The organism is Agreia pratensis, from assembly GCF_900177685.1.
GTDB classification, from domain to species: domain Bacteria; phylum Actinomycetota; class Actinomycetes; order Actinomycetales; family Microbacteriaceae; genus Agreia; species Agreia pratensis.
The window spans coordinates 167859-283201 of sequence record NZ_FXAY01000003.1; the positions used below are offsets into that span (position 1 = coordinate 167859).

The 115343-nt window shown below is 65.3% G+C and carries 111 protein-coding genes (2 of these 111 cut by a window edge); 82 read left to right on the plus strand and 29 right to left on the minus strand.

The window, feature by feature from the left end:
- Both B9Y86_RS10380 and B9Y86_RS10385 read right to left on the minus strand, forming a co-directional pair.
- A protein-coding gene (locus B9Y86_RS10380) for an aspartate aminotransferase family protein (protein WP_085485721.1) crosses the window boundary here: on the minus strand, positions 1-263 show its beginning. It extends 1129 nt beyond the left edge of the window; 263 of the gene's 1392 nt are visible here — the first part of the coding sequence; it begins with the start codon at positions 261-263; its stop codon lies beyond the left edge, outside the window.
- The gene (locus tag B9Y86_RS10385; RefSeq protein WP_085485723.1) at positions 260-727 is read right to left on the minus strand and encodes an Lrp/AsnC family transcriptional regulator; all 468 of its coding nucleotides are present in this window, start codon (positions 725-727) and stop codon (positions 260-262) included. Before B9Y86_RS10385 ends, B9Y86_RS10380 begins: the two co-directional genes overlap by 4 nt.
- A gap of 194 nt (positions 728-921) precedes the next feature.
- Here B9Y86_RS10385 and B9Y86_RS10390 point away from each other — a divergent pair, with 194 nt between their 5' ends.
- The 8 genes from B9Y86_RS10390 to B9Y86_RS10425 all read left to right on the plus strand — a co-directional run bounded on the left by B9Y86_RS10390 (position 922) and on the right by B9Y86_RS10425 (position 10725).
- Positions 922-1944, plus strand: coding sequence for an FHA domain-containing protein (locus B9Y86_RS10390; protein WP_085485725.1), 1023 nt, complete (start codon positions 922-924; stop codon positions 1942-1944).
- A 75-nt stretch (positions 1945-2019) separates the two neighbouring features.
- Positions 2020-2841 (plus strand): PP2C family protein-serine/threonine phosphatase, encoded by an 822-nt coding sequence (locus tag B9Y86_RS10395; RefSeq protein WP_244894715.1) that lies wholly within the window; start codon positions 2020-2022, stop codon positions 2839-2841.
- Between the two features lie 92 nt (positions 2842-2933).
- Positions 2934-3356, plus strand: coding sequence for an FHA domain-containing protein (locus B9Y86_RS10400; protein ID WP_244894716.1), 423 nt, complete (start codon positions 2934-2936; stop codon positions 3354-3356).
- A gap of 107 nt (positions 3357-3463) precedes the next feature.
- Positions 3464-6385: an FtsK/SpoIIIE domain-containing protein gene (locus B9Y86_RS10405; protein WP_085485729.1), complete on the plus strand. Its 2922-nt coding sequence runs from the start codon at positions 3464-3466 to the stop codon at positions 6383-6385.
- 106 nt (positions 6386-6491) lie between these two features.
- Positions 6492-7748 carry an ABC transporter substrate-binding protein gene (locus tag B9Y86_RS10410; RefSeq protein WP_244894717.1) on the plus strand — a complete coding sequence of 419 codons (1257 nt, stop codon included), beginning with the start codon at positions 6492-6494 and terminating at the stop codon, positions 7746-7748.
- Between the two features lie 8 nt (positions 7749-7756).
- Positions 7757-8950, plus strand: a complete 1194-nt coding sequence (locus B9Y86_RS10415; protein ID WP_410371736.1) for an ABC transporter ATP-binding protein — start codon at positions 7757-7759, stop codon at positions 8948-8950.
- A gap of 3 nt (positions 8951-8953) precedes the next feature.
- The gene (locus B9Y86_RS10420) at positions 8954-9868 is read left to right on the plus strand and encodes an ABC transporter permease (RefSeq protein ID WP_085485733.1); all 915 of its coding nucleotides are present in this window, start codon (positions 8954-8956) and stop codon (positions 9866-9868) included.
- Positions 9869-9957: 89 nt separating this feature from the next.
- On the plus strand, positions 9958-10725 hold the full coding sequence (locus B9Y86_RS10425) for an ABC transporter permease (RefSeq protein WP_244894742.1): 768 nt from the start codon (positions 9958-9960) through the stop codon (positions 10723-10725).
- 18 nt (positions 10726-10743) lie between these two features.
- Here the strand turns inward: B9Y86_RS10425 and B9Y86_RS10430 are convergent, their stop codons facing one another.
- Together B9Y86_RS10430 and gabT are read right to left on the minus strand one after the other, a co-directional pair.
- Positions 10744-11748 (minus strand): asparaginase, encoded by a 1005-nt coding sequence (locus B9Y86_RS10430; protein ID WP_085485736.1) that lies wholly within the window; start codon positions 11746-11748, stop codon positions 10744-10746.
- Complete coding sequence (gabT, locus tag B9Y86_RS10435) at positions 11745-13100, minus strand: 4-aminobutyrate--2-oxoglutarate transaminase (protein WP_085485737.1); 1356 nt, start codon at positions 13098-13100, stop codon at positions 11745-11747. The genes B9Y86_RS10430 and gabT overlap by 4 nt, the downstream gene beginning before the upstream one ends.
- A 52-nt stretch (positions 13101-13152) precedes the next feature.
- On the opposite strand from gabT, the gene B9Y86_RS10440 reads away from it, so the two are divergent.
- Positions 13153-13617: an OsmC family protein gene (locus tag B9Y86_RS10440; protein WP_085485739.1), complete on the plus strand. Its 465-nt coding sequence runs from the start codon at positions 13153-13155 to the stop codon at positions 13615-13617.
- The gene (locus tag B9Y86_RS10445; RefSeq protein ID WP_085485741.1) at positions 13614-14198 is read left to right on the plus strand and encodes a 4'-phosphopantetheinyl transferase family protein; all 585 of its coding nucleotides are present in this window, start codon (positions 13614-13616) and stop codon (positions 14196-14198) included. The genes B9Y86_RS10440 and B9Y86_RS10445 overlap by 4 nt, the downstream gene beginning before the upstream one ends.
- 9 nt (positions 14199-14207) lie before the next feature.
- Here B9Y86_RS10445 and B9Y86_RS10450 read toward each other — a convergent pair whose 3' ends face one another.
- Both B9Y86_RS10450 and B9Y86_RS10455 read right to left on the minus strand, forming a co-directional pair.
- Positions 14208-15542, minus strand: a complete 1335-nt coding sequence (locus tag B9Y86_RS10450; protein WP_085485743.1) for a M1 family metallopeptidase — start codon at positions 15540-15542, stop codon at positions 14208-14210.
- A 7-nt stretch (positions 15543-15549) separates the two neighbouring features.
- Positions 15550-19491 (minus strand): Pls/PosA family non-ribosomal peptide synthetase, encoded by a 3942-nt coding sequence (locus B9Y86_RS10455; RefSeq protein WP_085486326.1) that lies wholly within the window; start codon positions 19489-19491, stop codon positions 15550-15552.
- A 126-nt stretch (positions 19492-19617) separates the two neighbouring features.
- Here B9Y86_RS10455 and B9Y86_RS10460 point away from each other — a divergent pair, with 126 nt between their 5' ends.
- From B9Y86_RS10460 to rbfA, 20 genes are all read left to right on the plus strand, one after another.
- On the plus strand, positions 19618-21009 hold the full coding sequence (locus B9Y86_RS10460; RefSeq protein ID WP_085485745.1) for a DHA2 family efflux MFS transporter permease subunit: 1392 nt from the start codon (positions 19618-19620) through the stop codon (positions 21007-21009).
- Positions 21006-21542 carry a GNAT family N-acetyltransferase gene (locus tag B9Y86_RS10465; RefSeq protein ID WP_085485747.1) on the plus strand — a complete coding sequence of 179 codons (537 nt, stop codon included), beginning with the start codon at positions 21006-21008 and terminating at the stop codon, positions 21540-21542. Before B9Y86_RS10460 ends, B9Y86_RS10465 begins: the two co-directional genes overlap by 4 nt.
- Before the next feature lie 110 nt (positions 21543-21652).
- Positions 21653-22660, plus strand: a complete 1008-nt coding sequence (locus B9Y86_RS10470) for an FKBP-type peptidyl-prolyl cis-trans isomerase (RefSeq protein ID WP_085485749.1) — start codon at positions 21653-21655, stop codon at positions 22658-22660.
- Positions 22661-22712: 52 nt separating this feature from the next.
- Positions 22713-23792, plus strand: a complete 1080-nt coding sequence (gene dxr, locus B9Y86_RS10475; protein ID WP_085485751.1) for a 1-deoxy-D-xylulose-5-phosphate reductoisomerase — start codon at positions 22713-22715, stop codon at positions 23790-23792.
- A gap of 86 nt (positions 23793-23878) precedes the next feature.
- On the plus strand, positions 23879-25201 hold the full coding sequence (locus B9Y86_RS10480) for a M50 family metallopeptidase (RefSeq protein WP_085486328.1): 1323 nt from the start codon (positions 23879-23881) through the stop codon (positions 25199-25201).
- Positions 25202-25295: 94 nt separating this feature from the next.
- Entirely contained in the window at positions 25296-26573 is a 1278-nt protein-coding gene (locus B9Y86_RS10485; RefSeq protein ID WP_085485753.1) for a sensor histidine kinase, read from the plus strand.
- 1 nt (position 26574) lies between these two features.
- On the plus strand, positions 26575-27243 hold the full coding sequence (locus tag B9Y86_RS10490) for a response regulator (protein WP_085486330.1): 669 nt from the start codon (positions 26575-26577) through the stop codon (positions 27241-27243).
- A gap of 46 nt (positions 27244-27289) precedes the next feature.
- Complete coding sequence (ispG, locus tag B9Y86_RS10495) at positions 27290-28450, plus strand: flavodoxin-dependent (E)-4-hydroxy-3-methylbut-2-enyl-diphosphate synthase (RefSeq protein WP_176223335.1); 1161 nt, start codon at positions 27290-27292, stop codon at positions 28448-28450.
- The gene (locus B9Y86_RS10500) at positions 28447-29442 is read left to right on the plus strand and encodes an AAA family ATPase (RefSeq protein WP_085485754.1); all 996 of its coding nucleotides are present in this window, start codon (positions 28447-28449) and stop codon (positions 29440-29442) included. The genes ispG and B9Y86_RS10500 overlap by 4 nt, the downstream gene beginning before the upstream one ends.
- Before the next feature lie 5 nt (positions 29443-29447).
- The gene (locus tag B9Y86_RS10505; RefSeq protein WP_085485756.1) at positions 29448-30317 is read left to right on the plus strand and encodes a DUF58 domain-containing protein; all 870 of its coding nucleotides are present in this window, start codon (positions 29448-29450) and stop codon (positions 30315-30317) included.
- Positions 30310-30768: a hypothetical protein gene (locus tag B9Y86_RS10510; protein ID WP_085485758.1), complete on the plus strand. Its 459-nt coding sequence runs from the start codon at positions 30310-30312 to the stop codon at positions 30766-30768. The genes B9Y86_RS10505 and B9Y86_RS10510 overlap by 8 nt, the downstream gene beginning before the upstream one ends.
- Positions 30759-31739 (plus strand): vWA domain-containing protein, encoded by a 981-nt coding sequence (locus B9Y86_RS10515; protein ID WP_085485760.1) that lies wholly within the window; start codon positions 30759-30761, stop codon positions 31737-31739. Before B9Y86_RS10510 ends, B9Y86_RS10515 begins: the two co-directional genes overlap by 10 nt.
- Positions 31736-32743: a vWA domain-containing protein gene (locus B9Y86_RS10520; RefSeq protein WP_176223336.1), complete on the plus strand. Its 1008-nt coding sequence runs from the start codon at positions 31736-31738 to the stop codon at positions 32741-32743. The genes B9Y86_RS10515 and B9Y86_RS10520 overlap by 4 nt, the downstream gene beginning before the upstream one ends.
- A complete protein-coding gene (locus B9Y86_RS10525; RefSeq protein WP_139824860.1) occupies positions 32740-33450 on the plus strand; it encodes a hypothetical protein in 711 nt (236 codons plus the stop codon). Before B9Y86_RS10520 ends, B9Y86_RS10525 begins: the two co-directional genes overlap by 4 nt.
- Positions 33451-33682: 232 nt before the next feature.
- Positions 33683-34822, plus strand: coding sequence for an LCP family protein (locus B9Y86_RS10535; RefSeq protein WP_085485769.1), 1140 nt, complete (start codon positions 33683-33685; stop codon positions 34820-34822).
- A 45-nt stretch (positions 34823-34867) separates the two neighbouring features.
- Complete coding sequence (locus B9Y86_RS10540; RefSeq protein WP_085486334.1) at positions 34868-36631, plus strand: proline--tRNA ligase; 1764 nt, start codon at positions 34868-34870, stop codon at positions 36629-36631.
- Between the two features lie 111 nt (positions 36632-36742).
- The gene (nusA, locus tag B9Y86_RS10545) at positions 36743-37762 is read left to right on the plus strand and encodes a transcription termination factor NusA (RefSeq protein ID WP_055780868.1); all 1020 of its coding nucleotides are present in this window, start codon (positions 36743-36745) and stop codon (positions 37760-37762) included.
- 40 nt (positions 37763-37802) lie between these two features.
- On the plus strand, positions 37803-38120 hold the full coding sequence (locus B9Y86_RS10550) for a YlxR family protein (protein WP_078713491.1): 318 nt from the start codon (positions 37803-37805) through the stop codon (positions 38118-38120).
- Between the two features lie 90 nt (positions 38121-38210).
- Positions 38211-41018 (plus strand): translation initiation factor IF-2, encoded by a 2808-nt coding sequence (gene infB / locus B9Y86_RS10555; protein WP_085485771.1) that lies wholly within the window; start codon positions 38211-38213, stop codon positions 41016-41018.
- Between the two features lie 45 nt (positions 41019-41063).
- Positions 41064-41555: a 30S ribosome-binding factor RbfA gene (gene rbfA / locus B9Y86_RS10560; protein WP_085485773.1), complete on the plus strand. Its 492-nt coding sequence runs from the start codon at positions 41064-41066 to the stop codon at positions 41553-41555.
- Between the two features lie 9 nt (positions 41556-41564).
- Here the strand turns inward: rbfA and B9Y86_RS10565 are convergent, their stop codons facing one another.
- The 3 genes from B9Y86_RS10565 to B9Y86_RS10575 are packed head-to-tail and all read right to left on the minus strand — an operon-like array spanning position 41565 to position 44219.
- A complete protein-coding gene (locus B9Y86_RS10565; protein ID WP_085485775.1) occupies positions 41565-42566 on the minus strand; it encodes a ketopantoate reductase family protein in 1002 nt (333 codons plus the stop codon).
- A gap of 31 nt (positions 42567-42597) precedes the next feature.
- On the minus strand, positions 42598-43248 hold the full coding sequence (locus B9Y86_RS10570) for a hypothetical protein (protein ID WP_085485777.1): 651 nt from the start codon (positions 43246-43248) through the stop codon (positions 42598-42600).
- A gap of 50 nt (positions 43249-43298) precedes the next feature.
- Positions 43299-44219 carry an HhH-GPD family protein gene (locus B9Y86_RS10575; RefSeq protein ID WP_085485779.1) on the minus strand — a complete coding sequence of 307 codons (921 nt, stop codon included), beginning with the start codon at positions 44217-44219 and terminating at the stop codon, positions 43299-43301.
- A 69-nt stretch (positions 44220-44288) separates the two neighbouring features.
- On the opposite strand from B9Y86_RS10575, the gene B9Y86_RS10580 reads away from it, so the two are divergent.
- Genes B9Y86_RS10580 through B9Y86_RS10625 form a run of 10 tightly spaced genes read left to right on the plus strand, consistent with a single transcriptional unit; the run spans position 44289 to position 51123 of the window.
- Positions 44289-44936 (plus strand): GNAT family N-acetyltransferase, encoded by a 648-nt coding sequence (locus tag B9Y86_RS10580; RefSeq protein WP_217809194.1) that lies wholly within the window; start codon positions 44289-44291, stop codon positions 44934-44936.
- 40 nt (positions 44937-44976) lie between these two features.
- Positions 44977-45531, plus strand: coding sequence for a DEAD/DEAH box helicase family protein (locus B9Y86_RS10585; protein WP_085485781.1), 555 nt, complete (start codon positions 44977-44979; stop codon positions 45529-45531).
- Positions 45532-45570: 39 nt separating this feature from the next.
- Positions 45571-46590 (plus strand): WXG100 family type VII secretion target, encoded by a 1020-nt coding sequence (locus B9Y86_RS10590; RefSeq protein ID WP_139824861.1) that lies wholly within the window; start codon positions 45571-45573, stop codon positions 46588-46590.
- Between the two features lie 49 nt (positions 46591-46639).
- Positions 46640-47311 carry a hypothetical protein gene (locus tag B9Y86_RS10595; protein ID WP_085485785.1) on the plus strand — a complete coding sequence of 224 codons (672 nt, stop codon included), beginning with the start codon at positions 46640-46642 and terminating at the stop codon, positions 47309-47311.
- Positions 47308-47628, plus strand: coding sequence for a hypothetical protein (locus B9Y86_RS10600; RefSeq protein WP_085485787.1), 321 nt, complete (start codon positions 47308-47310; stop codon positions 47626-47628). The genes B9Y86_RS10595 and B9Y86_RS10600 overlap by 4 nt, the downstream gene beginning before the upstream one ends.
- 34 nt (positions 47629-47662) lie before the next feature.
- Positions 47663-48286 carry a nucleoside/nucleotide kinase family protein gene (locus tag B9Y86_RS10605; RefSeq protein WP_085485788.1) on the plus strand — a complete coding sequence of 208 codons (624 nt, stop codon included), beginning with the start codon at positions 47663-47665 and terminating at the stop codon, positions 48284-48286.
- Between the two features lie 57 nt (positions 48287-48343).
- The gene (gene truB, locus B9Y86_RS10610; RefSeq protein WP_085485789.1) at positions 48344-49318 is read left to right on the plus strand and encodes a tRNA pseudouridine(55) synthase TruB; all 975 of its coding nucleotides are present in this window, start codon (positions 48344-48346) and stop codon (positions 49316-49318) included.
- Positions 49315-49683, plus strand: a complete 369-nt coding sequence (locus B9Y86_RS10615; RefSeq protein WP_085485790.1) for a hypothetical protein — start codon at positions 49315-49317, stop codon at positions 49681-49683. The genes truB and B9Y86_RS10615 overlap by 4 nt, the downstream gene beginning before the upstream one ends.
- 40 nt (positions 49684-49723) lie before the next feature.
- Positions 49724-50185, plus strand: coding sequence for a hypothetical protein (locus B9Y86_RS10620; protein ID WP_085485792.1), 462 nt, complete (start codon positions 49724-49726; stop codon positions 50183-50185).
- Positions 50182-51123, plus strand: coding sequence for a bifunctional riboflavin kinase/FAD synthetase (locus B9Y86_RS10625; protein ID WP_085485794.1), 942 nt, complete (start codon positions 50182-50184; stop codon positions 51121-51123). Before B9Y86_RS10620 ends, B9Y86_RS10625 begins: the two co-directional genes overlap by 4 nt.
- A gap of 2 nt (positions 51124-51125) precedes the next feature.
- Here the strand turns inward: B9Y86_RS10625 and B9Y86_RS10630 are convergent, their stop codons facing one another.
- Entirely contained in the window at positions 51126-52091 is a 966-nt protein-coding gene (locus B9Y86_RS10630; RefSeq protein WP_085485796.1) for an ROK family protein, read from the minus strand.
- Positions 52092-52171: 80 nt separating this feature from the next.
- Here B9Y86_RS10630 and B9Y86_RS10635 point away from each other — a divergent pair, with 80 nt between their 5' ends.
- The 4 genes from B9Y86_RS10635 to B9Y86_RS10650 all read left to right on the plus strand — a co-directional run bounded on the left by B9Y86_RS10635 (position 52172) and on the right by B9Y86_RS10650 (position 56354).
- Positions 52172-52630 carry an SRPBCC family protein gene (locus B9Y86_RS10635; RefSeq protein WP_085485798.1) on the plus strand — a complete coding sequence of 153 codons (459 nt, stop codon included), beginning with the start codon at positions 52172-52174 and terminating at the stop codon, positions 52628-52630.
- Positions 52631-52708: 78 nt separating this feature from the next.
- Positions 52709-54220: an SDR family oxidoreductase gene (locus B9Y86_RS10640; RefSeq protein WP_085485800.1), complete on the plus strand. Its 1512-nt coding sequence runs from the start codon at positions 52709-52711 to the stop codon at positions 54218-54220.
- A 42-nt stretch (positions 54221-54262) separates the two neighbouring features.
- Entirely contained in the window at positions 54263-54841 is a 579-nt protein-coding gene (locus tag B9Y86_RS10645) for a GDSL-type esterase/lipase family protein (protein ID WP_139824862.1), read from the plus strand.
- Positions 54842-54875: 34 nt separating this feature from the next.
- Positions 54876-56354, plus strand: a complete 1479-nt coding sequence (locus tag B9Y86_RS10650; protein ID WP_176223337.1) for a flavin monoamine oxidase family protein — start codon at positions 54876-54878, stop codon at positions 56352-56354.
- Here B9Y86_RS10650 and B9Y86_RS10655 read toward each other — a convergent pair.
- Genes B9Y86_RS10655 through B9Y86_RS10675 form a run of 5 tightly spaced genes read right to left on the minus strand, consistent with a single transcriptional unit; the run spans position 56330 to position 60651 of the window.
- Complete coding sequence (locus B9Y86_RS10655) at positions 56330-57004, minus strand: Pr6Pr family membrane protein (protein ID WP_085485804.1); 675 nt, start codon at positions 57002-57004, stop codon at positions 56330-56332. The genes B9Y86_RS10650 and B9Y86_RS10655 overlap by 25 nt on opposite strands.
- Positions 57005-57009: 5 nt before the next feature.
- A complete protein-coding gene (locus B9Y86_RS10660) occupies positions 57010-58368 on the minus strand; it encodes a M20/M25/M40 family metallo-hydrolase (protein ID WP_085485806.1) in 1359 nt (452 codons plus the stop codon).
- A gap of 9 nt (positions 58369-58377) precedes the next feature.
- Entirely contained in the window at positions 58378-59319 is a 942-nt protein-coding gene (locus B9Y86_RS10665; RefSeq protein WP_176223338.1) for a carbohydrate kinase family protein, read from the minus strand.
- Positions 59312-60235, minus strand: a complete 924-nt coding sequence (locus B9Y86_RS10670) for a pseudouridine-5'-phosphate glycosidase (RefSeq protein ID WP_085485810.1) — start codon at positions 60233-60235, stop codon at positions 59312-59314. Before B9Y86_RS10670 ends, B9Y86_RS10665 begins: the two co-directional genes overlap by 8 nt.
- 8 nt (positions 60236-60243) lie before the next feature.
- The gene (locus tag B9Y86_RS10675; RefSeq protein WP_085485812.1) at positions 60244-60651 is read right to left on the minus strand and encodes a hypothetical protein; all 408 of its coding nucleotides are present in this window, start codon (positions 60649-60651) and stop codon (positions 60244-60246) included.
- Between the two features lie 79 nt (positions 60652-60730).
- Between B9Y86_RS10675 and B9Y86_RS10680 the strand changes: the two genes are divergently transcribed.
- The 3 genes from B9Y86_RS10680 (at position 60731) to B9Y86_RS10690 (ending at position 64442) form a co-directional block, all read left to right on the plus strand.
- Positions 60731-61741, plus strand: coding sequence for an epimerase (locus tag B9Y86_RS10680; RefSeq protein ID WP_139824863.1), 1011 nt, complete (start codon positions 60731-60733; stop codon positions 61739-61741).
- Between the two features lie 12 nt (positions 61742-61753).
- Positions 61754-62110, plus strand: coding sequence for a DUF6804 family protein (locus B9Y86_RS10685; RefSeq protein WP_085485816.1), 357 nt, complete (start codon positions 61754-61756; stop codon positions 62108-62110).
- 211 nt (positions 62111-62321) lie between these two features.
- On the plus strand, positions 62322-64442 hold the full coding sequence (locus B9Y86_RS10690) for a DEAD/DEAH box helicase (protein WP_085485818.1): 2121 nt from the start codon (positions 62322-62324) through the stop codon (positions 64440-64442).
- Here B9Y86_RS10690 and B9Y86_RS10695 read toward each other — a convergent pair.
- Complete coding sequence (locus tag B9Y86_RS10695; RefSeq protein WP_085485820.1) at positions 64439-64987, minus strand: CGNR zinc finger domain-containing protein; 549 nt, start codon at positions 64985-64987, stop codon at positions 64439-64441. The two genes, B9Y86_RS10690 and B9Y86_RS10695, sit on opposite strands and share 4 nt — an antisense overlap.
- Before the next feature lie 55 nt (positions 64988-65042).
- Between B9Y86_RS10695 and B9Y86_RS10700 the strand changes: the two genes are divergently transcribed.
- Positions 65043-65447: a carboxymuconolactone decarboxylase family protein gene (locus tag B9Y86_RS10700; protein WP_085485822.1), complete on the plus strand. Its 405-nt coding sequence runs from the start codon at positions 65043-65045 to the stop codon at positions 65445-65447.
- The gene (locus B9Y86_RS10705) at positions 65444-66337 is read left to right on the plus strand and encodes a phosphotriesterase family protein (protein ID WP_085485824.1); all 894 of its coding nucleotides are present in this window, start codon (positions 65444-65446) and stop codon (positions 66335-66337) included. The genes B9Y86_RS10700 and B9Y86_RS10705 overlap by 4 nt, the downstream gene beginning before the upstream one ends.
- An 8-nt stretch (positions 66338-66345) precedes the next feature.
- On the opposite strand, the gene B9Y86_RS10710 is transcribed toward B9Y86_RS10705, so the two are convergent.
- On the minus strand, positions 66346-67392 hold the full coding sequence (locus tag B9Y86_RS10710; RefSeq protein WP_085485826.1) for a glutathione S-transferase family protein: 1047 nt from the start codon (positions 67390-67392) through the stop codon (positions 66346-66348).
- Between the two features lie 80 nt (positions 67393-67472).
- Here B9Y86_RS10710 and B9Y86_RS10715 point away from each other — a divergent pair, with 80 nt between their 5' ends.
- Positions 67473-68591: a magnesium and cobalt transport protein CorA gene (locus B9Y86_RS10715; RefSeq protein WP_244894718.1), complete on the plus strand. Its 1119-nt coding sequence runs from the start codon at positions 67473-67475 to the stop codon at positions 68589-68591.
- A gap of 94 nt (positions 68592-68685) precedes the next feature.
- Positions 68686-70308, plus strand: coding sequence for a stealth family protein (locus tag B9Y86_RS10720; protein WP_228515467.1), 1623 nt, complete (start codon positions 68686-68688; stop codon positions 70306-70308).
- 33 nt (positions 70309-70341) lie between these two features.
- Here the strand turns inward: B9Y86_RS10720 and B9Y86_RS10725 are convergent, their stop codons facing one another.
- The 3 genes from B9Y86_RS10725 to B9Y86_RS10735 form a co-directional block, all read right to left on the minus strand.
- On the minus strand, positions 70342-71298 hold the full coding sequence (locus B9Y86_RS10725; RefSeq protein WP_085485830.1) for a phosphodiesterase: 957 nt from the start codon (positions 71296-71298) through the stop codon (positions 70342-70344).
- A 100-nt stretch (positions 71299-71398) separates the two neighbouring features.
- On the minus strand, positions 71399-73534 hold the full coding sequence (locus B9Y86_RS10730; RefSeq protein WP_085485832.1) for a S9 family peptidase: 2136 nt from the start codon (positions 73532-73534) through the stop codon (positions 71399-71401).
- Entirely contained in the window at positions 73531-74955 is a 1425-nt protein-coding gene (locus B9Y86_RS10735; protein WP_085485834.1) for a maltokinase N-terminal cap-like domain-containing protein, read from the minus strand. The genes B9Y86_RS10730 and B9Y86_RS10735 overlap by 4 nt, the downstream gene beginning before the upstream one ends.
- Before the next feature lie 68 nt (positions 74956-75023).
- On the opposite strand from B9Y86_RS10735, the gene B9Y86_RS10740 reads away from it, so the two are divergent.
- Positions 75024-75863 (plus strand): aldo/keto reductase, encoded by an 840-nt coding sequence (locus B9Y86_RS10740; protein ID WP_085485836.1) that lies wholly within the window; start codon positions 75024-75026, stop codon positions 75861-75863.
- A 20-nt stretch (positions 75864-75883) separates the two neighbouring features.
- Here B9Y86_RS10740 and B9Y86_RS10745 read toward each other — a convergent pair whose 3' ends face one another.
- Positions 75884-76750: an alpha/beta hydrolase fold domain-containing protein gene (locus B9Y86_RS10745; RefSeq protein WP_085485838.1), complete on the minus strand. Its 867-nt coding sequence runs from the start codon at positions 76748-76750 to the stop codon at positions 75884-75886.
- 187 nt (positions 76751-76937) lie between these two features.
- Between B9Y86_RS10745 and B9Y86_RS10750 the strand changes: the two genes are divergently transcribed.
- From B9Y86_RS10750 to B9Y86_RS10765, 4 genes are read left to right on the plus strand one after another with little or no spacing between them, the layout of a single operon-like run.
- Positions 76938-78131, plus strand: coding sequence for an inorganic phosphate transporter (locus tag B9Y86_RS10750; protein ID WP_085485840.1), 1194 nt, complete (start codon positions 76938-76940; stop codon positions 78129-78131).
- Positions 78128-78424 (plus strand): hypothetical protein, encoded by a 297-nt coding sequence (locus B9Y86_RS10755; RefSeq protein WP_085485842.1) that lies wholly within the window; start codon positions 78128-78130, stop codon positions 78422-78424. The genes B9Y86_RS10750 and B9Y86_RS10755 overlap by 4 nt, the downstream gene beginning before the upstream one ends.
- Before the next feature lie 25 nt (positions 78425-78449).
- Positions 78450-79844: an aldehyde dehydrogenase family protein gene (locus B9Y86_RS10760; protein ID WP_085485844.1), complete on the plus strand. Its 1395-nt coding sequence runs from the start codon at positions 78450-78452 to the stop codon at positions 79842-79844.
- A 53-nt stretch (positions 79845-79897) separates the two neighbouring features.
- Positions 79898-81454 carry an aspartate ammonia-lyase gene (locus B9Y86_RS10765; protein WP_085485846.1) on the plus strand — a complete coding sequence of 519 codons (1557 nt, stop codon included), beginning with the start codon at positions 79898-79900 and terminating at the stop codon, positions 81452-81454.
- On the opposite strand, the gene B9Y86_RS10770 is transcribed toward B9Y86_RS10765, so the two are convergent.
- The gene (locus B9Y86_RS10770; RefSeq protein ID WP_085485848.1) at positions 81435-82481 is read right to left on the minus strand and encodes a YihY/virulence factor BrkB family protein; all 1047 of its coding nucleotides are present in this window, start codon (positions 82479-82481) and stop codon (positions 81435-81437) included. The two genes, B9Y86_RS10765 and B9Y86_RS10770, sit on opposite strands and share 20 nt — an antisense overlap.
- A gap of 56 nt (positions 82482-82537) precedes the next feature.
- Here B9Y86_RS10770 and B9Y86_RS10775 point away from each other — a divergent pair, with 56 nt between their 5' ends.
- The 4 genes from B9Y86_RS10775 to B9Y86_RS10790 all read left to right on the plus strand — a co-directional run bounded on the left by B9Y86_RS10775 (position 82538) and on the right by B9Y86_RS10790 (position 88125).
- The gene (locus tag B9Y86_RS10775; protein WP_085485850.1) at positions 82538-83959 is read left to right on the plus strand and encodes an FAD-binding oxidoreductase; all 1422 of its coding nucleotides are present in this window, start codon (positions 82538-82540) and stop codon (positions 83957-83959) included.
- 68 nt (positions 83960-84027) lie between these two features.
- Positions 84028-85359, plus strand: a complete 1332-nt coding sequence (locus tag B9Y86_RS10780) for a PrsW family intramembrane metalloprotease (protein ID WP_244894719.1) — start codon at positions 84028-84030, stop codon at positions 85357-85359.
- Positions 85360-85422: 63 nt separating this feature from the next.
- On the plus strand, positions 85423-87687 hold the full coding sequence (locus B9Y86_RS10785; RefSeq protein WP_244894720.1) for a HelD family protein: 2265 nt from the start codon (positions 85423-85425) through the stop codon (positions 87685-87687).
- A gap of 66 nt (positions 87688-87753) precedes the next feature.
- On the plus strand, positions 87754-88125 hold the full coding sequence (locus tag B9Y86_RS10790) for an FKBP-type peptidyl-prolyl cis-trans isomerase (RefSeq protein WP_217809195.1): 372 nt from the start codon (positions 87754-87756) through the stop codon (positions 88123-88125).
- A gap of 94 nt (positions 88126-88219) precedes the next feature.
- Here the strand turns inward: B9Y86_RS10790 and B9Y86_RS10795 are convergent, their stop codons facing one another.
- Both B9Y86_RS10795 and B9Y86_RS10800 read right to left on the minus strand, forming a co-directional pair.
- A complete protein-coding gene (locus B9Y86_RS10795; RefSeq protein ID WP_085485856.1) occupies positions 88220-89545 on the minus strand; it encodes an MFS transporter in 1326 nt (441 codons plus the stop codon).
- A gap of 55 nt (positions 89546-89600) precedes the next feature.
- Positions 89601-90455, minus strand: a complete 855-nt coding sequence (locus B9Y86_RS10800) for a LysR substrate-binding domain-containing protein (RefSeq protein WP_085485859.1) — start codon at positions 90453-90455, stop codon at positions 89601-89603.
- Positions 90456-90601: 146 nt separating this feature from the next.
- On the opposite strand from B9Y86_RS10800, the gene B9Y86_RS10805 reads away from it, so the two are divergent.
- Together B9Y86_RS10805 and rpsO are read left to right on the plus strand one after the other, a co-directional pair.
- Positions 90602-91945: an MFS transporter gene (locus B9Y86_RS10805; protein WP_244894721.1), complete on the plus strand. Its 1344-nt coding sequence runs from the start codon at positions 90602-90604 to the stop codon at positions 91943-91945.
- 94 nt (positions 91946-92039) lie between these two features.
- Positions 92040-92309: a 30S ribosomal protein S15 gene (rpsO, locus tag B9Y86_RS10810; protein WP_044438586.1), complete on the plus strand. Its 270-nt coding sequence runs from the start codon at positions 92040-92042 to the stop codon at positions 92307-92309.
- 113 nt (positions 92310-92422) lie between these two features.
- On the opposite strand, the gene B9Y86_RS10815 is transcribed toward rpsO, so the two are convergent.
- Positions 92423-92710 carry a hypothetical protein gene (locus B9Y86_RS10815; RefSeq protein ID WP_085485863.1) on the minus strand — a complete coding sequence of 96 codons (288 nt, stop codon included), beginning with the start codon at positions 92708-92710 and terminating at the stop codon, positions 92423-92425.
- Between the two features lie 62 nt (positions 92711-92772).
- Here B9Y86_RS10815 and B9Y86_RS10820 point away from each other — a divergent pair, with 62 nt between their 5' ends.
- The 8 genes from B9Y86_RS10820 to B9Y86_RS10855 all read left to right on the plus strand — a co-directional run bounded on the left by B9Y86_RS10820 (position 92773) and on the right by B9Y86_RS10855 (position 100506).
- Entirely contained in the window at positions 92773-93240 is a 468-nt protein-coding gene (locus B9Y86_RS10820; protein ID WP_085485865.1) for a VanZ family protein, read from the plus strand.
- A 4-nt stretch (positions 93241-93244) separates the two neighbouring features.
- A complete protein-coding gene (locus tag B9Y86_RS10825) occupies positions 93245-93676 on the plus strand; it encodes a hypothetical protein (RefSeq protein ID WP_085485867.1) in 432 nt (143 codons plus the stop codon).
- Between the two features lie 57 nt (positions 93677-93733).
- The gene (locus B9Y86_RS10830; RefSeq protein WP_085485869.1) at positions 93734-94159 is read left to right on the plus strand and encodes a hypothetical protein; all 426 of its coding nucleotides are present in this window, start codon (positions 93734-93736) and stop codon (positions 94157-94159) included.
- A 40-nt stretch (positions 94160-94199) separates the two neighbouring features.
- The gene (locus B9Y86_RS10835; protein ID WP_085485871.1) at positions 94200-94838 is read left to right on the plus strand and encodes a hypothetical protein; all 639 of its coding nucleotides are present in this window, start codon (positions 94200-94202) and stop codon (positions 94836-94838) included.
- 370 nt (positions 94839-95208) lie between these two features.
- Positions 95209-97482, plus strand: a complete 2274-nt coding sequence (locus B9Y86_RS10840; RefSeq protein ID WP_085485873.1) for a polyribonucleotide nucleotidyltransferase — start codon at positions 95209-95211, stop codon at positions 97480-97482.
- A gap of 79 nt (positions 97483-97561) precedes the next feature.
- A complete protein-coding gene (locus B9Y86_RS10845; protein WP_085485875.1) occupies positions 97562-98494 on the plus strand; it encodes an aldo/keto reductase in 933 nt (310 codons plus the stop codon).
- A gap of 15 nt (positions 98495-98509) precedes the next feature.
- Positions 98510-99907, plus strand: a complete 1398-nt coding sequence (locus B9Y86_RS10850) for a M16 family metallopeptidase (protein WP_085485877.1) — start codon at positions 98510-98512, stop codon at positions 99905-99907.
- Positions 99904-100506 (plus strand): histidine phosphatase family protein, encoded by a 603-nt coding sequence (locus B9Y86_RS10855; RefSeq protein WP_085485879.1) that lies wholly within the window; start codon positions 99904-99906, stop codon positions 100504-100506. The genes B9Y86_RS10850 and B9Y86_RS10855 overlap by 4 nt, the downstream gene beginning before the upstream one ends.
- A 31-nt stretch (positions 100507-100537) precedes the next feature.
- Here B9Y86_RS10855 and B9Y86_RS10860 read toward each other — a convergent pair whose 3' ends face one another.
- A complete protein-coding gene (locus B9Y86_RS10860) occupies positions 100538-101017 on the minus strand; it encodes a GNAT family N-acetyltransferase (RefSeq protein WP_085485881.1) in 480 nt (159 codons plus the stop codon).
- Between the two features lie 44 nt (positions 101018-101061).
- On the opposite strand from B9Y86_RS10860, the gene dapB reads away from it, so the two are divergent.
- Positions 101062-101811, plus strand: coding sequence for a 4-hydroxy-tetrahydrodipicolinate reductase (gene dapB / locus B9Y86_RS10865; protein ID WP_085485883.1), 750 nt, complete (start codon positions 101062-101064; stop codon positions 101809-101811).
- 61 nt (positions 101812-101872) lie between these two features.
- Positions 101873-102289 carry a tetratricopeptide repeat protein gene (locus B9Y86_RS10870; RefSeq protein WP_176223348.1) on the plus strand — a complete coding sequence of 139 codons (417 nt, stop codon included), beginning with the start codon at positions 101873-101875 and terminating at the stop codon, positions 102287-102289.
- A gap of 7 nt (positions 102290-102296) precedes the next feature.
- Here B9Y86_RS10870 and B9Y86_RS10875 read toward each other — a convergent pair whose 3' ends face one another.
- The gene (locus B9Y86_RS10875) at positions 102297-103217 is read right to left on the minus strand and encodes a TIGR01777 family oxidoreductase (protein ID WP_085485885.1); all 921 of its coding nucleotides are present in this window, start codon (positions 103215-103217) and stop codon (positions 102297-102299) included.
- A 208-nt stretch (positions 103218-103425) separates the two neighbouring features.
- On the opposite strand from B9Y86_RS10875, the gene leuA reads away from it, so the two are divergent.
- On the plus strand, positions 103426-105192 hold the full coding sequence (gene leuA, locus B9Y86_RS10880) for a 2-isopropylmalate synthase (protein WP_085485887.1): 1767 nt from the start codon (positions 103426-103428) through the stop codon (positions 105190-105192).
- 19 nt (positions 105193-105211) lie between these two features.
- Here leuA and B9Y86_RS10885 read toward each other — a convergent pair whose 3' ends face one another.
- The gene (locus tag B9Y86_RS10885) at positions 105212-105928 is read right to left on the minus strand and encodes a trimeric intracellular cation channel family protein (protein WP_244894722.1); all 717 of its coding nucleotides are present in this window, start codon (positions 105926-105928) and stop codon (positions 105212-105214) included.
- Positions 105929-105993: 65 nt separating this feature from the next.
- Between B9Y86_RS10885 and recO the strand changes: the two genes are divergently transcribed.
- The 3 genes from recO (at position 105994) to B9Y86_RS10900 (ending at position 108013) form a co-directional block, all read left to right on the plus strand.
- Positions 105994-106749, plus strand: a complete 756-nt coding sequence (gene recO / locus B9Y86_RS10890) for a DNA repair protein RecO (protein WP_085485889.1) — start codon at positions 105994-105996, stop codon at positions 106747-106749.
- The gene (locus tag B9Y86_RS10895; protein ID WP_244894723.1) at positions 106746-107555 is read left to right on the plus strand and encodes an isoprenyl transferase; all 810 of its coding nucleotides are present in this window, start codon (positions 106746-106748) and stop codon (positions 107553-107555) included. Before recO ends, B9Y86_RS10895 begins: the two co-directional genes overlap by 4 nt.
- A gap of 65 nt (positions 107556-107620) precedes the next feature.
- Positions 107621-108013, plus strand: coding sequence for a hypothetical protein (locus B9Y86_RS10900; protein ID WP_139824864.1), 393 nt, complete (start codon positions 107621-107623; stop codon positions 108011-108013).
- Between the two features lie 27 nt (positions 108014-108040).
- Here the strand turns inward: B9Y86_RS10900 and B9Y86_RS10905 are convergent, their stop codons facing one another.
- On the minus strand, positions 108041-108523 hold the full coding sequence (locus B9Y86_RS10905; protein ID WP_085485893.1) for an aminoacyl-tRNA deacylase: 483 nt from the start codon (positions 108521-108523) through the stop codon (positions 108041-108043).
- A 91-nt stretch (positions 108524-108614) separates the two neighbouring features.
- Here B9Y86_RS10905 and B9Y86_RS10910 point away from each other — a divergent pair, with 91 nt between their 5' ends.
- The 6 genes from B9Y86_RS10910 to B9Y86_RS10935 all read left to right on the plus strand — a co-directional run.
- Positions 108615-109322 carry a DsbA family oxidoreductase gene (locus B9Y86_RS10910; RefSeq protein WP_244894724.1) on the plus strand — a complete coding sequence of 236 codons (708 nt, stop codon included), beginning with the start codon at positions 108615-108617 and terminating at the stop codon, positions 109320-109322.
- Entirely contained in the window at positions 109319-109498 is a 180-nt protein-coding gene (locus B9Y86_RS10915; protein ID WP_085485897.1) for a hypothetical protein, read from the plus strand. Before B9Y86_RS10910 ends, B9Y86_RS10915 begins: the two co-directional genes overlap by 4 nt.
- Positions 109499-109566: 68 nt before the next feature.
- Positions 109567-110772, plus strand: a complete 1206-nt coding sequence (gene dusB / locus B9Y86_RS10920; RefSeq protein ID WP_085485899.1) for a tRNA dihydrouridine synthase DusB — start codon at positions 109567-109569, stop codon at positions 110770-110772.
- A 4-nt stretch (positions 110773-110776) separates the two neighbouring features.
- Positions 110777-112054 (plus strand): deoxyguanosinetriphosphate triphosphohydrolase, encoded by a 1278-nt coding sequence (locus B9Y86_RS10925; protein ID WP_085485901.1) that lies wholly within the window; start codon positions 110777-110779, stop codon positions 112052-112054.
- Positions 112054-113949 carry a DNA primase gene (dnaG, locus tag B9Y86_RS10930; RefSeq protein WP_085485903.1) on the plus strand — a complete coding sequence of 632 codons (1896 nt, stop codon included), beginning with the start codon at positions 112054-112056 and terminating at the stop codon, positions 113947-113949. Before B9Y86_RS10925 ends, dnaG begins: the two co-directional genes overlap by 1 nt.
- A gap of 194 nt (positions 113950-114143) precedes the next feature.
- Positions 114144-115343, plus strand: the 5' portion of a protein-coding gene (locus B9Y86_RS10935; RefSeq protein WP_085485905.1) for an ABC transporter substrate-binding protein. 441 nt of this gene lie beyond the right edge of the window; the window shows 1200 of its 1641 coding nt (coding positions 1-1200); the start codon lies at positions 114144-114146; the stop codon falls past the right edge of the window.

Sequence of the window (115343 nt, forward strand, 5' to 3'; positions counted from 1 at the left end):
GCCAGCTCTTCAGCCTGACGTGCGGCGGTCTCGGCCAGGCGTCGGCGACCGTGTCCGGCATTCACCACGAACAATCCAGACAGTCCGTCGATGTACTTCTTGCCGCGACTATCCCAGATGTGATGGCCCTCGCCGCGTGTGATGATCGGCACTCCCGCGCCCGACTCCATCACGGACTGCCGACTGAAGTGCATCCACAGATGGTCTTTCGCCTTGCGCTGCATCTCGCTCTCTGCAGCGTCGGAATAGGTCAGGTTATTCATCGGGTACCCCAGTTGTAGAGCTGCTTGTGCAGTTTCAGATAGACGAACGTCTCGGTGGAGATGACACCGTCGAGGTGTCGAATCTGCGAGTTGAGCAGGGCGATGAGATCGTCGTCGCTCTCGCAGACGACCTCGGCCATGATGTCGAACGTGCCCGCGGTGAGCACGACGTAGTCGACGGCCGGTATCGCGGCGAGTGCGTCGGCGACGACGCGCGTATCACCGGACACCTTCAGGCCGATCATTGCCTGTCGGTAAAAGCCGAGCTGCAGTGGATCGGTGACGGCCACGATCTGCATCACCCCCGACTCCGTGAGCTTCTGCACTCGCTGTCGAACCGCCGCCTCACTCAGGCCGACGGCTTTGCCGATTTCGGCGTACGACCGTCGTCCGTCGACCTGCAGCTGCTCGATGATGGCCTTCGACGTGTCATCGAGATGGGATTGTCGTGGCTTTGGGCTCATGCCAGGATTCTGTCAGGATGAATCGCGTTGAGCAAGTGATTCAGTCGCAAAGTGCGAGTTGTACCGCGAAATCCGTTGAATTGCGGTTGTCTCGAACGCGTACTGAACGCTCCAGCCGGTGATACGCGCATGCTATGCCGTCGGTACCTCGCGGCAGTCTTTCGATGTCGCCGATCGGCGATTAAGCTCGACGGGTGAACTCGCCCCATCAGAACACAGGTCGTGTCGTGTACGACGCGGCTTCGTCTTCGGGCTCCCAGCTGGCTCTCGTCGTGCCCGGTATGGTCGCGGTTCTCGGCGGCGGCTGTTCGCAGACCGTGCTGTCGCGACTGTGGGACGAGATGTCGAGCGACTCCGTGTCGTTCGAACGCGTTGTTCAGGCCGTTCCATCGCTCGGCGCCGACGCGGTCACCTCGTTCGCCGTGGCCGCGCTGGAGACGGACGGAATGGCGTCGGCGGTGCTCACCGTCGTGGCGCGGGGCGCCTCTGTGGTCGACGTGTACACGGCGGATGCTGTGCCGCGGCGATTCTCGTCGCAGGGCCTCCGGCCCTGGCATCTCTCCTCGTTCTCGAACGTGACTGGACTCCGATTCGGCGCGAGCATCGATGCCGTCGGCCCCGCGGAGATGATGACGATCTCGGGTGCCGAGCTTCCGCTCGTGCTCGGTGTCGCATCCGTCGATTCGGTGATCTGGATGCTCGACGAGGCTCGTGCGATCGTCGACACGTCGGCGAGACGCGAGGGTCAGGAACCGCGAGCAGCAACGGTCGCGGGCGACGACCCCGAAATCACGCTGGAGCGTGTTCCAGGCCGACGCGTGGGCCGACACGGTGGCATGCACGCATCGGACACGGCATCGCCGCACCAGATTCGGCCCAGTCGAGTTCGGATCGGGACACAGGCGCCTTTCGAATTGCACGTTCCCGTGTATATCGGCCGCAGGCCTCGTGGCCCAAGGCAGCTCGCCGGTGACCAGGTGGTTCTTGTCGAGGTGCCCTCGCCCACCCGGGAGGTCTCGGCGTCGCACCTGCACATCGAGCAGCGAGGGCGCGAGGTCATCGTGACGGATCTGCAGTCGACGAATGGCACGGCCGTCACACTGCCCGGTTCACCTCGGATAAAGTTGAAGCCGGGGGACTCGATCGTTCTTCCCCCGTACAGCAGGGTCGAAATCGGTGACGGTAACGTCATCGAGATACTTCCCGGAGCGGATTGACCGTGAAGAGCGGTCTGCGCAGCGACAGAACCGTGCGCACCCGAATCCGAACAGCATGTCGAGGAGAAGAGTCCCGTGACCCAGATCGGTGACAGCAACGCCCACGTGAGTGTTGTCCTTCCCGGCGCCGCAGACACGCTGACCCTCACCTGGTCGTTCATGTCGGACCGGGGAAACAAGCGGGCCGTCAACGAAGACAGTGTCGTCGCGAATCCGCCACTGTTCGCTGTGGCAGACGGCATGGGCGGTCACTCCGCGGGGGATATCGCCAGTGCTGCCGTCGTCACGCGCCTCGGAGATATCACTGGCAGGGCTTACATCGATGGCGATACGATCGATCGAGCTCTCGAGTCGGCCCGGGCCGACATCGACAGAGTCGGCGATGAGAGTGTTCTCGGAACGGGCACCACCGTCACCGGAGTCGCACTCACGATTGTCGATGACGAGGCACAGTGGGCCGTGTTCAACATCGGCGACTCGCGGGTCTATCTATTCGCCGATGGTGTTCTCGAGCAGATCACGACCGACCACTCCGTCGTGCAGGAGATGGTCGCCGCCGGGTTGATCACCAGAGAACAGGCCGATGTTCATCCCGACAGCAATGTCATCACTCGGGCTGTCGGGTTCCACGACACGCCCGTTCCCGACTACTCGCTCATTCCCGTCGTTCCGGGCCAGCGCATCCTCGTCTGCTCGGACGGACTCACGAAAGAGCTCACCGATCACGGGATCCGGCATTACCTGGCGACGACCGACTCTGCCGAACGCGCCGTGAGCGAACTCGTGGCTGCCTCACTGGCCAACGGAGGCCGAGACAACGTGACAGTACTCGTCGTCGACGTCTCTTTGGCTGTCGACGAGATCGAATCGACCCGTCCGAGCGCGCGAACCCGATGAGTACTGTGAGGTGCAAGACGTGCGGGACCGCGCTCCCTGGCGGCGCGATGTTCTGCGGTGAGTGCGGTAGTTCAGTGCTGGCTGCGTCGGCCATGAGCGACACGCAGCACGTCGAGCCGCTGCCCATGTCGGGTCGACACGAAGCCCTGACGGCTCCCGCCAAGACTGCTCCCAGATCGCCCGCCGCGCCGTCGGTCTTCCGTCTGGTCTTCAGCACCGGCGAGAACGTGGTCGTGGCCGGCCCGGGACTCATCGGGAGGAATCCGGTTGTCACAGAGAATGACCGTCGACTCGAGATCGTGCGCGTCGTCGATCCGCAGCTGAGCGTGTCGAAAACGCACGTCGAGTTCGGGATCGAGAACGGGATGTTCTGGGTGAGCGACCGGCATTCCGGCAACGGCACATCGATCTCCGTCTCGGGCGAGGAATCGGTCGATGCCGTGCCCGGAGAGCGTTACGGAGTGGCGCGCGGAACGCGCGTCCGAATCGGAGAACAGTACTTCGACGTACTCTGAGGGCATCGCTCCGTCGAAGCCCGCTCACAAGACAGAATCAGTGCGATTTCTCCACCGATGGTGTCGTCGGCAGGTTCAGGGGCGTGTGCACGAGGTCTACTCGTTGAATGCACCGACGTCACTCGTTTCTCTCTGACGAGCCGCCGCCCCCGCGGTCACCGAGCGGCGTCGATACAGTCTCAGATCTCGACGAGGTCCTCGTCGTTCCTCGGCGGTCGGATCCGCCTCCGAAGACGCCCTTTCCGATCATCGGATCGCTCGCGCCGTTGGGGGCGGCCGTCGTGGTCTGGTTTGTTCTGCACTCGCCTCTCGCGCTCGTCTTCGCCCTGCTCTCGCCGGTGATGGCGGTGGCATCTCTCCTCGACGGTCGGCTCACTGCTCGACGTGCCAGGCGACGAGACGATGTCGATCTGGAGCGGCGCAAGCGTGCTTTCGTTGATCGCGTAGCGACCTTCCACGCGCACGAGATCGCACTGTTGAGGCGGCTCGCGCCCTCGGCCCGGTCGGTTCTCGGGCGCACCTCCAATCCGTTCACGGCGACCTCTGCGGGGGACGTGGCGATCTGCCTCGGTACCGGACAGGGACGGAGCGGACTGAGGCTGGAGGGCGGTTCCGACGATGATGACGATTCGCGACGTCTGCGTTCTGTGGCTCGTCGGTTGGTGGACGCCCCGGTGCTGGCACCGTCGCCTGTTCGCATCGCTGTCGTCGGGGCGCCGACGCTCGCGAATGCCATCGCCCGAGGCTACGTCGTGCAGTTCGCCGCGGCCGTATCGCCCCGCGCGGTGAGATTTCTGGCGGGCAGTGCGGGGCGAAACTCGAGTCCCGGGTCATGGACATGGGCGCACTCCTTGCCCCATTTCGGAGATGATGATGTGTCGGTCGGATCACTCGATGCCGCCCGCCGCCCCCTCTGCGCGACATTTATCGTGGTTGCGGACTCGATCGACATCGTTCCGGCGGAAGCCGATATCGTCGTCGCCGCTGATTCGGTTGCGAAGGTCACGGTGCTTCGGCATCCTCGGTTCTCGACCCCGTTCGAGATCGAGGGCGAGTTCGTATCGGTACTCGAGGCAGAGGAATTCGGCAGACGACTAGGCCAGCTGACAGGCGAGACCGACGAGACGCACTTCGAACTGCCATCGCGTGTGTCTGCGGCTGAGGTCGAGGCGCTCATCGGCACGGGTGTCGGGGGAGGCCCCTCACCGGAAGGACTCAGCGCGGCCATCGGGATAGGGGAGCATGGTGACGTCGTCAGCCTCGATCTCGTGGAGCAGGGTCCACACGCGGTCGTCGCCGGTACAACGGGAAGCGGGAAGAGCGAGCTCCTCGTAACGTGGGTCGCGGCCCTCGCTCGCGCGTACGAATCGACCGCCTTCACTGTTCTGCTCGTGGACTTCAAAGGCGGCGCCGCGTTCGATCCGCTGACGGGCCTCGAGCAGTGCGTCGGACTGATCACCGACCTCGACCCCGGAGGCGCCGAGCGTGCCCTGTCGAGCCTCAGAGCCGAGGTCCGATGGAGAGAGCGAGCGCTTCGCGAAGCGTCCGTCCGCGACATCTCGGATCCGCGCCTCGGCGCACGAATGCCCCGTCTGCTCATCGTCGTCGATGAGTTCGCCGCGATGCTGTCCGAGTTTCCTCAGCTGCACGACGTGTTCGCAGATATCGCCGCGCGAGGTCGCTCGCTCGGAATGCACCTCGTGCTCTGTACCCAGAGACCTGCAGGGGTCGTCAAGGATTCGCTGCTCGCAAACTGTGAGCTCAGGCTGTCTCTGCGTGTGAACAACGCGGCCGATTCGACCGCCATCATCGGCAGCCCAGCGGCCTCGATGCTGGCTCCAGAGCAACGTGGTCGCTGCCTCGTCTCTGTGGGTGGGCGGCCGCCCGTGGTCGTGCAGGTGGCTCATACGGATGCCGCTGATCTCGTCGGTCAAAGGCCGACGACACCTCCGTCTCTGCGTGCTCCCTGGTTGCCCGCTCTTGCCTCTGAGATCCTCCTCGACGATGTTCCGAGACCCCCCTCTGGAATCGTTCTCGGCCTGCTCGATCTGCCTGAGGAGCAACGCCAACCGCCCGCTTGCTACGACCCGGCCGAACAGGGGCCATTGCTGATCCTCGGTTCGTCGCGTTCCGGAAAATCGACGCTACTCTCGACCATCGCTCAGCAGTCATCCACGGTGGTCTTCGTCGGCCCGGGCATCGAGGAGGCGTGGGACACGGTGCAAGAGGTGGTCGAGCTGTGCAGGGAGAGACAGCGTGGGGGAGTGTCTCACCCGCCGATTCTCGTCTTCGTCGACGACCTCGACTCCGTGGTGCGCCGCTTCGAGGCTGAATATCAGAGCGCGCTGGTCTCCGCGCTTGCCACGATCCTCCGAGATGGCCCGCCCTGCGGTGTCACACTCATTGCGACGGCTCAACGTCTTGCCGCACCGCTGACGATGCTCGCACCGCTCTTTCCGGAGCGCATTCATCTCAGATTCGCGAGTCGCCAAGAGTACATCGTGGCCGAAGGCATACCTTCAGATCACGATGCGGGCCTTCCTTCCGGGGCAGGGCACTGGCGGGGAGCACGGCTTCAGGTCGCGCTGCCTTCCGAGGGCGCGGCGACACGGGCGTCGACGCCATCGCGCCACGTGCGCATCCGGGGCGGATCGCTGCCGCCCACGCTGCTCGTCGTCACCTCTCGACCCACACGGTTTCTCGATCCGCAGCACGACGCTCTCCCTGAGACCGTCGCGCTGATCGACGTCGGAGACCGCGCGGCGCTCTCGGCATTCGCGGCGACGTGCGGCGTGCCGACATGGCTGGTCGGCACGCCCGATGCCTGGATGGCCGCCTGGAGCACCTTCTCGAGTCTGAGGAGCCGCTTCCCCGTCTATCTCGACGGGTGTTCACTCGGTGATCTCCGATCACTCACCCGTCGCCGAGATCTTCCGCCGCCGTTCGATCACGGGCGACCGCCACGGTGGCTGCTCGCACCCGATGACACGATCGTGCGATTCGAGCCCGCGGAGGTTTCCCACCGGTGACGACGCAGATTGCAGCGGATTCCGTGAAGTTTATGTTTCGGTATCGATGCTTTCGTCTTATTTCGCCCCACAGACGCGTGTGCTGTGCCACTATCAGACCACCCTGATGACCGTAGAGTTCGGAGACCCACCCGACATGAACGCGCCACTGCCCCGTGACCCGCTGATCCAGCAGACGATCGCCTACGCGCGATCCATGCAGAGGGCGAAGCAGATCGCGTTGTCCCGACGATCCGTGCTCGCAGGGGCGGGAATGGGCCTCGGTGCTCTGGCATTGGCCGCCTGCTCGACCGGGCCCCGCCCCGCTCCGAAGGCAGCGGTCGATTCGTCGGCATCCGACAAATCGCTTGTCTGGGACAACTGGCCGGCCTACATAGATGAGGACGACGACGGCAATTACCCCACGCTGATCGGCTTCGAAGAGCAGACCGGCATCAGCGTGACCTACAACGTGGCCGTCGATGACAACAATTCGTACTACGGCAAGGTCAAGGATCAGCTTGCCCTGGGCCAGGACATCGGCGCAGACGCCGTTTGTCTCACCGAGTGGATGGTGTCTCGTCTGATTCGCAAAGGGTACGTGCAAGAACTCGACGCGGCCAACATCCCGAACAAGAAGAACGTGCTCCCGTCGCTCGCGAATCCCGACTTCGATCCCGGCCGCAATCGTTCCTTGCCCTGGCAGGGCGGATTCGCGGGCATCTGCTGGAACAAGGAGCGTCTACCGAAGGGTCTTCGATCTGTCGAAGATCTCTGGAAGCCGGAGCTCAAGGGTCGTGTCGGCGTTCTCAGCGAGATGCGGGACACCATTGGAGTGATCATGCAGTCGCAAGGCGTCGACGTCTCGAGCAACTGGACCGAGGGCCAATTCATGGATGCCGTGGACCTGTTCCGCAAGCAGGTCGACGACGGGCAGGTGCGCAACATCAAGGGCAACGCTTATCTGAACGACCTGCAGAACGAGGACACCCTGGCCGCCATCTGCTGGTCGGGCGATATCACGCTGATCAATGCTGAGGCGGGTGACAAGTGGGAGTTCATCCTCCCCGACTCGGGAGGAACTCTCTGGAACGATACCTTCGTGGTTCCCATGGGGTCGACGCGCAAGGCGAATGCGGAAGCCCTGATGAACTACTACTACGAGCCGGAGGTCGCCGCCGAGGTCGCAGCGTGGGTCAACTACATCACGCCCGTCGTCGGCGCTCGGGAAGCCATGGAGTCCATCGACCCCGAACTGGCGAACAATCAGCTGATCTTTCCCGACGAGAAGACCCTCGAACAAGCGCACGTGTTCCGAACATTGACAGCAGAGGAAGAGAAGACCTTGGGCACCGAATTTCAGAAAGTGTTGTTGGGCATCTGATGAAGACGATGAGCACATTCGCCGAGGCCGGCGCCGACCTCGAGTTCGTCGATATCAGCAAGAGATTTCCGGGCTTCACAGCAATCGAGAATCTCAATCTGACGATCCCGGCCGGATCGTTCTTCGCCCTACTCGGACCGTCTGGTTGCGGTAAGACGACGACGCTGCGGCTCGTCGCGGGGCTCGAGGAACCGTCTGCGGGGCGCATCCTCATCGGAGGAAACGACGTCACGAACACGAAGTCCTTCCAACGTCCGGTGAACACGGTCTTCCAGTCGTATGCCCTGTTCCCGCACATGACGATTCTCGAGAACGTCGCCTTCGGGCTTCGTCGGCGAAAGATCGACGATCCGCTGGGCAAGGCTCACGAAGCGCTGCGGCTTGTCGAGCTCGATCATCTCGCGGCTCGTCGGCCCGCGCAGCTATCGGGGGGCCAGCAGCAGCGTGTGGCGCTCGCGCGTGCAATCGTGAATCGCCCCGCCCTTCTGCTGCTCGACGAGCCCCTCGGTGCACTCGACCTGAAACTGCGTCGCCAGATGCAACTCGAGCTGAAGAGCATCCAGACCGAGATCGGGCTGACCTTTCTTCATGTCACCCACGATCAGGAGGAAGCCATGACGATGGCTGACATCGTGGCTGTCATGAATAAGGGTGAAATCGAGCAGATGGGCGCTCCTGAGCAGCTCTATGAGCTTCCCCGAACGGCGTTCGTCGCCAACTTCCTCGGCCAGTCGAACCTCTTCACCGGCCAGGTCACCGACTCGGGCGCCGATTCCATCACCGTCGATGTGGCGGGCAGGGGCATCGTGGTGCCTCGCACCCGAGCACAGCGCCATGCGGGCGAGGTGACCATCGGCGTGAGGCCCGAGAAGCTGCTGCTACACACGGAAGCGCCGACGACCGGCGCAGGGATCAACATTCTTGGACCAGGGCGTGTCACCGACGTGTCGTTCTCCGGAGTCAGCACCTCGTATATCGTTCAGATTCCCGGGTTGGGGGCCGTGACCGTCTTCGCGCAGAACATGGTCTTCGGGCCGGTCGTGAACGAGGGTGCCGAGGTCTGGGTCAGCTGGACGGTGGATCACGGTTTCGGTCTGGAAGACGAGCCGACGACCGGTTCCCGATTCCCTGCCGATGCGTCGACGAGCGCCATTGCAATCCAGCGCAGGGCCGCGCTCGAGACCGAACTAGAGGGGGCATAGCTCATGGCCTTCGCCGCATTCGCGTCGAGTGACGCGGCCGTGACGAAACCTCCCCGGCGAAAGTCCACGATCGCTCTGGTCCTGCTCCTTCCCGGCATCCTCTACATGGTGCTGTTCTTTCTCACGCCGCTCATCTCGCTCGTCATCACGTCGTTCCAAGCCGAACTCCCTGGAGGTGACATCGGCGACTACGTTCCAGGCCTGCAATGGCAGAACTATGTCGAGAGTGCTAGCGAGTACCTTCCGCATATCCTGCGCGCGTTCGGCTACGCCCTTGTGGCCACGGTTTTCGCCCTGATCATCAGTTATCCGATCGCCTACTTCATCGGAGTGAAAGCCCGACGGTGGCCCCTGCTGCAGAGCATGATGCTCACGCTTGTCATCGCACCGTTCTTCATCAGCTTCCTTCTGCGCACTCTCGCATGGAAGCAGATCCTCTCCGACGAGTCGCCCGTGGTGCAGGCGCTCAAAGCGGTGGCCATCCTGCCCGCCGACGGGCATCTCACGGGCACGCCGTTCGCGGTGATCTTCGGGCTCACGTACAACTTCATCCCGTTCATGACCCTGCCTCTCTATACGACTCTCGAGCGACTCGACACTCGTTTCCTCGAGGCGGGCAGCGATCTCTATGCGAATCCCGCCACCACGTTTCTGAAGATCACGGTTCCGCTCTCGATGCCGGGCATCATCTCGGGCACACTGCTCACGTTCATCCCGGCCGCGGGTGACTACATCAACGCGAGCCGCGACTTTCTGGGCTCGAGCAAGACCGCCATGCTCGGAAACGCGATCGAGGCCAACTTCCTCACGCTGCAGAACTATCCCGTGGCAGCGGCACTCTCCATCATCCTGATGGCCGTGATTCTGGTGCTTGTCGGCGTCTATGTGCGCCGCAGCGGAACGGAGGACCTGCTGTGACCGCCCTACGCTCTGACCGAAAGCGCCCGCCGGCGAAGCCCGAAACCGCGCGTCCCTCTCGGAGAAGGCTCACGGGCCTCGGACTTCCCATCTATGTTGCGCTGGCCCTCGTATTCCTGCTTATTCCGATCGCCTACACCTTCGTGTTCTCGTTCAATGACTCGGTGAAGTCCAACATCGCGTGGAGAGGGTTCACCTTCGAGAAGTGGCTCACCGTGTGCAACGAACCCGGACTCTGCGAGGCGTTCGGCAACAGCATTCTCGTGGGCGTCGTGGCGACCGTTCTCGCGACGGCACTCGGCACAGCGATCGCGATAGCACTCGTGCGATACCGCTTCAGGTTCCGCTCCAGCATCAGCCTGCTGCTGTTTCTGCCGATGGCGACTCCAGAGGTCGTTCTGGGTGCAGGGCTCGCGGCGCAGTTCCTTGCACTCGGCACGCAGAAAGGCATCGTCACGGTGATCCTCGCTCACACGATGTTCTGCATCAGCTTCGTCGTCGTGACAGTGAAGGCCCGGGTCGCCAGCCTCGACCCCGCCCTCGAAGAGGCCGGCCGAGACCTCTACGGTTCGGCTGCCCAGGTCTTCTGGCGCATCACCTTTCCTCTGCTGCTGCCCGGCATCCTGGCTGCGGCACTGCTCTCGTTCGCGCTCAGTTTCGATGATTTCATCATCACGAACTTCAACTCGGGTGCCGTCGACACCTTCCCGAAATTCATCTACATCGCAGCGGCGCGGGGTATTCCCGCCGAGGCGAACGTGATCGCCTCCGCCGTCTTCATCCTCGCGATCCTCATCGTGGTGGTAGCGCAGGTCAGTCGATCTGCCCGACAGAAGAAGCTGGCGAAGCTGAACTAGGCGTCGGGGGCGGTCACCTCAGATGGTGGGTCGGATACTGCCGACGGGCTGGCCGCCGCCGAGAACGGCGAGATCGAAGGTACTCACCAGTGCATCGACATCTTTGCGCTCCACGGCGCCGGCCCGAACGAGAAGCTCGAGTGCCACGATCGCTGCTGCGCGCAGGCTGCCGTCGAGGATCTTGAGGGCGACGGCCACTCCGGAGCGAGTGGACATGACCATGACTCCCTCCGCACCGAGTTTTGCGAAGAGATGGAGCTCGTCGATGACGAGGGTATTCTGCTCCTTCGGGGAATCGACGGCCCAGCCGTTGGCGAGTACCGAGTCGACGAGCCATTCGGCATCCGGTGTCTCGCCCTGGGCGATGCGTGAGACGCCTCTGGCAAGAGCCCGGAGCGAGATCGCGTGCACGGGCGCACCGCAGCCGTCTACTCCGGAGGCCGCGATCTTCTCTCCGGTCTGCTCTTCGATGAGGTCGCGAATGCGAAGCTGCAGAGGATGCGCCGGGTCGAGATAGTCGGCCGTGCTCCAGCCCTGCTGAACACAGGCGAGAAGCATCGCCGCATGCTTGCCAGAGCAGTTCATGTAGACACGCTGTGCGGAGCCGCCCTCTCGGACGACAGCGTCGCGGGCGGAGCGGTCGCCCGGCCAGTCGGCGGGGCACCCGAGTGCGCTCTCGTCGAGCGCGGCCAGCTGAAGAATCTGGCGCACGACGTCGACGTGCTCGGGCGTTCCGCCGTGGCTCGCCATCGAGAGCGCGGTCTGCAGGGGAGTGAGCTGCACCCCGGCCTCGCGGATCGCCAGTGCCTGGAAGGGCTTCAGGCTGGAGCGCGGGAACACGGGAGCTGCCGCATCGCCGAGTTCTTCGAGGACCGCACCTGTTGCATCGAGCACAACCGCGGCACCCACATGGCGGGACTCGATGAACCCGCTGCGCTCGAGGACGGCCAGCTCGACGGCCCCTTCGATGGAGAAGGTGCCGGGCGAAGCGGACGGTGAAGCGGACGTCGCCGCGGAGGTCATCGCAGCGTCGCCATGGCGTCGTCGATGACTCCCAGCGCGTCGGTCAGAAGCGCGTCGGAGATAGCGAGGCTCGGAAGGAATCGCACGATGTTGCCATATGTTCCGGCATTCAGAACGAGGACTCCCTGCGACGCGGCGTAGGCCACGATCGCGTCGACGGCCTTCGGGTTGGGCTCCTTGGTGGTGGCACCCGTGCCTGGCTGTACGAGCTCGATGGCGATCATTGCACCGATGCCCCGGATGTCACCGATGATGTCGTACTTGGACGCCAACTCCTCGAGGCCAGCGACCAGCGTCTGCTCGATTCGAGTCGCCTCAGCGAGCAGGTCGTCGTTCTCGATCTGCTCGAAGACGGCCACGGCGGCGGCGGCGGCCACCGGGTTTCCGCCGAAGGTGCCCCCCAATCCGCCGGGCAGGGCGGAGTCCATGATCTCTGCGCGTCCGGTGACTCCCGCGAGGGGAAGCCCGCCCGCGATGCCCTTGGCGCTCAGAACGAGGTCGGGGACCAGGCCGAAGTGCTCGCTGGCGAAGTATGCGCCGGTGCGGGCCATGCCGCTCTGGATCTCGTCGGCGATGAAGACGATGCCGTTCTCGGTGCACCACTGCTGCAGTGCAGGCAGGTAGCCGTCGGCCGGTACGACGAACCCGCCCTCGCCCTGGATCGGCTCGACGACGAGGCACGCCAGGTCGTAGGCACCCACGGTCTTCTCGAGGTATCCGATGGTTCGGGCCGCAGCCTCGGCGCCCGTGAGGCCGTCGTGGTACGGGTAGGAGTTGGGCGCGCGATAGACATCGCCGGCGAAGGGGCCGAAGCCGGTGGAGTACGGCGCCGCTTTGAAGTTCATCGCCATGGTCAGGTTGGTCCGACCGTGGTAAGCGTGCTCGAGTACCGCCACACCCGTGCGGCGCGTGTACTTGCGCGCGATCTTGACAGCGTTCTCGACGGCCTCGGCTCCGGAGTTGACGAGAACCGTCTTCTTGGGGAAGTCGCCCGGCGTGTGCTGGGCGAGAAGCTCGGCGACCCGCACGTACTCCTCATAGGGCGTGACGGTGAACAGTGTGTGAGTGACCTTGCCGAGCTGGGCGGCAGCGGCCTCGATGACGCGAGCCGAGGTGTGACCGACGGTCGTGACTCCGATACCCGCGCCGAGGTCGATGAACTGGTTGCCGTCGACGTCGACCAGGATCGCGCCGTTGGCCCTCTCGATGTAGATCGGGAGTGCCGTGCCGACACCCACCGGCACAACAGCCAGTCGTCGCTCGTGCAGTGCGATGCTCTGCGGACCGGGGATGGCCGTGACGACCTTCCGCTCCTGGGCGACGGTGTACGAGGAATTCAGGGTGTCTGTCATGATGCGATCGAGTTTACCGTCGCGCCGACGCCAGCCCCGTTAGGCTGATCGCGTGAAAGCGCAGCATTCCTACACCGTGACCGTAGAGTGGCTTGGAAATCGGGGCACGGGCACCAGCGGGTACCGAGACTATGGGCGCAGCCACCTCGTGACGGCATCGGGAAAACACCCCATCGAGGCAAGCGCGGACCGCACATTCCACGGTGACACCGACCGGTGGAACCCCGAGGAGATGCTGCTGGCCGCGCTGAGCCAGTGCCACATGCTCTCGTATCTTCATGTGGCTGTTCTGCACGGCGTCGTGGTCACGGGTTACCGGGACGAGGCGACAGGCACCCTCGCGCTCGACCGCACGGGGGGAGGGCGCTTCACCTCGGCAACGCTCCATCCGAAGGTCGAATTGGCCGACTCCTCGCAGGCCGAGCTGGCCCAATCGCTGCATGGCGAGGCGAGCGAAAAGTGCTTCATCGCGAACTCGGTCAACTTTCCCGTGCTGCACGAACCTCTGGTCGGATGACCGACAGGCACGTGGGCGTGACCCGTCGTGCGGCGCCCGCAACCGACGCGATCGAGCAGGCCGTCGCATCGGCTGCCGGCGTCATGCCGTCTCAGGTCATCATCGAGTCGCGCTGCGACGAGTGCGGAAGGCCTCACGGCAAGCCGCGCGTGGTCTTTCCACGGGCGCACGACGGCTCGGAGATCGTGGTGAGCAAGAGCTCTGCCGCCGGGTGGGTTGTGACCGCCGTGTCGATCGATGCCCGAGGCGACGATCTCGGAGTCGACATCGAGTCGAGCGTGCAGATGTCGAGAGCACGAGTCGATGAAGCTGCGTTCTCTGATGCGGAGCGCGATCTCATCGACGACGAGGATGCAGGGGGCCGCGCTCTGCTGCGCACCCGGCTCTGGTCACAAAAGGAGGCGTATCTCAAAGCGACCGGTCGTGGTCTTCGCATCGACCTGACGACCGTCGATCTCGCATCCGGCCTCGCGCCCGACGCGGTGATCGTGGAGGTGCCGCTCGCAGACCCGACGCTGGTTCTCACGGTTGCCATGCTCGGACAAGACCCCGTCGTCGTCGAGCTGCTCGACCGCCCGTAGCAGGCGTGTTCAGCGAGGAAGAACCGGCAGCCGCTCTGAGAAGAGCCAACTCTCGAAGAGCGCGTCGAGGTCGACGCTGCTGCGGTCGCGGGCGTGCAGGTAGAAGCCCTCTGTCGTCACATTGCCGTACCGGTTCTCGGTCGCCCACGAACTCAGAAGTTCGAAGAAGGCGTCGTCGCCGAGAGTGACGCGCAGAGCGTGGAGCGTGAGCGCGCCCCGCTTATAGACCCGGTCGTCGAACATCTTCTCGGGCCCGGGATCGCCGATCGTCAGGTCTTGGGGGAGGTGTGAGAGACGCGCCCAGTGCTGATGCGCAAGTCGGTGCACGGTCGGGCCGCCGGATTCCTCCGACCAGAGCCATTCGGCGTAGCAGGCGAAGCCCTCGTGCAGCCAGATGTCCTTCCAGGTCGTGGCGGTGACGCTGTTGCCGAACCAGGAGTGCGCGAGTTCGTGGGCGATGAGCCGCTCGGAGCCCCCCAGGCCGTCGATGTGGTTCCTGCCGAAGACGGCGAAGCCGTGGGCTTCGACCGGGATCTCGAGGTCGTCATCGGCCACGACGACCGAGTACTCGCCGAAGGGGTAGGGACCGAACGAGCGCTCGAAGAGAGCCAGCATCTTCTCCTGGTCGGCGAAGTCCTTCTGCGCTCGTGCCATGACGGAGGCGGGTGCGAGCACGGTCTGCGGAACGGGCACACGGGAGAGCACCAGCTCTCGGTATACGCCGATCTGGATGCTGGCCAGGTAGGTGGCCATCGGCTCGACGGTCTCGAACGTCCAGGTCGTGCGGCTCGCCCGTCGGACCTTCGATACGAGTCGCCCGTTCGCGAGGACCGAGTACGACGACTCGGCCGCGATGCGGATGCGGAACGAGGCCTTGTCGCTGGGGTGGTCGTTGCACGGGAACCAGCTGGGTGCGCCGCTGGGTTGAGAGGCGACGAGCACGCCCTCGCTGAGCTCTTCCCAGCCGAGTTCGCCCCAGGGGCTGCGAACGGGCCGCGGCGATCCTCCGTAGCGCACCGTGACGACGAACTCCTGGCCGGCCGGGATGGTCTTCGCCGGTGTGATGGTCAGTTTCCTCGCGGATTCGACCAGTTTCGAGGGGGCCACACCGTCGATGGTGACACGCGTCGCTACGAGCCCGCAGAAATCGACGCTGAAGCGGGTCAACTCGTGGGTGGCCGTGGCTGTGATGACAGCGGTTGCGGCCAGACGGTTGTTCGCGACCCTGTAGTCGAGATCGAGGTCGTACGACGAGACGGTGTAGCCGCCGTTGCCGCTGGTGGGGACGTAGCTGTCACCGATGGTCAGTGAACCGTGACTGGGGTGCGAAGGAGTGTGCGGCATCTGTCGCTCAAGTATTCCACGGAGCGATGGGGTTGCCGGTCCAGCGGCTGGCTGCTGGTACGATCTCGCCGCGCATCACCAGCGACGCCGGCCCGACAGTAGCGCCGTCGTCGATTCGTGCTGCGGGGAGGATCACGCTGTGCGGGCCAAGGGTTGCTCCGGATGCGATCACGACGGTGTCGAGCGACATCACGCGGTCGTGGAAGAGATGCGTTTGAACCACGCAGCCGCGGTTGACGCTCGATCCCGCGCCGAGTTCGACGAGGTCGGCTTCTGGTAGCCAGTAGGTCTCGATCCACGATCCGCGGCCGATGCGCGCGCCGAGCGACGCCAGCCACAGGGCGAGGGCGGGCGTTCCGGTTGCCGCCCGCGCAAACCAGGGAGCCGCCACCATCTCGACAAAGGTGTCCGACACCTCGTTGCGCCAGATGAAAGACGACCAGAGTGGATGCTCCGTGGCCCGGATTCTGCCCACGATCGTCCACTTTGCGACGGTCGTGACGGCTGCCGCGACGGCACCAGCAGCGAGCATCACGGGCCCGGAGAGAACGATCACCCAGCCGAGGCCGAACGAGGTGAGGAGGAACTCGAGCGCAAGCAGAACGCCGAGCCCGATGCCGACGGTGATCATCACCGGCACGAGACGGCAGAGCTCCCACAGCGCGCGCGCCACTCGCAATGAGGCGGGAGGCCGGTAGGTGCGGCTCTCATCGAACTCGGCGACCGCCCGGCGCAGACGTACCGGCGGGTTGCCGAGCCACGATGACCCCGATTTGGCCTTGCGCGGAGTCGCCGACAGCACGGCGACCAACCCGTTCTTCGGAACCGTTCGCCCAGGCCCGGTCATGCCGCTGTTTCCGAGGAACGCTCGACGGCCGATCTTGGCCTCGTCGATACGCATCCAGCCGCCGCCGAGTTCGTACGACGCGACCATTGTGTCGTCGGCGAGGAAGGCATGGTCGCCGATCGTGGTCATCGCGGGGAGCAGAAGCACCGTCGACGCTTCGACATTCGTTCCGACCTTTGCTCCGAGCAGTCTCAGCCAGACGGGTGTGAAGAGGCTCGCATAGAGAGGGAACAGCATCGTGCGCGACAGATCGAGCAGGCGTTCGGTCGCCCAGACCTGCCATCCGACGCGGGAGCGCACTGGGTGGTGCCCGGGAGCAAGACCGATGCCCAGTAGTCGAACGCTGACCACGACGAGCAGCGCGAAGACGACACCTGCAGCGACGGTCGCGAGGGGCACCGACGCCAGGGCCCTCAACGCGAGCTCGCCGAGAGATCCCGAGCCGTGCACCATGGCGCCGGTGACCAGTGCACCGACCGCCAGGGCGGCGAGAGGCAGAAGAGACAGCAGCACCGAACCGGCGCCGTACGCGGCGACCCAGGCGGATGCTCGCGGCGGCCGTTCGGAGGGCCAACCCGGGCGGGCCTTGCCCATCCGCTCGGCCGGAGACCCCGCCCATCGTTCGCCGCCCGGAACCCGGCCGGACACGCTGGAACCCGCGGCGATCTCGGCGCCACGGCCGACCCTGGCGCCGGGCAGAAGCGTGCTTCGCGCGCCGATCGTCGCATCCGCCCCGACCGAGACCGTGCCGATTCGCAACACGTCTCCGTCGAGCCAGTAGCCGGAGAGGTCGACCTCGGGTTCGATCGCGACGCGTGCTCCGAGTTTGAGCATGCCTGTGACCGGGGGAAGGGAGTGCAGGTCGACGCCCTCGCCGATGGTGGCTCCGAGAGCGCGCGCGTAGTAGGCGATCCAGGGTGCGCCGGCGAGGCTGGCCGCACCCACCAGTGCGGCGACCTGCTCGGCCATCCAGAGACGCACGTGAACGTGACCTCCGCGCGGATACGCACCGGGCTTGACGCCGCGAAGCAGCAGGCGCGCTGCCACCACCGAGACTCCCATGCGCCCGAAGGGGGTCACGAGAAGCACGAACCCCGCGAGCAGCCACCACCATGAAACGGCCGGGAGCCAGTCGATGCCGGCGAAGGCGAGAAGCAGTGCATTCGCGGCGAGGAGATAGACACTCCAGCGCGCGCCGACGATGATATGCAGCGGAATTCCGAGCAGGGTCTGGGCCCACTGGGTGGAGCGCGGGGTAGGTGTCACAATGCGTGGCTCCGCGGCCACGCTCGGTGCCCGAGAGTCGAGTTCGGTCGCCAGCGCTCCGATGCGCGGGTGGTCGTAGAGATCAGACACGCGCGCCTCGGGAAAGCGCGCACGGATCATGCTCGTGAGCTGTGCCGCGGCAAGACTGCCGCCTCCGACCGCGAAGAAATCGTCGGACGCGTCGGTGATGGATGTGCCGAGTACCTCTGTCCAGAGTCCGGCCAGCCATCCAGCCGTTCCGCCGAGTTCGGCTGCCGCGCCGGCGGGCGCTCCCGCTGCGGATGCGAGGGGCCAGGGGAGTGCGGACCGGTCGACTTTTCCAGAGATCCGGGTCGGTATGGACTCGACGATGGCGAGCACGGGAACCAGGGCGGCGGGCAGCTCTTGCCTGAGCCGGGCCACGGCGGCGGCGCGGTCGAAATCGGATTCGGCCATCGCGGTGTCGAGCGCAAGATAGCCGACGAGAACCTGGTTGCCCGCGGCTGTGGTCTGCACGACGGCGGCGGCACCGGCCACACCCGGCAGCGCCTGCAGCGCGGCTTCGATCTCGCCGAGTTCGATGCGCCGTCCGCCGAGCTTGATCTGATCGTCGGCCCTGCCCTGAAAGACGAGTCCTTCGCGCTCGAAGCGCACCAGGTCGCCGCTTCGGTAGGCGCGCTCCCACCCGAGACTGGGCATCGGTGCGTACTTCTCCGCGTCCTTGGCCGGATCGAGGTAGCGGGCAAGCCCGACTCCGCCGATGATCAGCTCACCGATCTCGCCCTCTGCCACGGGAATCCCCGACGCGTCGACGACGGCCAGATCCCAGCCGTCGAGGGGGAGCCCGATACGAATCGGTGTGGTGCCGTCGAGAAGCGCACCACAGGCAACGACGGTCGCCTCGGTCGGGCCATAGGTGTTCCAGAGCTCTCGGGCAGGTGTCGCCAGACGTGCGGCGAGCTCGGGTGGGCACGCCTCGCCGCCGAAGATCAGCAGGCGCACATTCTCGAGTGACTCTGCCGGCCAGAGACCCGCGAGGGTGGGAACTGTCGAGACGACAGTGATGCCGTGCGCGATGAGCCACGGACCCAGGTCTGCGCCCGAGCGCACCAGAGACCGCGGCGCAGGCACGAGACAGGCCCCGTGTCTCCAAGCGAGCCACATCTCTTCGCACGACGCATCGAACGCGACCGAGAGCCCGGCGAGCACGCGGTCGGTCTGGTCGAGCGGCTCGGACTGCAGGAACATGCGCGCCTCGGCATCGACGAACGCGGCCGCCGATCGGTGGGTGACGGCCACGCCCTTGGGCACGCCCGTCGAGCCCGAGGTGAAGATGATCCAGGCATCGTCGTCGACGGTCGGCGCACCGAGCGTGGTTATGGTTCCTGTGCCCGTGCGCACGGGTTCGAGCCCCACGCTCTCTCGGCTATCAAGGCGCCGGGTTCCGTCGGATGAGACGCGCGGCACGATGGTGCCGTCCGCGCCGATGTGACCCACGACATCCGCCTCGCCGAAGACCAGTTCGGCCCTCTCCTCCGGGTCGTCGGCGTCGACGGGCACATACGCGGCGCCGAGCACCAGCACGGCCAGGATCGAGACGTAGAGGGTTCGGCTGCCCGAGGGAATGCGAATTCCCACGCGGTCGCCGCGGCGCACGCCTGCCACCGACAACGAGACCGCTGCTTGTGACACCAATCGCATCAGTTCGCGATAACTGACCGATCCGTTTGCGTCGGCGAGGGCGGCAGACTCCGGATGCCTGTCGGCCGTGTCTCGCAGAATGTCGACGAGGGTGCGCGGGACCGGGGTGCGCTCGCTGCCCAGGAGGAGTCCGGGTTCAGCGGGGGAGTCGGTCACGAAAGTCTCCTGGGTGTTCGAGCGCCGCGTGTCCACACAGCGATCGAACCGTAGGGTGTCGAGGTGGACGAGAGGTTAACGCGCTGGAGGGGAACGGATTCGACCCCCGTGCAGTTAGCTAGGACTGTGCCTACACCGCCCACCTCTGTTCTGCAGCGACTGGTTCTCATCGTCGCCGTCCTCTCCGCCTTCGTCGCGTTCCTCGACGGTACCGTGATCACGGTCGCCCTGCCCGCCATCACACGCGAATTGGGCGGCGGCCTCGTGACCCAGCAGTGGGTCATGGACGCCTACCTCATCACCCTCGGCTCCATCATCCTGCTCGCCGGCTCTCTCTCCGATGTCTTCGGTCGTAAGAAGGTGCTGTTCTGGGGCCTCGTGGGGTTCGGCGTCTCCTCGTTGATCTGTGCGATCGCTCCCACGTCCGGCGTGCTCATCGGCGCGCGAGCGGTTCAGGGTGTCGCCGGAGCACTGCTCGTGCCGAGCTCGCTCGCCCTCATCCTGTCGACGTTCTCCGGCCCTGCTCAGGCCAAAGCCATCGGGTCGTGGACAGCCTGGACCAGCACGGCGTTCCTGGCGGGCCCGCTGATCGGCGGTCTCCTGGTCGACCTCGTCTCGTGGAGGCTCGTTTTCGCGATCAACGTCGTTCCGATCGCCGTGACACTGTTCTTCCTGGCCCGGCTTCCGCATGACAAGCCCGCCGCCGAGGGGTCGAGGGTCGATGTGCTCGGCGCCGTCCTCGGCATCGTGGGACTCGGCCTGCCCGTCTTCGCCCTCATCGAGCAGTCCAACTTCGGCTGGACGAGTCCGGTGATCCTCATTCCCGCGGTAGTCGGAGCCGTGTCGTTCGTGCTCTTCATCGTGCACGAGCGCCGCACGGCCCAACCGATGATGCCGTTGTCGCTTTTTCGCGTCCGCAACTTCTCTGTCGGCAACGTCTCGACCTTCTTCGTCTACGGCGCACTCTCACTCGGCACCTTCCTCCTCGCTGTCTTTCTCCAGCAGGTTGCGGGCTACTCGGCCACCCTTGCCGGGTTGAGCACGTTGCCGACGACGATCATCAGCATCGCGCTGTCGACGCAGGTCGGACGACTGGCGGGCAGATTCGGCTCGAGGTTCTTCATGCTCGTCGGCCCGATCCTGTCTGGCACCGGCTTCCTGCTGTTGCTGCGCATCACCGACTCCGCCGACTACTGGACCGAGGTCTTTCCCGGCATCGTCGTGTTCGGTCTGGGCATGACGATCACCGTCGCGCCGCTGACCTCGGCGATTCTGGGGTCGATCGACCAGGCCCGGGCCGGCATCGCATCCGCCGTCAACAATGCCGTGTCACGTGTCGCGGGGCTCATCGCCGTGGCCGCTGCGGGGCTCATCGTGGGAACGAACCTCGATGTCGCCGGATTCCACAGGGCAGCCATCGTCACCGGCGTCTTGCTGATCGTCGGCGGCGTCATCTCCGGCATCGGTATCGTCAACCCCCATCCCACCGACGCGCGGGCGAAGGCGGGCACACTATGACGACACCGAGGGTGCGGCTCGCGTTCTTAGGTGACGAGGTCTATGCACTCCTGCAGCATGGTGATCTCGCCGGGGCGTCCCGCCGCTCGCGGCTCGACCTGCCTCAGGCCTTTGTGACGAGCGAGTCGTGGCTGTGGCCCGTCTTCCGAGCGAAGATCGCCGCGGATCCGGCCGCCGAGGCCGTTGTCGTGCGGGCGATCGTCGACGCTGAGACGAACGTCGTCGTGGGGCACGCCGGCTTTCACGCGCCCCCGGATGCCCGGGGCATGCTCGAGGTCGGATACACGGTTCTCGAGGCGCATCGGAGGCAGGGATACGCCACCTCGACCGTCTCGTTGCTCCTGCAGGAGGCCGCGGAGCACGCTGCCTCTGTGGTGCGCGCGAGCGTCAGCCCAGATAACGTCGCCTCTCTCGCCGTCGTCCGTAAGCTCGGCTTCGTTCATGTGGGGGAGGAGATCGACGATGAAGACGGGCTGGAACTGGTCTACGAACGGATCCCCGCCGCACAGAACGCTCTCCCTCCCAGCCGCTGAACAGGAAGGTCCGGCACAGGTAGTCCAGACTGGATGGGAATCATCCCCGGTCTTCGCGCGCTCCGTGCCGCGCGTCCACGTCATCTCCCGTCATTCTGTGAGGCTCTCCCGTGCGCAAACTTCCCGTCATCTTCGCTGCCTCGGCGGCGCTCGCCCTCACCCTTGCGGGCTGCGCGGGGTCTCCGGCACCCAGCGCGTCGCCGACGGCCGGCGCGACGGCGGCACCCCAGGCCGCTGCCGGATCATGCACCGACACGCCCAGCGGCAAGTTCTCCGACTCGGTCAAGGTGACGGGAGACGCCGGTTCGGCGGCCGACGCGACATTCGATTCGCCCGTCGACATCGACGCGACCCAGCGCACCGTGCTCTCAGAGGGCGACGGTCCGAAGGCGAACGTCGGTGACTTCGGCATTCTCAACTTCACGATGTTCAACGGCACCTCCGGCAAGAAGGTCTTCTCGACCTACGATCAGGGTTCCGCTTCGCTCAGCATGGTCGTCGACGCCACTCAGTTCTTGCCTGGACTGGTCAAAGGCGTCGAGTGCTTGAACGGAGGCTCGCGGATCGCCGTCGCCGCTCCGGCTTCCGAAGGCTTCGGAGACAAGGGCAACTCGGCGCTCGGAATCACCGCGACCGACCCGCTCGTTTTCGTGGTCGATCTGGGCCAGGTGCTTCCGGCGAACGACCCGTCGCAGCTCAAGGCCAACGGCGAGGCACAGCCTGCGGTCGACGGTGTTCCGACCGTCGTCGACGCCGAAGACGGCACCCCGACCGTGACGATCCCCGACACGGCGCCGCCCGCCGATCTCACCGTGACCGTCTTGAAGAAGGGCGCCGGCAAGGTCGTCGAATCCGGACAGCCCTCTGTCGTGCAGTACCAGGGCAGCATCTGGGGAACGAAAGCCGTGTTCGACCAGAGCTGGGGCAAGCAGCCGTTCGCCGTGCAGCCCGGCAGCACAGTGCAGGGCTTCGAGGCTGCCATCGCCGGCCAGACCGTGGGTTCTCAGGTGATCGTCTCGATTCCGCCGGCGCAGGGCTACGGAGACAAGGGCCAGCCGCAGGCGGGCATCTCCGGAACGGACACCCTCGTCTTCGTTATCGACATCCTGGCTGGCTGACCTGCACCGCCTGCCGCCGGGTCGACCCAGCGGCAGGTGCAAGGATAGCGATGTGAAACGCGTAGTCATTCTTGGTTCAACCGGCTCGATCGGTGTGCAGGCGCTCGATGTCGTTCGCTCGAATCCCGAGAGATTCGAGGTCGTCGGCCTCGGAGCCGGGCGCAACCGAGATCTGCTCGACGAGCAGGCCGCGGAGTTCGGGGTCGCTGACACCGCGCTCGGCGCTGATGAGGCCTCGCAGCTCGTGCGAGACGTCGATGCTGACGTCGTGCTGAATGGAATCACCGGTTCCGTGGGACTCGGGCCCAGCGTCGCGGCGCTGAAGGCCGGGCGCGTTCTCGCCCTCGCCAACAAAGAGAGCCTCATCGTGGGCGGCGACCTGCTCAAGGACTTGGCTCGCCCGGGGCAGATCGTTCCCGTCGACTCCGAGCACTCCGCGATCGCCCAGGCGCTGCGCTCCGGCACGCCGGAGGAGGTCGAGCGTCTGGTGCTCACGGCGTCGGGGGGTCCTTTCCGGGGGCGCAGCCGCGACTCGCTCGCGAATGTCACGCCGCGTGAGGCTCTGGCGCATCCGACCTGGGATATGGGGCTGGTCATCACGACCAACTCGGCGACCCTGGTGAACAAGGGCCTCGAGGTGATCGAGGCACACCTGTTGTTCGACGTGGCCTATGGGCGCATCGATGTGACGGTGCACCCGCAGTCGATCATCCACTCGATGGTCGAGTTCATCGACGGCTCCACCATCGCTCAGGCATCGCCACCCGACATGAAGCTGCCCATCTCGCTCGGGCTCGACTGGCCGAACCGGGTGCGCGGCGTCGGCCGACCGCTCGACTGGACATCGTCGCAGACCTGGACGTTCGAACCCCTCGACTCCGAGGCATTCCCCGCCGTGGAACTCGCCAAAGAGGTCGGGCGCGCGGGACGCAGCTACCCGGCCGTCTTCAACGCGGCGAATGAACAGGCAGTCGCGGCATTCCACGCGGGAAAGATCGGATTCCTCGACATCGTGGACACCATCCGCAGCGTCGTGGAGCAGCACGAGGCTCCGGCCGACATCACACTCGACTCGCTGGCGGAGGCCGAGCAGTGGGCACGGCGAACCGCCGACGCCCTCATCGCGGGCTGATTCACGCGGGAGACTGACGGTCGCCGTTCGGTCCGCGTCCAGCGAACGGACAGCGGCGTGCTGGGGGAGCGCTGTAACGTGTGCACGTGGAAACGGTCCTTCAGTTCATTCTCGGCGTGCTCATCATCTTTGTCGGCCTCATCGTCTCGATCGGGCTGCACGAGGTGGGTCACCTCGTTCCGGCGAAGCTCTTCGGGGTGAAGGTCACGCAGTACATGATCGGCTTCGGCCCCACGCTGTTCTCGCGTAAGCGTGGAGAGACCGAGTACGGCTTCAAGGCCATTCCTGGCGGCGGCTACATCTCGATGATCGGAATGTTTCCGCCCGCGAAGACAGGCGGTGCCGTGCGCAATGCGAGCACCGGCTTCTTCAACACTCTCGTGCAGGATGCGCGCGACGTGAGCGCGGAGACCATCGGCGACGACGACGATCGGGCCTTCTACCGTCTGCCCGTGTGGAAGCGGATCATCATCATGGCCGGCGGACCGGCGATGAACTTCGTCATCGCCATCGTGGTGTTCGCGATCGTGCTCTGCGGGTTCGGCGTGGCCAAGACCTCTGTCGGTTCGATCAGCCAGTGCGTGCTCCCCGCGACGAGCGAACGACAGACCTGCGATCCGGGTGACACCCCAGGGCCGGGCGTCACCGCCGGATTCAAAGAGGGCGACATCATCACGGCCATAGACGGCAAGACGGTCGCGAACTGGAGCGAGTCGACGGCGATCATTCAGAAGTCTCCGAACAAGACGCTGAGCGTCGAGGTGCAGCGAGACGGCCAGACGAAGACCCTGACCGTGGTTCCGTTCCTCGCGGAGCGCTACGAGCTGGATTCCACGGGTAACAAAGTGCTCGACGATTCGGGGCAGCCGGTGACGCAGGAGGTCGGCTTCGTCGGAATCGGCCCGAAGCAGGAACTGGTGCCGCAGGGTCCCGGCTCCGTGCTGCCCTTCGTGGGCGAGAACATCGCGAGTGTGGCGCATATCATTCTGAACCTTCCCCAACGCATGGTCGACGTCGCCAACGCGGCGTTCGGTTCCGGACCCCGCGATCCGAACGGCCCCATCAGCGTTGTCGGGGTCGGTCGTGCCGCGGGCGAGATCGCGAGTATGGACGAGTTCACTGTTCAGTCGAAGGTCGCGACCCTCCTCGGCCTCATCGGCTCGCTGAACATCGCGCTCGGTGTCATCAACCTGGTGCCTCTGATGCCGCTCGACGGTGGTCATATCGCAGGTGCACTGTGGGAGGGCATCCGCCGGTTCTTCGCCAAGCTCTTCAAGCGCCGTGACCCGGGTCCCGTCGACACAGCCAAGCTGATGCCGCTGACGTTCGCCGTGGTCATCGTCATCGGAGCAATGAGTGTGCTGCTGACGTACGCCGACATCGTCAAGCCGATCAACCTCTTCGGTTGACCCCCGACCGACGTGGGGTACTCCCGCGGGAGTAGACCACGATGCGGCAGTGGGGCGACGCGCGACACGCGCAGCGCTCGCTAGCATCGAGACCATGAGCAGCCCGCGCGCACCGCACGACCCGCGCCGTGACGGCTGGGGTGGGCCGCTCGAACATCGGCATCATCGTCACGGGCCTCGATCCGGATGGCGAGGCGCGTACGGAATCGGCCCGAGGGGCCCGTTCGTTCCACCGCAGGCGCGGCTCTGGCTGCCGGTGATCATCTCGCTCGTCGTGCAACTGGTCGCTGTCACGGCCCAACTCGCGGGTGTCTCCGCGTCTCCGGGTGCCGCGGGGCTGGCGTTTCTGTTCGCCGTGCTCGGCCCCTGTGCTCTGATCGCGGCACGTCGATTCCCCGGGCCTGCCGTGGTGGCTGTGGCAGTGGTCTCCGTCGCCGATCTTCTCGTCGACCCGTCGATCTTCGCCTCGTATGCGTCGGTGCTCTTCGCGGCGTGCCTCGCGGTCGTGCGAGGCGCGGGCGTCTGGGCCGTGGCATCCGTCGTCGTCGGCTGGGTCGTCGCCTTCGTGTCGAGCGCTCTCGCGGGAGTCGGCTGGGATCCCGTGCCCGCCGTGCTGCTCACCGCCGGAATCATCATCTCGCTCGGATTCGGCTCGTCGATCAGAGCCCGACGCGAGCGATTCGCCGCGCTGCGCAGCATGCAGACCAGGCGAAGGATGGACGCCGCGCAGCAGGAGCGGGTGCGTATCGCCCGAGAGCTACACGATGTGCTGGCCCATTCCCTCTCATCGATCAATGTTCAGGCCGGTGTCGGGCTGCACCTTCTCGAATCGCAGCCCGAGAAAGCGGGAGAGGCTCTCGCCAGTATCAAGGCCAGTAGCAAACAGGCACTCGACGAGGTTCGCGACGTGCTCGGCATCCTCCGTGGTGACGCGGGCGATTCCGGCGACGCGCCCCTCGTGCCCGAGGCCGACCTCGAGAGTCTTCCCCGTCTTGTCGAGAACATCCGAGCGAGCGGTGTCGACGTCGAACTCGACTCGCACGTCGGTTCCGCTCCCTCGGCGGCCGCTCAGCTCGCGCTCTATCGCATCGCTCAGGAGAGCCTCACGAACATCGTGCGGCATTCGTCGGCCACGAAAGCCCGGGTCGAACTTCGATCAACCGACGACGATATCGTGCTCCGAGTGAGCGACAACGGCAAAGGAGTGGCGGACGACGTGGAATCCGTTGCAGGCAAGGGACTCCTCGGAATGCGCGAACGGGCGGAACTGCTCGGCGGACATCTCGAGGCCGTCACCCTTTCACCACAGGGCTTCGCGGTCACCGCCACGATTCCCCGCTCCACGAGAGCATCGACGAATGGAAGCCGCTGACATGATCCGAGTGGTGATCGCCGACGATCAACAGCTCATCCGGGCAGGGTTCACGGCGCTCCTCGCCAGCGAGCCCGACATCGACGTCGTCGGGCAGGCCGCGAGTGGTACCGAAGCCGTGGCTCTCGTGGGCCGGCTGCATCCCGATGTCGTGCTGATGGACATCCGGATGCCCGACGGCGACGGCATCTGGGCGACCCGACAGATCGTGGCCGACCCGCAGAACTCTGCAACGCACATCGTGATCGTCACCACCTTCGAGCTCGATGACTATGTCATCGACGCCATTCGCGCCGGTGCATCAGGTTTTCTCGTGAAGGACACCGAGCCTGTCGAGCTCATCAGGGCCGTACGCGTCGCCGCTGTCGGTGACGCGCTGCTTTCTCCGGGGGTGACGAGAAGGCTCCTCGGGCGGGTGGCCGGAGGACTGTCGGCACTTGTCGATACGGAGACGCTGGCGGTGCTGACCGACCGGGAACGCGAAGTGCTCGCTCTTGTCGGCCATGGCCTGACCAACGAAGAGATCGCGTCGAAGCTGTTTCTCAGTCCGCTGACGGCCAAGACGCACGTGTCGAGGATCATGCAGAAACTCGGTGCGAGAGACCGGGTGCAATTGGTCGTCACCGCCTACGAGACCCACCTGGTGCGAACGGGCTGGAACGAGGATTAGCGTGGCACCGGCCTCGCCTGTCCGGTCGACGCCTACACTGGGAGATGTGGCTGCTATCAATCTGGGAATGCCGAAAGTGCCTGAAACCCTCGCACCTCGGCGCAAGTCCCGTCAGATCAAAGTCGGCAAAGTGCTCGTTGGCGGTGACGCTCCCGTCAGCGTCCAGTCGATGACGACGACCCCGACTCCGAACATCAACGCGACTCTCCAGCAGATCGCCGAGCTCACAGCATCCGGATGCGACATCGTGCGTGTCGCCGTGCCGAGCCGAGACGACGCAGAGGCTCTGCCGATCATCGCGAAGAAGAGCCAGATCCCGGTCATCGCCGACATCCACTTCCAGCCGAACTACGTGTACGCGGCGATCGACGCGGGCTGTGCTGCCGTGCGGGTCAACCCCGGCAACATCCGCAAGTTCGATGATCAGGTCGGCAAGATCGCGGCGGCGGCCAAGGCTGCCGATGTCTCGATCCGCATCGGTGTGAACGCGGGCTCGCTCGAACCCTCGATTCTGCAGAAATACGGAAAGGCCACGCCGGAGGCACTCGTCGAGAGCGCCGTCTGGGAGGCGAGCCTGTTCGAGGAGCACGACTTTCACGACTTCAAGATCTCGGTCAAGCACAATGACCCGGTCATCATGGTCAAGGCATACCGCCTGCTCGCCGAACGCGGCGACTGGCCGCTGCACCTCGGAGTCACCGAGGCTGGTCCCGAGTTCCAGGGCACGATCAAGAGCGCCACGGCATTCGGCATCCTGCTCGGCGAGGGCATCGGCGACACGATCAGAGTGTCGCTCTCGGCCCCTCCTGCCCAGGAGATCAAGGTGGGCCTGCAGATCCTGCAGTCGCTCAACCTGCGTGAGCGCAAGCTCGAGATCGTCTCGTGCCCGAGCTGCGGTCGCGCGCAGGTCGACGTCTACAAGCTCGCCAACGACGTCACCGACGGCCTCGAAGGCATGACCGTGCCGCTGCGCGTCGCCGTCATGGGTTGTGTCGTCAACGGCCCGGGCGAGGCCCGCGAGGCCGACCTGGGCGTCGCATCCGGAAACGGGAAGGGCCAGATCTTCGTCAAGGGAGAGGTCATCAAGACGGTGCCCGAGGCCGAGATCGTCGCCACGCTCATCGAAGAGGCGAACCGCCTCGCCGCCGAGATGCCTGCTGCGGATACGTCGACCGGCAGCCCCGTCGTCACGGTCGGAGCCCGATGAGGTCGGAACCTCTGACCCCGCAGGAGATGGAGCGCGCGGGCACGATCGTGCACGCCATCGAGTCGTCCTACTCGGCCACCGTCGTGGGTCAGGTCACTCTTCGTCGCGCACTGCTGGTGGCGCTCGTCGCCGGAGGCCACGTGCTCCTCGAGAGCGTTCCGGGGCTCGCCAAGACGACCGCGGCGACCACGCTCGCCCGAGCCATCCACGCGCAGTTCACGCGCATCCAATGCACCCCCGATCTGCTGCCCAGCGACATCACGGGCACCCAGGTGTATGACGCCAGAACGAGCACCTTCGAAACTCAGCTGGGCCCCGTGCACTCGAATTTCGTGCTGCTCGACGAGGTCAACCGTTCCAGCGCGAAGACCCAGAGCGCGATGCTCGAGGCAATGCAGGAGCGCCAGACGACGATCGGCGGAACCGTCTACCCGCTGCCAGAGCCTTTCCTGGTGATGGCGACGCAGAATCCCATCGAGCAGGAAGGCACGTACCAGCTGCCCGAGGCACAGATGGACAGGTTCTTGCTGAAGGAGATCATCGACTACCCGACGATCGAGGAGGAGCTCGAGGTGCTGCGACGCCTCGATGCCGGAGTCTTCGACGCATCGAGCCAGCACGAGGGCACGGTCTCGCTCGACGACGTGCGCTTCTTGCAGCAGGCCGCGTCGCGGGTCTACGTCGACGACGCGATCCGCAACTACATCGTGTCGATCGTTTATGTGACCCGCAATCCGCTGAATTACATCGGCGAAGAACTGGCCGGCTACGTCGAGTACGGTGCGAGCCCCCGCGGCACCATCGCCTTCATGCAGGCCGCGCGGGCGTTGGCACTTCTGTCGGGTCGCGCCCATGTCGTGCCCGATGACGTCAAGGCGATTAGGCACGCGGTTCTGCGGCACCGGGTCATCTTGAACTTCGACGCCGACGCCGAGGGCGTGCGCCCCGAAGCCGTCATCGATGCGATCTTCGCGTCGGTCCAGACGCCCTGAGCGCTATGGACAGCCTTCTCGTGCGGATCAAGTCGCGGATGTTCATCCACGCGCATCGAAAGGCGTTGCATCTGCTCGACGGTGAGTACGGGTCGCTCGTCACCGGTCGGAGCATGGACTTCGAGGACTTGCGCAGCTATGTCGCGGGCGACGAGGTGCGGGACATCGACTGGAAGGCCACCGCGCGTCACGGAGCGACTCTGGTCAGACGGTATACGGCTTTGCGGCGGCAAACGGTGTACTTCGTTCTCGATACGGGTCGCAATATGGCGGCGCGAGCAGCCGACGGAGAACGAAAGAGCGAGGTCGCACTCGCTGTCGTCGGGGTGCTCGGCTATCTCGCGGTGCGCCACGGTGACGAGGTCGCGCTGCTCTCCGGCGACGCCGAACGCACGATCCGTCTTCCTGCCCGATCGAGCGAAGATCACCTCGAACGGGTTCTCCGATCAATCGACGCGGCGCACAGTCTCGATTCGCCGCAGAGTGACCTCGAGCGCACCCTGCGGCTCGTGGCCCGCACCGTGCGGAGGCGTGCGATCGTCGTGGTCGTGACCGACGATGCGACCCTCGGAGCGGAACAGACGAGACTGGTTCGCCGACTCCGCGCCCAGCACGAGCTCGTCTGGGTGACCGTTGGTGACATCGATCCGTTACGGTTCGCGGGCGCCACGGCGGTCGACGATGGATGGCAGATTCCCGAGGCGCTCCGCACCGACCGGCGACTCACCGCAGAGCTCACGCGTTCGATCGACGAGGAGATCCTCGACCGCCAGACGACGTTCGACGACCTCGGGGTATCGCACAGGCGCGTGGGGCGTGTCGACGACGTCGTGCCGTCACTTCTGCACCTGCTGAAGGCCAGGTCGCGTGCCTGATACAGAACTCATTCCTCCGATCGGCTACGGCAGCTCCTGGCTCGTCATCGGCATCGCGCTCATCGTGGTCGTCATCGCGACAATCCTGGTGATTCTTCTTGTGCGCGCACGCAAGCGCTCGTCGTCTCAGCCGCTGCCGCCCGGCGGGCTTGCAGGACTCCGCGCCGAATACCACGCGCGGATCACCGAGATCGAGGCCGAGTTCGCCGCCGGCGGGCTCTCGGCCCGCTCCGCCCATCACCGCCTCAGCGCCGTCGTACGTCAGTATGCGCGCGCCGTCAGCGGGGTCGACGCGCCGGTGATGACATTGACTGAGCTGCAGTCCTCCCCGCTGCCTACGGTGACGGCAGCGATCGCCGAGTACTATCCGGCGTCGTTCGAGTCCGCCGATCGCAGCGAGATCTCGTCGGCCGTGGTCAGGGCGAGGCAGGTGATCGAATCGTGGGGCTAGCCAACCCGTGGATCCTGCTCGGCCTGGTGCCGGTCGTCGTCGCCGTGATCGTGGTGCCGCGGCTTCGTCGTCGACGACAGCGGTCGGATGCCGATGTTCCGGTCGCTCACACAGGGCGCCTCACGAGGCTCCCGGGCTTCGTGGCAGCCGTGTCGAGGATGCGCGGACTCAGTATCGTGACGCTCGTCGTCGTGTCGCTGTTCATCGCGACGGCTGCTCTGCTCGCTGCTCGACCGATCACAACCTCTACCGAGAAGCCGGCGAAATTCACCCGCGACGTGGTCCTGTGTCTCGACGTCTCGGGCTCGATGACGGATGTCGACATCGACGTTCTCGAACGATTCAAGGAACTCTCCGAGGGATTCGAGGGCGAGCGGCTCGCGCTCGTCATCTTCAACTCGTCCGCAGCCCAGGTCTTTCCCCTCACCGACGACTACGACTACATCGCCCAGCAACTCGAGTCCGTGCGCTCGAGTCTCGACGGCACGGGGGAGTTCGGTGATGCGTTCGGTGGGACTCTAACGGGGGAGGGCGCGTCACTCATCGGCGACGGCCTCGCATCGTGCGTGCTCACCTTCGACAGGACAGACGAGAAGCGATCGCGTTCAGTCGTGCTGGCGACGGACAACGACATCAACGGAACGCCGATCATGACCCTCGACGAGGCTGGCGCATTCGCGAAATCTCGCGACGTGCGGGTCTACGGGATCGACCCGAGCGTGACCAGTCCCGGTGCATCCGAGGACTCGGCGGAATTTCAGCGTGTCGCAGATTCCACCGGCGGCGACTACTTCGTGCTCGAGTCGGCCGACACGGTTCCGACGATCGTCGACGGCATCGAGGCGACGGAAGCCGCGTTGGTCGATGACGAACCGAAACTGATCGTCTCCGACCAGCCCACCCCCCTGGTCGTGCTCTCTCTCGTGCTTCTCGCTAGCCTGCTCGTTCTCGCTTGGAGGGCCAGGCTGTGAGATTCTTCCCCGTTCTGCCACTGCCCGTGCTCATCGCAGTCTTCACTGTGCTGGCGGCGTTCGTGATCTGGCAGCTGATTCTGCGCGAGAACCGTCCGCGTCTGCTGTCGTGGTCGCTGCGCGCAGCGATCGTGGTCGTGCTCTTACTCGTCGCCCTCCGGCCAGGAGTTCCCGGGGCCGCGGGCGAAAAGGCGACGACGGATGTCGACGTCTTCTTCGTGGTCGACACCACCACGAGCATCATCGCCGAAGACTTCGATGGTTCCGACCCGAGACTCGACGGTGTGAAGAGCGACATCGTCGACCTGGTCGCGGCGTATCCGGGTGCGAAGTTCGCCCTGATGTCCTTCGACAGCTCCGCCGTGCTTCGTGTGCCTCTCACCTCTGATGCCACGGCGGTCTCCAACGCGGCAGATGTCCTGGCGCCCGAGATCACGCTCTACTCGAACGGCAGCAGCATCACCCAGGCGAAGGACCTCCTCGCCTCGACGCTGCAGCGAGCGCAGGATGCAGAGCCGGATCGTTCGCGCGTCGTGTACTACTTCGGCGATGGTGAGCAGACCTCGTCGGCGCCCGTCGAGAGCTTCGACGAATCCGCACCGCTCGTCAGCGCGGGTTTCGTCTTCGGCTACGGCACCGAGGCCGGAGGCCAGATGCGGGTGCAGACGGGGTACTACGACGATGACAAGACCGATGACGGCTATGTAAAAGATGACACGGGTTCGCCCGCTCGCTCGGTGATCGACGAGAAGAATCTCCGCACGATCGCAGACCAACTGGGTGTGGAGTATGTGCACCGGACCTCTCCCGGCGACGCGCCCGTAGCCGATGTCGGCTCGTCTCCCAATCTCGCCACATCGAACGAGTCGTCGGGTGGAACGACCGAGCTGTACTGGATCCCGGCCGCAGCGCTCGTGCTGCTGCTCGCCCTCGAAGCCATTCTGGTCGTGCGTCGTCTCCGCGAACTCCGCGCGGCGTCCATTCGGCATGGGAGTGGGGAATGATGCGCCGTCGCACGAAAGCAGGTCTCGTCGCCCTGGCGCCGACCGTGCTCGCGACGGTCGTCGCGGTCAAGTTGATCGGGCTCGCGATCGTATCCGGCCAGGTCTCTGCCGCGTACGAGCGCGAGGACTTCGAGTCAGCCACATCGCTGGCAAGATGGCTCACCGTCGTCAACGTGATAGACCCGTGGAAGGCGCACTTCGCTGTCGGTGACGGACTCGCAGCCCAGGGGCTCGATGCGGATGCGCAGCTCGAGTTCGAGCGCTCGCTCGGCTTGGCATCCCCTGCAGACCAGTGCCCCGTGCGCGTCAATCTGTCGCTGGTCCTCGAGCGCCAGGGCGACGCGGTCATCGCCGCCGATCCGACGAAAAACGATGAGGCGTCCACGTTCTACGACCAGGCGCTCGACGTGATCGACAAGGCCGATGAGTCATGTCGGCAGCCGCCGCAGAATGGATCGGACGGCACCGATGACGATCTCTCCGACTCGGAGAAGCGAGTGACCGAGAAGAAAGAGGCGCTTGCCGAGCAACCCCCCGAAGACCAGGGTGACAAGAGCGACGATCAGCCGAAGCCGGATGATTCGCCGAGCGATGCGACGGTCGACCAGCTCGAGCAGAAGCTCCGTGACGCGGGTCAGGATCGTAGCGACCAGCAGACGGCTGAGCGCACTCCGGCCGATCCGGACTATGTCGACAAGCCCTGGTGACGTGGGCGCTCAGCAGAATCCGCGCGAGAACACAGCAAATTCCGAAGTTCTCTCGCTAGTTTCGTGAACCTTGCCGAAACCCTTTCGGGTCAGACAAAGGAATTCGATTCTCATCAGCTCGTTACGTACATCCTCCATCGCACCGCGACACGGCCGCCTCGGTAATCGCTCGGGAATCTGGGCGGTCATCCGGATCGTCGCGATCACGGCCACCGTCGCGGTCGTGAGCACCATGTCGATCGTCGCGATCGCCGTCAATGGACTCGCATCCACCGTGCAGGCGAATACCGTCGCGCTGAGCAACGAAACCGACGTGCCACAGCTCGTCGATGTGGGGGCCATCGAAGGCGGCGTCAACGTTCTCATCGTCGGCAGCGACACGCGCATCAATCAGATCTCGACTGAGGGCGACGACACCGAGGGTGCCCGTAACGACGTCACCATGCTCCTGCACATCAGTCAGGATCATCAGAACGTCAGCGTCATCAGCTTTCCGCGCGACACGATGGTCGACATGGCGAAGTGCACCGATCCCGACACGGGGGAGGTCTACGGCGCGACGTCGTACCAGCAGCTCAACACGGCTCTCGGTCGTGGCGGACAGCGTGGTGGCCTCGGTTGTGTCGTCGCGACCGTCGAGCAGATGACGGGCCTCAAGATTCCCTACGCCGGCGTCATCTCGTTCGATGGTGTCGCCGCCATGACGTCGGTGATCGGTGGTGTCGACGTCTGCATCTCGAAGCCGATCGACGATCCGTACAGCAACCTCCACCTGGCTGCGGGCAACCAGACACTGTCGGGTGAAGACGCCCTTGCATTCCTCCGCACGAGAGAGGGCGTCGGCGACGGCAGCGACCTGGCGCGCATCAGTTCGCAGCAGGTCTATCTATCCGCCCTCGTTCGCAAGATGCTCTCCGACGGCACCCTCAGCAACCCGGTCACGCTCTACGGTCTCGCAAACGCGGCCCTCAGCAACATGTTCCTGTCGACGGAACTCGGCAAGGTCGATTCGATGGTCTCGATCGCGAAGGCGCTGCAGGGCGTGCAGCTCGACAAGGTCGCGTTCCTGCGCTACCCGGTCAGCGGCGATCCCGACGATCCGAACCGCGTGGTCGTGAACGAGGCAGACTCGACGATCCTCAATGCGGCGTTGGCAGCCGACACCCCGCTCGACCTCAGCCAGGTGGGCACGGCAGACTCTGCGACCGCTGCCGATGGCACCGGTGACGCACCGCCGGCCAGCGATCCGGCCACCGCGACTCCGGCAGATCCCGCCGCAACGCCGGCTCCGGATGCGGGCGGCGCCACGGTTCTGCCCGACTCGTTCACCGGCCAGACGGCCGCGAAGGTCACATGCTCGGTCGGCAACTGACCTCTCTGTCGGGTTGACGGCGCTTCGATCAATAGACTGGTGAGCGTGTCAGTTCGCCTCAGCAACTATTTCCTCCGTACCCTCCGCGAAGATCCCTCCGATGCAGAGGTGGCGAGCCATCGCCTCTTGGTGCGCGGCGGCTATATCCGCCGGCAGGCTCCCGGTATCTTCGCGTGGCTGCCGATCGGCCTCCGCGTCAAGGCCCGAATCGAGAACATCATCCGCGAGGAGATGACTGCCGCGGGCGCACACGAAGTGCATTTTCCGGCGCTGCTGCCCAAGGAGCCCTACGAGGTCACGGGCCGCTACACCGAGTACGGCGACGGCATGTTCCGACTCAGCGACCGGCACGAGGCCGACTACGTTCTGGCACCGACGCACGAAGAGGTCTTCACTCTTTTGGTCAAAGACCTGGTGAACAGCTACAAGGATCTGCCCCTGTCGATCTATCAGATCCAGGACAAATACCGCGATGAGGCACGCCCCCGTGCCGGTCTGCTGCGCGGGCGCGAGTTCACGATGAAAGACGCGTACTCGTTCGATGTCACCGACGAGGGGCTCGAGGCCTCGTACCAGGCTCAGCGTGCGGCGTACGAGCGCATCTTCACACGGCTCGGACTCGAGTACGTGATCGTCAAGGCCGATGCCGGAGCAATGGGCGGCTCGAAGAGTGAGGAGTTCCTCCATCCCACTCCCATCGGCGAAGACACCTTTGTGCGCAGCGCCGGGGGATACGCGGCGAACGTCGAAGCCTTCACGACCACGACGCCCGCACCGCGCTCATACGAGGGGCTCACGCCGCCCGATGTGCATGACACCCCCGATACACCCACGATCCAGACGCTGGTCGACCTGGCCAACACGAACCACCCCCGACCCGACGGTCGCTCGTGGAGCGCAGCCGACACGCTGAAGAACGTCGTTCTGGCGCTTCGACACCTCGACGGCAGCCGCGAGCTTGTCGTCATCGGTCTTCCTGGCGATCGCGAGGTCGATCTGAAGCGTGCCGAGGTCGCCTTCGCGCCGGCCGAAGTCGAGGCCGCGATCGAGAAAGACTTCGTCGCCAATCCCGGACTCGTAAAGGGCTACATCGGACCGTGGTCTGCTGACGGGGCCGTTCTCGGAACGACCGGCTCCACAGGCATCCGCTACCTGCTCGACCCGCGCGTCTCCGACGGCAGCGGCTGGATCACGGGATCGAACCAGCACGGACGCCATGTGTTCGGGCTCGTGGCCGGGCGCGATTTCTCCGCCGATGGAACCGTCGAGGTCGCTCAAGTACTCGCCGGCGATGAGGCACCCGATGGCTCCGGGCCCGTCGAGCTCGCCCGTGGCATGGAGATCGGTCACGTCTTCCAGCTCGGTCGCAAGTACGCCGAGGCTCTCGGGCTGAAGGTGCAAGACGAGAACGGCAAGCTCGCTACGGTCACCATGGGCTCGTACGGCATCGGCGTCACACGTATCCTCGCGATCATCGCCGAGCTCAACAACGACGACAAGGGTCTCATCTGGCCCAAAGCGGTGGCCCCGTTCGACGTGCACGTCGTGGCCACGGGTCGAGACGCCGCCGTCTACGAGACGGCCGAGACGATCGTCGAGGCCATCGAGGCATCCGGGCTCGAGGTGCTCTTCGACGACCGGCCCAAAGTGTCGCCCGGCGTCAAGTTCGGCGACGCCGAACTGCTCGGCGTGCCCACGATCGTGATCGTCGGTCGCGGCGCCGTCGATGGCGTGGTCGAACTCTGGGATCGCGCATCCGGAGAACGTGTCGAGGTGCCCATCACGGAGCTCGTGCCTCGCCTGCGCTGATTTGCGTGTGCGGTACCGCGGAGCCCGTCCGTCGGGTAAATTGGTCTGTTGGACCTGACGCCATCCGCGTCGGGGGACCACGAACTTAATACAGAAGAAGGAGGCCGGGTTATGGACATCGACCTCAGCGTGCTCAGGCTCTTGGAGCGCGAGCGGGAGATCCCGTTCGACGAACTGGTAGAGATCATCGAACAGGCGATCCTGACCGCCTACATCAAGCACACGACGCCGGTCCTGCCGGTCGACGCGCCGAAAGACACGCCGGCGCCCGTGGCTCCGAACGCACGCGTGCACCTCGACCGCAAGAGCGGCCACGTGAGCATCTACGTGCCCGAGCTCGACGACGACGGTGCTGTGATCGGCGAGAGCGAAGACAGCCCGAGCGACTTCGGTCGGATCGGTGCGTTTGCGGCCAAGCAGGTCATCAACCAGCGTCTTCGCGACATTGCGGATGACGCTGTTCTCGGTGAGTTCAAGGGTCGTGAGGGCGACATCGTCGCCGGAATCATCCAGCAGGGACCGAACCCCCGCATGATTCACGTCGACCTCGGAACGATCGAGGCCATCCTCCCTCCCGAGGAGCAGGTTCCAGGTGAGGACTACTCGCACGGCTCGCGCATCCGCGTCTACGTCACGAGCGTGTCGAAGGGAACCAAGGGTCCTTCGATCACGGTCTCCCGAACGCATCCCTCACTCGTTCGCAAGTTGTTCGCGCTGGAGGTGCCGGAGATCGCATCGGGCGCCGTCGAGATCGTCTCGCTTGCCCGAGAGGCCGGCCACCGCACCAAGATCGCCGTGCGCGCCACGGAACCCGGAATCAACGCCAAGGGCGCCTGCATCGGCGAACTGGGGCAGCGGGTTCGCGCTGTCACGAGCGAGCTGGGCAACGAGAAGATCGACATCGTCGACTTCTCGACCGATCTGCCCACCTTCGTCGCGAACGCGTTGTCACCGGCCAAGGTATCGAGCGCCTTCGTCATCGACGAGTCGCTGAAGGCTGTGCGCGCACTCGTTCCCGATTATCAGCTGTCGCTGGCCATCGGCAAAGAGGGGCAGAACGCCCGTCTCGCCGCAAAGCTCACCGGCGCCAAGATCGACATCCAGCCCGATTCGGTGATGGACGAAGCCTGACGCCGCGTCACCACGGGGATCGATTCGGCGGAGGTGTAGTATGGAACCCGTAAGAACGTGCGTCGGTTGCCGCGCGCGCGCCGATCGATCCTCACTTCTGAGGGTCGTCGCCCGGATTCCAGTCGTGGTCGTCGATGAGACGGCCGTTCTGCCCGGTCGGGGCGCGTGGGTGCATCCCCGCATCGAGTGCGTCGAGAAGGCGCAGGCACGCAAGGCTTTCGGCCGGGCGTTGCGCATCAAGACCGCACTCGACACGTCCTCCGTTCTCGCTTTTCTTGAGCGGCAGGCGACTCATCCATCAATCCGCAGACATTCAGTTTCTAAAGAACAGGCTGAAACGTACATCGTGACCAACTAATGAGTGACAACTAATGAGCGGCTCCAAATGAGCCCCGCGCACAACTAATGGTCTGCCCCTGTTTGGGAGCGGATCCCAGACAGGAGAATTGTGGCTGCAAAACCACGCGTACACGAAGTCGCCGCCGAACTCGGCGTCGACAGCAAGATCGCCCTCGCGAAACTGAAAGAAATGGGTCAGTTCGTCAAGGGCCCCTCATCGAGCATCGAGCCGCCCGTCGCCCGTCGCCTGAAGGAAGCCCTTCTCGCTGACGGTGCCGGAACCGCGGCTGCGGCACCCGCCCCGGCCAAGGCCGCACCCTCGCCCGCCCGCCCCGGTGGAGCTCGGACCACGGCGACCCCCGGTCCCGCTCGTCCTGCTGCGCCCGCGGCACCCACCCCCGCGGCACCCGCCGCTCCCGTCGTTGAGACCCCGACGCCCGCTGCTGCACCTGCTGCGCCGGCTGAGGCTCCCGCGGCAACCCCGACGCCTGCCGTCGAGACGAACCAGCCCGCGGCCCCCGTGTCGACAGGCGAGACCGCTCCTGCGGGCGGCGCGCCTCGTCCTGGCGCTCCGCGTCCGGGCAACAACCCGTTCGCCAGCCAGCAGGGTATGCAGCGTCCTGGCGCTCCGCGTCCGGGTAACAACCCGTTCGCCAGCCAGCAGGGTATGGGTACCACTCCCGCACCTCGCGCGGGCACCGGCGGAGGCTCGACGGGCGCGATTCCACGTCCGGCTGCGCCTCGTCCCGGCGCTCCTCGCCCGGGCGCTCCTCGTCCCGGCGGCGCAGGCCAGGGCGCACGTCCCGGCGGATTCGGCCAGCGTCCCGCAGGCGCCGGCGGCGGATTCCGCCCCGGTGGAGCGGGCGGTGCTCGCCCGGCGGGCGGCGGTTTCCAGCGCCCCGGCGGAGCTCCCGGCGCAACGCCCGGTTTCGGCGCGCCTCGCCCCGCGGGCGGTGGCGGCCGTGGTCGTGGCCCCGGCGGAGGAACGGCTGGAGCATTCGGTCGTGGAGGCGGTCGTGCCAAGGCACGTAAGTCGAAGCGCACGAAGCGGGCAGAATTCGAGCTGCGGGAAGCCCCGTCGCTCGGAGGCGTCAGCGTTCCCCGTGGCGACGGCTCGACCGTGGTGCGGCTGCGTCGCGGCGCATCCATCACCGACTTCGCAGACAAGATCGACGCGAGCCCCGGAAACCTGGTCACGGTGCTGTTCCACCTCGGTGAGATGGCGACGGCGACCGAGTCCCTCGACGAGGCGACCTTCGACATCCTGGGCGAAGAGCTCGGCTACAAGATCCAGATGGTCTCTCCGGAGGACGAGGATCGCGAGCTGCTGAGCGGCTTCGACATCGACATCGACCAGGAGCTCGAAGACGAAACCGACGAGGTTCTCGAGATCCGTCCGCCGGTCGTCACCGTCATGGGTCACGTCGACCACGGTAAGACGAGACTCCTCGACGCGATCCGCAGCGCCAACGTCGTTGCGGGCGAAGCCGGTGGCATCACACAGCACATCGGTGCCTACCAGGTCTCGGCCGAGCACGAGGGCATCGAGCGCAAGATCACCTTCATCGACACACCGGGTCACGAGGCGTTCACCGCCATGCGCGCCCGTGGTGCGCAGGTCACCGACATCGCCATCCTGGTGGTCGCGGCCGACGACGGCATCATGCCGCAGACGGTCGAGGCCCTCAACCACGCCCAGGCGGCCAACGTGCCGATCGTGGTCGCGGTGAACAAGGTCGACAAGGTCGGGGCAAACCCCGCCAAGGTGCGCCAGCAGCTCACCGAATTCGGCCTCGTCGCCGAAGAGTACGGCGGAGACGTCATGTTCGTCGACGTGTCAGCGCTCAACAACATCGGTATCAAGGAACTCCTCGACGCCGTGCTGCTGACTGCCGATGCCGGTCTCGACATGCGCGCCAACCCGAACAAGGATGCCCGTGGCGTCGCGATCGAAGCGAAGCTCGACAAGGGCCGTGGTGCTGTTGCAACCGTGCTGATCCAGTCGGGAACCCTGCGCGTCGGAGACCCGATCGTCGCCGGAACCGCGTATGGAAAAGTACGGGCCATGCACGATGAGGATGGAAACATCGTCACCGAGGCAACGCCCGCCCGCCCCGTGCAGGTGCAGGGACTCTCGACGGTGCCTCGCGCCGGCGACACCTTCCTGGTCACCGAAGACGACCGCACTGCCCGGCAGATCGCCGAGAAGCGCGAAGCCGTCGAGCGCAACGCGCTGCTGGCCAAGAGCCGCAAGCGCATCTCGCTCGAGGACTTCACCCGTGCACTCGAAGAGGGCAAGGTCGAGTCGCTCAACCTCATCATCAAGGGTGACGTCTCCGGTGCCGTCGAGGCGCTCGAGGAGTCGCTGCTCAAGATCGAGGTCGACGATTCGGTGCAGCTGCGCATCATCCACCGCGGTGTGGGCGCCGTCACCGAGTCGGACGTCAACCTGGCAACGGTCGACAACGCGATCATCATCGGGTTCAACGTGCGTCCCGACACGAAGGCGCGCGAGCGTGCCGCTCGTGAGGGTGTCGACGTGCGCTTCTACTCGGTCATCTACTCCGCGCTCGAAGACATCGAGAACTCGCTCAAGGGCATGCTCAAGCCCGAGTTCGAAGAGGTCCAGTCGGGTGTGGCGGAGATCCGCGAGGTCTTCCGTTCCTCCAAGTTCGGAAACATCGCCGGTGTCATCGTGCGCTCGGGAACCATCACGAGAAATGCCAAGGCGCGGGTCATCCGCGACGGCGTCGTGGTCGGCGACAACCTGGCCATCGAGTCGCTGCGTCGCTTCAAGGACGACGTCACCGAGGTTCGTACGGACTTCGAAGCCGGTATCGGCCTCGGCAAGTTCAACGACATCCAGATCGGCGACGAGATCGAGACCATCGAGATGAAGGAGAAGCCGCGCGTCTAGTCCTCACGGGCCAGATCGCAGCTTCGAAAGAGAACGGAAAGCACCATGGCTGATCCCGCACGCGCCAGAAAGATGGCGGAGCGAATCCAGGTCATCGTCGCGAAGACGCTCGAGCGGGGGTTGAAAGACCCCCGCCTGGGCTTCGTCACCATCACCGACGTGAGAGTGACCGGCGACCTGCAACACGCATCGGTCTTCTACACGGTGTACGGCTCAGACGAGGAGCGCGCCAACAGCGCAGCGGCTCTGAAGAGCGCCACGGGAATGCTGCGGAGCGAGGTGGGCAAGAACATCACGGCTCGCCTCACTCCGAGCCTGGAGTTCATCCCAGACGGCATCCCCGAGAACGCACAGCTGATCGACGGCCTTCTGGTCGAAGCCCAGCAGCGAGACGCCGAGACCCTTCGGCTCGCTCGCGAGGCGAAGTACGCCGGCGACGCCGATCCGTACATCAAGCCTCGACAGGTTGGCGACGACGAGCTCGATGAGCTCGACGACGATGATGACGACGAACCGGCGGCTGCTCCTCGCCACTAGCGCGAAGCGTCAACCGATTCGTCGAAAGACAGCGGCGACTTCCTCGATCTCGAGGAAGTCGCCGCTTTTTTCTACCCTGTGCACGAGCTCGGTGAGGCATTCGTTGATCGGCGCTGTCAGTCCGGCAGCGGAAGCGGCCCGCACCACGGCGCCGTTGAGAAAGTCGATCTCTGTCGGCTGGCCGCGCCGGATGCTCTGGAGGGTGGAACCGGGGTTCGGGGTGTCACCCATTCTCGAGGCCATCACCCGCGGAAGAACACGGCCGATGGCGATCGGTGCGAGCGCGAATGCCCTCAACAGCGTCTGACCGAGGCCCTGCAGCGAGGCGAAACGAACTCCGGTCGCGAACCCGATCCGCACGGCTTCCCGCATGCTCGCCGTGACGATATGGCCGAGCACCGGATGCACGAGAGTCTCCTGAGCAGACAGACCGGTGATGGCGGGCATCGCGTTGACCTGGTTCACGATGAGCTTCGACCATTGGGCGCCGCGGAAGTCGGCGACCAACTCGGTGGGCATGGCCTCCCCGAGCACGGCCGACACCTCCGCTGCGATCTGACGGCGGGTCGGATCATCGATGCCGATGACGGTGGGGCCAGCGGCGGTCACGTCGATGAGACCCGGGTGCACGTAGCTTGCGGCGTAGACCGCGATCGCGCCGACGATGGGGGAGTCTGGCAGGAGGTCCTCGGCGACGCGCACCCCGTCGAGTCCGTTCTGCACGATGACGACGGGGATGCCCGTCAGCCATTCGGCGTTCGCCGCGATCGCGTCGGCTGCATCCTGCGCCTTGGTGCATATGAACGCCATCTCGGGCGTCGCGTCGAGTACCGCGGATGCGCGCGGCCGCGCCAGGTGCTCGCCCCAGCCCCCCGAGATACGCAGGCCGGACGAGCTGATCGTCGTCAGCTGTTCGCCCCGCGCCGTGATGGCGACATCGTGTCCCGCGCGGTCGAGGAGAGCCGTGATGGTGCCCCCGATCGCTCCTGCTCCGATCACGGCGATTCGCATAGGGCAAGCCTAGGCGCTGGGGTGTGCCGGCCTACTTCCAGACGTCGCTGACGAGCGTGTCCATCAGATCCGGAGTCGAGACGTTGGCCTGGCTCACTCGGATGAACACGCCGTCGCGGACGAGGACGGTTTCGCCGATCTCGACGTTGTACTTGGTGTCTGTCGTGAACTTCTCGCACGTCTCGGCGGAACCATCCTGAGTGCAGCTGAACCCGTCGGCCGGCAGCGACTGCAGGTATGGGGCCGAAATGGCAGGATCGACCTCACCGATCTCCACGGACATGTTCGTGATGTCGGCCTGCGGATCTCTCCACACGCATCGGAGTTCGGTGGCCGACAACATCGACTGGAGCAGAGTCGCACCGCTCGGTGCGGGGGTCGGAGAGATGGATCCGGACGGGGTGTAGTACTGGTCTCCGGGGCTTCCGACCACGGCCGGGTCGTTCAATGGCCAACTCCCGAACGTGGACGTGAAGGGCGTCGACGCGATGAGGGATGCGCAGTCGGCCGGGATCGCATATGCGGCCGGCTCGGGAGTCGGGGGCGAGGTCGGTTCTGGGCTCATCGTGGGGTGTGCCGCTGAGGGTGGCGCGGTCGTTGGCTGGCCGGTCGACTGTGCCCCCGCGCATCCGGTCAGTACGACCGCGAGAAGGGTGATCGAAATGCCGAGAAGAGCCTTCATCGTGTTATTGCCGCCTTCGTCTCATGAACTCATGGCCAGCATACGGTTGCTCACGAGGGCAGAGCGAAGCCATCGGGTGTTCGCGCAAGGAGGCCATCACGGACGAGGCCGTCGACGGCGCGCTCGAGCTGCACGCTGTCATGCCAGACCGCATCGACCGCGCCGATGGGTACGCTCTGGGCGCCCTCGCTCGCGCGGAGGAGAGCGAGCACGAGCCCCCGCACCTGACGGTCTGATCCTTCGAACTTCTTCTGCACCTTCTTGCGCGGTCCGCCCGTCGCCGGAAAGCCGGCGCGAAGCCACGCACACGAGGCGCGAATCGGGCAGATGTCGCACTCGGGTCGGCGCGCGGTGCATACGACGGCTCCGAGTTCCATGATCGCGGCGTTGAAGAGACGCGCATCGTGTTCGTCATGGGGCAGCAAACGCTCCATCGCCTCTAGATCGCGTCGCGCGCTCGGCGGACCTGCGTCGTCGCGTCCTTCGATGGAACGGGCGATGACGCGGCGGGTATTCGTGTCGACGACCGGATGCCTGTCGCCGTACGCGAAGACCGCCACAGCTCTCGACGTGTAGTCCCCGATGCCCGGGAGTTCGCGAAGCGCCGCGACATCTGACGGTACGACCCCTCCGTGTTCCTCGGTGATCGCCACGGCGCAGGCGTGCAGCCACAGAGCTCGCCGGGGATAGCCGAGTGACTGCCATGCTCGAACAGCCTCACCGGGGGAGTCTGCAGCGAGGGCTTCGGGAGTGGGCCAGCGTTCGAGCCACTCTTCGAGCCTCGGTATGACTCGCGCTACGGGCGTCTGCTGCAGCATGAACTCGCTGACGAGGATGCCCCAGGCGCCGAACTCCGGAGCGCGCCACGGGAGATCGCGCGCAGAACCCTCGAACCACTCGATGAGTGTGCGGGCATAGTCGCTCGTGGCGGTCGCTCCTGCAGAGTCAGCGGGCGGGGCGTTCGTCGTCACCGTGACAGCCTAGGCTCACTTCGCGCCACGATCGAGACGAGCCCGCGACCTTCGTGAGATGCTCGTGGCGTGATCGCTGACTACTGGCCCCTTCTTGATCTGCAGTTGATGACCGAGCGCTTGGTGCTCCGTTCGCCGAACGACGACGAGCTTGCGGCCCTCGCCGGCGTCGCCGCTCGGGGCGTGCACGCGCCCGGCGAGCGCCCCTACCTCGTGCCCTGGACGGAGGGCACGCCGATAGAGCGCGCTGTGCACGTCGCGCAGCAGCACTGGCGGCGGCGTGGCGAATGGACTCCTCAGTCCTGGGAGCTCGAGCTCGGACTTTTCTTCGATGGACAGCCCGTGGGGATGGTGGCCATGCGTGCGCAGGACTTTCGAGTGCGGCGGGAGGTGAAGACAGAGTCGTGGCTCGGAATCGACTACCACCGACGCGGGCTCGGAACCGAGGCGCGCGCGGCGCTACTGCACCTCGCCTTCGTCGAGCTCGGAGCCGAAAGCGCTGTGAGCGAGGTGTTCCAAGACAACGCCGGGTCGCAGGGTGTGTCTCGACGCCTGGGGTATAGGCACGACGGAATCTCGCGGGATCTGCGCGACGGCGACGTGATGGTCTCGGATCGCCTTCGCCTCGACCGGCGAGACTGGGACCGAGTCGACCGCCCGGATGTAGCGGTGGCTGGCCTGCTTCCCTGTCTGCCTCTCTTCGGCATCTCTCGCTGACTGAGCGTGGCGGCAAGGTCGCGACGATAGAGTCCGATGCATGATCGTATGGCTCAACGGCACCCACGGTGCGGGAAAGACGACAACCGCTGCGCTGGTGCAGTCGTTGCTGCCCGATTCTCGTGTCCTCGATGCAGAGCAGGTCGGCGGAGTGCTGATGAGTATCACGCCCGGTCTGCCGGAGACGGACAACTTCCAGCATTGGCCTCCGTGGAGGCCCCTCGTCGTCGAGACGGCGCGGCAGGTCCTTCATTATGCAGGGGGGACACTGGTGATGCCGATGACCGTGCTCGTCGAGGAGTACTGGCGCGAGATCAGCTCGGGTCTCGCCGGATACGGGATCCCCATACGGCACTTCGTGCTGCATGCGGAGACCCCGGTGCTTCATGACAGGATCATGAACGACGAGGTGATGGGGCCATCGAGGTTCAGACTCGCCTACCTCAAGCCCTACGAGGATGCTGCCCGTACATGGCTGCACAGAGACGCCGAGGTGATCGATACCACCGCCGTCTCGCCGCAACGCGTCGCGCAGCAGATCGCGGACTCCGTGTTGCGGGCCGGATGCGCAAACGCCTCCGACCGCGTGATCTAGGCTTGGCGACGGGCAAGGCCGACAAGGAGAGCTGCGGGAATGACGTCAGGGATGTGGGGCGCGGACACCACAGAGTTGCGTGCCCTCGCGAGGAGCATGGATTCGGCAGCGCAGCAGCTGGGTGGCATTGCGAGTTCATTGACGTCACAGATCAATGGCGTCGGCGCGTGGGTGGGTCCGGATGCAGAGGGTTTTCGTTCTCAGTGGAACGCCACGCTCCGAAAGTCGATCGTCTCGGCAAACGACGTTCTGCTGAGCGCGGCCACCGCTCTGCTGAAGAACGCGCGTGACCAAGAGGAGACCAGCTCGGTGGACGGCGCCGCCCCGGGCTCGTCGACCGCGCCGAATTCGCCAGGGCATACCGGGGCGCCCGGTTCCGGCCAGCAGCAGCACAATCCGCTTGCCGACATCCTGGACAACCCCGCCCTCGTCGCTACCGAGGGTGTGTTCAACGACATCGACGCGTTGGGCTTTCTCAGTGACGTGGCGAAGCTGCGGCTCGGGGCCAGTTTCGACAGCCTCGATGGCGCACTCGGGTTCAGCAGGTTCGAGCGAGGATTCGGTGCGCTCAATGAGTTTCTTCACGGAGAGAACTGGGGTGCAGCCACCCAGCGCCTCAGCACCGTGCTCGGAGATGGTGCGCTCGCCAGCAACGTCGGTTCGGCCGCCGAGTTTCTCGGTAAAGCCGGCAAAGTACTCGGTCCGGTGGGTGCCGTGCTCGGCGTAGCAGGAGTCGCGAACGACATCGTCAAGAAGGACTACGGGCGCGCAGCGTACGACGGCGTCGCGACGGGCTTGGGCATCGCAGCGCTGGTGACGCCGCCGCCGGTCGATTTCGCCCTGGGCGTCGCCGCTGGGGGCATGGCGCTCGGATCGCTTCTCTACGACGACGTTCCCCTGGTGCACGACGTCGTCGACAACACCACGGCCGCCATCGGCGATGCGGCGAACGCAACAGGCAAAGCCATCGGTGCGGGTGCTGAGGCTGTAGCCCATGGGGCTGAAGACTTCGCCGAGGGAGTGGCCGAGACAGCCAAGAAGTTCTGGCCTTTCGGATGACCGCACTGAAGAAGGCTGAACAGATGACAACCGTATACAAGGAGCAGACATGACTCTCTTCACAACCGACGGCCCACCCGCCCCCGCAACCGCTGAGCCGAACGGCAGCGTCGTCTGTTTCGGCGCAGCCGAGGTTGCATACGCGATCTCGCTCTCCGCAGGCGTGCAGAAGCGTCAGGCCATCTCTTTTCTTCAGGTCGATGAGGCGTTTCTGACCGAGCAGATCATCGCTCTGGGTGCGTCCAGCCTCCTGGCCCATGGACAGCTCTCACTGGAGGGCGACGTGTTGAATGCGAGCGGGGGAGTGAGACTGCTCGCTGCAGCCCTTCAAACGGCGACGCGGTGGACGGAGATCGCACTCATCAACGAAGAGGGCACGACTGCCGCCGTCTTCATCAGCGCGCCGGATCTGTCGATCTTCCTCCAGCCGGCAGCCATGAGCACATGGGAACTCGTAGTGAAGGCGCCCATCGCCTCGGACGCCGACATGCTGATGCAGATCGTCGAGAGCAACGCCTCGCGGCATCCGGTCGGTGTCACGTACTTCGGCACGGAAACGGCGACCTCACCCAAGAACCATCTGTTCGTCCGGGCCTCGGAGAACGGCGCCTGGGATGTGGCCGACGTGGAGAACGCCGACGACGAACGGCATACCGACGGCGTCTCATCCGAGGTGCTGAGAGCGCGTCTTGGAACATTCGTGGAGCTTCCTGCGCAGTGAGTGCGAACCTTCCGTCCGAAGACCGCGTTCCCGCCGAGCCGTTCGCCTGGATGAGCAAGACCAACCCGACCGGGCCCTATCGCTTCACACTCCGGAGCCCCGCGAGCGAGGCTGCGATGGGGATTTTTCTGATCGTCGCCGGCGTCGGGCTCGTGGCGCTTCTGCTGGCGGATCCGTCTGCGCCGGCGATAGCCATGGCCGTCGTGCTGTTCGTGCTGGCCGTCGGTGCAGGCGTGCTGCTTCTCGTGATGTCCGTCGCCCGAGCCCGCTGGATACGGGCGTACAAGAGGGTGCACGGCCACGTTCCGCCGTATTGATCCGTTCGCCCGCAGGCGTGCCTACACTTGATGCGTGCCCTCAGACTCCTCGCGAGAAATCGCAGACCGCCGCCGCTTCTTCGATGCGCAGGCGGCCGAGATCGCGCACAACTACGGGCGGGGTCGCGCCGTCGTCGCCGTCGACGGCGCCGTCGGAGCTTCGGAGTTCGGCCGCGAGCTCGTTGCGGCTCTCGATCGAGCGGGTCACGCATCCGTCTTCGCCTCGATCGACGACTTCGTGCAGCCGAAGGCTCCGGGTGAGGCTGCCGTGCAGGCGTCATCCGATTACTACGAGCGGCGCTACGACTACGCCACTTTCAGGCGCGTGCTCGTCGATCCGTTCCGTCTCGGGGGCAGCGCCGGCTTCGTCGTGGCGGCCTTCGACGAGAGTGCCTCTCGGGCGATCGAGCCGGTATGGCGAACGGCGCCGGCCGACGCCGTTCTGGTGGTGACCGGACCATTCCTCGCCCGGCCAGAACTGCGCGGAACGTTCAACTACACGATCTTCCTCGATACGCCGGCGCGCCCGCACCCCGCCGCACTCGATGAGGCCCTCGATCGATATACGGCCGAGGCCGGGCCGCGCTTTGCGGCGACGGCCATCGTCGACACCACCGACCCCGACCGTCCCCGGAGGGTGTTCGCAGACAGCTGCTGACTCGCTGGCCGCGGTTCTCTGCCCGATCGCGGTGCACCGCGCGTTTACAGTTGAGGAGTGCCACACCAGTTCACCCGAGAAAAAGCCGAGCCGTCGACACGTAGCGGCGTCCTCCTGATCGACAAGCCGGAGGGACTCACGAGCCACGATGTGGTCGCCCGCACCCGCCGACTGGCGGGTACCCGAAAAGTCGGCCACGCGGGCACGCTCGACCCCATGGCAACGGGGCTGCTTGTTCTCGGAGTGAACGCCTCGACGCGACTGCTCACCTACGTCGTCGGCCTCGACAAGGAATACCTGGCGACGATCAGACTCGGAGTCGCGACGACCACCGACGACCGCGAGGGAGAGATCGTCTCCGTCGCCCGAACGGGCGCTGTCAGCGCTCTGGGTGCGGCGGACATCCGGTCTCAGATCGATGCCCTGACGGGCGACATCGAGCAGACGCCGAGTTCGGTGAGCGCCATCAAGGTCGACGGCAAGCGAGCGTACGCGCTCGTTCGTGAGGGGGTCGAGGTGCAGCTCAAGTCTCGACCGGTCACCGTGTCCGAGTTCGAGATCCTCGACCAGCGCGCCGCGAGTACCGAGGATGGCGCCGATGCGCTCGACATCGATGTGCGCGTCGTGTGCTCGTCGGGAACCTACATTCGTGCTCTGGCCCGCGACCTGGGCGGATCTCTCGGCGTCGGCGGTCACCTGACCGCCCTGCGGCGCACTCGAATCGGCCCGTTCAGTGTGGCTGAGGCCTCCGATCTCGAGACCGTCGTCGTGGCCGAGGCCCTCGAAGCGCCAGCCGCGACGGCGTCGCGACTCTTCACGACGCTCGAGCTCACCCAGGAGCAGAGCGTCGACCTCGGGCACGGCAAGAGACTCGCGTTGAGCGACGATGTTCCGGATGCCGTGGGCCCGGTCGCCGCGATCGCTCCGGACGGTCGTCTGGTCGGCCTCGTGTCTGTCACGGCCGGTCGCGCCAAGTCGCTCGTGAACTTTCCCGCGGATCCCGAGCAGATGCCGAACGGAGCGTCTGAATGATCGAGTGGCTCACCATCGTGCAGGTGGCGGTCGCTGTCGCCGGAGGCATCCTGTGTCTGGCCCTCGGATTCGCGGGGCGCAAGCCGAACGATTACACGCTCGGCGTGGTGGCACTCGTGGAGGTGCTGCTGGTCGGCCAATTGATCTCGGCGATCGTGTCTCCGTTCGCCGGCAATAGTCCGAGTGGCGACCCTCTCGAGTTCTACACGTACCTCATCTCCGCGCTGCTGCTTCCGGCCGCGGGGGTGTTCTGGGCGCTCGTCGAGAGAACCCGCTGGAGCACGGTGATCCTGGGTGTGGTGTGTCTCGCTATCGCCGTGATGGTCTACCGGATGAACGTGATCTGGTTCGTGCAGGGCGCCTGACGGCGTCGCGGCGTCGCACGGGTTGTAAACTCGATTAGCCATGCCAGAACTCACTGCTCCCGCGCCCCGCTCGACACGCTCGAAGGGCGTCGGCAGGGTACTCATCGTCGTATACGGCATCCTCGCCCTCGGAGCTACCGGGCGCTCGTTCGTGCAGATCGCACATTCGGTCGAAGACTCTCAACAGGTGCCGCTGGCGTTCTGGCTGTCGGCCCTCGCCAGCGTGGTCTACATCGTCGCCACCATCGCTCTCGTCGCACCGGGCCGGGTCTGGTACCGCATCGCGTGGATCACCATCACCTTCGAGCTCGCGGGCGTACTCGTCGTCGGCACCCTCAGCCTCACCCATCCTGAGCTCTTCGCCAGGCCGAGCGTCTGGTCGTGGTACGGCAACGGCTACCTCTTCATCCCCCTCTTCCTTCCGGTCTTGGGCATGATCTGGCTCCGTTCGCGCCGAGTCGGGGTCGATGCGGCAGATCGAGACGCCTCGGACGCCGCATGAGAGTCTTCGCCGACCTCGATTCCGTTCCCTCAGACATCGGCCGCACCGCTGTCACCATCGGCAAGTTCGACGGCGTCCACGCCGGCCACAGGGCTGTGATCCGGCAACTGCTCGGTGTGGCCGAAGCGCAGTCGCTGACGAGTGTCGTCGTGACATTCGACAGACATCCACTCGCGCTGCTCTCGCCCGGCAGCTGCCCGGCGACTCTCGTGGGCACGGAACGCAAGGTCGAACTGCTGTCGTCGACCGGTGTCGACGCGGCTCTCGTCCTCACCTTCGACAGGGCATTCGCAGATCAGAGCCCCGAGGAGTTCGTGTCCCGCATGCTCGTCGACGCTCTGCACGCCAAGGTCGTTCTCGTCGGAAGCGATTTTCGCTTCGGGGCGCGCGGCGCCGGCGACGTCGGCCTGCTTCGAGAACTCGGGCGGCAGCATGGCTTCGAGGTGCAACTCATCGACGACGTGCGGCTCGACGGCGACCGCAGGGTGTCATCGACCTGGATCCGCGAACTTCTGCGCGACGGCGACGTCGAGGGTGCAGCGGAGTTGCTCGGCCACATCCCGACCGTGCGCGGCATGGTCGTGCACGGCGCGAAGAGGGGGCGCGAACTCGGCTTCCCCACGGCCAATCTCTCGCCGGAGTCGCAGGGTCTCATTCCGGCCGATGGAGTCTACGCGGGATGGCTCACCGACAACGGCGTGCGATACCCGGCGGCCATTTCCGTGGGCAACAATCCGACGTTCACGGGTGTGCCGCAGAAGCAGGTCGAGGCATTCGTTCTCGATGAGGACATCGACCTCTACGACCACATCGTCGACGTGGAGTTCACCCATCGCATCCGCGGCATGGTCAAATACACCGGAGTCGGGCCGCTCATCGAGCAGATGAACGACGACGTCGTGCAGGTTCGAGGACTGCTGGCCTCGATCGACCGGTAGACCTAGATCGACCGGTAGATGAGAGCTGCGGCGCCGATCAGCGGGCCATCCGCATCGAGACCGGTGGGAAGGACCTCGACGCGACGCGCGTACTCGAACCGCGAGTAGCGGTCGATCGCGGTGCGGATGATGTCGAAGAGGTCGGGGGTGACCTGAGAGAAGCCGCCACCGATGACGACGACCTCGAGATCGAGAAGCGTCGACACCGAGGCGATCGCCCGCCCGATCGCCGTCGCGCTTCGAGTCACGGCGGCCACGGCGATGCGATCCTTCTCCGCATAGGCCTTGGCGAGGTCCTCGCCCGTCTCGCCCTCGAAGCCGCGCGCCCTTGCCCAGGCGACCGTATGCGGGCCTGCGGCGATCTCTTCGAGCGTGCACGGAGCATCCATCTCGGTGAATCCGGGCACCTCGAGCTGCCCGATGTGACCGGCGTTGCCCGAGAATCCTGCGACCACGGAGCCTCCCGAGATGACACCACCGCCCACACCGGTCGAGACGATCATGCCCATCATGTTGTCGATGCCTCGACCGGCACCGACCCAGTTCTCGGCAAGGGTGATGCAGAGGCCGTCGAGCCGCAGGACAGAAGGTGCATCGTATCCGGCGTCGAGCGCGGCGGTTGCGACGGTCTCGCGCAGAGGAAAGTCGCGCCACACGGGCAGGTTGACGGGGGAGACTCGGCCTCGCTCACGATCGATCGGGCCCGCGGCGCCGATGCCTATGCCACGAAGCGGCGTTCCCTCGGGAACGCGCTGAAGCGACGATTCCACAACGGCGACCACGGCGTCGGCGAGTTCGCTTGACGAACGATCTCGACCGGTGGCACGCCGAAAGCGGCTGCCTTCCACGAGCGTTCCGTCGTCACGGACGAGGGCTGACTCGACCTTGGTTCCGCCGAAGTCTACCGCAAGCACAATGCTGGCTGAGTGAAGGGTCGATATGGTCGGTTTCGGGCTCTCGGTTGGCACGCAGTCAGCCTAGGCCACGGTGCGCCCGTACCCCGAGAGGATGCACATCGGCTGTCAGCCGTGCCGGATATCGTGAGGACATGGTCTTCGACGCGAACGCAGTACCCATGGCGCCACGCCGCGTCGTAGAGTCCCGCATCGAGGTCGTGTTCTCTCCGGCCGTCGTCTGGCATTGCCTCGTCGATCCCGTGCTTCTCGACGGCTGGCTGGGCCACGTGTTGACAGACGGACGTGTCGGCAGCAGGTTCGCGGTTGTCTGGCCCCTGGGCGAGCCCCACGAAGCCGATTGGTTCGGAACGATCGACGAGAGCGAACCGCTGAGACGACTGACTGTTCGGTTCGACAGGTGCACCAGGGTCGAGTTTGACATCGCTGCTGTACACCCAGCAGATCCTCGGTCCTGCGCGGTGATCGTGCGGCACGAGGCGTTTCTCACATCACCCGAAGAGCGTGCGGTACGGGCCTTCTGGTCCGATCGACTACGTGACCTCTCGGAGCTCCTGCATGGCCGCCCCGTCGATTGGGACCGTGCCGAATGACGATGACGCTGAGCCGACGGTAGCCCGGGGCGTGTCAATGCCTTCCTGGCTCACACGTGCGCCCCGTAGCGTGAGCGGATGGAAACATCTGCGCAGTCTCGTGTTCTCGTCACCGGAGCGACAGGATACGTCGGCGGCAGGCTCGTTCCTCGTCTGATAGATGCGGGATTCCGGGTGCGGGTTCTCGTGCGCGACCCCGTCAAACTCACGGACGTTCCGTGGGCGTCTGAGGTCGAGATAGTCACGGGCGATCTCGATGATGCGAGCACTCTGCCTGCAGCGATGGAAGGCGTCGAGGTGCTCTACTACCTCGTGCACTCGATGGGCAAGGCCGGACACTTCCGAGACCAGGAGGAACGGGCGGCTGACAACGTCGCGCGAGCGGCGAAGAACGCCGGCGTGAAGCGCATCGTGTACCTCGGGGGACTCCACCCCGAGAACGGGCGCCTCTCCGAGCACTTGGAGAGCAGGAAGCGGGTCGGGGACGTCCTCCTCGCCTCCGGCGTGCCGACGGTCGCTCTGCAGGCGGGGGTCATCATCGGATCGGGCTCGACATCGTTCGAGATGGTGCGTCACCTCACCGACGTCCTGCCGTATATGCCCGCCCCGCGCTGGGTCCGCAACCGCATCCAGCCCATCGCGGTGCGCGACGTGCTCTATTACCTCGTGCACTCCGCTACCGTGCCATCCGATGTCAACCGCACCTTCGACATCGGCGGCCCCGACGTTTTGCGCTACGGCCAGATGATGAACGGGTATGCCCTCGAGGCCGGACTGAAGCAGCGCCCCATCGCCGCGCTGCCTGTGATGACCCCGTGGCTCGCCTCGCAGTGGGTCAACCTCGTGACCCCGATCCCGCGAGCTCTCGCCGTGCCCATCATCGCCTCGCTGCAATTCGACTGCGTTGCACACGAAGACGATATCCGCACCCTCATCCCCGATCCCGAGGGAGGGCTCACACCATACAGGCGCGCCGTTCGACTGGCTCTCGAGAAGGTCAACACCGGGGCGGTCGAGACGAGTTGGCAGAACGCGGTAGTCCTTGGCGCTGCGAGCGATCCACTGCCGTCAGATCCCGAATGGGCCGGCCACACGGTCTTTCTCGATATCAAGCAGCGTCAGAGCAGCGCGGATCCATCGGAACTGTGGAAGGTGATCGAGGGCATCGGGGGAGAGAACGGCTGGTACTCGTTTCCTCTCGCCTGGGCGGCACGTGGCTGGATGGACAAACTGGTCGGGGGCGTCGGACTGCGTCGCGGTCGGCGGAGCGCTACCGAGCTGCACAACGGTGATGCACTCGACTTCTGGAGGGTCGAGACCATCGAGCGCGGCTCCCTCCTGCGACTTCGGGCAGAGATGAAGGTTCCCGGGCTCGCCTGGCTCGAGATGCGAGCGACGCCTGCAGACCACGGCCAGGGCTCCATCTACGACCAGCGTGCCGTCTTCTTTCCCCGCGGGCTCGGCGGGCGCCTCTACTGGTTCTCGATCCTTCCCTTTCACGGCGTCATCTTCACCGGAATGGCCAACCGCATCACCGCCGCCGCGGAGAAGGCTACGACGACCAAGCCGGGGTCCACGCCCTCGCCGTGAATCGACCGCCGCGTATCATGGCGTGTGATCACTATCGGAGGCATGATGACTGACAAGCCCGTGACCGCATTCGTCGGAGACAGCATTACCGCCGCAGGAGCCTGGCAGGACTGGTTCTCCGACGTCGATGCGCGCAATTTCGGCGTCGACGGAGAGACGACAGACGGACTGCTCGAGCGGTTGGACGCCGTCATCGAGGCCGATCCTCAGACCATCGTGCTGCTCATCGGCACGAACGATCTTGCCGAGCGCCGCAGCATCGAGCGCATCGTGCGCAACATCGAGAGTGCACTCGTTCGACTGCACCAGGAGTTGCCTGATGCGCGGATCCTCCTGCAGTCCGTACTGCCTCGCGGGCGTGAGTACGCCGAGAACGTGCGAGAGATCAATCGTCACATCTGGCAGTTCGCGGCCACGCAGCGGGTGCACTATCTCGACCTGTGGCCGGCGTTGGCCGACGGCGACGGTGAGCTGAACTCGGACTTCAGCGAAGACCGACTGCACCTCAACCAGGCGGGCTACGACGTGTGGCTGTCCGAGCTGCGTCCCGCGCTCGAGAGGGTCAACGACCTTCCCCCCATGTCTCGCCCGATCAGGCTGCCCGACCTCTCCGCGCAGTGACGCGGCGCCAGCGGCCGGAGTCTTCGATATGACCGTGGATCGTCGTACATTTCTGGTGGGCGCTGCAACGGGCGCGGCAGTGCTCGCTCTCTCTGCCTGCGTCGGTCCTCCACGCCCTGCGCCCACATCGACCACACCGATGCCCTCGCCGACGCCCGGTACCGTCCCTGCGCCGAACGGGTTCATCCGGTCGAACTGGGCTTCCGACCCTTTCTCTCTCGGGAGCACCAGCTACATCCCCGCGGGCGCATCGCCGGATGCGCGCGAGACCCTCGCTGAGAGTGTCTCCGACCGCATCTTCTTCGCGGGTGAGGCGACGAGCAGCGACTATCCCGGCACGATGAACGGCGCGCAGAGCTCCGGTGAGCGAGCGGCCGCAGACGTGCTGCGTCAGGCATCCGATGGCGAACGCATCGGTATCATCGGGGCGGGGCTCGCGGGTTCCGCTGCCGCCAAAGCCCTCGTCGCGGCAGGCTATGAGGTCGTCGTCTTCGAAGGCCGCGACCGCGTCGGGGGTCGGGTGGATGCTCATGGTCCCGGCGATTGGCCGTTGGCCGTCGACCTCGGCCCGAGTTTCGTTCGCGGTGTCGACTCGTCGACCCTGACGGATCAACTCAAGAGCCACGATGTCGTTACCGTGCCCGTCGATGCCACGTCGCGAGTGCAGCTCACCCGAGCATCCGACACGGTGCCCGACAATGCCGTCGGCCGTGACGCCGTCGATGCCGCGGTCGCCTGGGGCGCCGCTCAGTCGCGAGACCCGAATCTCGGTGAGGCGCTTGCGCAGGGGAGCGGTGCATCAGTCGACGTCTCGGTCGATGAGATCGGTATAAGCCCTGCCTCGCGCGTCGCAGAGTATGTCGACAGGACTGTGGTCACGGTGCTCGGGGCCGATGCTGGCGAGCTCTCCACCTGGTACGGGCTCGATGACTCGGCCGCGGGGGAGGGGGGCGATGCCTTCGTCGTCGGTTCGGCCCAACAGGTGATCGTCGACGCGCTCGACGGTGCCGATGTGGCGCTGTCGACACCGGTGCGCGCCGTGTCGCTCGACGACGATGCCGTTCGACTCAAGATGGCGACAGGGGAGTCGATTCGAGTCGACCGCGTGATCGTCACGGTGCCTCTCGGCGTGCTCCAGTCCGACTCGATCACGTTCGATCCACCGCTTCCCTTCAGCCACCGCACAGCGATCGCCACCCTTGGATCGGGAGCCGTGGAAAAGGTGTGGCTCCGCTATGACACACCATTCTGGACGCAGGAAGAGGCTTTCTGGAGTCTCGTCGTCGACGCGCCCGCGTTCGCAGCGGAGTCGACCCCGGCCCCGTCGGCGGCCCCATCGGACTCGGACACGCCGCTGATCACGCAGTGGATCAACTTGATGCCGCTCACGGGTGACGCGATTCTGATCGGCTTGGTCGGAGGCAGCGTCGCCCGAGCATTCGCTGATCTCGGTGACAACGAGGTGCGCGATATCGCGTTGGCCAGCCTTCAGCCCTTCCTGGGCGCGTCGTGAGCGCGTCGTCTCGTTAGAGCGATGAGCCCCGCGGCCAGCCCGACGATGACGAGCAGAATGGCCCCGGAGTACGCGGCGAACTCGAGAGGACCGGACACCTGGCCCGGGTCGAGAAAGAAGTACGGGTACCAGCCGACGATCGAGCCCCGGATCATGGTGAAGCCGCCCCACACGAGCGGGTAGATCAGAACGAGCCACAGTCGTCGCCATGGAATTCTCGTGCGACCCGGCGCCACGACCCAGTCGACGATCACGTATGACGGGATCCAGAAGTGCAGCAGCTGGCTCGACCAGGGAACCACGATGCGGTAGTTGTAATCGCCTGCCTGGCTGACGATCAGCCCGAACACGATTCCGGAGATGATCGTGAATGTGGCCGTCAGCATCCGGGCCGTCATGAGCCACCCCGGATCGGTCGGGCGTCTGAACGAGAGCCACGCGCCGATCGTCAGCACCACGACTCCGGCGGCATTGCTCTGATTGGTGAAGTAGGTGAAGTAGTTGACGGTGGAGAAGCTGCTGAAACCGAGGATGTACTGGAAGTCGCCGACGAGGGCGACGATACCCACGATCGCCACCACCGCACGCGCCACCCCGAAGGCGATGCGTGATCTCGTCCGACCGGAGCTCGGCCTCGTCTTCAGCCGCACGCCGGCTAGAGTCGCTCGATCAGGGTTCTGTAGAACCGTATTCCAGACACGAACGTGCGCACGTGCATACGCTCGTCGGTCGCGTGCAGGGTGGCGCGTTCCTCCGACGACATCTCGAACGGTGTGAACCGATAGACGTGCGCGCTGAGGGCAGTGAAAAATCGAGCGTCGCTCGCGCCGAGCATGACGTACGGCGACACGATCGCGCGGGGATAGACGGCAGCGATCGTGTCTGAGAGAAGTTGCCACGCGGGGCCTGTGGAGGGCGAGACGGGAGACGGCTCGCTCGGAGTGCTCGCTTCGACCACCACGAGCGGGTCGCGGACTGCGCGCCTGATGTGTCTCAGGGTGGCGTCGACGGAGGTCCCGATCGCAATGCGAGTGTTGACCACCGCGACCGCACGTTCGGCCAGGGCATTGGCGGAGTCGCTCGCACGAAGCTGTGTGACGGCTGCCGTCGTGCGGATCATGGCGTTCGTCTCGTCACTGAGACGGGAGAAGAGAGCGAGCAGGAGCACCCGGAATATGCGCGCTCGGGTGAAGAAGAAACGGAGTAACGGAGTGGAGTGCGCGCCGATCGTTTGGATCATCTCGATGGTGGGCTCCGGAAGCGACGCAGGGAAGGGCCGCTTCTCGAGGCGAACGAGTGCCCTGGCGAGTCTGGCGGTGGCTGTCATGCGAGGGGGAGTCGAGGCGTGACCGCCGGACCGTTCGACCGTCAGTGTGACGTTCGCCATGCCCTTCTCGCTCACCCCGACCACCGCGGTAGCTCGGCTCACTCCCGGAAAGACGTGTTCGATGACGGCTCCGCCCTCGTCGAGCACGAGTCGCGGGTGCACGCCCCTGCGCTCGAGTTCTGCCGCGAGGGCCGCAGCACCTGAACCAGCTGTCTCCTCATTGTGGCCGAAGCTCAGATATACATCGTGCTCAGGGGTGAAGCCCACGTCGAGGAGGCGTTCCGCAGCCTCGAGGATCGCGGTGACGGCGCCCTTGTCGTCGAGTGTTCCTCGCCCCCAGACGATCTGCTCGACGCCCGTGCCCGTGACGGTGGCGGCAAACGGCGGATGCGCCCAGCCCGTCTCATCATCGGCCGCCACGACGTCGTAATGCGCCATCAGTACGGCCTCATCGCCCTGAGATCTACCCGCCCAACGAAACAGGAGGGCGTGTCCATCGACGACGTCGACCGACATCGAGGAATGAACCCGAGGGTAGAGCCGCTCAAGCGTCGAGATGAATTCGTCGAAGTGAGACCAGTCGATCGACGACTCGTCGAGGCGCGAAACGGTGGGAATCGTGATCAGAGTGCGCAGATGATCGAGTGCGAGCTCATCGCTGTGCCGCTCGGCCGCCTCATCTTCCACACCACGACTTTACGCGGTGGGCCCCGGCCTCGCCCCAACTCCGGCGACGGCGCGTGCCGCGGCGTCGAGTCCTCTCGATACGGCTCGCGCAAGAGCGTCGCGATCTCGGCTGGGGTCATGAAGCAGCTCGGCCAAGAAGGAGGCGCAGAACGCATCTCCCGCCCCGGTCGTATCGACGGCGTGCATGGCCTTGCTCGGAGCAGAGAGGCGGACGCCGTCGTTCGTGCCCAGGGCGACGCCATCCCGGCCGAGTGTGAGAGCGACGAGCGCAAAGCGTTCGACCAGAGCGTCGACGATGGATGCAGGATCCTCGAGGCCGGTGAGCGCTCGACCTTCATCGAGATTGGGAACGATGATGTCTGCCCCTGCGATGGCATCGAGGAAACGATCGCGGCCGAAGTCTTCTATGAAACCGGCAGATCCCGGATCGATGCTCACCGTGGCGGCCGCGTCGTGCGCTCGGCGGATGAGATCGGGAAAGTCCGATGTTCGTTCGTGCCGAAAGACGGAGTAGCCGGTGAAGTGCAGGTGGTTCGCTCGCGCCAGACGTTCGGGGCCGATATCGCGAGGGGAAAGCGCTGCGTTCGCTCCTCGCTGGGTGAGCATGGTGCGTGCTCCGTCGGCCGAGACGATCACGACGATCGCGCCTGTCGGGAGGTCTGGTTCGCCGAGAAGATGAGGACTCACCCGAGCCTCGACGAGGAGCGCGCGATGCCGCTCGAGATCGGTCACGTGCACCCTGCCCACGAAGTCGACATGGCATCCGGCCCAGGCCAACCATGCAGCAGAGTTGGCGGCAGATCCGCCGGCCGCGCGCACGATACTGGCGGGGGTGTCGGTGTCGGGCCGGATGTCTCCTATGGGAGTGACGATGATGTCGTCGATCACATCGCCGAATACGACGACGCGCGGCGACCCCGCCGAGATCTGCACGGCGCCGCGATCACTCACGTGTGGACGCACGCTCGCTCCACGCGATGGCGATGTCGGCCGCGAGACGCACGTTGTTGCGTGCGATGTCGAGGTTGACCTCGAGACTCTTACCACCCGATGCGTCGACGATGAACCCGAGCAGAAACGGTGTGACCGCCTTGCCGTGCACTCCTGCGGCTTCTGCAGCGGCGAACGCCTGGGCGAGAACGCGGTCGTGCTCGTCGGGATCCCACTGCTGATCTAGTGGAATCGGGTTCGCGACCACGATGCCCTGACCGTGCCCCAACGCATCTTGGCTGTGCATGACCTCGGCTATCTCAGCTGCGGAGTCGACGGACCAGTCGATGGTGTGACCGGAATCGCGGAGCCAGAAGCTCGGAAAATTCGTGGTGCGATAACCGATGACCGGAACCGAGAGCGTCTCGAGTCGCTCAAGAGTCGCGCCGATGTCGAGGACGCTCTTGACTCCCGCAGAGACGACGGCGACAGGCGAGATGGCAAGCGCAGAGAGATCGGCCGACTCGTCGAAGGTCTGGCCCGCGCCGCGGTGCACTCCACCGAGGCCACCCGTGGCGAAGACTCTGACACCCGCCTTGCTCGCGAGATAGGCGGTCGCCGCCACCGTGGTCGCGCCGCTGATCCGCTTGGCCGAGAGGATCGGAAGGTCGCGCACGCTCGCCTTCGCCATGTCTTCGGATGCTATGCGCTCGACGCCCTCGGCATCCAGGCCGATGCGGGGCACGCCATCGAGAACGGCGATGGTGGCGGCCGTGACGCCGCGCGAGCGCAGAATCTCCTCGAACTCACGCGCCGCCTCGAGGTTGCGCGGGCGCGGCAGACCGTGGGAGATGATCGTCGATTCGAGTGCCACGACGGGCCGGCCATCGGCCAGCGCGTCAGCGACGGCGGCTGAGACCCGAAGGGGCGACGTCATCCCCCGGCTCAGCCCAGTCGCTCGCGAAGGGCGGCGACGGGGTCTGGTGCCTGGAGCACGCCCGGGCCGAATCGCAGAACCGTGACCGTGTGCGATACGGGCCCCGCTCCAGCGGAGAGGCGGGTGGCAATGGTCGCCCGCTCCCAGGTGAGGATGGCCTCCTGAGCCAACTGAACCGTCAGGGCGAGGGGCTGCGTATTGCCGACTCGCTGAGCAGGCAGGGTGTAGCCGCCGAGAGCCGCGAGGGCGTCGTAGATGTCGGACACCTCGCGCTGCGGCAACGGGGCTGACGCCTGGGGCTGGAAGACGGCGACGAACAGTCGCGCCGCGAGCTCGACGGGGTCGGCGTTCCAGACGCCTTCGGGGCCGGAGAACAGGGCGGGGGAAGGGGCGCCGAAGGGCACAGGTGAGGTCATAAGAAAAACTTAGCGCCGCGGCACGTCTCGAACAATCAAGATGGCCGTGAATGTCGGGAGCGTCGACCAGACTGGAGCCATGACTCCCGATTCGCAAGACCCGCTCGCCACCCACCGCGCCGTGCTCGCCGGTGCCAGCGGCTTCATCGGGGGAGTGCTGCAGCGCGAGCTCCGTGCAGAAGGATACGAGGTCGCTCTCATCGGTCGCTCGTCGGACGCCGTGGGCTGGCACGAGACCGAGGCGATCGACGCCGCCATCGATGGCGCCTCGCTCGTCATCAACCTTGCCGGAAAGAGCGTGAACTGCAGATACACCGAGAGCAATCGCGCTGAGATCAGACGGTCCCGCGTAGACACGACTCGAATCCTCCGCGAGTCCATCTCTCGGGTCGCATCTCCGCCGGCACTGTGGCTGAATTCGAGCACGGCCACCATCTATCGACACGCAGAGGATCGACCCCAGACCGAGTCCGAGGGCGAGATCGGCACCGGGTTCTCCGTCTCGATCGCTACCGACTGGGAGGAATCGTTCTTCGCGGGCGAGCTTCCTCAGACCAGGCGGGTCGCGCTGAGAATGGCGATCGTTCTCGGTCGCGGTGGCGCGCTGACACCTCTCATCCGCGTGGCCAGGCTCGGGCTCGGCGGAACTCAGCACGACGGCTGGTGGTTCCGCTCTCTCTTCGGGTCCGCTGCCAGGCGTCGGGCAGGGGTCTGGCACGAGAAGAGGGGAACGAAGGGCCTGCAGAGGTTCAGTTGGGTGCATATCGACGACGTCGTGGCCATCGTGCGGTTCATCCGCGACAGACCGAACATCGATGGCGTCGTCAACGTGTGCGCCCCGGAGCCGAGTGACAACAGACGGCTGATGGCTCTCCTGCGACGCAACGTCGGCGCGCCCGTCGGGCTGCCGGCCTTCCGCTGGATGCTCGAAATCGCCATGTGGGTGCTTCGAACAGAGACGGAACTCGTTCTGAAGAGCCGCTGGGTCGTGCCCGAAAGATTGCAGAATGCGGGCTACGTCTTTCGTCACAGCACCCTTGAACACGCGCTCGACGAGCTCGCGCGGCCAGCACCCACGGCGACCCGTTAAGCTGGCGGCACGATGTCGCAGCGCTATCCGAACCCGTCCTTCGCCCGTCTCGCACTCGCGCCCGGACTCCTGGCGGCCATCGTCTTGCTCGCGGGCGTCGCTCTGATCGACAGCGAATGGTTCACGATCTTCCGTTATGCGATCAGCATCCTCGCGGCGATCATCGGTGTCTTCGCATTCCAGGCCAAGCAGTGGTGGTGGCTGCCTGCTCTTGCCGCCATCGTGGTTCTCTGGAACCCGATCGTGCCTCTCGAACTGGAACTGTTCGTCTGGCAGATTCTGCATCTCGCGGCGGCCGTCGTCTTCGTGGCCGCGGGCCTGCTGATCAAGGTACCCCAGGCGCCAGACTCGGCATCCGCCCGTCGTTAAAGCGGCGGCGGCACGTGCCGTCGGCCCGTTGACGTAGACTGTCTGCAGGCCGGGCCGCTTCACTCTCCCCGTCGACCGTGACAATGTCATGTTGCTCGACGCCCACACCCGGCCCGCACGACCGCACCGATCCCGGCCAGGGATCGTTATTGAAGCATCGTCGTCCACAGAGGGAGCACGGACGGCGGGGCCCACACTCCACAGGAGGAGCATGTCTCGATCCGGCGGACGCCGATCACCCAAGAGCGTCGACAACACCGGCCTCATCCCGATCCTCGCGCGCAAAGTGCGCGAGGTCGAAGCGGCGGCACAGCGCGGAAAGGTCGCGCCTTCGAACCGCACCAAATTCCTCGTGGTGGCCCTTCTCGCCCGCGAGGAGCGCATCTCGGTTCGGAACAACCCCGAGTTGTCCGACGCCGACCGTGCCGAGCAGATCAAGCGTCTCGACGGTATCGGATCGATTCTCGCCAAGACGGCGGCACGCGATACCTCGCTGATCACACTTCTCGAGAACGATGCGCCGATTTCGCCCGTTGCTCAGAAGCTGCGCCGCCAGTATCTCGAAGAGGCCGGAGTCGACGTGCCCGACGAGATCGTCGAAGCGCCCAAACAGACAACCATGCTGCCTCCGGAGCTCGCTGAGCGACAGGTGATTCCGCAGTCGGTCAAGGCACGCCAGCTCGCGAACCCGTTCCTGGCCCCCGACTTCTCATCCGCTTCGACGCAGAAGCATTCGTCGCACGGACGGCTGTCTAACTGGGAGCTGCTCGGACCTCTCTTCCGCGCCTTCGAATACGGTGCGGGCGGCCAGGTCGCGAGCATGGAACTCCCCGAGGCACCCCGCATCGACAGGCTTTCACCACCCGGGCAAGAACTCATGCGACACCAGGCCCGTTTCGTCGCGAGCGTGGCTCACGGCCACCGCTCGTTCCTGCTCGCAGACGAACCCGGTCTCGGAAAGACGGCCCAGTCGCTGCTGGCCGCATCCGTCGCCGATGCATACCCCCTGCTCGCGGTCGTGCCGAACGTCGTGAAGATGAACTGGGCCCGCGAGGTCGAGTTGTGGACTCCCCACCGGCGTGCGACGGTCATCCACGGCGACGGAGCGGGCCTCGATGCCTTCGCCGACGTCGTGATCGTGAACTACGAAGTGCTCGACCGGCACCTCGCCTGGCTGAGCACCCTCGGGTTCCGCGGCATGGTCGTCGACGAGGCGCACTTCATCAAGAACCTGTCGTCGCAACGGTCGAAGCACGTGCTCGCCCTCGCCGAGCGCATCCGGTCGCAGGCACCCGGCGGCAATCCGCTGATGATGGCGCTCACAGGAACGCCGCTCATCAACGACATCGACGACTTCCGCGCGATCTGGCAGCTCCTGGGCTGGATCGACGGCACCAAGCCGACGTCGCAGCTGATGGAGAAACTCGAGGAGACGGGTCTCACCCCCGCCGACTTCGGCTTCTTCTCCGAGGCACGCGAAGCAGTCATCGACATGGGAATCGTGCGGCGTCGCAAGCTCGACGTTGCCGCCGACCTGCCGGCCAAGAGGATCGTCGATCTTCCTGTGGAGCTCGACGATGATCTGGGTCGTTCGATCCGAGAGGCTGAGGCCGAGCTCGGCCGCCGGCTCGTCACCCGCTACACGCGGTTGCTCGCCGCGCGTACGAAGTCAGATCCGGATGCCGAGGTCTCGACAGAGAATCTGATGCGGGCGGTCGCGCGTCAGGAGGTCGAGGAGTCCAAGGCGCAGGGCGGTAGCGGGGACAACGTCTTCACCATGGTGCGTCTCATCGGTCAGGCCAAGGCATCGCTTGCCGCGGACTACACGGCCCAGCTCGCCCGGTCGGTGGGCAAGGTGGTCTTCTTCGCCAAGCACATCGACGTGATGGACCAGGCTGAGGAGGCCTTCGCCAAGGCGGGCCTGCAGACCGTCTCCATCCGCGGAGATCAGTCTGCGCTGCACCGGCAGAAGGAGATCGACGCGTTCAACAACGATCCGGCTGTTTCGGTCGCCGTCTGTTCGCTGACGGCTGCCGGTGTCGGGCTCAACCTCCAGGCCGCGTCGAACGTCGTGCTCGCCGAGCTGTCGTGGACCGCCGCCGAGCAGACGCAGGCAATCGACCGCGTACACCGCATCGGCCAGGAGGAACCCGTGACGGCGTGGCGCATCGTGGCGGCCCAGACGATCGACGCGAAGATCGCCGAGCTCATCGACAGCAAGCAGGGTCTCGCGGCCCGCGCCCTCGACGGCAGCGATGAGGAGGTCTCGTCGGGCGACAGCGTTCAGCTGGATGCGCTCGTGCACCTTCTCGAGCAGGCCCTGGAGAGCTAACTCCGCGACGCGGCGCTCTGACGTGCGCGATGTGCACGGACGCGGCCGCGGCTGGCGCAGGCGGGTGACGGGCACCACTGCCGTCTGCCGGAGGTGTCGAGGAACACCCACCTGCAGTCGACCTCTGCGCACTCTTTCAGGAGAGCTCGGTCTGGTCCGTTCAGCGTGACAAGCGCCTGAACGGCGATGGCGCTCAGCGCGTCGTCTGTTTCGGCGCCGCGTTCCGCGATGTCGGCGAAGTCGAGAGCGGTATGAGCCGAAGCGACGGCTCGAACGTGGCTCAGGGCGTTGCGGGTAGGCGCGCGCAGCGCCACTGCGGCCATTGCAAGGTCGCGGAGCGCCTCTCGAAGCTGCACGAGATGGGCGAGGTCGTCGGTGGTGACGGCGTCACGTGGCGGAAACCCGATAGCGCTGAGCCAGTGCTCCGCGGCTTCGATAGTTGCGAGCCGTTCGACGGGTCGCGAGCCGAAACTCTGCCCACGGGTTGCCAGCAGGTTCAACCACGTCGCTCCTCCGTCGAATCGGAACTCGGAGTTCGTGTGCATTCGGCCAGTGTAACGTTCTAAGCGTTACGAAGTACCGAACGAGTGGAGATAGCCGATGGATGGTGTGTTCGATCTGGCTGCGGGACGTGAGCGTCTGGCGGAGTTACAAGACGAGGCGACCACTGCGGCATGGCGGTCGACCGTCGACTCCGCGGCCCCCGGCTTCGACGAGTGGATTGTCGGCGCGATCTTCGGCGGTACGTACCAGCGCCAGCATCTGACGTCTCGAGACCGGCAGCTGCTGATCATCGGAGCGCTGACCGCTCTCGGAGGTGTGGACCCGCAGCTCTCGGGGCACTTTGAGACATCCCGACGTATCGGTATGACGCGCGATGAGATCGCCGAGGCGCTCGTTCATCTTGTGCCATACGTCGGTCTTCCACGAGCACTCGCGGCACTCCGCCTGCTACCAGCTGCGCCGACCTCGCAACCGCGCGCCGGTAGCAGCAGCTCAACATGAGCCGCACGATCAGGACAGTCCTGGGCGACATGGATCCCGCAGATGCCGGTGCCATCGACTCCCATGATCATCTTTTTCTGAGCACGCCCGTGCTGCCCGGCGATGGTCCGTTCGACGAAGCGAGCGCTGCGTCAGAGCTTCGAGCCTTCTCCGCCGCCGGAGGCGGCACGCTCGTTCAGTGGACACCGCGCGGGTTGACTCGCAATATGCCGGCGCTTCGGCGCATCAGTGAATCGACGGGCATCAGTATCGTGTGCGCCACTGGCCGACATCGCGCGGTCGTCTACCCGGAAGGCGCGAGGGAACCCGGCCTCGACCCGCGGCTGCTTGCCGCCGCGTTCACCGAAGACATCGTGAAGAACGCGTGCGGGCTCATCAAGGTAGGCGTCGGACCGGAGTGCATCGCCGCCGATGAGGCCGGAGCGCTTCACGCTGCTGCAGTGACGCATCACACCACCGGTGTGCCTATCGCCGTTCATCTAGAGGAGGGATCAGCATCCACATCGGTTATCGAGGCTCTTCGAGCCGACGACGTGCCAGAACGATCGATCGTGCTCGGGCATCTGGGAAGAAATCCGAGCGTGGGTCGCATTCTCGAGGCTGCGGAATCCGGCGCCTGGCTCTGTATGGACACGCCATCGCCGAGACATACCCAGAACGTCGACGAGCTCGCCCGTATTCTCGCGACGCTCATCGAACGCGGTCATCTGACGCAACTCCTGCTCGGCGCAGACACGACCGCCGCTCTGCTCGATGCGGCCCGGCCTCTCTTCGGGCCTTCGGGTCTCTTCGCGTCTGTCGCGCCGCGTCTGAGCGAGCTGCTCGGGGCGGATGCCGTGCGGCGGATGCTCATCGAGAATCCCGCCCGCGCGTGGTCCTTCGACGCGTGAGATTCCGCTCAGACGAGATCCGGCACTCTCTCTGCCGCAGGAGGGGGAGGCGGAGGCGTGCCGTCGCCGAACGGGCGCCCGCCCAGGGCGTCGCGACCCGAGGGCTCGAGCCATCCCGTCGCATCCGGACCCACCGGCACGATCTGGGTGGGGTTCAAATCGGTGTGCACGATGTAGTAGTGCTGTTTGATCTGCTCGAAATCGATGGTGTCGCCGAACCCGGGCGTCTGGAACAGGTCGCGCGCGTAAGCCCAGAGGACGGGCATCTCGGTGAGCTTCTGCCGGTTCGTCTTGAAGTGGCCGTGATAGACGGCATCGAAGCGAACAAGAGTGGTGAACAGTCGGATGTCTGCTTCGGTGATCGTGTCGCCCACCAGGTACCGTCTGGTGCTGAGCCGCTCGGTGAGCCAGTCGAGCCGGTCGAAGAGCGTGCGATAAGCGCGCTCGTAGGACTTCTGTGATCCGGCGAAACCGCACCGATAGACGCCGTTGTTCACGTCGGAGAAGACAACCGAGTTGACCTCATCGATCTCGGCCCTGAGGTGCTCGGGGTACAGCTGCGGTGCGCCCTCACGGTGGAAGGCTGTCCACTCCAGAGCGAAATCGATGGTGATCTGCGGGTAGTCGTTCGTGACCACCTGGCCGCTCGCGACCTCGACGATCGCTGGGACCGTGATTCCGCGTGGGTAGTCCGGAAAGCGCGCCAAGAACGCATCTTGCAAGCGCGGGATGCGCAGTACCGGGTCGAGGCCGTCAGGGTCGAGATCGAAGCTCCAGCTGCGTTTGTCGTGCACGGGGCCGGCTATGCCGAGAGAGATGGTCTTCTCGAGACCGAGGAGTCTCCGAGAGATGACCGCGCGGTTGGCCCAGGGGCATCCCCGGGCGACGATGAGCCTGTAGCGGTCGGACTCGACCGGCCAGAGCAGGCGCCCTTCGGCGTCGTGGCCCGACTCGGTTCTGAAGGCTGTGATGCGGTCGTCGATGTAGTTGGTGTCGCGGGTGAATTCGGCTCCGGCCGTTACATAGGAGCCGGCGGTGCTCAGGTCGTCGTTCATGTCTCGTTCACATCCATGTGTCAAGGTTAACCGCCCAAATCCGGGCGCGTGCAGAAGAGGTGACGATGAAGAAGCCCAGCGTGTCCCAGGCCCTCCGGGCGATGTCGTCCCTGCGACCGGGATCTCACCCGCACACGCCTTCCGTCGCAAAGGTCGAGGCCGCGCCTTCACCCCGACACAGCAGCACGGTCGATAATGCCGTGTACGCCGACGGTCGTCGTGTTCTCTCGCCGACGAGCCTCGAGGACACACTGTCGGGATGCGCCCGTTTCAGCGACTCGATGGCATGGATCGGGCTCTACCGGCCGAATGAGGCAGAGCTGGCCGCCATCCAGAAAGAATTCGACCTGCACCCCCTCGCCGTCGAAGACGCGATCGGTGCGCACCAGCGCCCCAAGCTCGAGCGCTACGGCGACACTCTCTTCGTCGTACTGAGGGCCGCGAGCTATTCCGACGAGCGAGAAGAGGTCGACTTCGGCGAACTCCATCTCTTTGTCGGGCCCAACTTCGTTGTCTCTGTGAGGCACAGCGAGTCACCCGATCTCGCCGTCGTGCGCCAGCGTATGGAAGCGGAGCCCGAGCTGCTCGCACTTGGCCCGGTCGCGGTGCTCTATGGCATCCTCGATGCGGTCGTCGATCAGTACCTGCCCGTCGTCTCGGGGCTCGAGAACGACATCGACGAGATCGAGGCGCAGGTCTTCGCCGGCGATGCCGAAGTGTCGAGGCGCATCTACGAACTCTCTCAGGAGGTGCTCGACTTTCAACGCGCGACTCTTCCGCTCGTGGGCATGCTCGAGACCCTCCGCGCCGGATTCGATGCGTTCGAGACCAACCTCGAGCTTCGCCGAGCACTCCGCGACGTGGCTGACCACACGGCGGTCGTGAACGATCGGGTCGAGGGATTCCGAGGCACGCTCCGGGAGATCCTTGCCGTGAACGCCACGCTCGTGGCGCAGCGCCAGAACGAAGACATGAAGGTGCTGGCAGAGGCAAGCAACCGCCAGAACGAGGAGGTGAAGAAGATCTCGGCCTGGGCCGCCATCTTCTTCGCTCCGACCGTGATCGCGGGCATCTACGGCATGAATTTCGACGCCATGCCCGAACTGCACTGGCAGTACGGGTACCCGGTCGCCATCGGCGTGATGCTGGTCGCCATGACGGGCCTGTACGTCATGTTCCGACGCCGGGGTTGGCTGTAATAACGCATCGCGTTCGACGTCGCGGACGCACGATAGAATAACGGAAGCGAAAACTGGGGCCGCCCCGTACTGCTCGGAAAGGCTTGATATCTACTTGTCTGGAAGCTCTGCCACTCACAACATCGACATCGACGAAGGTGTCGAGGCTTTCACCCCCGAAGAACTCTTCACAGCAGCCACGGGGGTGCATGGCGCACCTCGCTCGTGGCCCGAGGTGCACGGTCGCCCCGACGTCATCGTCAAGAAGGGTCTTGCGACCCTCATCAACACCTCGCTGACACCCCATCAGGCGATGGTCGAAGACCTGCTCTTCATTCGCGACGCGTTCATCGCGGGCGGCGTCGATTTCGTTCTCGTGCGCGGCAATGATGAGCGCCCGGTACTCGTGGTCGACGCTCCGCTGCGCCGACGGGTCGAGAAGACTCTCGCGGGCGCCTGCGCCGACGAGCCGTTCTATTCGCGCACGGTCGGCGGCCGGCGTCGGCCACCGGTGCTGCTGGGAGACGGCCTTCTTTCGGAGAAACGCTCGGCGATGATCTTCCGGCTGTTCCGTCCGAGACTCGAACCCCTGGGTGGTCTCAGTTACGGATCGTCGACCGGCATCGAATTGCAGTTCTGGAGTATCGAGGGCGACCACTACGTGTGTCCCGTCGAGAACTCGCTGACCCGCCGCGAGCTGCCCCTGGTCGAAGCCATTCCCGCGACGGTCGAGCTGTACGGCCGCAGCTGGGACACCTTTCAGGGCATGTTCGAACCGCACGCGACCGATGTCACCTTCGACATCGACCTCGTCTTCTCGTGGGTAGACGGCAACGACGTCGAGTATCAGAAAGCCAGGGCCGCCCGCATGGAGGGCGTCGTCGTCGGCGAGGGAGACGAGGCCGACGCCCGGTACCGCCAGGTCGACGAGCTGAAGTACGCCCTCAGGTCTGTCTACCTCTTCGCACCGTGGGTTCGAAACATCTTCATCGCGACGGATTCTCCGCGTCCCTCATGGCTCGATGATCATCCCCGCGTGCAACTCATGCGAAGCGAACAGTTCTTTGCCGATCCGTCGGTGCTGCCCACGCACAACTCGCAGGCCGTCGAGAGCCAGCTGCACAACATCCCGGGTCTGAGCGAGCATTTTCTGTATTCGAACGACGACATGTTCTTCGGTCGTCCTGTTCCGCCGTCGATGTTCTTTTCATCGGGCGGCGTCACCAAGTTCATCGAGGCGACGACTCGCATCGGCCTGGGGTTCAGTGATCCCAGCCGCAGCGGCTTCGAGAACTCGGCCCGAGTGAACCGCGACCTCCTGCTGAAGAAATTCGGGCACGTGATCACTCGCCATCTCGAACACACGCCCGCGCCGCTGCGCAAGAGTGTCATCGAACGCCTCGAGGCGGACTTTCCGGAGGAATTCCAGCGCACGGCTGCCAGTCGGTTCCGATCGAAGTCGGACATCTCGGTCACCAACTCGCTCTACCACTACTACGCATTGCTCGAGGGTCGAGCTGTCACTCAGGAAGACGCGAAGGTCCTCTATGTCGACACGACGCTGAAGAACGGTCTCGGCAGGCTCCCCGCGCTGCTGCGCCGCCGGCAATACGACCTCTTCTGCCTGAACGACGGTAGCTTTCCCGAAGTGCCCGCCGATGAGCGAGCCGAAGTGATGGTCGATTTCCTCGAGAAGTACTTCCCGATTCCCGCGCCGTGGGAGAAGATGTCCGCCTGAGACGAACTCCGTCTGAGCGATTCACCGACTCGATCAGGACGAGACGGTGACTCCCTCGGGAAGCAGCTGGGGAACGGTCAGAACAGGATCGATAGGAATCGCCGTCGGCTTCGCCGGGCGGATCACGACGTTCTCTCGTTCTAGGATGCGGGCGGTCTCCTCAGCCGAGGTGTACGACGTCGTACTGTACGTGCCGATCGGAACGACAGTGTGCAGGATCGTGTTCTCGTAGACGTGCACGAGGTTGAATCCCTGCGCGCCGTCTCTGGCGCGCGTGCCGCCCACAGGCACGTTGAGGTCCTGTGTGTAGCACGTGGCCGATGCGACAGACACGGGGATCCCGGCGAAGGTGGCCGTGCTCGAATAGTGCAGGTGTCCCGCGAGGATCGAGCGCACGTCGGTTCCCTCGAGAACTTCGGCCAGGGCCGACTGGTCTCTCAGCTCGACGAGTACCGCGAGGTCGAGAACGCTCGGCACGGGCGGGTGGTGCAGCGCCAGAATCGTGCCGTGGGGAGCGGGGGAGGAGAGCTCCTCGGCGAGCCAGTCGAGCTGCTCCGGCGTGATCTCGCCGTGGTGAGAGCCCGGCACACTCGAGTCGAGTGCGATGACGCGGAGTCCGTTCACATCGTGAACCCTGTCGATCGGCTTCATCGACGGAAGCTGACCGAGCAGGCCGGCCCTGAATGACGCCCGATTGTCGTGGTTTCCCATCACCCAGATGAGTTGGGCACCCAGACGCGCAGCCACCGGTTCGACCATGGCGCGCAGCTTCTCATAGGCGCGGGGATCGCCCTTGTCGGCGAGATCTCCTGTGAAGACGATCGCCTCGGGCCGCGCGTTCGAACTCTCGAGTTCGGTCAGCAGCTGGGCGAGGTGGGCCTCTGCATCTATCGCCCCGTAGAGAAGACCGTCTTCACCGATGAAGTGCGTGTCGCTCAGGTGCAGGATGAAGTGATCGGGGCGGGGGTACTCGGCGGTTCTGACAGGCATGTCAACCTCGGGTGTGATGCCGAAGGCTCGGGCGACCTCCGTGCGTTTGCATCCAATAAACCATGTCTCTTTGAATGACGGGTAAACGGCGCGCAGATTCCTAGGTATTTTTGATGGGCGCCGCGGCCCCGAGACCCATGCGATCGAGCACCCAGGCATATTCCTGGGCGACTTCCTTCCACCGTTCGTATCGACCGCTCACGCCGCCGTGCCCAGCCGTCATCTCGGTCAGCAACAGCACAGGCGCGCCCGCCTGCCTGAGGCGCGCCGCCCACTTGGCGGGCTCGACGTAGAGAACCCGCGTGTCGTTCAGGCTCGTCACCGCCATGATGGGCGGGTACCGGATGTCGTCGCGCACGTTTTCGTACGGCGAGTACGACTTCATATACGCATAGACGTCGGCGTCGTGCAGGGGATCGCCCCATTCGTCCCACTCGATCACCGTGAGCGGCAGGTCGGGATCGAGGATAGATGTGAGAGCGTCGACGAACGGAACCTGGGCGAGGATTCCGGCGAAACGATCGGGCGCGATGTTCGCGACCGCGCCCATGAGCAGGCCTCCTGCGCTTCCGCCCTGCGCAACCATCAGCTCGGGGGTCGTCCTGCCGGACTCGATGAGTTCGTCGGCTGCGGTGACGAAGTCGGTGAAGGTGTTCTTCTTCGCCAGCATCTTGCCTTGCTCGTACCAGGCTCGGCCCATCTCGCCACCGCCACGCACGTGAGCGATCGCGAAGACGACTCCCCGGTCGAGGAGCGAGATCCTCGGAACCGAGAAGCCAGGGTCGATGCTGGCCTCGTACGAGCCATAGCCGTAGAGGAGGGTGGGGCGCGGACTCCGCGGTTCGTCGACTCGGCGGCTGACGAGAGAGATGGGGATACGTGACCCGTCGTCCGCCGTCGCCCAGACGCGTTCCTGCTGGTAGTCGTCGGGGTCGTAGTCGCCCTGCACGGCCTGTCGCTTCAGCAGAGTCATCGTGTTGTCGGCGACAGAGAAGTCGTAGACCGTCGACGGGGTGACGAACGACGTGTAGCCGAGTCGCACCGTCTGTTGCGTCCACTCCGGATTGCCGCCTGTGCCGACCTGGAAGAGAGGTTCGTCGAACGGGATCTCCTCGATGGGGCCGAACGGTTCGGTGCCGCTCTGAAGGCGGATGACGGCGATTCGGGTGAGCCCGTCGCGGCGGTACTCGAGAGTGAGATGGTCGGCGAAGGCATCGACCTGTTCGATGCGACGTCCGGGGCTTGCCGGCACGAGCGTTCTCCAAGCCGTCTCATCGAGAGGCCGATCCGCAGGCACATCGATCACCTGAAAGTCCTCGGCGCCATCGTTGTTCACGATGAGCAGTCGGTCTTCCCCTGCAACGACGGCGTGTTCGACCTGGTATTCGACTCCTTCACGCCTCGGCCAGACGACCTGGAACTCGCCACCGAGGTCGAGAGTGTCGAGCAGGCGCACCTCGCTCGTGATCTTCGATGCGATGTCGAGCACGAGATACCTGCGGCTGCGAGTAAGGCCCACGCCGACCCAGAATCGTTCGTCGGGTTCGGTGAAGACGGCCAGGTCGTCGGATGCCGCGGTGCCGATCGTGTGGCGCCAGATGGTGTCGGGGCGCCAGGCATCGTCGACGGTCGGGTAGAAGACCACGCTGGCGTCGGGTGAGAAGGTCGCGCCCGGAAAAGTGTTGGGCACCACGTCGGCTCTATTGGAGCCTGTCTCGAGGTCACGGATGTAGAGGGTGTATCGCTCGTCACCGGTGGTATCGACCGAGTAGGCCAGCAGCCGTCCGTCCGTCGAGACGTCGAAGCTTCCGAGCGAGTAGAACTCGGTTCCCTCTGCCTCGACGTTGTCGTCGAGCAGAACCTCTTCTCGACTGTCTCCCGAGCCGACGTCGGGAGGGGTCCAGTCATCGTCGTGCGCTAGGGGGATCCGGCAATGAATGCCATACTGCTGGCCCTCTACCGTTCGCGAGTAATACCAGTACTGGCCGTGACGCACGGGAACCGACAAGTCCGTCTCGAGCGTGCGGGACTTGATCTCGTCGAAGATCGATTGCCGGAGCTCCGCGAGATGTTCTGTCGAGGAGTGTGTGAACGCGTTCTCCTCGTCGAGATAGGCGCGAACGGCGGGGTCGTCCTTGTCGCGAAGCCACTCGAAGTCGTCGATCACGGTGTCGCCGTGGTGGGTGCGCGGCGAAGGTCGACGCTCCGCTCGGGGAGCATCGGCGAATTCGGTCATGACAGAGCAACCAGTCTCGAGATCGCGGTCACGGGGATCGGCAGCCAGGCTGGCCGGTTTCGTGCCTCGTAGATGGATTCGTAGAGTGCCTTGTCGATCTCGAAGGCATCGAGAAGCACTCGGAAGTTCTCGATGTCCACGCCGGCGCGGTCGGAATATCCCTCGAGGAATGCTGCGCGCGCTGCCGAAGCCCAGTCGTGGGCTGATTCACCCGGGTGGGCCTGCTCGTAGGAGCCGGAGACATAGTCGAACGATCTGAGCATGCCTGCCACGTCGCGCAGAGTGAGATCCGGTTGCGACCTCTCGGCCAGGGGCCGGAGAGGCTCGCCTTCGAAGTCGAGGAGTACCCACCCGCGATCGGGAACGGCGACGACCTGACCGAGGTGATAGTCGCCGTGGATGCGCTGAAGCCGTGGCCACTCAGCCGACTCGGCCCCGGCGATGATGGCGTCGACGGCCGACGCGTAGACCCCGAGTTCGGGCACTTCGGCCACGGCGGCGACCAGGCGGCGCCGCATGCTCGCCGCCACCTGCGCCCTCTCGTCTGCGGCCGCGGACACCGTCGGCAGGATGTCGGCGAGAACAGCGTGCACCTCTGCGGTCGCCGCCCCGAGGCTTCGCGCACGGTCGCTGAAGTCCTCGCCGTGTTCTACGGCGTCGAGGGCGACGCGCCAGGCGTCTCGTACTCCCGGGAGGAATCGCTGAGCGAAAGCGAGATGCCCGCTGTCGACCGGAGAGTCGGCCGATGCCTCAGCTCGCCAGACGCCCGAGACGTAGCCGACAGACGGGGGAACGAGCGTGCATCCGGCCTCGGCGAGCGCCGACTGCACGACGATGTCTGGGTTCTCGCCGTGGTGGAGTGTGCGGAAGACCTTGCAGATGACGGGCACCGATGGCTCGCCCGACGCATCCACCGTCTCGAAGATGATCGACGTGTTCGACTGTTCACCGCGAAGCACGTGCGCCCCGGCGAAGATCGAGTGCGACGCCGTCGGATGGCGATGCCCTGCCGCCGCCGCACCCGACGAATGCGCGCTCTCGCTGCTCACACCGCCGTCGAGCATGAATGCGAGCAGTGCGGCGCAGTAGGCCGGGTCGTGCGGAGCGTCGTAGACCCAGAGTGTCGACGCCGATCCGTCGACGTCGCCGTCGACAGTGCCGACAAGAGTGGACTCGGCCGCGTCGACCCTGGGTGCCGAACGGTAGGCGAGGGGCACCTGGTAGAGAGTGGATGCCTCTCCCGACCCGTCGCGAAGCAGGTGCGTCACGAAAGCGGTCCCGTCGGGCGCGGGCGGAAGAAGCCACTCGCCGACAAGGGCGAGTTCGGCGGTCTGCGCCGTGCTCTGATACCACCGTTGGCGGGCGACCCAGCCGGGCAGAGTGTTCGGACGGCGATCAGGACGGACTGCACCAGCGCTCATTCTTTGACCCTACCCCGGGGGAGTGTCGACACCCAGGGGCTTGCCGGACTCAGGTTTAGGCTCGACGCATGACGATCGCACCCACTCACCTCCTCGCAGACGGCAACACCCTCCCCGCCCTAGGGCTGGGCACCTATCCATTGACGGGTGCCGAGGCGGTGTCCGCCGTGAGCTCGGGCCTGGCCGCAGGGTATCGGCTGATCGACAGCGCGGTGAACTACGGCAACGAGGATGCCGTGGGCGAGGCTGTGCGAAAGACCGATGTGCCTCGTGACGAGATCGTCGTCACCACGAAGCTGCCCGGTCGTGCCCACGGATACGAGAGCACGCTCGCATCGTTCCAGGAGTCGCTCGACAGGCTCGGGCTCGAGCGCATCGACCTGTATCTCATCCACTGGCCGAACCCCGGCGACGACCGCTACGTCGACAGCTGGCGTGCCATGGTGCACCTGCATGAGCAGGGTCTTGCACGCACGATCGGTGTGTCGAACTTCACCGAGGAGTACCTCACCCGCCTGCAGTCGGAGACCGGAGTGCTGCCCGCGGTGAATCAGATCGAACTGCACCCCTACTTCCCACAGCTCGCTCTCCTGGAATTCCACGAGGTGCACAACATCCGCACAGAATCGTGGAGTCCGTTGGGTAAGGGCTCTGATCTGCTGACATCGCCCGTGATCGTCGACGCTGCACGGGCACACGGGGTGACCGAGGCCCAGGTCGTGCTTCGGTGGCACGTTCAACTCGGCAGTGTGCCGCTTCCGAAGTCCGCCGATCCGGCGCGCCAGATCGAGAACCTCGAGGTCTTCGGCTTCGATCTCTCCCCGGCCGAGATGGAGGCCATCACCCTTCTGGGTCGGCCCGACGGTCGACTGTTCGGTGCAGATCCCGTGACGCACAACGAGCAGTGATGTGCAACGAGGAGGGACGCTCAGCCGAGCGCGCCGATGAGCTTCTCGACGATGGAACGTGCCTCGTCGCCTGACTCGCCCGGTGACATCGCGAAGACGTGGTTCGCTCCGGAGAAGGTGACCAGTTCGAAGTGGAGACCCGCGCTTTTCGCCCGAGCCTCGAGCCTCAGCGCATCCGGGTACAGGATGTCGTTGGTGCCGGCCAGCACGGTCGTCGGAGCGAGCCCGCCGAGTGATCCGTTGACAGGGCTGAGCCGGTAGCTCTCGGGATCATCGCCGTGGGCCCACGCGAGACCGTTCGGGAGGAGCGCCTTGCGGTCGAGTAGTACGTCCGTCGCGTCGATGGCCGGGATCTCGGGGTTTGTGAGAGTGAGATCGAGCCAGGGCGAGATCAGCACGATGCGATCGGGCTGGGGGAGCCCCTGCTCGACAAGACTCTGGGCGAATCCCAGAGCGAAGCCGCCTCCTGCGGATCCACCCATAAGAACGACCGGTGAATCGGGGTGCGATGCGCGCAGCTCGAGGTAGACGTCGAGCATCTGCTTGTACGCGACTCGGTAACCGTGTTCGGGGGCCAACGCGTAGACCGGCATGGTGATCGTCGCGTTCACGTTGCGAAGAACCTTCTCGAAGAATGGAGCGTGAAGGGCAGAAGCCTCGTGCACATACGACCCTCCGTGAATGAAGAGCACCTGAGGGTCGGTCGGCTTCGAGGCGCTCGAGAAGATCTCGCTCGTCACACCGGCCACGAGGACCTGCGCCGCGGGTTCTGCGCCGGATGCGGCCGCGACGCGCTCGGGTACGGCTGGATCCGATGACTGCTGGCAACCGCCCAGCGCAAGCGACGCGAGCAGGATTGCACACCCGAGGACCAGCTGTCGGCGCATGGGCGATTCAAGTCCATCTGCTCGGGACCCGCCGGAGAAGTTGACCGTGCGGAGCGAAGGATGCGATTATCGAGTTGCCCGTGAACAGGGCAACCCTAGACACCCTAATAGTGTGTGAACTCATCGCGAAGTGAAGCGGTGAAATTCCCCTGCGCGAACGTGTGTGCACCTCTAGAGAGAGTCGCTGGTGGATCTCACCCTCATCGTTGTCCTGGTCATCGTTCTGGCGCTCTTCTTCGACTTCACGAACGGCTTCCACGACACCGCAAACGCGATGGCCACGCCCATCGCGACGGGTGCCCTGAAGCCACGCATGGCCGTCGCACTCGCCGCGGTACTCAACCTCGTCGGCGCCTTCCTCAGCACCGAGGTCGCTCGCACGATCTCGGGCGGTTTGATCAGGGAGGGCGACGGAGGAATTCAGATCACGCCGGAGATGATCTTCGCCGGCCTGATCGGAGCCGTCTGCTGGAACATGGTCACGTGGCTCTTCGGCCTGCCGTCGAGTTCGTCTCACGCGCTCTTCGGAGGCCTGATAGGAGCGGCCGTCGTCGGGGCGGGCCTCGGGTCGGTCGACTTCACTGTTCTCGTGTCGAAAGTCGTGCTTCCCGCGCTCGTCGCGCCCATCGTCGCCGGCGTGGTCGCCTTCGTCGCTACGAGGCTCGCCTACGCGATCACGCGTGACCCGGCGACGGGCCGTGGCCTCGGCCGCGGCAACTTCCGCTACGCGCAGATCTTCTCGTCGTCGTTGGTGGCACTCGCGCACGGCACGAACGACGCCCAGAAGACGATGGGTGTGATCACGCTCACCCTGATCGCTACCGGAGCCCAAGCCGTCGGAACGGGCCCGGAATTCTGGGTCATCGCCGCCTGTGCCCTGGCCATCGCATTGGGAACCTATACGGGCGGCTGGCGCATCATCAAGACGATGGGAACGGGTCTCACCGACATCAAGCCCGCGCAGGGTTTCGCAGCGGAAACCAGCACCGCCGCGACGATCCTCGCGTCGAGCCACCTGGGCTTCGCCCTGTCGACCACCCAGGTCGCGTCTGGCTCTGTGATCGGCTCGGGCCTCGGTCGCAAGGGTGCATCCGTGCGCTGGCGCACCGCCGGTCGCATCGCGCTCGGATGGCTCCTCACGCTCCCTGCCGCTGCCGCTGTCGGCGCGGTCGCTGCGCTGCTCGTCAGCATCGGTCCGGTCGGCATCATCATCGATGCCGTGCTCGGTCTCGCGGTGATCGTGGCGATCTTCGTCATCTCGTCGCGTGACAAGGTCACGAGCGGAACCGTCGTCAGCGAGGTCGACGCGGCGGTCGGCGCTGTGCGCACCCCGAAGGCCACCCGCAAGAACCGCAAAAAGAAGAGGCAGGCAGCCGAATGATCGACTGGGCGGCGTTCGCCATCGTGGCAGCAGCGGCACTCGTCTCGGCGTCTGTCGTCGTGAGCCTGTTCGCTGTCGGTCTGAGGCTGTTGAATGTGGGGCGCGGCCTCGACGCCGACGAGAGCCCCGGCACCATCGAGACCACGCCCTCGGGCTCCGTCTCGGTTGTGAGCGGCCAGACGGAGCGGCGGCCTCGCTGGGCCACTGCGGCCGCTGTCGCGTGCTTCACGCTGTGCAGCGGCGCGGTGCTCTTCGGCATCTATCTGATCGTTCCGGTTTTCCACGCGTCGTGAGGCCGGTAACGCTAGGGTCGTGGCCATGGACTCAACTCCGGCGATTCCCGAGCTCATCTCTGCTGTTCGACACGGCTTCGATTCGGGGCGCACGCTGTCGCTCCGCTGGAGGCTGGAGCAGCTCACCGGGCTCCGGGACTTTCTCCTCGAGCGCGGCCCCGAGCTCGAGCGGGCTCTCCGTGACGACCTGGCCAAGAACCCGAGCGAGTCGCAGCTGACCGAGATCGGTGTCGTATTGGCCGAGGTCTCCCATACGATCTCGAATCTCACGTCCTGGCTTCGGCCGCGCTCGGTGCGGGTTCCGCTCGCTCTCGCCCCGGCATCCGCATCCGTCATGCTCGAGCCGCTGGGCGTGGTGCTCATCATCTCGCCCTGGAACTACCCGGTGCAGCTGCTCCTCGCCCCGCTGGTCGGTGCCCTCGCTGCCGGCAATGCTGTCGTCCTCAAACCGAGCGAACTCGCGCCCGCCACCTCCGCCGTCATGGCACGCTACCTGCCGCGCTATCTCGACAGCCGCTCGGTGATCGTCGTCGAGGGCGCGGTCGACGAGACGACCGAGTTACTCGCCGAGCGCTTCGACCACATCTTCTACACGGGCAACTCAAGGGTTGCGCGAATTGTCGCCGCCGCAGCGGCCAAGAACCTCACGCCGGTCACACTCGAACTCGGCGGAAAGTCGCCGGTCTACGTCGACGAGACGGTCGATGTCGATGCCGCCGCGAGGCGAATAGCGTGGGGCAAGTTCCTGAACGCCGGGCAGACGTGCGTCGCTCCAGACTATGTGCTGGCGACGCCGGATGTCGCGGGCCGCCTCGTCGAGGCGCTGCGAAAAGCGATCGGCTCTCTCTACGGCCACGACCCGCGCAACACTGCAGACTACGGGCGGATCGTGAACGACGCTCAGTTCGGTCGGCTGTCAGCGCTCGCTGAGGCGGGTAACGCCGCCATCGGAGGCCGTACCGACGCGTCAGAGCGTTACATCGAACCGACCGTCCTCACCGAGGTGAATCGATCAGACGACGTCATGGCGCAGGAGATCTTCGGTCCTATTCTCCCGATCGTGACAGTGACGGGGCTGGACGACGCTATCGCGTATATCCGCTCCGGCGACAAACCGCTCGCCCTCTACGCCTTCACCGATGACAAGACGGCGCGCCGCAGGTTCTTGACCGAGACGTCATCGGGTGCGGTCGGTTTCGGCGTCACCGTAGCGCAACTGAGCATTCCTGGATTGCCCTTCGGGGGCGTCGGCGAGAGCGGAACCGGCAGCTACCACGGCAAGCGGAGCCTCGAGACGTTCAGCCATGAGAAGGCCGTGCTCTCAAAGCCTTTATCGCCCGACACCCTGCAACTCGTGTACCCGCCGTATACCCCCAAGCGCAGCTCGTTCATCCGCGGGCTCCTGCGCAGGCTGAGCTAGGCTTGGTTGCTGGGCCACGAGCCCTTCCAACAAGCAATGGAGCTGATATTCACATGGAGAATGCCCCGACGACGGCGCCCACAACGGCCGCTGAGAGACTCGCAGCGCAGACCTCGGCCGAGACCGCGGCCCAGCCTTCGACGGCCACTCGCTTCCGCACAGAGACCGATTCGCTGGGCAGCGTCGACATTCCCTTCGACGCTTTCTGGGGCGTGCATACCGCCCGAGCACTCGAGAATTTTCCCATCAGCCGTCGACCCATCTCGGTCTACCCCGATCTGATCGACGCGCTCGTGATAGTGAAGCAGGCGGCTGCCAGGGCGAACGTCGACATCGGTGTTCTCTCGGCAGAGAAGGGTGCCATGATCGATGCCGCCTGCGAGGCCATCCGGCAGGGTGAGTATCACGACCAGTTCGTCGTCGGTGTCATCCAGGGAGGCGCCGGAACGTCGACGAACATGAACACCAATGAGGTCATCGCCAACGTCGCCCTTCAACTCGCGGGCGAAGAGAAAGGGCGATACGACCTGCTGCATCCGCTCGACGACGTCAACCGCAGCCAGAGCACCAACGACACGTACCCGACCGCGGTAAAGCTCGCGCTGTGCTTCTCGCTCAAGCGCTTGCTGGTAGAACACGCGCTGATGCGCGACTCGTTCGCCGCGAAGGGCAAGGAGTTCGTCGGTGTGCTCAAGGTCGGTCGTACTCAATTGCAGGACGCCGTGCCGATGACCCTCGGCCAAGAGTTCCACGGCTTCGCGACCACCCTCACCGAAGATCTCGACCGGCTGGAGGAGACCGTCCCGCTGCTGTGGGAGATCAACCTCGGCGCCACGGCCATCGGCACCGGTATCACGGCCGACCCTCGCTACGTGGAGTCGGTGCGTGCCCATCTGAGCGCCCTCACCGGCTACGAGCACATCACCGCAGCCGACCTCATCGAAGCGACAAGTGATGCCGGTGTCTTCATGCAGCTGTCGGGGATTCTGAAGCGCAGCGCCATCAAACTGTCGAAGATCTGCAACGATCTCAGGCTGCTCTCCAGCGGCCCCCAGGCTGGTTTCGGCGAGATCAACCTGCCGCCTCGGCAGGCGGGTTCCAGCATCATGCCTGGCAAGGTGAACCCCGTCATCCCCGAGGTGGTCAACCAGATCGCCTTCTCTGTAGCGGGCGCCGACCTGACCGTCACGATGGCAGCCGAGGGCGGCCAATTGCAGCTGAACGCATTCGAACCCGTCATAGCTCATTCCCTGTTGCAGAGCCTGGCCTGGATGAGGCAGGGCTGCCGAACACTGCGGATCAACTGCATCGACGGCATCACGGCGAATCACGAGAGGCTCGACGCGATGGTCGCATCGAGCGTCGGCGTCGTCACTGCTCTCACCCCCTACATCGGATACTCGGCGGCATCCTCGTTGGCGCACGCCGCTCTGCTGACCAAGCGCAACATCGCCGATCTCGTGGTCGAGGCCGGGCTCATGGACAGGGAGCGCGTCCTGAAGCTGCTGTCACCCGCCCGGCTCACCGGACTCGAGCCGGTGACCGATGTGATCCAGGTGATCGCGCAAGCCGAGGCTGAGGCTGAGGCGTCTAAGACCGACGATCGCTGACCTTCGACTCCGTCTCTCGCAGCATCTGCGAGAGACGACGTAGTTCGCGACCGTCTGAGAGATCGGCTGATAATCGTCGGGCCAGGATGCTGTTGCGTGCGGTATCGCGCAGCGGCACCTGGATCGTCTCCTCAGCTGGAAGGCCGGCCAGGAGCTGACGCGCCCGGGTGAGTTCCGCATCGACCTCGACACCGAGCATCAGGACCGCCGAGGAGATGTACAGCCAGATGAGTGCGGCGATCGGAACACCGAGCCAGCCGTACAAGCGGTCGTAGTTCGCGAACGTGGCGAGGTAGAGGCCGAAAGCGACGGCGGCGAGGGTCCACGTGGTCACAGTGAAGGTGGCGCCCACCGAGAGCCAGCGCAGGCGGGGCCGATGCAGATTCGGTGTTCCGTAGTAGAGGAAGCCGACCGTGAAGATCGCGATCAGGGCGAGCGGTATCCACTTGAGCGCCGACCAGAGCTGGGCGATGACCTCGGGCCAGCCCAGGGACGCGGCGAGAGCATCCGCCACCGAGGGAGTGATCGCAACGATGAGGCCGATGGCGAGGTAGCAGGCGATCAGTCCTGCCGCGACGCCCAGCATCAGCACGCGGTTCTTTGTCAGCCGACGCCCTTCCTCGACCCCGTACACGTTGTTCATGGCGCGACCGAACGCGGTGGCGAACCCCGACACGGTCCACAGAGTGAGGACGGTACCGACAAGGAGCGCCCAGCCCGAGTTCGGTAGGAGGGAGAGCTGGTCGAAGATCGCACGCACCGCCGTCGAGGTGTCAGGCTGCAAGAGGCGGCCGACGACATCGAGGATGAGCTCGATGGTCGCCCCTCGGCTGTCGAACAGCGCGAGTCCCGAGACGATGGCGAGCGCCGCAGGAAAGAGCGACAGCGCCGAGAAAAAGGTGATCGCGGCAGCCGCGTCGATGTCGCGATGCAGGATGAACCCGTGCCAGGTGCGACGAATCGCATAGAGAGTCGCTCTGCGGTCGAGCTGCCTGCGGGTGGGAAGGGGGTCACCCGCGCTCGTCATGATTCGATAGTAGAGGGCGGCCTGAAGAGCGCTGAGACACGGCCTAGCATGGCCGTATGTTCTCCTCCGAGCCAACGTCGTCTCAGCTCGTTCTCGACCTGCTCCAGGCCGAACTGGGTGAGGTCGTATCCGCCGATCCGGCGCTTCTGCAGTCTGTCCGCACAGACAAGTCGGGATGGGTGGCACCTGGAGCGCCCCTCGCTGTGGTTCTCGCCCGCACGACGGAACACGTGCAATCGGCCATGCGGATCGCGAGCAGGTTCAGGATTCCCGTCGTGCCGCGCGGTGCAGGAACCGGCCTGGCGGGCGGTGGTGTCGGCACAGACGGTGCGCTCGTCATCTCGACAGAACTCATGAACGAGATTCTCGAGGTGAACCCGGCAGACGAACTCGCCGTGGTGCAGGCCGGCGTCATCAACCAGCATCTGAGCGACGTCGTGGCGCCGCACGGTCTGGTGTTCTCTCCCGACCCGGCGTCGAAGGCCATCTCGACGATCGGGGGCAATATCGCCACGAACGCCGGAGGTCTGCTCTGTGCGAAGTACGGGGTCACCAGAGAAGCGGTGCTCGGACTCGTCGTCGTGTTGCCCGATGGCACGCTGCTTCGAACGGGACGACGCAGCGTGAAGGGAGTGACCGGCTACGACCTCACGGCCCTGTTCACCGGGTCCGAGGGCACGCTGGGGGTCATCGTCGAGGCGACAGTGCGACTCAGACCGATTCCGTCGGGCGACATCGTCACCCTCGGAGCTTTCTTTCCCGATGTCCGCGCCGGTGCGGCAGCGGCGGCAGCGATAACGGCAGCCCTCATCAGACCGGCTGTCATGGAGTTGATGGATCACGCGTCGCTCGTCGCAATCGACGCTTACTCGGGCACCCGGCTCTCCGAGGGCGGCGGCGCCTATCTGCTCGTGCAGACGGACGCCCGCGGTGCAGCAGAGGAAGCCTCGGCGATCTCGGAGATCTTGACGAGGCTCGGAGCCGATGTACGCCTGGCTCGCGACTCCGCGGAAGGGGAGGCCCTTCTGGCCGTGCGGCGGAATTTCCACCCCGCGCTCGCATCCGTCGGCGATGTGCTCATCGAAGACATCTGTGTTCCCCGATCACGCCTCGCAGCGATGTTCGACGCGATCGATGAGATCTCGCGGCGGCACGGCATCGCCATCCCGACGGTCGCGCATGCCGGTGACGGGAATCTCCATCCCAACTTCGTCCTGCCGCCACGCAGTTCCCAGCCAGCCACGGCATCGAGCGAGCCGAACGAACAGTGGGTGCCGGCATCCGTCTGGGCCGCGGCCGACGAGCTGTTCGTCGCGGCCATGGAGTTGGGCGGGACCCTCACCGGCGAGCACGGTGTGGGCGTGCTGAAGAAGCGCTGGCTCGAGAACGAGCTCGGCCCCCAGAGCGTCGAACTGCAACGCGGCATCAAGAGCGTCTTCGATCCTCAGTCGATCATGAATCCAGGCGCCGTCTTCTGACTCCCGGTTCCCCCCAAAGAGGTCCTGTGCCCGCTAGGATCGGTGGCCTGTCACCGATGAGGAGCATTGTGTCCCAGCATTATCAGCCCGGCTACTATCCCCAGCAGGCCGAGCCTGCATTCGCGCCTCAGCCACAGCAGGCGGTGAACCCCGTCTACGCCGAGAACGCCGTGTGGTCGGCGCCCACTCCTCCGACTCCGAAGTCCACCGGACTGGTGCTGTCGATCATCGGAATCAGCGTGCTCGGATTCGTCTTCCTCGCTGTGCTCGCCTACGTGGCGATCGGGCTCGGACCGGTCGCGCTCGTGGTCTGCGGCCTCGTCGCGCTCATCCCTCTCTCGGTGGTGATCCTCACGATCACCTGGATCGATCGTTGGGAACCGGAGCCGCGTGGCGCCCTGTGGTTCGCGTTCCTCTGGGGAGCGGCAGCCTCGGTCGCAATCGCCCTGCTCGTGGGTCTCGGAATCCAGCTCGCTGTCTACTACGCCACCGAGGGTCAGGGCGGCGTGGGCGACTTCTTCTCCGCGGTCATCCAGGCGCCTCTGGTCGAGGAGAGCGCGAAGGGTCTCGGTGTGCTGATCCTCTTCTTCGTACTTCGTCGTCACTTCGACGGCCCGATCGACGGACTCGTCTACGGAGCGACCGTCGCGGCCGGATTCGCCTTCACCGAGAACATCCTCTATTTCGGTTCGTCGCTGATCGAGTCAGGGGGAGTCGGCCTCGGCTTCACGTTCTTCCTGCGCGGCATCATGTCGCCTTTCGCGCACGTCATGTTCACCGCCTGCACCGGTGTCGCCCTCGGCTTCGCATCACAAAAGAAGGGCTGGCTTCCGGGTATCGGATTCTTCTTCATCGGTCTGGTTCCGGCTGCCCTGCTGCACGCGCTCTGGAACGGTTCCTCGTTCATCGTCGAAGGCCTCGGCGGCTTCTTCCTCGTGTACGCGATCGTGCAGGTGCCGCTGTTCGCTCTGGCGATTATCGCGGTCGTGTTCTTGCGCAAACGTGAGGCCGCGCTCACCCGCGTGCGCCTCGAGGAGTACGCGTCGGCGGGATGGTTCACGCCTGAAGAGGTCGCGATGCTCTCGACCGGAGCGGGCCGACGACAGGCGCGTGCCTGGGCTGCGGCTCAGGGCGGCGACAAGGGTCGCGTTATGCGACGCTTCACGCTGGATGCGACACGGCTGGCATTCGCGCGACAGCGGGTCGTCACCGGCCGCGATGGCATCGGCGGCCAACGAGACGAGGCCGATCTGCTGCGAGCGGTCGCTGCAGACAGGGCATCTCTGCTCGCATCGGTGCCGCAGGGCCCCGCTTTCACGGCGCCTCAGCAGTACCCGCAGCAGCCTTCTGGGCAGTATGACTCTCCCTCGCAACCACAGCAGGGCCCGCCCGTCATCTGAGCGCACGGGCGCGGGCTCGAGACCCGAGTAAACTAGATGGCCGCTGTCAAGGAGTGTCTATTCGTGGTTTCAACCGAGCTCGCCCAGGAACGTCGCTACGTCGAGGAGTTGTATGCCCGTCTCGACGCGCTGAGGTTGGAGGCACGAACGGCGCTCGAGAGAGTGCGCCGCGACGATGTGGGCGGCAATCACCAGAGCCGTTCAGAGCGGGATGCCTATGCTCGGCTCTACGAGGACCGCATCGCTCAGCTCGACGAGGTCGACGACCGGCTCGCTTTCGGCAGGCTCGAGCTCTCCGACGGCGATGACTCCGACGATGGCTCGCCGTTCCGGTATATCGGCCGCATCGGGTTGCGCGACGAACAGCTGAAACCAATCCTGCTCGACTGGCGGGTGCCCCAGGCGGCCGCGTTCTACCAGGCGACCGCGGCGACTCCGCTGGGCGCTCGAGCGAGACGCCACCTCATCACCGAGGGTCGCGTGGTCACTCGTATCGACGACGAGATCTTCGATTCCGAGCTGCTGGTCGAGCAAGCAGACTCGCTGCAGGGCGAGGCCGCGCTCCTCGCGGCGCTCACCGGTCAGCGGACCGGTCGGATGAGCGACATCGTGGCCACGATCCAGGCCGAGCAAGACAGGATCATCAGATCCGACCTCGGGGGAGTGCTGGTCGTTCAGGGCGGGCCCGGCACCGGCAAGACCGCGGTCGCCCTTCACCGAGCCGCCTACCTGCTCTACTCCCATCGCGAGCGACTCGCGTCATCCGGCGTGCTCGTCGTCGGCCCATCGCGAGCCTTTCTGCAGTACATCGAAGCCGTCCTGCCGAGCCTCGGAGAGACAGGGGTCGTCGTCTCGAGCGTCGGCGGCCTGTATTCGGGCCTCGAGGCGGTGCACGACGATGCCCCCGAGACCGCTCGGGTGAAAGGCGCGGCCGAGATGGCCGGCCTCATCAAGCGCGCCGTACGCTCCCGACAGCGCGTGCCGCTCGAGGCGATCGACCTCGATATCAACGGTGAGCGGCTCACCCTCGAGCCGGGGCTCATCGCCTCAGCGATGAACCGGGCATGGGAGACCCGCAAGCCGCACAACGAGGCCCGCGTCGTCTTCGTCAAGAGCGCCCTCAACCAGTTGAGCCGTCTTCTCGCCGAGCAGCTGCGTTCACACGGCAACACGGTCGACGACGCCGATCAGGCCGTGCTGCGCGAAGACCTGCGCACCTCGCACGACGTGGTGGTAGCACTCAACACCGCCTGGCTGCCACTCACTCCCGAGAAGCTGCTCCAAGATCTCTACGCGAGGCCGCAGTGGCTCGCCTCGCTCACACCTCAGTGGTCGAACGAGAAGCGTGCGCTCCTTCGTCGCGACCGCGACGCGGTGTTCACTATCTCCGATGTACCCCTGCTCGATGAGGCGGCCGAGCTACTCGGTGAATACAACGCGCAGAATGCGGCTCTGAAACGTGAGGAGAAGCTGCAGAAGAAGCGCGACATCGAGAACGCCGAGAACGCGATCCGCAACATGCAGGTCGAGGGCCTCGTGCACGCGGAGGACCTCGCTGCAGGCTTCGCCGAGCGAAGCGTGCGGGGAACCACGGCCGAGCAGGCCGCGGCCGATCGTACGTGGACGTATGGCCACATCGTGGTCGACGAGGCCCAGGAGCTGTCGCCCATGCAGTGGCGCGTTCTCGCGCGTCGCTGCCCCCTGCGATCGTTCACCGTCGTCGGCGACATGGCCCAAGCCAGCGCCGCGGCGAGCGCGCGCAGCTGGCAGGATGCCGTACACCCGCTGGTGGGGGCATCACCCCTCGGCGAGCGGTGGAGGCTGGAAGAGCTCACGGTCAACTACCGCACTCCCGCACAGATCGCAGCGGTCGCCGAAGCGATGGCCGAGAAGAACCAGCTGCCGATCACCCGCGCGACGGCGGTGAGAGAGAGCGAATGGCCTGTCTCCACGACGATCGTCGAGCTGCGTCCCTCCGATCGGCCCGTCGATCCCGAGGCACTCGGCGACGCGGTGATCACGGTCATCGAAGACGACCGTGATATCGACGACCGAGGAACGGTGGCCGTCATCGCCCCCGAGGCTACGGTAGGCGCGCTGTATCCCGCCCTGTCGGAATCGTTCGGCCGCGATATCGGTCTGGGCGCTCAGGGCCTGAACCGCGCAATCGCCGTGCTGACGGCGCAGGACGCGAAGGGTTTGGAGTTCGACGCGGTCGTCGTCGTCGACCCCGACGGCATTCTCGCCGAGTCGAGTCGTGGGGCATCCGGGCTCTATGTAGCGATGACCAGGCCGACTCAGCGCCTGCATCTCGTGCGGCCCTCCTGATCGTCTCGATTACCCCCTGAGAGAACGCTTTTGACCGGCACACCCCGGGAGCGGTTGGATGGGGTCATGACCGAAAACATGAACACCAAGCCAGAGATCGACTTCCCCGAGGGCCCCGCTCCCACCGAGCTGGTCATCGAGGACATCGTCGTCGGAGACGGCGCAGAAGCGACCCCCGGAGCAACCGTGGAGGTGCACTACCTGGGCGTCGAGTACGAGACCGGCGAGGAGTTCGACTCGTCGTGGGGTCGCCAAGAGACCATCACCTTCCCCCTCAATGGCCTCATCGCCGGTTGGCAGGAGGGCATCCCCGGCATGAAGGCCGGCGGACGCCGCAAGCTGACGATTCCGCCTCACCTGGCCTACGGTCCCGCCGGCGGTCACTTCCTCGGCGGCAAGACTCTCGTCTTCGTGATCGATCTGATCAGCGTTCCGTAACGTTCGCTCGTCTCGACCGCAGCGGCGGGGCGTGGAGCAGATCTGCTCCGCGCCCCGCCGTCGTCGTCTGCGACGGTGGTTTCACAGTCTCGAATCAGGGAGTCGGATGCAGCGCGTCGTACTCCCTCAGCGAGCGGTGCAGACGCACTGCGGCGAGAGAGAACAGCACCACGATCGCCCCACCGAGCAGGGGCGGCAGCCACAGCAGTGCGGTCGCCGCCGCAAGGCCCACGTAGGCGTCGCCAAGACGCGGACCGCCCGTCACCACGACCGTGAAGACTCCCTGGATTCGACCGCGCATGACGTCGGGGACGGCCGACTGCATCATGGTCTGCCTGAAGATCGCGCTGACGTTGTCGGAAGCACCCGCCCCGGCTAGCGCGACGCTCGCCAGGGCGAGCGCGGGCAGGTTGGCGTCATCGAACGATGACGTGATGCCGGCGGCCCGACCGTGATCCATCACGAGAAGCACGAGGCCGAACGCCGCGATGAATCCTCCATAGACGGCGACTGCGCTGCCGATCGCGCGGCCCTGCATACGAACGTGTCCCAGCCTGCCGGAGAACACCGACGAGAGCAGAGCACCCACAGCGAAGGCGGCCGAGAGGATGCCGACCGTGATCGCCCCGCCGCCGATCAGCAGGGCGCCGACCGCAGGGAACACGACCCGCGGCATCCCGAACGTCATTGCCACGATGTCGATGAGAAACGACATGCGGATGTTCGGGGCGCGTCTCAGAAACGCCAAGCCCTCCCACACGGCTGCGAAACCAGCGCGGCGGCTCCCGCCCTCCGGAATGATCCTGGGAAGAGTCACGACGCCGGTGAACGCGGCGATGAAGAGCACGACATCGACCGTGTACGTCCATTGGAATCCCACCGTCGCCACGAGCACGCCGGCAAGCGCGGGTCCGACCGTCACCTGCACGCCGAAGCTGATGCCTCCGAGAGCCGACGCTGCGGGAAGCAGATCGGGCGACAGCAGTCTGGGCACGATCGCGGAGCGGGTGGCGCCGACGACCGTGGTGGCGACGGCCGTGATTGTCGTGAGTGCATAGAACATCCACAGTTCGTCGACACGGTTCCAGGCGAGGAGCGCGAGTCCGACCGTAGACCCCCAGGCCAGGAACTCCGCCACGAGAACGACTGTGCGCCTGTCAAAGCTGTCAGCGAGGACACCGCCGTACACGCCGGCGATGATCATCGGAACGAGGGCGAAGACACCGACGAGCGACACGGCGGTCGTCGACCCGGTGATGTCGTAGATGTGCAGACCGACGGCGATGATGGTCATCTGGCCGCCGATTCCTGCGATCAGGCCTCCGAGCCACAGGCGAAAGAACGCTGGGCTGCGGCGGAACGGCGCGAGGTCGACGAAGTGCGTTCTGCGGGTCGGCGCATCTGCCTGGGGTCTTTTCACTGCGCGGCGTTTCCCATCATCTGAAGAGTCGTTCTATCGTGCACGAGGATCGCCGTCATGCCGTTCGGTTGAGGGTGCGGCCCATGATGGCCGAGATGAGTGCGTCGACCGGCTCCGCTGGAGCTGCAGGGTTTCGAAGCAGAGTCAGGTCGACCTCGCCCAATTCCGGCAGGTCGAACCGGTTTCCGACCACGACGAGGTCGTCGGGAATGAGAGACCGGGGGAAGACGGCAACGCCGAGACCCGCCCGCACCGCAGCAAGGAGACCGTTCACCTCTCGCGTGTTACATGTGATGCGCCAACGCCGCCCGGCCTGTTCGAGCGCCTCGATCGCGCTCGTGCGGCTGACGGTCGTTCCCTGATAAGTGATCAGCGGCACCGGTGTGCCGAGCTCGACGATGGTCTTCTCCTGGCCGACCCACACGAGCTGGTCCCGCCGCACCACGGTTCCATCGGTGGTCTCGGGCCTCTGCTTGATGAAGATGAGATCGAGCGAGCCGGCGTGCAATTTGCGAAAGAGGGGCCCCGACTGGTCGACCGTGAGTTCGAGATTGATCTGTGGATAGAGCTGGCGAAAGTGCCTGAGGATGCGGGGGAGTTGTGTGATCGCCAGATCGTCTGCAGCGCCGAAGCGAAGCTTGCCTTTCATGGCCGAGCCGCTGAAATAGTCATCGGCCGCGCTGTGCGCCGCCAGGATCGTTCGCGCGAAGCCCGCCATCGCATCCCCGTTGTCGGTCAGCGACACGTCGCGCGTGTCGCGGGCGACGAGAAGACGACCGGATGCTTGCTCGAGTCGCCTGACGTGTTGGCTCACGGTGGGCTGGCTGATGCCCAGACGCTGGGCGGCCACGGTGAAGCTCGAGGTCTCGGCAACGGCGAGAAAGGTGCGGAGCAGGGTGGGATCGAACACTGGTCTCATTCGGAAAAGTAATGGGAGTTATAGGGTCAATTTAGTCGGGGAATGATCGGGGAGGGTAATAGCGTTGAAGAAACGGATGCCCGGCATCCATCTTTTCTATACGCAACCGCTTTCGTTATCTCGCACTTGGATTATTCGTGACACCCCCTCCCTCCGACCCGTTTCCCGTAACCGCCCCGATGCCCGTTCTGAGTTCGGCACCTCCGTGGAAAGACACCTTCTCCTCCCTGAGAGTCCCCAACTTCCGACTCTTCACCTCGGCCAACATCGTCGCCATGACAGCTCTCTGGATCCAGAGGATCGCCCAGGACTGGCTGGTGCTCGAGCTCTCCGGAAGCGTCGCCGCAGTCGGGCTGACCGTCGCGTTGCAGTTCGCACCGATGCTTTTTCTGGGGCTGTACGGCGGTGTTCTGGTCGACCGCTACTCGAAGCGGATGCTCTTGGCGATCACTCAGAGCGTCTCGCTGCTCGCCAGCGTGGCGCTGGCGGTGCTCGCGCTGACAGGAGTCGTCGAGGTGTGGCACATCATGCTCGTCGCTCTGGTCGTGGGCCTGGCGACGGTGATCGACAACCCCACGAGGCAGGTCTTCGTCAACGAACTCGTAGGGCCGAAGTATCTGCGCAACGCGATCAGTCTGAACTCGTCCGTCTTCCAGCTCGGCGCGCTGATCGGGCCGGCGATCGGTGGCGTGCTGCTCGTCTCGGTGGGAGCCGGCTGGTCGTTCGCGATCAACGCCGTGGCGTGCCTTGGCGTCGTCATCACGGTCTTGAGACTCAATCCTGCGACCCTCTACCCTGCTCCCGTCGCGCCGCGGGCGAAGGGGCAGCTGAAAGAGGGTCTGTCTTACGTCCTCGCCAAGCCCACGATTCTCTGGACTGTGGTGATGGTGGCATTCGTCGCGGTCTTCGCCCTGAATATGCCCGTGCTGCTCGCGGCCTACGCCTCAGACGTCTTCGACAGCGGCCCCGGGGGATACGGCCTTTTCAATTCCCTCGTGGCTGTCGGCGCATTGGCCGGCGCCGTGCTCTCGACACGGCGCACGAGCATCCGGCTTCGCGCCGTGGTCATCACGGGTCTCGCGTGGGGAACCATCCAAGCGATCGTCTCCGGCGCACCCACCGAGCCCGTTGTCTGCGTATTGCTCGTTCTGGTCGGATTCTGCACGCTGCAGTTCCTCACGGGCGCGAATCAACTGATCCAACTCTCCAGCAACGTGTCTATTCGTGGTCGCGTCATGTCGGTCTACGTGCTGGTGCTGCTCGGTGGCCAGGCGCTCGGCGGCCCTCTCATGGGGTGGCTCGTCGAAAGCTATGGCCCACAGTTCGGCATGCTCGTGTCGGGAGTGGTTCCGGCTGCGGCGGCACTGGTCGTCGGCGTGCTTCTCGCTCGAAGCGGCAGATTCACCGTCCGACTGCGTCGGCGGCTGCCGCTGGTCGCCATCGTGCAGCACCAGCAGACCGGCTCGCGCGCGATCTGCTAGAATCTCAAGGTTGCCGTCTAACGGCCGCGGATAAAGAGAGCCCGCACATACTGTGTCGGGCACCGCGCAATGAGGAGAAAGGGGATCACCAACTATGGCTCTTGAAGCTGATGTCAAGAAGGCGATCATCGAAGAATACGCAACCCACCCCGGTGACACCGGATCCCCCGAGGTCCAGGTCGCGATGCTCACGCGTCGCATCAAGGACCTCACGGAGCACCTCAAGGAGCACAAGCACGACCACCACTCGCGTCGTGGACTCCTGCTTCTGGTCGGACAGCGTCGCCGCCTGCTGGGTTACCTGGCCGACGTCGAGATCGAGCGCTACCGCGCACTGATCGAGCGTCTGGGCCTGCGTCGATAGTTCGCCGCACTTCTTGACGATGGGCCGTTCTCTTCTCTAAGAGAACGGCCCATTCGTATTTCCACGCCCGATCCGACCGCGTGTGTAACCGCGCACGTCTCTAGGCGGGGCGATCAGACGCGATCGTCGTCGCCGAGCTCCGCAGCGCTCTCGGCTTCGTAGTCCTCGTCGTCGAGATCATCGTTCGTCTCGTTGGGATCGTCGATCTGCAGGGTGTCGATGTCGTTCTCGACTCCGAATTCCGTGTCGGCTCCGTCGAGAAGGCCTTCGTCGAGGCTCTCTTCATCGTCGACGGACGGGTCGCCCGGATTCGTGAATTCCGCATCGCCTCGGCCGTCGAGTTCACTCGAGACCTCGAGCAGATCTTCTTTGTTGTATTCGTCTCGTTCGCTGTCAGTCATATCTCGACTCTAGAACAGTGAATGCACACTTCCCACCAAGACTTGTGCGGCAGGATCGACCCATGTTCCGACGCCATCCCGTGCTCTCCGTTCTCACGGTGCTCTATCTGGCGGGAGTGGGCTGGGTCACCCTGGGCCCGGAGCCCTACGATGACGGAACGAGCAGCATCCTGTGGCGCTTTCTCGACTTCTTCGGCCGCTATGAGGCGACCGACTGGATCACGTTCGACCGCGTCGAGTTCGTTGCGAACATCGCCATGTTCGTGCCCTTGGGCATCTTCTTCGTGCTTCTTTTCGGCCGTCGGCGCTGGTGGCTCGCAATTCTTCTGTGCTGTGGCATCTCGTGCGCAATCGAGATCTGGCAGGGCGCACTTCTCCCGACGCGCGTCGCCGATCTGGCCGACATCGCAGCGAACACGTCTGGTGGCACGGTCGGCGTGCTGCTCGGTGTCGTGCTCATGTCGATTTCGTTGGCGCGGCGTGGTCGCCGCAAGCGTGTTCGCGCACGAGCCGCGCAGGCGCTTGGATAGACGCATGAGATTTCTTTCCTTCGGTCGCGTCAACAACCCAGAACTCGCGAAGACCGACCAGGGCTCGGGCTCGCTCGACGACTACCTGTACGACCTGGTACCGCGCAACCAGAAGGTGCGCATCCAGCTGGCCGACAGCGACCCTTGCCAGGACGCGCTGCGAGCCGTCCTCGATCAGGGAGTGACCGAGACCGAGGCTTTCATCTCGAGACGAAGCGCAGCCGACGAGAGAACGGATGCGCCGACGCCCGTGCGGCTCTTTGTGAATCAGCGGCCCACCCCGGTCGTCGGCTTCGTTCCCCGTGGCCTTGAGGCCCCTGTCGAAGCTGCCCTGGGGCGGCTGGCCGACTCGGGTAAATCCACTCGCATGCAGGCGACGATCCGTCAGACCAAGAACGGTCTGCGGGTCGATCTGGCGGTCGGTCTGACTCGCTGATCCCGATTCGGGCAACTCGATCTTCCCTCTCGAACTCCGGGGGAGTTGAATGACCCTATGGTCATCGGTGATCGGAGCGGTTCGGGTGTTCCCGACAGGCATGATTCGGGCGCGGGATCCCTCGCCGACTACACCTACAACCTGTTTCCCCGATTCGCGGGTGTCATCCTGAGGGCGGCCGGAAGCATGCCATTCCAAAGTGAGTTGGCCGAACTGCGTGAGTTGCCTGATCGTCCGGCGGAGGCATTTGTCGAACGTCGGCCTCCGGCTGACGATCGCGTCGACGCGCCGATGCCGGTGCGCCTCTGGGTCGGCTCGGAGTTGAGCGGCGTCATCGGATTCGTACCACGCGGACTAGAGGCACCGGTCGACGCCTGCCTCGGACGGCTTTCAGACAGAGGCAAGGCGCCTCGCATCCCGTGCTCCATCGTCTCCACTCGACATGGACTCCGCGTCGACCTTCGAATGGGTCGGGCGTACTGAGCGGTCCATTTATCGGGTGTGGACATGCTTGGATTGAACAATGCCCGCACCTCGCCGAAAGCTCTCCGTCTTCGCGTGGGAACCGTTTCTTCTCGGCCTCGTGATCCTTGCCGCCTTGGCTGCGTCCATGACGGTGCGTCTTCCTGTGGTCGGCACGGTCGTCGGCGCAATCTCCATCGCCGTCGCCCTCCCGGCGATCGTGCAGCTCGTGCGCCTTGGGCTCAAGAGCGGGGGAGAGCGCAATTCGGCATCGCGGCTCGCGAGGCTCGACGGCTTCCAACTGCGTGAGGTTCACGTAGACGGAGTCCTCATGCTCGACGAGACCAATCGGCGCCAGGATCCCATCGACCTCGCCCTCGGCTGGACCGATCCTGCGCTCACCGTGGTTCTCTGGCCCGGAGCGACCCGATGGCTTGGCCGCGAGCTGCGTGTCGAGGCGTATTTCTTCGGCGGCCCGAAGCCCGCTCGCGCGGGATTCCTGCCCCGCGGAACCGAGGCATCCATCGGCGAGGCCTTAGAGAAGCTGCGCGATGAGGGCGTGCTCGCGACAGTACCGGCGCGGGTCTTCGGCGACGGCAAGCTGCCCGATCCGTCGAGGCCCTTCACCCGACTCGCCCGCCCACTCACGGTCGAGGTCGGGCGACCCGCCGACGGAGCAATCGACGCTATCCGGCCGTAGGGAGTCCATGCCTGCTAAGATCGGCCTGTTGCCCCTTGTGAGCAACGAGAACAAATAAATACACGAGCATCAAATGCGGAGCAGGCCGGCAGGACGCTGGTCACCGGTGGTGGGTTTCGGAACGCGAATGAGGCGGTCCGAGGTTTTCTACTGTTGGCCAGACATGCGCCCCATGCTCTGATGGTTCTGACGAATCCCTCGAATCCCTCGGATTCGACAAGGCGCGTACGTGCACGGGTCTCGCAATCGGCGAGTGCCCGCATGTCGCTCTGTCACCCCACTCCGCTGTACGCATCGCGAGAGCCCACACGGGGCCGCGAATTCTCTTCGCCTGCATGGCGAGAGACAACACATAAGGAGAAACCCCCATATGGAGGGTCCAGAAATCAAATTCGCCGAAGCCGTTATCGATAACGGCAAGTTCGGCACCCGCACGGTCCGCTTCGAAGCGGGACGTCTGGCACAGCAGGCACAGGGCGCCGTCGCGGCCTACCTCGACGAGGAAACCATGCTGCTGAGTGCCACCAGCATCGGAAAGCACCCGAAGGACAACTTCGACTTCTTCCCGCTCACCATCGACGTCGAAGAGCGCAGCTACGCCGCGGGAAAGATCCCCGGATCGTTCTTCCGACGCGAGGGACGTCCCTCGACCGAGGCCATCCTGGTCTGCCGTCTGATCGACCGCCCCCTGCGCCCGTCGTTCGTCAACGGTCTCCGCAACGAGGTCCAGGTCGTCATCACGGTGCTCAGCATCGCTCCCGACGAGTTCTACGACACCCTGGCGATCAACGCGGCCTCCGCGTCGAGCCAGATCTCGGGCATCCCCTTCTCGGGTCCCATCGCCGGCGTACGCCTGGCACTGATCGGTGACCAGTGGGTCGCCTTCCCCAAGTACTCGCAGCTCGAAGAGGCCGTATTCGACCTCACCGTCGCCGGCCGCGTCGTCACCGACGCCCAGGGCAACCAGGACGTCGCGATCATGATGGTCGAGGCCGAGGCCACCGAGAACAGCTGGAACCTGATTCAGGCCGGCGCCACGAAGCCGAACGAGGAGATCGTGGCGCAGGGCCTCGAGGCCGCCAAGCCGTTCCTCAAGCAGCTCGTCGAGGCCCAGGCCTCGCTCGCCGCGCAGGTGAACAAGCCCGTCCGCGAATACCCCGTGTTCCCCGCCTACAGCCAGGCCGGATATGACGCGGTCGCCGAACTCGCCTACGACGAGCTCGTCTCGATCTACCAGATCGCCGACAAGACCGAGCGTCAAGATGCAGATGACGCACTGAAAGAGCGCGTCAAGATCGCCATCAACGAGAAGGTCTCCGCAGGCGAACTGTCGGGCGACATCCCGCCGATGGTCTCGGCCGCATACAAGTCGGTCACCAAGACCGTCGTCCGCGGTCGCATCCTCACCGAGGGTGTGCGCATCGATGGTCGTGGCCTCGCCGACATCCGTCCGCTCGATGCCGAGGTTCAGGTGATCCCGCGCGTGCACGGTTCCGCCATCTTCCAGCGCGGTGAGACCCAGATCCTGGGCGTCACCACGCTGAACATGCTCAAGATGGAGCAGCAGATCGACTCGCTGAGCCCGATCAAGAAGAAGCGCTACCTGCACCACTACAACTTCCCGCCCTACTCCACCGGAGAGACGGGTCGTGTCGGTTCGCCGAAGCGCCGCGAGATCGGGCACGGCTTCCTGGCCGAGCGCGCGATCGCACCCGTGCTTCCGAGCCGCGACGAGTTCCCCTACGCCATCCGCCAGGTCTCCGAGGCTCTGGGCTCCAACGGCTCCACGTCGATGGGTTCCGTCTGCGCCTCGACCCTGTCGCTGCTGAACGCCGGTGTGCCCCTGCGCGCACCCGTCGCCGGTATCGCAATGGGCCTCGTCTCCGACACAATCGACGGAGAGACCCGTTACGCGGCCCTCACCGACATCCTCGGTGCCGAAGACGCTCTCGGTGACATGGACTTCAAGGTTGCTGGAACCAGCGATTTCATCACCGCGATCCAGCTCGACACGAAGCTCGACGGTCTGCCCACGAGCGTGCTCGACGGCGCCCTGAAGCAGGCGAAGGCCGCGCGCACCGCGATCCTCAACGTCATCAACTCCGCGATCGACGCTCCCGACGAGATGGCACCGACCGCGCCTCGCGTCATCAGCGTGCAGATCCCCGTCGACAAGATCGGTGAGCTGATCGGCCCGAAGGGCAAGACGATCAACTCGATCCAGGACGAGACCGGCGCCGACATCTCGATCGAAGAAGACGGAACCGTGTACATCGGTGCCGTCGACGGCCCCTCTGCCGAGGCCGCTCGCGCCCAGGTCAACGCGATCGCCAACCCGACCAACCCCGAGGTCGGCGAGCAGTTCCTCGGAACCGTCGTCAAGATCGCGACGTTCGGTGCGTTCGTGTCGCTGCTCCCGGGCAAGGACGGCCTGCTGCACATCTCCGAGGTGCGCAAGCTCGCCGGTGGCAAGCGCGTAGAGAACGTCGAAGACGTGCTCGGCGTCGGCCAGAAGATCCTGGTCGAGATCACCAAGATCGACGACCGCGGAAAGCTGTCGCTCGCTCCGGTCGTCGCTGACGAAGCCGACACCGAGGGCTCCGCTGCAGCCAGCGAAGGACCCGACGCTCCGGCCGAAGGCTAGTAGCCCAGCACGAAGGCCCGTCCCACTCCGGTGGGGCGGGCCTTCGTCGTTTCGGTCCTCACGCAACTACACTGCCCTCATGACGCCGAACGACGACGCCAGCTCCAACACAGCCATGCCGCCCTCCCGCTTCCGGCTTGCGATCGACGGAAACGTCTTCGGGTGGGCTTCCGGTGTGTCCGCCACAGCCGAGGCTCTCGACGCGTTTCACGCCGCGGGCGGCCGGCTCATCTCCACCGCCGATCACTACGCGGGCGGTCGCAGTGAGATCATGATCGGCAACTGGGTCCGCAGCCGAAAAGCTCGTTCCCGGGTTTTCCTGGCCACGAAGATCGGTCGCCATCCGGATGCGCCCGGCTTGTCGGCCGACGACATCGTCACGGCGACGGAAGCGAGCCTCGAGCGTCTCCAGACCGATCACCTCGACCTGCTCTCGTTCGACGGTGACCATCCTCATACTCCTCTCGAGGAGAGTCTGGCGGCCGCCGCCGAACTGATCGCGAGCGGCAAGGTGCGTGCGCTGGCGGCATCGTCGTATTCCGGAGCACGTCTCCGTGATGCTGGGCGGCTCGCCGACGAGAACGGTCTCCCTCGCTTCCGAGCCGTGTTCAGCCCCTACAGCCTCATGACGAGACGGCCAGTCGAGAGTGATCTCCTCCCCGCCGTGAGAACGCTCAATATCGGCATCTTCGCGCGGCTACCCCTGGCGAACGGCTTCCTGACCGGCGAGTACCGTGTTCGATCAGACGTGCCGGAGTCGACCATGTTCGCTGATGCGGCCGCGCATGTCGGTCGCGACGGATTCCGCGTGCTCAAGGCACTCGAGCAGGTCTCGGCCGAGCAGAACACGTCACTGGCCGCCTGTGCGCTCGCCTGGGTGCGGTCAAAACCGAACGTGATCGCGCCGGTGGTGCGGGCGGCGTCGGCCGAGCAGGTCGCCGAGCTCGTCGCATCCGCCGATCTGGTTCTCGAGCCGCACCAGCTCATGGCCCTCGATCGCGCATCTGAGTGACATAGGCTGGGCGCGATGAACAACGCCGTGCCCTTACCTCTGAACCTGCCCGAACTCCGCGTCGAAGCGTCTGGGGGATCTCTGGTCCGGCGCACCATTCTTCCGTCGGGGGTGCGCATTCTCACAGAGAAGATGCCCGGGGCGCAGAGCGCCACCGTCGGGTATTGGGTCGCCGTCGGCTCTCGTGACGAACTCGGCAGCGTGCTCGCGACGCCCGCGGCTCCTGCCCTTCCCTCGCGTTACGGATCGACGCATTTTCTGGAACATCTGCTGTTCAAGGGAACTCCGACGAGATCGGCCCTCGATATCGCGGTGGCCTTCGATGCCGTAGGTGGCGAGCACAACGCCGCGACGAGCAAGGAATACACCTGCTACTACGCCAAGGTCCGCGACAAAGACCTGCCCATGGCGGTCGATGTCATCGCCGACATGCTGACATCGTCGTTGATCGAGCGCGGCGAGTTCGAGACAGAGCGCGGCGTGATTCTCGAAGAACTCGCCGAGGCGTCAGACGACCCGTCCGATGTCGCGGGCGAGCGATTCTTCGAGGCGGTGCTCGGCGACCATCCCCTCGGGCGACCGGTGGGCGGCAGCCCTGACGCGATACGCGAGGTCACCCGTGACGCCGTATGGCAGCACTATCTAGAGAATTACCGCCCGCAAGACCTCGTGATCACGGCCGCCGGCGCAGTCGAGCATGACGAGCTCGTCGCGCGGGTCGTGACGGCGTTGACCGCGGCAGGTTGGGACATGGAGAGCGTCGCCGAACCTGTCGCGCGACGCGAGTCCGCCGGAGTCGAGATTCACCGGGGTGCGCCCGTGGTCGTGGTGCAACGCCCCAATGAGCAGGCGAGCCTGATCGTCGGAACCTCCGGGTTCACGGCCAACGACGAGCGCCGCTCGGCGCTCAGCGTGCTGGGATCGGTTTTCGGGGGAGGCATGTCGTCGAGACTCTTCCAAGAGATCCGAGAGAAGCGTGGCCTGGCCTACTCGGTCTATTCGTTCGCACCCTCGTACTCCGACGCCGGCCTCTTCGGCATGAACGCCGGATGCACTCCTGCCCGGGTCGGCGACGTCGCCGAACTGATGGTCGAACAGCTTCACCTGCTCGCAGACGACGGGATCACCGACGAAGAGTTGCGCCGCGCACACGGTCAGCTGTCCGGTTCGGCCGCTCTCGCACTCGAAGACTCAGACACCCGGATGTCGCGGCTCGGTCGCGCCGAGATCACCCAGGGCGAGTTCGTCGACCTCGATGAGGCGCTCAGACGCCTCGACCGAGTGACACCTCTCGACGTGCAGGGCCTCGCTCGCGACATCGCGTCCCGTCCAATCTCCATCTCGGCCGTCGGCGCCATCTCGGAGAACGCCTTCGATGGCCTCGGCTCGGCTTTAGAGGGGGTCGCATCGTGACCCGCACGCTGTATCTGGTTCGACACGGCGAGCAGCAGGACGCCGAGTACGGCATGGATGACGGGCCGTTGTCTCCTCGCGGTCAGCGCCAGGCGCGACTCATTGCAGAGCGTCTCGGTGGTGTGCCGTTCACGAACGTCTGGCACTCGCCCCTTCAGCGCGCGGAGGACACGGCCACCATCATGGCGGCCCATCTGCCGGCTCTGCAGCCGGAGCCCACGGCGTTGCTCTTCGACTGCGTTCCCACGGGCTACTCGCCGCAGATGCCCCACTCGTTTCAGCCGTTCTTCAACTCGGTGACGATCGAACAGGTCGACGCGGGCAGAGCGCAGATGGCCGATGCCGTCGCGGAGTTCCTGTCGCCGACCCGTGAGACGACGAACGATCTCTTGATCACGCACAACTTCGTCATCGGATGGCTCGTGCGCGAGGCGATGGGTGCGCCGGACTGGCGCTGGGTGGGCGTCAATCAGGCCAATTGCGGCCTCACGATCATCAACGTCAAGGCCGGGAGACTGCCCGAACTCGTGGCGCACAACGACCTGGGTCATCTGCCGGTAGAACTCCGTACGGGACTTCCCGAGGCGCAGCCATACTGATCGCGCGTCCCGACATCGGGATTCGCACGAGCTACGCGGGAGTGCGCAGATCCTTGGAATACCAGACGGTGGCGTTCGGATTGTCGTTGTATGCCTCTACGGGAACGTAGGAGCGCGCGGAATAGAGACGCGCGGCGCCCGTGAGCGTGTGGTGCGTGTCGAGCACCATCAGGTCGGCTCCGAAGCCTCGCGCCCGCGATTCGAGCTCGTCCATCATCGCCGTGGCCAGACCTCGACCGCGGCTGGAGGGTGCGAGCCAGAGATGCTTGACCTCGAATCGCACGCGCCCGGCGTCGTCCGGTGAGATGCGTCGGATGCCGCCGCATCCGACCGGTTCGTCGTCGACGGCGATGAGAAACACTCCGTCTGGCGCGACGAAAGCGCTCGGCTCGGGGTACGTGACCGTGTACGCGCCCTGCGCCGGAGGGAACTCGCCGGCGCGCCACGTGAAGTAGTCGGTCAGCAGTCGGTGTGCGTCGAGCGAATCCGTGCGGACCTCGCGGATATCCATGGGTCAAGGGTAGGGGAGGAGACCGGCATTGGTAGATTGGTGCCATGACTACGAAGGTCGCCGTCGTCGGCGCATCCGGCCGCATGGGGCAGCTCTTCTCACGAATCGTCGACGAGACAGAGGGCTTCGAGCTCTTCGCTCAGATCGGTTCCTCGGGTGATCTGACAGACATGATCGGGGCCGATCTCACTGTCGATGTCACCGTGCCTGCCGTGTCGCATTCGATCGTCGACTTCGCGCTGTCTCACGACATCCCTGTGCTGGTCGGAACGTCTGGATGGTCGGCCGATCGCATCAGAAGCCTGGAGCGGCGCCTCATTGACAGCCCAGAGCTCGGCGCCGTGATCATTCCGAACTTCTCTGTGGGCTCGGTGCTGGCAAGCTCGTTCGCAGCGATGGCGGCCCGCTTCTACGACTCGATAGAGATCGTCGAGGCCCACCACGCCACCAAGATCGATTCGCCGTCGGGAACGTCTGTCAGAACGGCAGAACTCATTGCTGCTGCACGCGGAGCGCTCGGACCGGTGTCGGCTCCCCACACCGATCAGCGAGCACGGGGCCAACAGGTCGCCAGCGTTCCCATCCACAGCCTGCGCCTTCAGGGCGTTGTCGCGAAGCAGGACGTCATCCTCGGCGGCGTCGGCGAGGTGCTCACCATCAGTCATGACACGCTGTCTCCGAGCGCCTACGAGGCGGGGATCGCTATCGCCCTGCGCGCCGCGACGCGGGCGAGGGGCGTCGTCGTCGGACTCGACAAACTCATCGATCTCACCGCGGGCCCGGGCGCGCGATGAGCCGCTGTGACCGCCGTCTCGAGCGGGCGATGCAGTGAAAGGCCGTATCGCCGCGTGGTCGATGGCCGCGCTCCTGGCGCTCTACCTGATCCTCGTGGTCGACCGATCCGTGCGTCTTGTCGCAACAGGGGAGCCCGTCGCCATAGGGCTGGGCGTCGCGCTCATCGTCTTTCCACTCATCGCTGCCTGGGCGCTGATGCGAGAGCTGCTCTTCGGGATCCGCACCGAGCGTCTGGTCAAAGACCTCGAAGCCGAGGATTCTCTTCCCGAGGACGACCTGCCCAAGAGGCCGAGTGGCCGGCCTGACAGGGCGGCCGCAGACGCGGAGTTCGATCGATACCGGGCCGAGGTCGACGCTGCCCCCGAGAGCTGGCGCGCCTGGTTCAGGCTCGGTCTCGCCTATGACGCGAGCGGCGACCGCCGCCGTGCGCGCGCGGCTCTGCGCCGCGCCATAGCGCTGAACAGGCAGGCGGCGTGACCGGCGCTCAGCGCGCCACGTGGTGAGACGCCGACAGCGCCGCGGTGATGCCGTCGTCGACGTTCTGGTCGCGGAAGGCGAAGCCGTCTGCGACCAACAGCTGCGACGACACGTTCTGGTCTGACAGCAGCAACTCTTTTCCCGCGTCGGCCAAGGCTGCCTTGATAGCCCAGCCTGGAGCGGGAAGCCAGAACGGTCGGTTGAGTGAGCGCGCGAGGGTCTCGGAGAGCTGAGTGGCCGTCACCGGACGAGGCGCGGCGAGATTCACCGGCCCTGCCAGCGATGAGCCGAGCGCAAGATGTGCGATTGCGGCCGCCTCGTCGTGCAGGCTGATCCAGGGCCAGATCTGCGTGCCTGAGCCGAGGGGCCCGGCCACACCCAGGCGGGCCAGAATCTCCAGCGGCTTCAACGCACCACCATTGCCGAGTACGAGTCCCGTTCGTGCCATGACCACGCGCGTGGCGGGCGAAGCCTTGGCGGCCGCACGTTCCCACGCCTCGACGACCTTGGCGAGAAAGCCCGTGCCCTGGGCAGAGGTCTCAGTGAGTACCTCGCCCGGTCGATCTCCGTAGTATCCGACGGCGGAGCCATTGACCAGAGTGTGTGGGGGAGATGACGATTTGGCGATCGCCGTCGTGATGGTGCTCGTGGCCTGAAGCCTCGACGACAGGATCTGCTTCTTGTACGGCAAGGTCCACGGCAGCCGAGAGATGGATGCGCCGGAGAGGTTCACGATGACATCTGCGGCGTCGACGGTGGCGACGTTCAGCCACGACACCTCCGGGTCCCACTGGCGCTCTTTCGGGTGGTGTGTGGGGTGCCTGACGAGCCGGATCACCAGGTGCCCCGCGGCCTCGAGTTGTCGGGTCAGTTCGGTGCCGATCATGCCGGACGCGCCGGCGATGACGATGGTCTGCTGTTCAGGCATTCGGCCTCTCCCTTTTGTTTCAGCCTAACCGCACGATGCGGTCAACCCCAGAAGTCGCTGTCGCCCGCGGCAAACGGTGCTACCGTTGCAGGATGCTGTTCGGTCTGCTCCTTCTTAGCTGCCGCGACGAGTCCTAACCTCAGGCCTTCCTCGTCGCGGAGTTCGCCATTGGCTGACAATCTGAAGACTATTTAGAGGAACTAAGACCGTGAAGAACAATCAAGCAGCATCGGCGATGCCGATCCACAAGTACCGTCCGTTCCACGAGCAGATCGCTGTCGATCTGCCCGATCGGACCTGGCCGGCCAAGCGCATAACCGAGGCTCCGCGGTGGTGCGCTGTCGATCTGCGCGACGGCAATCAGGCCCTCATCGATCCGATGAGTCCCGAACGCAAGCGCGTGATGTTCGATCTTCTGGTGCGCATGGGTTACAAGGAGATCGAGGTCGGGTTTCCGAGTGCGAGCCAGACCGACTTCGATTTCGTGCGCAGCCTCATCGAAGAAGACGCGATTCCCGACGATGTCACTATCCAGGTGCTGACCCAGGCGCGCGAGCACCTGATCGCTCGCACCTACGAGTCGATCGCCGGCGCCAAACAGGCCATCGTGCATCTGTACAACTCCACCTCCATCCTGCAGCGCGACGTCGTCTTCCGCAGCGACAGGCAGGGCATCATCGATATCGCCACGGCGGGCGCTCGTCTGTGCAAGCAGTACGAGAAGACGGTTCCCGAGACGGTCGTGTACTACGAGTACTCGCCCGAGAGCTTCACGGGCACCGAGCTCGAGTTCGCGCTGGATGTCTGCAACCAGGTCATCGAGATCTTCGAGCCCTCGGCAGAACGCAAGGTCATGATCAACCTGCCGGCCACCGTCGAGATGGCGACGCCGAACGTCTATGCCGACTCGATCGAGTGGATGAGCCGGCGACTCGCTCACCGCGAGAACATCGTGCTGTCGCTGCATCCTCATAACGACCGCGGCACGGCGATCGCCGCAGCGGAACTCGGCTATCTGGCGGGTGCTGACCGCATCGAAGGATGCCTGTTCGGCAACGGCGAGCGCACAGGAAACGTCGACCTGGTCGCCCTCGGCATCAACCTCTTCACGCAGGGCATCGACCCCCAGATCGACTTCTCCGACCTCGACGAGATCCGGCGCACCGCTGAGTACTGCAACCAGCTGAAGGTGCCCGAGCGCAGCCCCTGGGCCGGCGACCTGGTCTACACCGCATTCAGCGGCTCGCACCAGGATGCGATCAAAAAGGGCTTCGAGGCCATGGCGGTCGACGCGGCCGCGCAGGGAAAAGACGTAGACGAGCTGGTCTGGGCTGTTCCCTACCTGCCTGTCGACCCCAAAGACCTGGGCCGCAGTTACGAGGCGGTCATCCGCGTCAACTCGCAGTCGGGCAAGGGGGGAGTGGCATACCTGCTGAAGAACGACCACGCCCTCGACCTGCCGCGCAAACTGCAGATCGAGTTCTCTGGAGTCGTGCAGGCGAAGACCGACGCCGAGGGCGGCGAAGTCACGAGCGAGCAGATCTGGGAGATCTTCCAAGACGAGTACCTGCCCGCTCCCGCCGAGCGTTCCGAAGCGAAGTGGGGCCGATTCGAACTCGCCCGCACTCGCACGGCCAGCGACATGTCAGGCAGTGTCTCGCTGCAGGTCGAGCTGCGCATCGGCGAAGAGACCCTCGATACAGAGGCGTCTGGCAACGGGCCGATCGCTGCGTTCCTCAACGTTCTGAGCGAGCAGGGCGTGGAGGTCAAGCTCTACGATTACGTCGAGCACGCTCTCAGCGCGTCGGGCGATGCCCTGGCCGCCGCCTATGTCGAACTTCAGGTCAACGGCTCGAGGCTGTGGGGCGTCGGCATTGATGCCGACATCTCGACGGCGTCTCTGAAGGCCGTCGTCAGCGCGGTGAACCGCGCCATCCGGGTTTCGGATGCGGATCGCGAGCTCGCCGCGGTCTGATCGAGACCGGCGCCCGTTTTCAGCGCTGCCCCGGCTTGGCCGTACGGCGAAGCCGGGGCCAGCGCGGGCGCAGGGCTGCGCGCGAGATCCTGGGCATGCTCCGGATGGCGCGCTGCTCGGGAAGACTCCACCCGTAGCGCACGGCCAGCAGACGAACAACCGTGGTGACGAGGACACAGATCACTGCGGCGACGGTGATGTCCATGCCGCCGGCCCAGAAGGTGACGAGTACCACCGAGCCCGCTCCAGCGGCCACCGCATAGAGCGAACCCACGTGCATCAACGCGATCGGCATGGCGAGCAGAACGTCTCGAACGACGGAGCCGCCGACAGCCGAGACGACACCCACGAAGATCGAGGGGATCACGGGAAGACCCAACGAGAGAGCCTTGGTCGTTCCGATCGCTCCGAAGAGGCCGATGGTGAGGGCGTCGAGGATGGTGATCACCGTGTCGAGCCTCTCGAAGAGGCGCACGAGGAGCATTCCGAAGAGCGCCGAGAGAACGGCGACGCTCAGGTACCAGTTCGTGTGCAGGGCGACGAGGGGCACCACGAGGAAGATGTCGCGAAGAAGACCGCCTCCGAGCCCCGTGGCGACACCGATGATGGCGACACCGAGCAGATCCAGCCTGCGATCCCTGAACTGCGAGGCGAACATGGCGCCCTGCAGGCTTCCGATTCCCACCGCCAAGAGATCCGACCAGAGGGGGATCGAGAAAGCCACGGCATCAGACACCTTCAAGGTGTACCACGACCGCGCGTGCGCCGGGCATTCAGGCGGCCGAGGGTCGATAATGGATCGTGCCTGTTTACCGTGACGACTGCGTCGTGCTGCGCACCCACAAGCTGGGTGAGGCCGACCGGATCGTCACCATGCTCACTCGCCAGCACGGCAAAGTTCGCGCCGTGGCCCGCGGGGTGCGGCGCACGGGGTCGAAGTTCGGCGCGCGGCTCGAGCCGTTCATGGTCGCCGACGTCCAGTTCTACGAGGGCCGTTCGCTCGATACGGTCACCCAGGCCGAGACCATCTCGTCGTACGGGGCCGCTATCACCGCCGACTACGCGAGCTACACCGCGGCCAGCGCCATGGTTGAGACGGCGGACAAGCTGAGCGAGGCAGAAGCCGGCCTCCCGCAATACCTCCTGCTGGTCGGCGCACTCCGTTCCCTGTCGCGCGGGGAGCACGGCGCAAGCCTCACTCTCGACTCGTATCTTCTGCGGGCCCTATCCATGGCCGGATGGGCGCCGAGCTTCCACGACTGCGCCGTGACCGGCGAGCCCGGTCCGCACTCCGCGTTCGTCGTGCAACTCGGAGGTGTCGTCAGCGACTCTGTGGCTCCTCCGGGCACGGTGCGGCTCGACGAGCAGACGATCGGCCTTCTCAGTGCGCTGCTGACCGGTGACTGGGCACGGGCCGATGCTGCAGACCAGGCTTCACGCTCGAAGGCGAGCGGCGTCGTCTCGGCCTATACGCAATGGCACCTGGAGCGGGGGCTGCGTTCTCTCGAACATGTAGACCGCTCCGCCCAGAAACAGCGCCAGGAGGCCGTGTCGTGAGCAGATCTAGAGCATCAGAGGTCCCCGAGTTCCGTGCCATCGATTGGACCGGCGTCTACCCACCCGACATTCCTCGTGCGCAGGTACCCGGTCATGTCGCGGTCGTTATGGACGGCAACGGTCGTTGGGCCAATTCCCGTGGCCTGACCCGAGTAGAAGGACACCGGGCCGGCGAAGCAGCACTGCTCGACGTGGTTGCCGGCGCCATCCAGATCGGTGTCAAGCACCTCAGCGTCTACGCGTTCTCGACCGAGAACTGGAAGCGCTCACCCGACGAGGTGCGTTTTCTCATGGGCTTCAACCGAGAGGTGCTGCACCGCCGCCGAGACCAGCTCAACGAGTGGGGCGTGCGCATACGCTGGGCCGGTCGCAAGCCGAGGCTCTGGGCGAGCGTCATCAAAGATCTGCAGCTCGCAGAGCAGATGACCGCCAAGAACAGCACGATGACGTTGAGCATGTGCGTCAACTACGGTGGTCGCAACGAGATCGTGGATGCGGTGACGGCCATCGCCGAAGACGTGCGCGCGGGCCGGCTGAAGCCCTCGGGCATCAGCGAGAAGACGATCCAGAAGCACCTGTATCTGCCCGATCTGCCCGATGTCGACCTCTTCGTGCGGAGCTCGGGCGAGCAGCGCACCAGCAACTTCCAGCTGTGGCAGGCTGCGTACGCCGAGATGGTCTTCCTCGACACCCTCTGGCCCGACTTCACCCGACTCGATCTGTGGCAGGCCATCGAGCATTACACCGGCCGGTCGCGCCGCTTCGGCGGAGCCGTCGACAAGCCCGACGCGCCACTTGCTTCCTGAACCGGCGTTCGCCGAGTCTCTCGAAGAGACTTCGAGCCGGGAGCGGTCGCCGCTAGGCTTCGAGCATGTCAGATATGGTTTCGTCTTCGAACGCCCCGGCAGCTGAGCAGCCCCTCGTCGTCATCGGTGACGTCACCGTGACAGAGCACTGGCTCGTCACGCCTAGCGGTAGCACCGCTCTCTCCGGAACCGAGATCTTCGTCACCGACTTCACCCGCGTCGAGTCCAAGACCCCGACATGGGCCATCGTGCTGGCGATTCTCGGATTCTTCTTCCTCTTCCTCGGACTCCTCTTCCTCCTGGTGCGCGAGCAGGTCGCCACGGGCTACGTGCAGGTGACGGTGCGCAACGGCACGCTGCTGCACACCACGAATATCCCGGCGGCGAATTCCGCGACGGCGCCGGATGTCTTCGGTCGCGTTCAATACGCCCGTCACATCATCGCCCAGGCGTCGTAGAGACACACGCTTCCGCGAGCGTGCGGCCTAGCGTGGCTTGAGTTCGTCGGTGATGTCCGCGATGGTCGCGCCGAAGGCATCCAGAAGCCCGTCTGCGTCGACGAAGGCCGACAGACCGTGCTCGCCGGCGCCCAGCGCAATGCGTCGGCCGACGATGCGCTCGTCGGCGAATACCGGCCACGCGGTCGTGCTTCCCAGCGGCGTGATCGTGCCGCGCTCGTACCCGGTGGCCTGCAAGGCGACGTCCTGATGCGGCATGGACAGCTTGTTCACGCCCACGAGTGCGCGGAGTTTGGCCCAGCTGATCTGCCGGTCTCCCGGAACAAGGGCGAACACGAAGTCGCCGTCATGCCGTTTGACCACCAGCGTCTTCACGATCGCAGAGGGATCGAGACCGAGCCCCGCCGCAGCTTCTTCGAGACTGCCCGCGGGCGGGCGTTCGACGATCTCCACCTGAATACCGCGGCGCGCCGCATCGTCGATCACCCGGTCACGCCCTGAAGTCGTCATGAACGGAGTCAACCATGCGAGCCGAGAAATTCTTCCGAGCTCATGGCCCGCGATCGGGAATAGCGGGCCACGATCATCCGTTCGACCCACTGTGACCGATCTTCAGACCCCAGCCGTTCCCGCTTCCATCAAAGTCGACGTCTGGAGTGACATCGCGTGCCCATGGTGCTACATCGGCAAGCGCAAGCTCGAGGCCGGCATCGAGGCGTACGCCGCCCAGCCGGGCACCCCGGCGGTCGAGATCGAGTATCACAGCTTCGAACTCTCGCCCGACACACCCGTCGGCTTCGACGGCGACGAGGTCGACTTCCTGTCTCAGCACAAGGGCATTCCGGCCGAGCAGGCCAGGCAGATGCTCACCCGCGTCGTCGGTATCGCCGAAGACGTCGGACTCCACTACGACTTCGACGTCCTCCAGCATGCGAACACGGTGAAGGCGCACGAGCTCATTCACTACGCCAAGTCGAAGGGCCTTCAGCTGCAGGCAAAGGAACGGCTCCTCAAGGCCTACTTCGAAGACGGCCGCAACGTCGGCCGCATCGACGACCTGGCCGACCTCGCCGCCGAGATCGGTCTCGATCGTGACGACGTCGTACGATCGCTCGAGTCGGAGGAGTACCTCGCCGCCGTTCGCGCCGACCAGCGCCAAGCCCAGGAGTACGGAATCCAGGGCGTGCCCTTCTTCGTGATCGACGGAAAGTACGGTGTGTCGGGCGCGCAGGATGCCGCCACTTTCGTCGACGTGTTCGGCCAGGTCGCGGGCGAACGCGACGCTTCCGCAGACGCGGCGCAGGCATGACGTCGGTATCAGACGCGACGGCGTCGACTGAGGCGAGCACCACGTCGATGCTGGCCGCACCGGATGCGCCGGCTCTGCGCATGGTCGGCGCATCCGGCGCGGTGTGCGTCGACGGCGTCTGCATCATCGAGCCGGGGGAGCAGCCGTCTCGACAGGCGGCGGCCGACCCGAGCTGACGGGCGTCGTCCACAGCTGCGTCCAGTCTGACCCGACCCGAACAAATCTCTGGGAGAATCGACGAGTCATGAATTCCTCCCTCGCACCGGTCGATACGGCCGCCATCCCCGCTCCTGCCCTGCGCATCGGGCCGATCGAACTCGACGTGCCCGTTGTTCTCGCGCCCATGGCGGGTATCACCAACACCGCATACCGGCGCCTCTGCCGTGAATACGGTGCCGGTCTGTATGTGAGCGAGATGATCACGAGCCGGGCGCTCGTCGAGCGCACTCCCGAGTCCATGCGTCTCATCCGTCACCACCCCTCCGAGACCTTGCGCTCCATCCAGCTCTACGGAGTCGATCCGGCCACGATGCGCCAGGCCGTCACCATGCTGGTCGAAGAGAATCTCGCCGATCACATCGACATGAATTTCGGATGCCCGGTGGCCAAGGTCACCCGCAAAGGTGGCGGCTCGGCTCTGCCGTGGAAGCTCGGGTTGTTCCGGCAGATCGTCGAGCAAGCAGTAGATGCCGCGGGCGACATTCCGGTGACGGTCAAGATGCGCAAAGGCATCGACGACGATCACCTCACCTACCTCGAGGCCGCTAAAGCTGCAGAGGGCGCAGGAGTCAAGTCCATCGCGCTGCACGCGCGAACCGCCGCCGACTTCTACTCCGGCCAGGCCGACTGGTCGGCGATCGCCACCCTCAAAGAGACGATCACGAGCATCCCCGTGCTCGGCAATGGAGACATCTGGTCGGCCGACGATGCCATTCGCATGGTCGACGAAACCGGATGCGACGGGGTCGTCGTGGGGCGCGGGTGCCTGGGCAGGCCCTGGCTTTTCGGTGATCTCGCAGACGCGTTCCGTGTGCGCAGTGGCCGGCTCGATGCATCCGTCGCCCGTGAGTCGCGCGCCGCACCGACGCTCGGCGAGGTGGCAGGTGCGATCCGGCGGCACACCGAGCTCCTCTCGGAGTTCTTCGAGGACGAAGACCGCGCGTGCCGCGATATCCGCAAGCACGTGGCCTGGTATTTCAAGGGCTACCCGGTCGGCCACGAGGTTCGCGCGAGCCTCAGCATGGTCAAGTCGCTTGCAGAGATGGACGAGGTTCTCGCCACGCTCGACGGCTCGCTGCCGTATCCCGGCATCGACGCCGAGGGGCCTCGAGGTCGGGCCGGCTCGCCGAAGCGGCCGTCGCTTCCCGACAAGTGGCTCGAATCGCGAGAGCTAGACCTGCCCGAGCGCGCCGAGCTGGCGAGCGCCGAGCTGCATCACAGTGGCGGTTAGAACCATGCAGTCCTTCCCCGATGTCGCGGCCGCGCCGGCCGTTCTTCCTGCGGGATACGAGCTTCGTGACAGCGAACGAATCGTCGCCGAACAACACTCCTCACGCCGCAGTGACTTCGCGCGTGACCGCGCCCGCATCCTGCACTCGAGCGCGTTTCGCCGACTTGCCGCCAAGACACAGGTGCTCTCGCCGGCCGACCTCGACTTCGCCCGCAATCGCCTCACGCACTCGCTCGAAGTCGCGCAGGTCGGTCGGGAGCTCGCCACGAGTCTCGGCCTCGACCCCGACGTGGTCGACACGGCCTGTCTGGCCCACGACCTGGGGCATCCGCCGTTCGGGCACAACGGAGAACGCGCATTGGCGGAATGGGCAGCCGACATCGGCGGTTTCGAGGGCAACGCGCAGAGCCTGCGCATCCTGACCCGGCTGGAGCCCAAGGTGATCTACGCCGACGGCACAAGCGCAGGTCTCAACCTCACCCGAGCCAGTCTCGATGCGAGCTGCAAGTACCCGTGGACTATCGAGGACGCGATCGGAGACCCCAGCGGCCGCGCGAAGTACGGCGTATACCCCGAAGACGACGCGGCTTTCCGGTGGCTTCGCCAGGGTGCACCCGTGGGTCAGAAGTGCATCGAGGCGCAGGTCATGGATCTTTCCGACGACATCGCGTATTCGGTGCACGACTTCGAAGACGCCGTATTGACCGGCTACATCGACGTGGGCGCCCTCGGGGCACGAGCCGATCACGACGATCTCGTCGCGGCGATCTCGTCATGGGTCGGCGACGACTTCAGTCGCGACGAATTGACCGCGGCATTCGACGAACTGACCTCGCTGGAGATCTGGCTCGACGGCTGGGACGGATCGCGGCTCGCCCAGGGCCGGTTGAAGAATCTCACGAGTCAGCTGATCGGCCGGTTCGCAGGCAGATCGACAGCCGCCACCCGCGAGGCGTACCCCGCCGAGGCGCTCGCCCGTTTCGGCGGGAGTGTCGTCGTTCCTCGACCCGTGGAGGCTCAGATCGCGGTGTTGAAGGGAATCGTCGCCGCTTATGTGATGGCCAGTGACTCCCGCCAGCCTCTCTACGTCGAACAGCGCGCCATCCTCACCTCGCTCGCCACCGAGCTTCTTCGTCTGGGTGAGGGCGCGCTCGAGGTGGCGTTCGCGGCCGACTGGCGCGAGGCATCCGACGATGCGGCGCGCAAGCGTGTCGTCGTCGATCAGGTGGCGAGTCTCACCGACCAGTCGGCGATCGCCTGGAGCAGGGGACTGCTGGGCTGATGGCTGGACTGATTCTGCGGCGCGATATCGACGAGGTCAGATCGCGCATCAACCTCGGCGACGTAGTCGGAGAGTACGTCACCCTGAAGAGCGCCGGCGTCGGGTCGATGAAGGGCCTGTGTCCGTTCCACGACGAGCGGAGCCCGAGCTTCCACGTGCGCCCGCAGGTGGGGTATTACCACTGCTTCGGTTGCGGCGAAGGCGGCGACGTCTTCACCTTCTTGCAGAAGATGGACCACGTCTCATTCAGCGAGGCCGTCGAGCGCATGGCCGCGCGGATCGGGTTCGAGCTGCACTACGAAGACGGGGGAGCCCCGTCGGACTACTCGTCGAGGGCGCGGCTTCTCGCTGCGAACGATGCGGCGCGCGAGTTCTTCATCGAGCAGCTCATGACCCCCGAGGCCGAGATCGGCAGGCGTTTTCTCGGAGAACGCGGATTCGACGCATCGGCCGCCCAGCGCTTCGGTGTCGGGTTCGCGCCCAAGGGCTGGGACATTCTCGGAAAGCACTTGCGCGGCAAAGGATTCACGGCAGACGAGCTCACCGCCGCCGGGCTCACGAGTGCGGGCGAGAAGGGCAGCTACGACAGATTTCGTGGCCGGCTCATCTGGCCGATCCGCGATCAGACCGGTCAGACCGTCGGCTTCGGTGCGCGTCGCCTGCTCGACGACGACAAGGGCCCCAAGTACCTGAACACGCCCGAGACCCTCGTCTATCACAAGTCGCAGGTGCTCTACGGGCTCGACCTGGCCAAGCGCGACATCGCGCGAAGTCACCAGGTCGTGATCGTCGAGGGCTACACCGACGTGATGGCCTGCCACCTGGCGGGAGTCACCACGGCGGTAGCGACCTGCGGCACCTCGTTCGGCGTCGACCACATCAAGGTCATGCGTCGTGTGCTCTCCGACGACACCGCCGGGCTCGGCGAAGTCATCTTCACCTTCGATCCGGATGCCGCGGGACAGAAGGCCGTGCTGCGCGCTTTCAGCGAAGAGCACCGCTTCGCCGCTCAGACCTATGTCGCCGTCGCACCCGACGGACTCGACCCGTGCGACCTTCGTCTCGGCCGTGGAGACGATGCGGTGCGACGTCTCGTCACCGGCAAGAAGCCCATGTTCGAGTTCGTGATCAAGCAGAGACTCTCGACCTTCGATCTCAACACGGTCGAGGGCCGGGTCGCCGCCCTACGGGCCGCCGCTCCCGTCGTCGCCGATATCCGCGATCCGTCGATTCGCCCGGGTTACGCCCGCGAACTCGCCCGGTTGCTCGGCATGGACCTCGGCGAGGTCGGCCGGGCCGTGGATGCCGCCGGCCGATCGAGCGAGCATGCCGCGTCGCGAGAACTCGAGTCCCCGCGGCTGGCTCCGGCCGCCGAAGGCGGTCCGGCATCCATCACCTCGCTCGAGGTCGCGCCGCCCGTGGCGATCTCGCTGACCAGCCTGCCGAGCACCACGGCCACCCGCCTCGAGCGCGACGCGCTGATGGCGATGCTGCAGTTTCCGAACAGCGTGGGCAAAGATCTGCTGGCGCGGGGAACGGCGGTGGCGTTCAGCAACGGAGCTCTGGCTGCGGTGCGCGACGCGGTGGCCATGCGACTCAACTCCTTCGACAAACCCGAGTGGGCGTCGATCATTCAGGAGACCGTCCCCGACCCTGTGAAGACTCTCGTCGCGCAACTCGCCGTGGCCCCGGTTCCGGAGCGCCCGGAGCGCGAGCTCGATGTGTATCTGCAGCAGGTGGTTCTCTCTCTCATCGAGCGCGACCTGGTTCGTCGCAAGGAGGAACTGCTCGGGCAGTTCCAGCGCACCGATGCGACCTCCCAGCCCGAGGAGCATCGCTCGTTGCAGCGGCAGCTGATGCAGGTCGAGGCAGACAGACGCGCCCTGCGCGAATAGACCACATCGGCGGCAATCCGACGTTGCTTGTCTGGAACGGTCTTGTTTCGATCCGGTAAACATGTTCATGACCGCTACCTGTCAGCTTGGTGACAGTTCGCCTGCTGCGGTATGACTGGGGTACAGCAATCACGGTATGCCCCGATACGGGGTACATCTGTGTCTGAAACATCACTCCAGAGAGGTAGACGGATATGAAATCCGCATCCACACGTATGGCGCGCGGTATAGCGTTGCTCGCCGGAACCGCAGTGGCGGCGCTGGTACTCGCCGGTTGCTCCGGTGGCACCACCGGCGGCGGCGCGGGCGGCGCTATCACCATCGGCACGACCGACAAGGTCACCGTGCTCGATCCGGCCGGCTCGTACGACAACGGATCGTTCGCCGTGATGAACCAGGTGTATCCGTTCCTCATGAACACGCCCTACGGCAGCCCGGATGTGCAGCCGGACATCGCCGAGAAGGCCGAGTTCACCGCGCCGACCGAATACACGGTCACCCTCAAGCCCGGTCTGAAGTTCGCGAACGGACACGATCTCACCTCGTCTGACGTGAAGTTCAGCTTCGATCGCCAGCTCAAGATCGCCGACGCGAACGGACCGTCGTCGTTGCTCTACAACCTCGACTCGGTTGCCGCGCCCGACGACACCACAGTGGTCTTCACGTTGAAGACCGAGAACGACCAGGTGTTCCCGCAGATCCTGTCCAGCCCCGCCGGCCCCATCGTCGACGAAGAGGTGTTCGCTGCCGACAAGATCACGAGCGATAAGGAGATCGTCGACGGCAAGGCCTTCGCCGGCCAGTACGAGATCACGAGCTACGACTTCAACAACCTGATCGCGTACAAGGCATACTCCGGCTACAAGGGCGTTCTCGGCACGCCCAAGACCGACGTCGTCAACGTGAAGTACTACGCCGACGCGTCGAACCTCAAGCTCGACATTCAGGAGGGCAACATCGACGTGGCGTTCCGCAGCCTTTCGGCGACGGACATCTCTGATCTCTCCACCAACGACAAGGTGAAGGTCGTCAACGGTCCGGGTGGCGAGATCCGCTACATCGTCTTCAACTTCGACACCCAGCCCTATGGTGCGAAGACTCCCGAGGCAGACCCCGCTAAGGCTCTCGCGGTTCGCAAGGCCGTTGCCGACGTCATCGACCGCAAGGAACTCGCCACCCAGGTCTACAAGGACACCTACACGCCTCTGTACTCCTACGTGCCGCAGGGCCTCACCGGCGCCACCGAGTCGCTGAAGCCGCTCTACGGCGACGGCAACGGGGGCGCCGATGTTGAGAAGGCGAAGGCCGATCTGACCGCCGCCGGCGTCACGGTGCCGATCAAGCTGAGCCTGCAGTACAACACCGATCACTACGGCCCGGGCTCCAGCGACGAG

Coding starts and splice junctions, on each gene's coding strand:
- B9Y86_RS10905 (WP_085485893.1), bottom strand. CDS start 108,523: ATGACGACTTCAGGGCGTGACCGGGTGATCGACGATGCGGCGCGCCGC.
- rbfA (WP_085485773.1), top strand. CDS start 41,064: ATGGCTGATCCCGCACGCGCCAGAAAGATGGCGGAGCGAATCCAGGTC.
- B9Y86_RS10825 (WP_085485867.1), top strand. CDS start 93,245: ATGAGATTTCTTTCCTTCGGTCGCGTCAACAACCCAGAACTCGCGAAG.
- B9Y86_RS10900 (WP_139824864.1), top strand. CDS start 107,621: ATGTCAGATATGGTTTCGTCTTCGAACGCCCCGGCAGCTGAGCAGCCC.
- B9Y86_RS10670 (WP_085485810.1), bottom strand. CDS start 60,235: ATGACGTCGCCCCTTCGGGTCTCAGCCGCCGTCGCTGACGCGCTGGCC.
- B9Y86_RS10690 (WP_085485818.1), top strand. CDS start 62,322: ATGTCTCGATCCGGCGGACGCCGATCACCCAAGAGCGTCGACAACACC.
- B9Y86_RS10695 (WP_085485820.1), bottom strand. CDS start 64,987: ATGCACACGAACTCCGAGTTCCGATTCGACGGAGGAGCGACGTGGTTG.
- B9Y86_RS10745 (WP_085485838.1), bottom strand. CDS start 76,750: ATGCGCCGACAGCTGGTCCTCGGGTGTGCAATCCTGCTCGCGTCGCTT.
- B9Y86_RS10450 (WP_085485743.1), bottom strand. CDS start 15,542: ATGCCGCACACTCCTTCGCACCCCAGTCACGGTTCACTGACCATCGGT.
- B9Y86_RS10820 (WP_085485865.1), top strand. CDS start 92,773: ATGTTCCGACGCCATCCCGTGCTCTCCGTTCTCACGGTGCTCTATCTG.
- B9Y86_RS10925 (WP_085485901.1), top strand. CDS start 110,777: ATGCAGTCCTTCCCCGATGTCGCGGCCGCGCCGGCCGTTCTTCCTGCG.
- B9Y86_RS10835 (WP_085485871.1), top strand. CDS start 94,200: ATGCCCGCACCTCGCCGAAAGCTCTCCGTCTTCGCGTGGGAACCGTTT.
- B9Y86_RS10875 (WP_085485885.1), bottom strand. CDS start 103,217: ATGCCTGAACAGCAGACCATCGTCATCGCCGGCGCGTCCGGCATGATC.
- B9Y86_RS10535 (WP_085485769.1), top strand. CDS start 33,683: ATGTCGATCGTCGCGATCGCCGTCAATGGACTCGCATCCACCGTGCAG.
- B9Y86_RS10620 (WP_085485792.1), top strand. CDS start 49,724: ATGCCAGAACTCACTGCTCCCGCGCCCCGCTCGACACGCTCGAAGGGC.
- B9Y86_RS10645 (WP_139824862.1), top strand. CDS start 54,263: ATGATGACTGACAAGCCCGTGACCGCATTCGTCGGAGACAGCATTACC.
- B9Y86_RS10445 (WP_085485741.1), top strand. CDS start 13,614: ATGACCGACAGGCACGTGGGCGTGACCCGTCGTGCGGCGCCCGCAACC.
- B9Y86_RS10685 (WP_085485816.1), top strand. CDS start 61,754: ATGTCGCAGCGCTATCCGAACCCGTCCTTCGCCCGTCTCGCACTCGCG.
- B9Y86_RS10595 (WP_085485785.1), top strand. CDS start 46,640: ATGACTCTCTTCACAACCGACGGCCCACCCGCCCCCGCAACCGCTGAG.
- B9Y86_RS10730 (WP_085485832.1), bottom strand. CDS start 73,534: ATGACCGAATTCGCCGATGCTCCCCGAGCGGAGCGTCGACCTTCGCCG.
- B9Y86_RS10405 (WP_085485729.1), top strand. CDS start 3,464: ATGCACCGACGTCACTCGTTTCTCTCTGACGAGCCGCCGCCCCCGCGG.
- B9Y86_RS10385 (WP_085485723.1), bottom strand. CDS start 727: ATGAGCCCAAAGCCACGACAATCCCATCTCGATGACACGTCGAAGGCC.
- B9Y86_RS10465 (WP_085485747.1), top strand. CDS start 21,006: ATGACGACACCGAGGGTGCGGCTCGCGTTCTTAGGTGACGAGGTCTAT.
- B9Y86_RS10765 (WP_085485846.1), top strand. CDS start 79,898: ATGGAGAATGCCCCGACGACGGCGCCCACAACGGCCGCTGAGAGACTC.
- B9Y86_RS10680 (WP_139824863.1), top strand. CDS start 60,731: ATGACTCCCGATTCGCAAGACCCGCTCGCCACCCACCGCGCCGTGCTC.
- B9Y86_RS10410 (WP_244894717.1), top strand. CDS start 6,492: ATGACCGTAGAGTTCGGAGACCCACCCGACATGAACGCGCCACTGCCC.
- B9Y86_RS10640 (WP_085485800.1), top strand. CDS start 52,709: ATGGAAACATCTGCGCAGTCTCGTGTTCTCGTCACCGGAGCGACAGGA.
- B9Y86_RS10570 (WP_085485777.1), bottom strand. CDS start 43,248: ATGAAGGCTCTTCTCGGCATTTCGATCACCCTTCTCGCGGTCGTACTG.
- B9Y86_RS10675 (WP_085485812.1), bottom strand. CDS start 60,651: ATGACCTCACCTGTGCCCTTCGGCGCCCCTTCCCCCGCCCTGTTCTCC.
- B9Y86_RS10565 (WP_085485775.1), bottom strand. CDS start 42,566: ATGCGAATCGCCGTGATCGGAGCAGGAGCGATCGGGGGCACCATCACG.
- B9Y86_RS10725 (WP_085485830.1), bottom strand. CDS start 71,298: ATGCCTGTCAGAACCGCCGAGTACCCCCGCCCCGATCACTTCATCCTG.
- B9Y86_RS10585 (WP_085485781.1), top strand. CDS start 44,977: ATGATCGTATGGCTCAACGGCACCCACGGTGCGGGAAAGACGACAACC.
- B9Y86_RS10770 (WP_085485848.1), bottom strand. CDS start 82,481: ATGACGAGCGCGGGTGACCCCCTTCCCACCCGCAGGCAGCTCGACCGC.
- B9Y86_RS10615 (WP_085485790.1), top strand. CDS start 49,315: ATGATCGAGTGGCTCACCATCGTGCAGGTGGCGGTCGCTGTCGCCGGA.
- B9Y86_RS10775 (WP_085485850.1), top strand. CDS start 82,538: ATGTTCTCCTCCGAGCCAACGTCGTCTCAGCTCGTTCTCGACCTGCTC.
- B9Y86_RS10760 (WP_085485844.1), top strand. CDS start 78,450: ATGGACTCAACTCCGGCGATTCCCGAGCTCATCTCTGCTGTTCGACAC.
- B9Y86_RS10525 (WP_139824860.1), top strand. CDS start 32,740: ATGATGCGCCGTCGCACGAAAGCAGGTCTCGTCGCCCTGGCGCCGACC.
- B9Y86_RS10625 (WP_085485794.1), top strand. CDS start 50,182: ATGAGAGTCTTCGCCGACCTCGATTCCGTTCCCTCAGACATCGGCCGC.
- B9Y86_RS10845 (WP_085485875.1), top strand. CDS start 97,562: ATGACGCCGAACGACGACGCCAGCTCCAACACAGCCATGCCGCCCTCC.
- B9Y86_RS10485 (WP_085485753.1), top strand. CDS start 25,296: ATGAGCAGCCCGCGCGCACCGCACGACCCGCGCCGTGACGGCTGGGGT.
- B9Y86_RS10735 (WP_085485834.1), bottom strand. CDS start 74,955: ATGAGCGCTGGTGCAGTCCGTCCTGATCGCCGTCCGAACACTCTGCCC.
- nusA (WP_055780868.1), top strand. CDS start 36,743: ATGGACATCGACCTCAGCGTGCTCAGGCTCTTGGAGCGCGAGCGGGAG.
- rpsO (WP_044438586.1), top strand. CDS start 92,040: ATGGCTCTTGAAGCTGATGTCAAGAAGGCGATCATCGAAGAATACGCA.
- gabT (WP_085485737.1), bottom strand. CDS start 13,100: ATGACAGACACCCTGAATTCCTCGTACACCGTCGCCCAGGAGCGGAAG.
- dusB (WP_085485899.1), top strand. CDS start 109,567: ATGAATTCCTCCCTCGCACCGGTCGATACGGCCGCCATCCCCGCTCCT.
- B9Y86_RS10815 (WP_085485863.1), bottom strand. CDS start 92,710: ATGACTGACAGCGAACGAGACGAATACAACAAAGAAGATCTGCTCGAG.
- B9Y86_RS10500 (WP_085485754.1), top strand. CDS start 28,447: ATGAGGTCGGAACCTCTGACCCCGCAGGAGATGGAGCGCGCGGGCACG.
- B9Y86_RS10850 (WP_085485877.1), top strand. CDS start 98,510: ATGAACAACGCCGTGCCCTTACCTCTGAACCTGCCCGAACTCCGCGTC.
- B9Y86_RS10505 (WP_085485756.1), top strand. CDS start 29,448: ATGGACAGCCTTCTCGTGCGGATCAAGTCGCGGATGTTCATCCACGCG.
- B9Y86_RS10710 (WP_085485826.1), bottom strand. CDS start 67,392: ATGAACGACGACCTGAGCACCGCCGGCTCCTATGTAACGGCCGGAGCC.
- B9Y86_RS10700 (WP_085485822.1), top strand. CDS start 65,043: ATGGATGGTGTGTTCGATCTGGCTGCGGGACGTGAGCGTCTGGCGGAG.
- B9Y86_RS10400 (WP_244894716.1), top strand. CDS start 2,934: ATGAGCGACACGCAGCACGTCGAGCCGCTGCCCATGTCGGGTCGACAC.
- B9Y86_RS10860 (WP_085485881.1), bottom strand. CDS start 101,017: ATGGATATCCGCGAGGTCCGCACGGATTCGCTCGACGCACACCGACTG.
- B9Y86_RS10870 (WP_176223348.1), top strand. CDS start 101,873: ATGGCCGCGCTCCTGGCGCTCTACCTGATCCTCGTGGTCGACCGATCC.
- B9Y86_RS10550 (WP_078713491.1), top strand. CDS start 37,803: ATGGAACCCGTAAGAACGTGCGTCGGTTGCCGCGCGCGCGCCGATCGA.
- B9Y86_RS10830 (WP_085485869.1), top strand. CDS start 93,734: ATGGTCATCGGTGATCGGAGCGGTTCGGGTGTTCCCGACAGGCATGAT.
- B9Y86_RS10635 (WP_085485798.1), top strand. CDS start 52,172: ATGGTCTTCGACGCGAACGCAGTACCCATGGCGCCACGCCGCGTCGTA.
- B9Y86_RS10840 (WP_085485873.1), top strand. CDS start 95,209: ATGGAGGGTCCAGAAATCAAATTCGCCGAAGCCGTTATCGATAACGGC.
- dnaG (WP_085485903.1), top strand. CDS start 112,054: ATGGCTGGACTGATTCTGCGGCGCGATATCGACGAGGTCAGATCGCGC.
- B9Y86_RS10420 (WP_085485733.1), top strand. CDS start 8,954: ATGGCCTTCGCCGCATTCGCGTCGAGTGACGCGGCCGTGACGAAACCT.
- dapB (WP_085485883.1), top strand. CDS start 101,062: ATGACTACGAAGGTCGCCGTCGTCGGCGCATCCGGCCGCATGGGGCAG.
- B9Y86_RS10415 (WP_410371736.1), top strand. CDS start 7,757: ATGAGCACATTCGCCGAGGCCGGCGCCGACCTCGAGTTCGTCGATATC.
- B9Y86_RS10790 (WP_217809195.1), top strand. CDS start 87,754: ATGACCGAAAACATGAACACCAAGCCAGAGATCGACTTCCCCGAGGGC.
- B9Y86_RS10755 (WP_085485842.1), top strand. CDS start 78,128: ATGATCGACTGGGCGGCGTTCGCCATCGTGGCAGCAGCGGCACTCGTC.
- B9Y86_RS10430 (WP_085485736.1), bottom strand. CDS start 11,748: ATGACCTCCGCGGCGACGTCCGCTTCACCGTCCGCTTCGCCCGGCACC.
- B9Y86_RS10915 (WP_085485897.1), top strand. CDS start 109,319: ATGACGTCGGTATCAGACGCGACGGCGTCGACTGAGGCGAGCACCACG.
- B9Y86_RS10590 (WP_139824861.1), top strand. CDS start 45,571: ATGACGTCAGGGATGTGGGGCGCGGACACCACAGAGTTGCGTGCCCTC.
- B9Y86_RS10740 (WP_085485836.1), top strand. CDS start 75,024: ATGACGATCGCACCCACTCACCTCCTCGCAGACGGCAACACCCTCCCC.
- B9Y86_RS10705 (WP_085485824.1), top strand. CDS start 65,444: ATGAGCCGCACGATCAGGACAGTCCTGGGCGACATGGATCCCGCAGAT.
- B9Y86_RS10490 (WP_085486330.1), top strand. CDS start 26,575: ATGATCCGAGTGGTGATCGCCGACGATCAACAGCTCATCCGGGCAGGG.